Source organism: Variovorax restrictus (assembly GCF_051216715.1).
In the GTDB taxonomy this organism is placed as follows: Bacteria; Pseudomonadota; Gammaproteobacteria; order Burkholderiales; family Burkholderiaceae_C; genus Variovorax.
In genome coordinates, this window is the sequence record NZ_JBPJZH010000005.1 from 1 (window position 1) to 111,235 (window position 111,235).

At 62.7% G+C, this 111,235-nt stretch carries 114 protein-coding genes and 2 pseudogenes; 81 read left to right on the forward strand and 35 right to left on the reverse strand.

What is annotated here, in order from left to right; all coding sequences use genetic code 11:
- The first annotated feature begins 566 nt into the window (after positions 1–566).
- Both ACSFA0_RS22400 and ACSFA0_RS22405 read left to right on the forward strand, forming a co-directional pair.
- A complete protein-coding gene (locus tag ACSFA0_RS22400) occupies positions 567–2,060 on the forward strand; it encodes a hypothetical protein (RefSeq protein ID WP_435452478.1) in 1,494 nt (497 codons plus the stop codon).
- A 164-nt stretch (positions 2,061–2,224) separates the two neighbouring features.
- The gene (locus ACSFA0_RS22405) at positions 2,225–4,672 is read left to right on the forward strand and encodes an adenosylcobalamin-dependent ribonucleoside-diphosphate reductase (protein ID WP_435452479.1); all 2,448 of its coding nucleotides are present in this window, start codon (positions 2,225–2,227) and stop codon (positions 4,670–4,672) included.
- 2 nt (positions 4,673–4,674) lie between these two features.
- Here ACSFA0_RS22405 and ACSFA0_RS22410 read toward each other — a convergent pair whose 3' ends face one another.
- Positions 4,675–6,012, reverse strand: coding sequence for a competence protein CoiA family protein (locus ACSFA0_RS22410; protein WP_435452480.1), 1,338 nt, complete (start codon positions 6,010–6,012; stop codon positions 4,675–4,677).
- A 140-nt stretch (positions 6,013–6,152) separates the two neighbouring features.
- On the reverse strand, positions 6,153–6,854 hold the full coding sequence (locus ACSFA0_RS22415) for a hypothetical protein (RefSeq protein WP_435452481.1): 702 nt from the start codon (positions 6,852–6,854) through the stop codon (positions 6,153–6,155).
- A gap of 203 nt (positions 6,855–7,057) precedes the next feature.
- Between ACSFA0_RS22415 and ACSFA0_RS22420 the strand changes: the two genes are divergently transcribed.
- From ACSFA0_RS22420 to ACSFA0_RS22455, 8 genes are all read left to right on the forward strand, one after another.
- Positions 7,058–9,130 (forward strand): RNB domain-containing ribonuclease, encoded by a 2,073-nt coding sequence (locus ACSFA0_RS22420; RefSeq protein ID WP_435452482.1) that lies wholly within the window; start codon positions 7,058–7,060, stop codon positions 9,128–9,130.
- Positions 9,127–9,453: a hypothetical protein gene (locus tag ACSFA0_RS22425; RefSeq protein WP_435452483.1), complete on the forward strand. Its 327-nt coding sequence runs from the start codon at positions 9,127–9,129 to the stop codon at positions 9,451–9,453. The genes ACSFA0_RS22420 and ACSFA0_RS22425 overlap by 4 nt, the downstream gene beginning before the upstream one ends.
- A 474-nt stretch (positions 9,454–9,927) precedes the next feature.
- A complete protein-coding gene (gene ssb, locus ACSFA0_RS22430; protein ID WP_435452484.1) occupies positions 9,928–10,419 on the forward strand; it encodes a single-stranded DNA-binding protein in 492 nt (163 codons plus the stop codon).
- Positions 10,420–10,476: 57 nt separating this feature from the next.
- Positions 10,477–11,616 (forward strand): hypothetical protein, encoded by a 1,140-nt coding sequence (locus ACSFA0_RS22435; protein WP_435452485.1) that lies wholly within the window; start codon positions 10,477–10,479, stop codon positions 11,614–11,616.
- 598 nt (positions 11,617–12,214) lie between these two features.
- Positions 12,215–12,865, forward strand: coding sequence for a hypothetical protein (locus ACSFA0_RS22440; RefSeq protein WP_435452486.1), 651 nt, complete (start codon positions 12,215–12,217; stop codon positions 12,863–12,865).
- Between the two features lie 59 nt (positions 12,866–12,924).
- Positions 12,925–14,139, forward strand: coding sequence for a DNA methyltransferase (locus ACSFA0_RS22445; RefSeq protein ID WP_435452487.1), 1,215 nt, complete (start codon positions 12,925–12,927; stop codon positions 14,137–14,139).
- Positions 14,136–16,007 carry a hypothetical protein gene (locus ACSFA0_RS22450; protein WP_435452488.1) on the forward strand — a complete coding sequence of 624 codons (1,872 nt, stop codon included), beginning with the start codon at positions 14,136–14,138 and terminating at the stop codon, positions 16,005–16,007. The genes ACSFA0_RS22445 and ACSFA0_RS22450 overlap by 4 nt, the downstream gene beginning before the upstream one ends.
- Positions 16,008–16,015: 8 nt before the next feature.
- Entirely contained in the window at positions 16,016–16,975 is a 960-nt protein-coding gene (locus ACSFA0_RS22455; protein ID WP_435452489.1) for an ADP-ribosyltransferase-containing protein, read from the forward strand.
- Positions 16,976–17,026: 51 nt separating this feature from the next.
- Here ACSFA0_RS22455 and ACSFA0_RS22460 read toward each other — a convergent pair whose 3' ends face one another.
- Complete coding sequence (locus ACSFA0_RS22460) at positions 17,027–18,106, reverse strand: hypothetical protein (RefSeq protein ID WP_435452490.1); 1,080 nt, start codon at positions 18,104–18,106, stop codon at positions 17,027–17,029.
- 352 nt (positions 18,107–18,458) lie between these two features.
- Between ACSFA0_RS22460 and ACSFA0_RS22465 the strand changes: the two genes are divergently transcribed.
- The 7 genes from ACSFA0_RS22465 to ACSFA0_RS22495 are packed head-to-tail and all read left to right on the forward strand — an operon-like array spanning position 18,459 to position 27,053.
- Positions 18,459–20,153 carry a TetR family transcriptional regulator C-terminal domain-containing protein gene (locus tag ACSFA0_RS22465; protein ID WP_435452491.1) on the forward strand — a complete coding sequence of 565 codons (1,695 nt, stop codon included), beginning with the start codon at positions 18,459–18,461 and terminating at the stop codon, positions 20,151–20,153.
- 6 nt (positions 20,154–20,159) lie between these two features.
- Positions 20,160–21,491 (forward strand): hypothetical protein, encoded by a 1,332-nt coding sequence (locus ACSFA0_RS22470; protein WP_435452492.1) that lies wholly within the window; start codon positions 20,160–20,162, stop codon positions 21,489–21,491.
- Complete coding sequence (locus tag ACSFA0_RS22475; RefSeq protein WP_435452493.1) at positions 21,488–22,765, forward strand: hypothetical protein; 1,278 nt, start codon at positions 21,488–21,490, stop codon at positions 22,763–22,765. Before ACSFA0_RS22470 ends, ACSFA0_RS22475 begins: the two co-directional genes overlap by 4 nt.
- Entirely contained in the window at positions 22,762–24,141 is a 1,380-nt protein-coding gene (locus tag ACSFA0_RS22480; RefSeq protein ID WP_435452494.1) for a hypothetical protein, read from the forward strand. The genes ACSFA0_RS22475 and ACSFA0_RS22480 overlap by 4 nt, the downstream gene beginning before the upstream one ends.
- Positions 24,142–24,160: 19 nt before the next feature.
- Positions 24,161–25,261, forward strand: coding sequence for a hypothetical protein (locus tag ACSFA0_RS22485; RefSeq protein ID WP_435452495.1), 1,101 nt, complete (start codon positions 24,161–24,163; stop codon positions 25,259–25,261).
- The gene (locus ACSFA0_RS22490) at positions 25,258–26,481 is read left to right on the forward strand and encodes a hypothetical protein (RefSeq protein ID WP_435452496.1); all 1,224 of its coding nucleotides are present in this window, start codon (positions 25,258–25,260) and stop codon (positions 26,479–26,481) included. Before ACSFA0_RS22485 ends, ACSFA0_RS22490 begins: the two co-directional genes overlap by 4 nt.
- Positions 26,478–27,053 (forward strand): hypothetical protein, encoded by a 576-nt coding sequence (locus ACSFA0_RS22495; RefSeq protein WP_435452497.1) that lies wholly within the window; start codon positions 26,478–26,480, stop codon positions 27,051–27,053. The genes ACSFA0_RS22490 and ACSFA0_RS22495 overlap by 4 nt, the downstream gene beginning before the upstream one ends.
- 370 nt (positions 27,054–27,423) lie before the next feature.
- On the opposite strand, the gene ACSFA0_RS22500 is transcribed toward ACSFA0_RS22495, so the two are convergent.
- The gene (locus ACSFA0_RS22500; RefSeq protein ID WP_435452498.1) at positions 27,424–27,675 is read right to left on the reverse strand and encodes a hypothetical protein; all 252 of its coding nucleotides are present in this window, start codon (positions 27,673–27,675) and stop codon (positions 27,424–27,426) included.
- A 41-nt stretch (positions 27,676–27,716) separates the two neighbouring features.
- On the opposite strand from ACSFA0_RS22500, the gene ACSFA0_RS22505 reads away from it, so the two are divergent.
- Together ACSFA0_RS22505 and ACSFA0_RS22510 are read left to right on the forward strand one after the other, a co-directional pair.
- Positions 27,717–28,769, forward strand: a complete 1,053-nt coding sequence (locus ACSFA0_RS22505; RefSeq protein WP_435452499.1) for a hypothetical protein — start codon at positions 27,717–27,719, stop codon at positions 28,767–28,769.
- Between the two features lie 16 nt (positions 28,770–28,785).
- Positions 28,786–29,091 (forward strand): hypothetical protein, encoded by a 306-nt coding sequence (locus ACSFA0_RS22510; RefSeq protein WP_435452500.1) that lies wholly within the window; start codon positions 28,786–28,788, stop codon positions 29,089–29,091.
- 787 nt (positions 29,092–29,878) lie between these two features.
- Here ACSFA0_RS22510 and ACSFA0_RS22515 read toward each other — a convergent pair.
- The 3 genes from ACSFA0_RS22515 to ACSFA0_RS22525 all read right to left on the reverse strand — a co-directional run bounded on the left by ACSFA0_RS22515 (position 29,879) and on the right by ACSFA0_RS22525 (position 32,469).
- The gene (locus ACSFA0_RS22515; RefSeq protein WP_435452501.1) at positions 29,879–30,574 is read right to left on the reverse strand and encodes a hypothetical protein; all 696 of its coding nucleotides are present in this window, start codon (positions 30,572–30,574) and stop codon (positions 29,879–29,881) included.
- Positions 30,575–30,806: 232 nt separating this feature from the next.
- Positions 30,807–31,781: a segregation and condensation protein A gene (locus tag ACSFA0_RS22520; RefSeq protein ID WP_435452502.1), complete on the reverse strand. Its 975-nt coding sequence runs from the start codon at positions 31,779–31,781 to the stop codon at positions 30,807–30,809.
- Between the two features lie 88 nt (positions 31,782–31,869).
- Positions 31,870–32,469 carry a hypothetical protein gene (locus ACSFA0_RS22525; RefSeq protein ID WP_435452503.1) on the reverse strand — a complete coding sequence of 200 codons (600 nt, stop codon included), beginning with the start codon at positions 32,467–32,469 and terminating at the stop codon, positions 31,870–31,872.
- Positions 32,470–32,747: 278 nt separating this feature from the next.
- Here ACSFA0_RS22525 and ACSFA0_RS22530 point away from each other — a divergent pair, with 278 nt between their 5' ends.
- Positions 32,748–33,074, forward strand: coding sequence for a hypothetical protein (locus ACSFA0_RS22530; RefSeq protein WP_435452504.1), 327 nt, complete (start codon positions 32,748–32,750; stop codon positions 33,072–33,074).
- 274 nt (positions 33,075–33,348) lie between these two features.
- Here ACSFA0_RS22530 and ACSFA0_RS22535 read toward each other — a convergent pair whose 3' ends face one another.
- Positions 33,349–33,720 (reverse strand): hypothetical protein, encoded by a 372-nt coding sequence (locus ACSFA0_RS22535; RefSeq protein WP_435452505.1) that lies wholly within the window; start codon positions 33,718–33,720, stop codon positions 33,349–33,351.
- Positions 33,721–33,907: 187 nt separating this feature from the next.
- Between ACSFA0_RS22535 and ACSFA0_RS22540 the strand changes: the two genes are divergently transcribed.
- Positions 33,908–34,630: a hypothetical protein gene (locus ACSFA0_RS22540; RefSeq protein ID WP_435452506.1), complete on the forward strand. Its 723-nt coding sequence runs from the start codon at positions 33,908–33,910 to the stop codon at positions 34,628–34,630.
- A gap of 12 nt (positions 34,631–34,642) precedes the next feature.
- On the opposite strand, the gene ACSFA0_RS22545 is transcribed toward ACSFA0_RS22540, so the two are convergent.
- Both ACSFA0_RS22545 and ACSFA0_RS22550 read right to left on the reverse strand, forming a co-directional pair.
- The gene (locus tag ACSFA0_RS22545; protein WP_435452507.1) at positions 34,643–35,671 is read right to left on the reverse strand and encodes a hypothetical protein; all 1,029 of its coding nucleotides are present in this window, start codon (positions 35,669–35,671) and stop codon (positions 34,643–34,645) included.
- Between the two features lies 1 nt (position 35,672).
- Entirely contained in the window at positions 35,673–36,614 is a 942-nt protein-coding gene (locus ACSFA0_RS22550) for a hypothetical protein (protein WP_435452508.1), read from the reverse strand.
- Positions 36,615–36,917: 303 nt separating this feature from the next.
- On the opposite strand from ACSFA0_RS22550, the gene ACSFA0_RS22555 reads away from it, so the two are divergent.
- From ACSFA0_RS22555 to ACSFA0_RS22565, 4 genes and pseudogenes are all read left to right on the forward strand, one after another.
- Positions 36,918–37,517, forward strand: a complete 600-nt coding sequence (locus tag ACSFA0_RS22555) for a hypothetical protein (protein WP_435452509.1) — start codon at positions 36,918–36,920, stop codon at positions 37,515–37,517.
- Positions 37,518–37,780: 263 nt separating this feature from the next.
- Complete coding sequence (gene ligD / locus ACSFA0_RS26595; protein WP_475539785.1) at positions 37,781–39,199, forward strand: non-homologous end-joining DNA ligase; 1,419 nt, start codon at positions 37,781–37,783, stop codon at positions 39,197–39,199.
- A gap of 54 nt (positions 39,200–39,253) precedes the next feature.
- A pseudogene (gene ligD, locus ACSFA0_RS26600) lies at positions 39,254–40,339 on the forward strand (DNA ligase D); the annotation flags it as partial.
- Positions 40,340–40,391: 52 nt separating this feature from the next.
- Complete coding sequence (locus tag ACSFA0_RS22565) at positions 40,392–40,649, forward strand: SWIB/MDM2 domain-containing protein (protein ID WP_435452510.1); 258 nt, start codon at positions 40,392–40,394, stop codon at positions 40,647–40,649.
- A gap of 36 nt (positions 40,650–40,685) precedes the next feature.
- Here the strand turns inward: ACSFA0_RS22565 and ACSFA0_RS22570 are convergent, their stop codons facing one another.
- Both ACSFA0_RS22570 and ACSFA0_RS22575 read right to left on the reverse strand, forming a co-directional pair.
- Positions 40,686–41,456, reverse strand: coding sequence for a competence protein CoiA (locus ACSFA0_RS22570; RefSeq protein WP_435452511.1), 771 nt, complete (start codon positions 41,454–41,456; stop codon positions 40,686–40,688).
- 98 nt (positions 41,457–41,554) lie between these two features.
- A complete protein-coding gene (locus ACSFA0_RS22575; RefSeq protein ID WP_435452512.1) occupies positions 41,555–42,034 on the reverse strand; it encodes an SET domain-containing protein in 480 nt (159 codons plus the stop codon).
- Positions 42,035–42,300: 266 nt separating this feature from the next.
- Here ACSFA0_RS22575 and ACSFA0_RS22580 point away from each other — a divergent pair, with 266 nt between their 5' ends.
- From ACSFA0_RS22580 to ACSFA0_RS22675, 20 genes are all read left to right on the forward strand, one after another.
- Positions 42,301–43,527: a hypothetical protein gene (locus ACSFA0_RS22580; RefSeq protein ID WP_435452513.1), complete on the forward strand. Its 1,227-nt coding sequence runs from the start codon at positions 42,301–42,303 to the stop codon at positions 43,525–43,527.
- On the forward strand, positions 43,524–43,991 hold the full coding sequence (locus tag ACSFA0_RS22585; protein ID WP_435452514.1) for a hypothetical protein: 468 nt from the start codon (positions 43,524–43,526) through the stop codon (positions 43,989–43,991). Before ACSFA0_RS22580 ends, ACSFA0_RS22585 begins: the two co-directional genes overlap by 4 nt.
- 52 nt (positions 43,992–44,043) lie before the next feature.
- Positions 44,044–44,274, forward strand: coding sequence for a hypothetical protein (locus tag ACSFA0_RS22590; RefSeq protein WP_435452515.1), 231 nt, complete (start codon positions 44,044–44,046; stop codon positions 44,272–44,274).
- A 103-nt stretch (positions 44,275–44,377) separates the two neighbouring features.
- Positions 44,378–45,097 carry a hypothetical protein gene (locus ACSFA0_RS22595; protein ID WP_435452516.1) on the forward strand — a complete coding sequence of 240 codons (720 nt, stop codon included), beginning with the start codon at positions 44,378–44,380 and terminating at the stop codon, positions 45,095–45,097.
- Between the two features lie 287 nt (positions 45,098–45,384).
- Positions 45,385–46,479 carry a hypothetical protein gene (locus ACSFA0_RS22600; protein ID WP_435452517.1) on the forward strand — a complete coding sequence of 365 codons (1,095 nt, stop codon included), beginning with the start codon at positions 45,385–45,387 and terminating at the stop codon, positions 46,477–46,479.
- On the forward strand, positions 46,476–46,757 hold the full coding sequence (locus tag ACSFA0_RS22605) for a hypothetical protein (protein WP_435452518.1): 282 nt from the start codon (positions 46,476–46,478) through the stop codon (positions 46,755–46,757). Before ACSFA0_RS22600 ends, ACSFA0_RS22605 begins: the two co-directional genes overlap by 4 nt.
- A complete protein-coding gene (locus tag ACSFA0_RS22610; RefSeq protein WP_435452519.1) occupies positions 46,754–47,335 on the forward strand; it encodes a hypothetical protein in 582 nt (193 codons plus the stop codon). Before ACSFA0_RS22605 ends, ACSFA0_RS22610 begins: the two co-directional genes overlap by 4 nt.
- On the forward strand, positions 47,332–47,733 hold the full coding sequence (locus tag ACSFA0_RS22615; RefSeq protein WP_435452520.1) for a hypothetical protein: 402 nt from the start codon (positions 47,332–47,334) through the stop codon (positions 47,731–47,733). The genes ACSFA0_RS22610 and ACSFA0_RS22615 overlap by 4 nt, the downstream gene beginning before the upstream one ends.
- A 370-nt stretch (positions 47,734–48,103) precedes the next feature.
- Positions 48,104–48,385 carry a hypothetical protein gene (locus ACSFA0_RS22620; RefSeq protein WP_435452521.1) on the forward strand — a complete coding sequence of 94 codons (282 nt, stop codon included), beginning with the start codon at positions 48,104–48,106 and terminating at the stop codon, positions 48,383–48,385.
- The gene (locus tag ACSFA0_RS22625; RefSeq protein WP_435452522.1) at positions 48,382–48,903 is read left to right on the forward strand and encodes a nuclear hormone receptor family protein; all 522 of its coding nucleotides are present in this window, start codon (positions 48,382–48,384) and stop codon (positions 48,901–48,903) included. Before ACSFA0_RS22620 ends, ACSFA0_RS22625 begins: the two co-directional genes overlap by 4 nt.
- A gap of 35 nt (positions 48,904–48,938) precedes the next feature.
- Complete coding sequence (locus ACSFA0_RS22630; protein ID WP_435452523.1) at positions 48,939–49,184, forward strand: hypothetical protein; 246 nt, start codon at positions 48,939–48,941, stop codon at positions 49,182–49,184.
- A gap of 136 nt (positions 49,185–49,320) precedes the next feature.
- Entirely contained in the window at positions 49,321–49,839 is a 519-nt protein-coding gene (locus ACSFA0_RS22635) for a hypothetical protein (RefSeq protein ID WP_435452524.1), read from the forward strand.
- Complete coding sequence (locus ACSFA0_RS22640; RefSeq protein WP_435452525.1) at positions 49,832–50,437, forward strand: hypothetical protein; 606 nt, start codon at positions 49,832–49,834, stop codon at positions 50,435–50,437. The genes ACSFA0_RS22635 and ACSFA0_RS22640 overlap by 8 nt, the downstream gene beginning before the upstream one ends.
- Before the next feature lie 86 nt (positions 50,438–50,523).
- A complete protein-coding gene (locus ACSFA0_RS22645; RefSeq protein WP_435452526.1) occupies positions 50,524–51,696 on the forward strand; it encodes an AlbA family DNA-binding domain-containing protein in 1,173 nt (390 codons plus the stop codon).
- Positions 51,697–51,849: 153 nt separating this feature from the next.
- The gene (locus tag ACSFA0_RS22650) at positions 51,850–52,251 is read left to right on the forward strand and encodes a hypothetical protein (RefSeq protein WP_435452527.1); all 402 of its coding nucleotides are present in this window, start codon (positions 51,850–51,852) and stop codon (positions 52,249–52,251) included.
- Positions 52,248–52,904 carry a DUF3850 domain-containing protein gene (locus tag ACSFA0_RS22655; RefSeq protein WP_435452528.1) on the forward strand — a complete coding sequence of 219 codons (657 nt, stop codon included), beginning with the start codon at positions 52,248–52,250 and terminating at the stop codon, positions 52,902–52,904. The genes ACSFA0_RS22650 and ACSFA0_RS22655 overlap by 4 nt, the downstream gene beginning before the upstream one ends.
- A complete protein-coding gene (locus ACSFA0_RS22660; protein WP_435452529.1) occupies positions 52,901–53,917 on the forward strand; it encodes a phage Gp37/Gp68 family protein in 1,017 nt (338 codons plus the stop codon). The genes ACSFA0_RS22655 and ACSFA0_RS22660 overlap by 4 nt, the downstream gene beginning before the upstream one ends.
- 78 nt (positions 53,918–53,995) lie before the next feature.
- Entirely contained in the window at positions 53,996–54,814 is an 819-nt protein-coding gene (locus tag ACSFA0_RS22665; RefSeq protein WP_435452530.1) for a hypothetical protein, read from the forward strand.
- A 142-nt stretch (positions 54,815–54,956) separates the two neighbouring features.
- Positions 54,957–55,829 carry a hypothetical protein gene (locus ACSFA0_RS22670; protein WP_435452531.1) on the forward strand — a complete coding sequence of 291 codons (873 nt, stop codon included), beginning with the start codon at positions 54,957–54,959 and terminating at the stop codon, positions 55,827–55,829.
- Positions 55,830–55,883: 54 nt separating this feature from the next.
- Complete coding sequence (locus ACSFA0_RS22675; protein ID WP_435452532.1) at positions 55,884–56,279, forward strand: hypothetical protein; 396 nt, start codon at positions 55,884–55,886, stop codon at positions 56,277–56,279.
- On the opposite strand, the gene ACSFA0_RS22680 is transcribed toward ACSFA0_RS22675, so the two are convergent.
- Together ACSFA0_RS22680 and ACSFA0_RS22685 are read right to left on the reverse strand one after the other, a co-directional pair.
- A complete protein-coding gene (locus tag ACSFA0_RS22680) occupies positions 56,280–57,308 on the reverse strand; it encodes a hypothetical protein (protein WP_435452533.1) in 1,029 nt (342 codons plus the stop codon).
- Between the two features lie 305 nt (positions 57,309–57,613).
- Positions 57,614–58,249 carry a hypothetical protein gene (locus ACSFA0_RS22685; RefSeq protein WP_435452534.1) on the reverse strand — a complete coding sequence of 212 codons (636 nt, stop codon included), beginning with the start codon at positions 58,247–58,249 and terminating at the stop codon, positions 57,614–57,616.
- A 651-nt stretch (positions 58,250–58,900) separates the two neighbouring features.
- On the opposite strand from ACSFA0_RS22685, the gene ACSFA0_RS22690 reads away from it, so the two are divergent.
- The 3 genes from ACSFA0_RS22690 (at position 58,901) to ACSFA0_RS22700 (ending at position 62,301) form a co-directional block, all read left to right on the forward strand.
- Entirely contained in the window at positions 58,901–59,530 is a 630-nt protein-coding gene (locus ACSFA0_RS22690; RefSeq protein ID WP_435452535.1) for a hypothetical protein, read from the forward strand.
- 779 nt (positions 59,531–60,309) lie between these two features.
- On the forward strand, positions 60,310–61,785 hold the full coding sequence (locus ACSFA0_RS22695; RefSeq protein ID WP_435452536.1) for a hypothetical protein: 1,476 nt from the start codon (positions 60,310–60,312) through the stop codon (positions 61,783–61,785).
- 96 nt (positions 61,786–61,881) lie between these two features.
- The gene (locus ACSFA0_RS22700) at positions 61,882–62,301 is read left to right on the forward strand and encodes a hypothetical protein (RefSeq protein WP_435452537.1); all 420 of its coding nucleotides are present in this window, start codon (positions 61,882–61,884) and stop codon (positions 62,299–62,301) included.
- A 31-nt stretch (positions 62,302–62,332) separates the two neighbouring features.
- Here the strand turns inward: ACSFA0_RS22700 and ACSFA0_RS22705 are convergent, their stop codons facing one another.
- Complete coding sequence (locus ACSFA0_RS22705; protein ID WP_435452538.1) at positions 62,333–62,947, reverse strand: hypothetical protein; 615 nt, start codon at positions 62,945–62,947, stop codon at positions 62,333–62,335.
- A 187-nt stretch (positions 62,948–63,134) separates the two neighbouring features.
- Here ACSFA0_RS22705 and ACSFA0_RS22710 point away from each other — a divergent pair, with 187 nt between their 5' ends.
- A complete protein-coding gene (locus ACSFA0_RS22710) occupies positions 63,135–63,788 on the forward strand; it encodes a hypothetical protein (protein ID WP_435452539.1) in 654 nt (217 codons plus the stop codon).
- Positions 63,789–64,324: 536 nt separating this feature from the next.
- On the opposite strand, the gene ACSFA0_RS22715 is transcribed toward ACSFA0_RS22710, so the two are convergent.
- On the reverse strand, positions 64,325–64,912 hold the full coding sequence (locus ACSFA0_RS22715) for a hypothetical protein (protein WP_435452540.1): 588 nt from the start codon (positions 64,910–64,912) through the stop codon (positions 64,325–64,327).
- A gap of 91 nt (positions 64,913–65,003) precedes the next feature.
- Here ACSFA0_RS22715 and ACSFA0_RS22720 point away from each other — a divergent pair, with 91 nt between their 5' ends.
- From ACSFA0_RS22720 to ACSFA0_RS22735, 4 genes are all read left to right on the forward strand, one after another.
- Entirely contained in the window at positions 65,004–65,954 is a 951-nt protein-coding gene (locus tag ACSFA0_RS22720; RefSeq protein ID WP_435452541.1) for a hypothetical protein, read from the forward strand.
- A 68-nt stretch (positions 65,955–66,022) separates the two neighbouring features.
- Positions 66,023–66,769, forward strand: a complete 747-nt coding sequence (locus tag ACSFA0_RS22725) for a hypothetical protein (RefSeq protein ID WP_435452542.1) — start codon at positions 66,023–66,025, stop codon at positions 66,767–66,769.
- A 155-nt stretch (positions 66,770–66,924) separates the two neighbouring features.
- Positions 66,925–67,401: a hypothetical protein gene (locus ACSFA0_RS22730; protein WP_435452543.1), complete on the forward strand. Its 477-nt coding sequence runs from the start codon at positions 66,925–66,927 to the stop codon at positions 67,399–67,401.
- A 32-nt stretch (positions 67,402–67,433) separates the two neighbouring features.
- Positions 67,434–68,102 (forward strand): hypothetical protein, encoded by a 669-nt coding sequence (locus ACSFA0_RS22735; RefSeq protein WP_435452544.1) that lies wholly within the window; start codon positions 67,434–67,436, stop codon positions 68,100–68,102.
- Here ACSFA0_RS22735 and ACSFA0_RS22740 read toward each other — a convergent pair.
- Entirely contained in the window at positions 68,099–68,698 is a 600-nt protein-coding gene (locus tag ACSFA0_RS22740; RefSeq protein WP_435452545.1) for a hypothetical protein, read from the reverse strand. The genes ACSFA0_RS22735 and ACSFA0_RS22740 overlap by 4 nt on opposite strands.
- Positions 68,699–68,843: 145 nt before the next feature.
- Between ACSFA0_RS22740 and ACSFA0_RS22745 the strand changes: the two genes are divergently transcribed.
- From ACSFA0_RS22745 to ACSFA0_RS22765, 5 genes are all read left to right on the forward strand, one after another.
- Entirely contained in the window at positions 68,844–69,533 is a 690-nt protein-coding gene (locus ACSFA0_RS22745; protein ID WP_435452546.1) for an NUDIX hydrolase, read from the forward strand.
- 38 nt (positions 69,534–69,571) lie between these two features.
- On the forward strand, positions 69,572–70,042 hold the full coding sequence (locus ACSFA0_RS22750) for a hypothetical protein (protein WP_435452547.1): 471 nt from the start codon (positions 69,572–69,574) through the stop codon (positions 70,040–70,042).
- A 175-nt stretch (positions 70,043–70,217) separates the two neighbouring features.
- Positions 70,218–70,838, forward strand: coding sequence for an ankyrin repeat domain-containing protein (locus ACSFA0_RS22755; RefSeq protein ID WP_435452548.1), 621 nt, complete (start codon positions 70,218–70,220; stop codon positions 70,836–70,838).
- A 77-nt stretch (positions 70,839–70,915) separates the two neighbouring features.
- The gene (locus ACSFA0_RS22760) at positions 70,916–71,410 is read left to right on the forward strand and encodes a hypothetical protein (protein ID WP_435452549.1); all 495 of its coding nucleotides are present in this window, start codon (positions 70,916–70,918) and stop codon (positions 71,408–71,410) included.
- Positions 71,411–71,492: 82 nt separating this feature from the next.
- Positions 71,493–71,900, forward strand: a complete 408-nt coding sequence (locus ACSFA0_RS22765) for a hypothetical protein (protein WP_435452550.1) — start codon at positions 71,493–71,495, stop codon at positions 71,898–71,900.
- 453 nt (positions 71,901–72,353) lie between these two features.
- Here the strand turns inward: ACSFA0_RS22765 and ACSFA0_RS22770 are convergent, their stop codons facing one another.
- The 5 genes from ACSFA0_RS22770 to ACSFA0_RS22790 all read right to left on the reverse strand — a co-directional run bounded on the left by ACSFA0_RS22770 (position 72,354) and on the right by ACSFA0_RS22790 (position 76,696).
- Positions 72,354–72,959 (reverse strand): hypothetical protein, encoded by a 606-nt coding sequence (locus ACSFA0_RS22770; RefSeq protein ID WP_435452551.1) that lies wholly within the window; start codon positions 72,957–72,959, stop codon positions 72,354–72,356.
- A gap of 61 nt (positions 72,960–73,020) precedes the next feature.
- Positions 73,021–74,523 (reverse strand): ADP-ribosyltransferase-containing protein, encoded by a 1,503-nt coding sequence (locus ACSFA0_RS22775; protein WP_435452552.1) that lies wholly within the window; start codon positions 74,521–74,523, stop codon positions 73,021–73,023.
- Positions 74,516–74,974 carry a hypothetical protein gene (locus tag ACSFA0_RS22780; RefSeq protein WP_435452553.1) on the reverse strand — a complete coding sequence of 153 codons (459 nt, stop codon included), beginning with the start codon at positions 74,972–74,974 and terminating at the stop codon, positions 74,516–74,518. The genes ACSFA0_RS22775 and ACSFA0_RS22780 overlap by 8 nt, the downstream gene beginning before the upstream one ends.
- Before the next feature lie 82 nt (positions 74,975–75,056).
- Entirely contained in the window at positions 75,057–75,587 is a 531-nt protein-coding gene (locus tag ACSFA0_RS22785) for an ADP-ribosyltransferase-containing protein (RefSeq protein ID WP_435452554.1), read from the reverse strand.
- Entirely contained in the window at positions 75,584–76,696 is a 1,113-nt protein-coding gene (locus ACSFA0_RS22790) for an ADP-ribosyltransferase-containing protein (RefSeq protein WP_435452555.1), read from the reverse strand. Before ACSFA0_RS22790 ends, ACSFA0_RS22785 begins: the two co-directional genes overlap by 4 nt.
- An 891-nt stretch (positions 76,697–77,587) precedes the next feature.
- Between ACSFA0_RS22790 and ACSFA0_RS22795 the strand changes: the two genes are divergently transcribed.
- The 3 genes from ACSFA0_RS22795 (at position 77,588) to ACSFA0_RS22805 (ending at position 83,089) form a co-directional block, all read left to right on the forward strand.
- A complete protein-coding gene (locus tag ACSFA0_RS22795; protein ID WP_435452556.1) occupies positions 77,588–78,574 on the forward strand; it encodes a GIY-YIG nuclease family protein in 987 nt (328 codons plus the stop codon).
- A gap of 328 nt (positions 78,575–78,902) precedes the next feature.
- Positions 78,903–81,104: a sigma factor-like helix-turn-helix DNA-binding protein gene (locus tag ACSFA0_RS22800; protein ID WP_435452557.1), complete on the forward strand. Its 2,202-nt coding sequence runs from the start codon at positions 78,903–78,905 to the stop codon at positions 81,102–81,104.
- Positions 81,105–81,280: 176 nt separating this feature from the next.
- On the forward strand, positions 81,281–83,089 hold the full coding sequence (locus tag ACSFA0_RS22805) for a hypothetical protein (protein ID WP_435452558.1): 1,809 nt from the start codon (positions 81,281–81,283) through the stop codon (positions 83,087–83,089).
- Between the two features lie 79 nt (positions 83,090–83,168).
- Here ACSFA0_RS22805 and ACSFA0_RS22810 read toward each other — a convergent pair whose 3' ends face one another.
- Together ACSFA0_RS22810 and ACSFA0_RS22815 are read right to left on the reverse strand one after the other, a co-directional pair.
- On the reverse strand, positions 83,169–83,690 hold the full coding sequence (locus ACSFA0_RS22810) for a hypothetical protein (protein WP_435452559.1): 522 nt from the start codon (positions 83,688–83,690) through the stop codon (positions 83,169–83,171).
- Positions 83,687–84,634, reverse strand: a complete 948-nt coding sequence (locus ACSFA0_RS22815; protein ID WP_435452560.1) for a hypothetical protein — start codon at positions 84,632–84,634, stop codon at positions 83,687–83,689. Before ACSFA0_RS22815 ends, ACSFA0_RS22810 begins: the two co-directional genes overlap by 4 nt.
- 176 nt (positions 84,635–84,810) lie before the next feature.
- Here ACSFA0_RS22815 and ACSFA0_RS22820 point away from each other — a divergent pair, with 176 nt between their 5' ends.
- The 4 genes from ACSFA0_RS22820 (at position 84,811) to ACSFA0_RS22835 (ending at position 86,711) form a co-directional block, all read left to right on the forward strand.
- The gene (locus tag ACSFA0_RS22820; RefSeq protein ID WP_435452561.1) at positions 84,811–84,990 is read left to right on the forward strand and encodes a hypothetical protein; all 180 of its coding nucleotides are present in this window, start codon (positions 84,811–84,813) and stop codon (positions 84,988–84,990) included.
- 233 nt (positions 84,991–85,223) lie between these two features.
- Positions 85,224–85,778 (forward strand): VRR-NUC domain-containing protein, encoded by a 555-nt coding sequence (locus ACSFA0_RS22825; protein ID WP_435452562.1) that lies wholly within the window; start codon positions 85,224–85,226, stop codon positions 85,776–85,778.
- Between the two features lie 57 nt (positions 85,779–85,835).
- Positions 85,836–86,441 carry a DUF6630 family protein gene (locus tag ACSFA0_RS22830; RefSeq protein ID WP_435452563.1) on the forward strand — a complete coding sequence of 202 codons (606 nt, stop codon included), beginning with the start codon at positions 85,836–85,838 and terminating at the stop codon, positions 86,439–86,441.
- A 39-nt stretch (positions 86,442–86,480) separates the two neighbouring features.
- The gene (locus ACSFA0_RS22835) at positions 86,481–86,711 is read left to right on the forward strand and encodes a hypothetical protein (RefSeq protein WP_435452564.1); all 231 of its coding nucleotides are present in this window, start codon (positions 86,481–86,483) and stop codon (positions 86,709–86,711) included.
- A 6-nt stretch (positions 86,712–86,717) separates the two neighbouring features.
- Here ACSFA0_RS22835 and ACSFA0_RS22840 read toward each other — a convergent pair whose 3' ends face one another.
- Together ACSFA0_RS22840 and ACSFA0_RS22845 are read right to left on the reverse strand one after the other, a co-directional pair.
- Positions 86,718–87,173 (reverse strand): hypothetical protein, encoded by a 456-nt coding sequence (locus tag ACSFA0_RS22840; protein ID WP_435452565.1) that lies wholly within the window; start codon positions 87,171–87,173, stop codon positions 86,718–86,720.
- Complete coding sequence (locus tag ACSFA0_RS22845) at positions 87,170–87,925, reverse strand: hypothetical protein (protein WP_435452566.1); 756 nt, start codon at positions 87,923–87,925, stop codon at positions 87,170–87,172. Before ACSFA0_RS22845 ends, ACSFA0_RS22840 begins: the two co-directional genes overlap by 4 nt.
- A 386-nt stretch (positions 87,926–88,311) precedes the next feature.
- Between ACSFA0_RS22845 and ACSFA0_RS22850 the strand changes: the two genes are divergently transcribed.
- Positions 88,312–88,557, forward strand: a complete 246-nt coding sequence (locus ACSFA0_RS22850) for a hypothetical protein (RefSeq protein WP_435452567.1) — start codon at positions 88,312–88,314, stop codon at positions 88,555–88,557.
- Positions 88,558–88,560: 3 nt separating this feature from the next.
- Here the strand turns inward: ACSFA0_RS22850 and ACSFA0_RS22855 are convergent, their stop codons facing one another.
- Both ACSFA0_RS22855 and ACSFA0_RS22860 read right to left on the reverse strand, forming a co-directional pair.
- Positions 88,561–88,908, reverse strand: a complete 348-nt coding sequence (locus tag ACSFA0_RS22855; RefSeq protein ID WP_435452568.1) for a hypothetical protein — start codon at positions 88,906–88,908, stop codon at positions 88,561–88,563.
- 137 nt (positions 88,909–89,045) lie between these two features.
- Positions 89,046–89,267: a hypothetical protein gene (locus tag ACSFA0_RS22860; protein WP_435452569.1), complete on the reverse strand. Its 222-nt coding sequence runs from the start codon at positions 89,265–89,267 to the stop codon at positions 89,046–89,048.
- Between the two features lies 1 nt (position 89,268).
- Between ACSFA0_RS22860 and ACSFA0_RS22865 the strand changes: the two genes are divergently transcribed.
- The 7 genes from ACSFA0_RS22865 to ACSFA0_RS22895 all read left to right on the forward strand — a co-directional run bounded on the left by ACSFA0_RS22865 (position 89,269) and on the right by ACSFA0_RS22895 (position 94,528).
- Complete coding sequence (locus ACSFA0_RS22865) at positions 89,269–89,535, forward strand: hypothetical protein (protein ID WP_435452570.1); 267 nt, start codon at positions 89,269–89,271, stop codon at positions 89,533–89,535.
- Complete coding sequence (locus ACSFA0_RS22870) at positions 89,532–89,813, forward strand: hypothetical protein (RefSeq protein WP_435452571.1); 282 nt, start codon at positions 89,532–89,534, stop codon at positions 89,811–89,813. The genes ACSFA0_RS22865 and ACSFA0_RS22870 overlap by 4 nt, the downstream gene beginning before the upstream one ends.
- Complete coding sequence (locus ACSFA0_RS22875; RefSeq protein WP_435452572.1) at positions 89,810–90,460, forward strand: hypothetical protein; 651 nt, start codon at positions 89,810–89,812, stop codon at positions 90,458–90,460. Before ACSFA0_RS22870 ends, ACSFA0_RS22875 begins: the two co-directional genes overlap by 4 nt.
- A gap of 185 nt (positions 90,461–90,645) precedes the next feature.
- On the forward strand, positions 90,646–91,653 hold the full coding sequence (locus tag ACSFA0_RS22880; RefSeq protein ID WP_435452573.1) for a GSU2403 family nucleotidyltransferase fold protein: 1,008 nt from the start codon (positions 90,646–90,648) through the stop codon (positions 91,651–91,653).
- 378 nt (positions 91,654–92,031) lie between these two features.
- Positions 92,032–92,598, forward strand: coding sequence for a hypothetical protein (locus ACSFA0_RS22885; RefSeq protein ID WP_435452574.1), 567 nt, complete (start codon positions 92,032–92,034; stop codon positions 92,596–92,598).
- 144 nt (positions 92,599–92,742) lie between these two features.
- Positions 92,743–93,678 carry a non-homologous end joining protein Ku gene (gene ku / locus ACSFA0_RS22890; RefSeq protein WP_435452626.1) on the forward strand — a complete coding sequence of 312 codons (936 nt, stop codon included), beginning with the start codon at positions 92,743–92,745 and terminating at the stop codon, positions 93,676–93,678.
- Between the two features lie 163 nt (positions 93,679–93,841).
- Entirely contained in the window at positions 93,842–94,528 is a 687-nt protein-coding gene (locus ACSFA0_RS22895) for a tetratricopeptide repeat protein (protein ID WP_435452575.1), read from the forward strand.
- 133 nt (positions 94,529–94,661) lie between these two features.
- Here the strand turns inward: ACSFA0_RS22895 and ACSFA0_RS22900 are convergent, their stop codons facing one another.
- Positions 94,662–95,915 carry a hypothetical protein gene (locus tag ACSFA0_RS22900; RefSeq protein WP_435452576.1) on the reverse strand — a complete coding sequence of 418 codons (1,254 nt, stop codon included), beginning with the start codon at positions 95,913–95,915 and terminating at the stop codon, positions 94,662–94,664.
- Between the two features lie 1,025 nt (positions 95,916–96,940).
- Here ACSFA0_RS22900 and ACSFA0_RS22905 point away from each other — a divergent pair.
- The 3 genes and pseudogenes from ACSFA0_RS22905 to ACSFA0_RS22915 form a co-directional block, all read left to right on the forward strand.
- Entirely contained in the window at positions 96,941–97,402 is a 462-nt protein-coding gene (locus ACSFA0_RS22905) for a LexA family protein (protein ID WP_435452577.1), read from the forward strand.
- A gap of 7 nt (positions 97,403–97,409) precedes the next feature.
- Positions 97,410–97,778 carry a Y-family DNA polymerase gene (locus ACSFA0_RS22910; protein WP_435452578.1) on the forward strand — a complete coding sequence of 123 codons (369 nt, stop codon included), beginning with the start codon at positions 97,410–97,412 and terminating at the stop codon, positions 97,776–97,778.
- Between the two features lie 345 nt (positions 97,779–98,123).
- Positions 98,124–98,233, forward strand: a pseudogene (locus tag ACSFA0_RS22915) (transposase domain-containing protein); the annotation flags it as partial.
- A gap of 156 nt (positions 98,234–98,389) precedes the next feature.
- On the opposite strand, the gene ACSFA0_RS22920 reads toward ACSFA0_RS22915, so the two are convergent.
- A complete protein-coding gene (locus ACSFA0_RS22920) occupies positions 98,390–99,277 on the reverse strand; it encodes a LysR substrate-binding domain-containing protein (protein WP_024815579.1) in 888 nt (295 codons plus the stop codon).
- Between the two features lie 189 nt (positions 99,278–99,466).
- Here ACSFA0_RS22920 and phnC point away from each other — a divergent pair, with 189 nt between their 5' ends.
- From phnC to ACSFA0_RS22940, 4 genes are read left to right on the forward strand one after another with little or no spacing between them, the layout of a single operon-like run.
- Positions 99,467–100,288, forward strand: a complete 822-nt coding sequence (gene phnC, locus ACSFA0_RS22925) for a phosphonate ABC transporter ATP-binding protein (RefSeq protein ID WP_035242057.1) — start codon at positions 99,467–99,469, stop codon at positions 100,286–100,288.
- Positions 100,282–101,157: a phosphate/phosphite/phosphonate ABC transporter substrate-binding protein gene (gene phnD / locus ACSFA0_RS22930; RefSeq protein ID WP_114656171.1), complete on the forward strand. Its 876-nt coding sequence runs from the start codon at positions 100,282–100,284 to the stop codon at positions 101,155–101,157. Before phnC ends, phnD begins: the two co-directional genes overlap by 7 nt.
- The gene (gene phnE / locus ACSFA0_RS22935) at positions 101,154–101,954 is read left to right on the forward strand and encodes a phosphonate ABC transporter, permease protein PhnE (protein WP_008903165.1); all 801 of its coding nucleotides are present in this window, start codon (positions 101,154–101,156) and stop codon (positions 101,952–101,954) included. Before phnD ends, phnE begins: the two co-directional genes overlap by 4 nt.
- Before the next feature lie 17 nt (positions 101,955–101,971).
- A complete protein-coding gene (locus ACSFA0_RS22940; RefSeq protein WP_024815576.1) occupies positions 101,972–102,943 on the forward strand; it encodes a phosphonate dehydrogenase in 972 nt (323 codons plus the stop codon).
- 665 nt (positions 102,944–103,608) lie between these two features.
- On the opposite strand, the gene ACSFA0_RS22945 is transcribed toward ACSFA0_RS22940, so the two are convergent.
- From ACSFA0_RS22945 to ACSFA0_RS22960, 4 genes are read right to left on the reverse strand one after another with little or no spacing between them, the layout of a single operon-like run.
- Entirely contained in the window at positions 103,609–104,091 is a 483-nt protein-coding gene (locus tag ACSFA0_RS22945; RefSeq protein WP_094478839.1) for a hypothetical protein, read from the reverse strand.
- Entirely contained in the window at positions 104,088–106,016 is a 1,929-nt protein-coding gene (locus tag ACSFA0_RS22950; protein WP_094478837.1) for a hypothetical protein, read from the reverse strand. The genes ACSFA0_RS22945 and ACSFA0_RS22950 overlap by 4 nt, the downstream gene beginning before the upstream one ends.
- Positions 106,013–107,506, reverse strand: a complete 1,494-nt coding sequence (locus ACSFA0_RS22955) for a site-specific integrase (RefSeq protein ID WP_108402562.1) — start codon at positions 107,504–107,506, stop codon at positions 106,013–106,015. The genes ACSFA0_RS22950 and ACSFA0_RS22955 overlap by 4 nt, the downstream gene beginning before the upstream one ends.
- On the reverse strand, positions 107,503–108,450 hold the full coding sequence (locus tag ACSFA0_RS22960) for a tyrosine-type recombinase/integrase (protein ID WP_298011835.1): 948 nt from the start codon (positions 108,448–108,450) through the stop codon (positions 107,503–107,505). The genes ACSFA0_RS22955 and ACSFA0_RS22960 overlap by 4 nt, the downstream gene beginning before the upstream one ends.
- 284 nt (positions 108,451–108,734) lie before the next feature.
- Between ACSFA0_RS22960 and ACSFA0_RS22965 the strand changes: the two genes are divergently transcribed.
- Positions 108,735–109,826 carry a Y-family DNA polymerase gene (locus ACSFA0_RS22965; protein ID WP_435452579.1) on the forward strand — a complete coding sequence of 364 codons (1,092 nt, stop codon included), beginning with the start codon at positions 108,735–108,737 and terminating at the stop codon, positions 109,824–109,826.
- 270 nt (positions 109,827–110,096) lie between these two features.
- Here ACSFA0_RS22965 and ACSFA0_RS22970 read toward each other — a convergent pair whose 3' ends face one another.
- A complete protein-coding gene (locus ACSFA0_RS22970) occupies positions 110,097–111,044 on the reverse strand; it encodes a 5'-nucleotidase (protein WP_435452580.1) in 948 nt (315 codons plus the stop codon).
- Between the last annotated feature and the right edge of the window lie 191 nt (positions 111,045–111,235).

The following is a 111,235-nucleotide window of genomic DNA, read 5'->3' on the forward strand; positions in this document are numbered from 1 at the left end:
GGACCACCTGTTCGTGCTGACGATGACGGCGTACAACTTGACGCGCATGCGCTCGTTGGGGCAAATCCGTCCGCAGCAGTTCTGAGGCAGTCAGAGACTCGCAAAACACCTCAAATCAGCGCAAAACGACTCCCGAAAGCGCTGCTGACTGCACCATGTGAAAAGTGAGTCTTCGACGAAGAGGAAGACTCGCTTTGGAGGGGAGTATTTCCGCATCCTGCTAGGGCTGGGGCTACAGGGCGCCTGGCTGTGAGCGGCGAGCTGTTCGGCAGCAGCATCACACCGCCAAGCTAGCCTCGAATGGCGGCACCTCGGCGCCACGCTTCGGTCCGTGCGTGGTCTCCTAACTGAGCTGACGCGCGCTGCCGGCTTGCCTACACGTTTGGACGTGTACGCAACCAAACGAAAATCGCGCTGGTAGTCGGTGGTCGCTACGATCGTGGCAACGAACCGATTATCCGATGCCGATTATCACGACACCACCACTGATGTCTGGCCAGGCCGCGGCGTCTACGCCAAGCCAGCGGAGCATGGTGTTGGCGTCAATGCATGACCTCAGGCCGGCGATGATCCAGACGTTCCTCCGCATGGCGGTCGAAACGCAGGATGTCGAATGGTTGGAGAGCGCGCGATCAGCCGGCGTGTTCCAGGTGCCCATGGAGCTGGGCATGGACGATTCAACCGGCGCGAAGAGCACCATCAACGGGGCGCCCATTGATCCCGTGAGCGGTGTGCACCTGCTACCACTTTACGAGTGCTTGTTCGCCGCGCTGCAGCAGGTGACCTATGAGGTCGAGGCGGGCGACGTGAACGTCGCGAACGTGGGCTTTGGCGCCGAGATGCTCGACTTCGTGACGAGCATGATCAGCGATTTCGTCGTTGGGGCCGATCACCTGCATCGTGTAAGGGAAGCCATCGACGCGGAATCGGGCCCTACGACCGCACGAGACACGCGCATGGCCAACGCATTCCTGGATGGCACCGCAGCGGGATTGATGGTTCTCGCATCCGCGCTGCGCCTCCCGAAAGCAGTCGCCGCCCTGGGACGGGCCTGCCCGAACGCGATGGACGCTGAGCTCGATCCGGCACGGTTCATGCGCGACGACGTGGCTGCCGCCTTCCAAAGCGTGCGGGAGGTTCCAGAAGACGAAGAGGACAAATACAAGCGTAGCTGCCGCTTCAAGCCGGCCGTGTTCGCGATGCACTTCGGCGCCGGTGACTGCGTCGATGCACTGGTAGCGAGTGGTTGGAACCCGCGCGGACCACTCGGGAGCTGGTACAACCCCGGCCCAGAGATGCTTGAACAGATTCCTGTCGACGACCCGTGGCGAACCTTCAACAGGGGCACGTCGAAGACCGGGCTGACGCTTGTCGACATTCTGATCATGCAGTCGGAAGAGCAGATCGCCCCGTTCGCACCTGACGTTCTGTTCACCGCACTTGAGCGGACAAAGCAGCACGGGGACTTCCGCCGCGTCGACCAGCTTGCCTACCTTTCCATTGGTCGCGACTGGCTGACCTATGGCGGCACGTCGACCCTCTACGCCTTGATGAAGGCGGGAGCGTTCGATCTTGATGTCGCACAGTCGTTACAGGACGCAGCTGACCAAGCCTTCGGCCCGCTGTTCGATCACTACCGAGATCGGATGCCGTGGAGCGAGTTGTTCGACGCCGACTACGACCGCTCGATCGTGCATGAGATCCTGGCCAGCGAGGTTGCCCGTCAGCAGCCAGAACTGTGCGAGGAGCTTGCACTGAAGGTCATCGGCATGGCTACCGAGGACGGCTACGCAGCCAAGGTGTTTGCCCCTCGCATTACTGACCTGCACATCGACACGGTCGAGCCGGCGATCGCCGTGAATGCGATCCGTGTCGTCGAGGCGTTCCTCGACGGGGGCTACGACATGTGCGCACAGGTGGGCGACCATGCGAGCACGCCGCTTGAGCTGATGGAGGCGGCCGGTGCCACCGAGATGGAAGAGCTGGTGCGGGCGCACAAGGCAAGGGCCCATGTCAAGTCGCTCCTCGACAGAGCTGCGCAGCGCACAGCCGCTGTGTAGCAACGCTGCACCAAGCAGCAAGCGCGTGACGGCGAAGAGGGCGGAAGAGCCGCCCTAATAATCGGCATTCCGTCGCCAATTCGTGCGATTAACCAGGCCGATTTATAATCGTTCCATGCAACGCGCTTCGGCGCGACCCATTATCTTATCCCAGGATTTTTTCCATGCAGACCGCCACGATCACCGCCTCGACCCCGCAGTCCATCAGCGTGGACGTCCTCTTGGAGAAGTACGCGAAGGGCGATGAGCGGGACGCAGATGCCATCTTCCAACGGGTGGCGAAGGCGATGGCGTCGGTGGAGAAACCCGAACTCCAGCTCCACTGGGAATCCGAGTTCTTGGCCAACATGCGTCGCGGCGCCATTGGTGCTGGCCGGATCATGAGCGCGGCAGGTACGACGATCAACGCCACATACATCAATTGCTTTGTCCAACCGGTAGGCGATGCAATTTCGGGAGTGGACGACGATGGTATTCCAGGCATCTACGAGGCCCTTCGGGAGGCGGCCGAGACCATGCGGCGCGGCGGTGGCGTTGGGTACAACTTCTCGCGCATCCGCCCGAAGAATGCCTGGGTTCGCAGTACGCAATCGATGGCATCTGGCCCGTGCAGCTACATGGATGTGTTCAATGCGTCGTGCAGCACCGTGGAGAGCGCTGGCTCCCGCCGCGGCGCGCAGATGGGCGTGCTGAACGTCCAACACCCCGACATCTACGCATTCATCCAGGCGAAACGAACCAAAGGCCGCTGGAACGGCTTCAACGTGAGCGTCGGAGTCACTGACGAATTTCTTCTTGCACTTGAGCGCGGTGAGGACGTGCAGTTGGTGCATAAGGCCGCACCGGCTCCCCATCTCATCGCAGAGGGGGCTTTCCAGCGCGACGACGGTCTGTGGGTCTACGAGACGGTCCCGGCGCAGGCCATTTGGGACACCATGATGCAATCGGCATACGATTTTGCCGAGCCCGGGATTATCTTCATCGACGTGGTCAACCGTGACAACAACCTGCGGTTTGTCGAGGTCATCGAGGCGACCAATCCCTGTGGCGAGCAGCCATTGCCGGCGTACGGCTGCTGCGATTTGGGCCCGATCATCCTGCCGCGCTTCGTGCGCAATCCTTTCGGAATCGGCGGCGAGGCCACCTTCGATTTCGAGGCCTTCGCGGCCGCGACGAGGATTCAGGGACGCTTCCTCGACAACGTTCTCGACCAGACCGAATGGCCGCTCGAGCAGCAGCGTAAGGAAGCTCAAGCGAAGCGGCGCATTGGTATCGGTTATACGGGACTTGGCAACGCGCTGACCATGCTCAAATTGCGCTACAGCAGCGACGAAGGTCGTGCGATGGCTGCGCGCATCACGGAAGTCATGCGTGACACCGCCTATGACGGCTCGGTCGACCTTGCCATCGAGAAGGGCGCATTCCCGCTGCTGGACGTCGAGAAGTACCTCAGCGAAGGCACGTTTGCCAGCCGACTGCCTGAACGCATCAAGGCGCGCATCCGTGAGCACGGCATTCGCAACAGCCATCTGATTTCCATCGCTCCCACGGGCACAGTGAGCCTGGCCTTCGCGGACAACGCCTCGAACGGGATCGAACCTGCCTTTTCCTGGAGCTACACACGCACCAAGCGGGAAGCCGATGGGTCGAAGCGCGACTACGTGGTGGAAGACCATGCCCTGCGCGTTTACCGTGAGCTGGGAGGGGATACCAGCGACTTGTCCAAGCTCCCGGACTACTTCGTGAACGCCATGCAGATGAGTGCGGCCGATCACATCGGCGTGATGCAGGCTGTGCAGCCCTTCGTCGACACTGCCATTTCCAAGACCGTCAACGTGCCGGTCGACATGCCCTACGCCGACTTCAAGGACATGTACCTCCAGGCCTGGCGCGCGGGACTCAAGGGTCTCGCTACCTATCGACCGAACGACACACTGGGTTCGGTGCTCTCGACGACGCCGGCTGCGGCTCCCGTCGCTCCTCCAGCACCAGCGGCTGTGGACCCACTGCGTGCGCCCATCGATCGCCGTCCGGAGGGCGCGTTGCCGTCCGTCAGCGAAAAGGTCGTGTACTGGAATTCGGAAGGAAAACAGGGCGTCTATCTGACCGTCTCGTTCATGCAGGTGACGTTGCCGGACGGCAAGGTGGTCGAGCGGCCGATCGAATTCTTCATGCCCGTGGGGCAGAACTCGCAGTCCCAGCAGTGGATCAGCTCAAGCATGCGCCTGCTGTCGTTGGCGGCCCGCGGCGGCATGGTTGAAAAGGCGCTGCGCGACATGCGCAAGGTAGCTTGGGATCGTGGTCCGGTGCGTTTGGGCGAAGTCGTCCGTGAGAGCGACGGCGCGAAGATGCCCATGTGGCATGACTCTGAAGTCGCCGCGATCGCCTACGCCGTCCAGGAGATCATCAAGAACCGGGCTGCCGTGCAACCTTACGGCGCAGCCCCTCGCGTGCTGCCGACGCCGGCGCCTGCCGCGCCTGTGCCCAAGGACATCAATCGGAACATCATCCTGCCGGGCAAGAAGTGTGGGCAATGCGGCGCGCATGCCGTCATCAAGAAGGATGGTTGCGAATACTGCACCGCCTGCGGCGACCTCGGTTCCTGCGGCTGAAGTCAGACCTCTGTTGGCCGCCCCGCCTTGGCGGCCAGTTCTTTGGCCAACGCTGACAAGCGTGTGAGGGCAGATTGGTGGTCGACCGGCTTTGACTTCGCCGCCGCAAGCTCGAGGAATTCGGCCAAGTCATCGCGACGTTTGAAAGCTGGCGTCCATAGCCTGTCCTCGGGCTCGCTGTCATTGTTGCTGTACATGAGGCCTTGCTCCTCCAGCTGCATGAAGTAGAGGTGTAGGGCGGCAGCCGTGAGGGTGAAGCCGTTCACTGAGCGGTTGCTCCCGTCGTCGTTTTCGCATCGATCGGGCATCGCCTGCAGGCACCAGCTGCCAGCTTCGATGGAGGTGAACGCTCTCCTACCTAACCCGAACTTCATGAAGACTGGCGGCTGCCAGGAGTAGGGGTGATGTTGGAGCGCCCGCATCGGCTTCGGGCGCACGAGATCCTGCTGCAGGAAAGCGGGTAGCTCCTCGGGATTCAGCCGCATCGCCGCGCAGGCAATCGCCACGCGATCAACCTTGTCTTGCATACCAAGCCAAGCGGCCGACTTCTCCGGTGTCAAGGCGCGTTTTCTGAGCTCAGATAGGGCGTTCTGCGCCCACTCCATGCGCGTCGCCGCGGCCTTCAACTTCTGATTCGCCGAACGTACCTTGGCGGGATTGCTGTCGGGGCGCCCAGGCCTCCATACCGTCCTCGTCCACCCGATGCGAAGGGCTTCTGCTGACATCATGCCCCGCAGCGGCCAGTTGACCAGCCAGGACCAGCGCCCGGGTTCCAGCAGGATCCGCGCGACTTCCTCCGCGGATATCCCGCTGGCAGGCAGATCGGAGATGTCGAGTTCAGCCGCCGCGTCGTACTGCGTCATCATCCGCACTCGCTTGGCTTCGTCGACCGCGTGCGTAAACCGTACCTCCAGCGCCAGTCTCGTTCCGCCGGCGACGTCGAAAACGACATCGGGCTGCACGCCGTCGCCTCGGAGTTCGGGGTGCGCAGCCGTGAACTGATACGTCGCGCTAGGCGCAAGGACTGTGGACTGCACTTCGATGCCATTCGCCGGGACGCTGAATCCGACCTCAACGGAGGGGATCACCAGCTCGCTTCGGAGCGCCAGTTGATCGCGGACGAACGCATGTAGAAGGCTCATCGGTTGTGGGTTGCAGTCCACGTCGTCAGCGCGATGATGAAAATGCCAGGCGTTCCTCTGGCCTAAATGCGCCTGCAATGGCCGCCCGCATTCCGGGCAGGTGCAACGGCACAGAGACCCCCGATCGCGAGTCTCGTCGAGGTCTCCAACGAAGATCAGAACGCCGTCGCGGCGACCATAAGCAATCGTGGCGGGCATGCGTCTAGCTTAGCGCCTCGGCGGGCCCACCAGCAGCCTCTCAGCCTGGCCGCGGCCGCCTGGTACGCCACCCCGTGAACTCGGATCGTCTTCCAATCCGAAGTCTGCTGGGATCGGCTCCATGCACAGCAGCGCGTGTATCAGGCGCCGGGGAACGCTTCGCGGATCGGTGTCAATGCGCGTTTGAAACGTTGCACCGTGTTCCAGCAGGACTGCGTGAGGATGTTCGCTTCCTTCGCAGCCTGAGACTTGCCCTGTCCATAGACCAGCACCAGGCGCGCGGCGGACTGAGCCGGCTCGCGCGAGCGGATGAGTGCGGCCACCGCGTTGAACTGCTCCGGTGTCAGCTGCGGTGGGTCCGCAGCGAGCTCTTTCCGCGTCGGCGCGTGCGGAAATGCCTTCTTGACCATTTCGAAGTCTTCCTTGAACCGTGCGACTGCGTTCCAGACCGACTGGGTCTTACGTTCGACTGCCAAGGCGCGCCGGGCGTCGATCTGTGCCCAGCCGAGCACGAGCACGAGCATCGCGGCTGTGCGAGCTGGTTCGATTGAGCGCCTGAGGGTCGCCAGAACCTCGAACTGCGGCATCGTCATAAGAGGGGGCAGGGCGACGAGCTCAGGATTCTTGGCGGTCAGCCAGACCAAATAGTCTCGCTCGATCGTGGCCAGCCGAGCTGCGGCGACCTCGGCGTCGACGCCCAGGATGTCAGACGCGGTTTGCACAGCCGCATCGTGGTCTTGGGTCAAGACCGCAGGATGGAGCCGGTTGAGCACGGAATGGTCTCGCTTGTGCTCGCTCACGAACAGCTCGTAGCGATTCTCCTCGATGCGCGTGACGCTCATCGCAGTGCGCTCTTCACTTTTTGGGGCCGCAGACGTAGGAGAGCTGGATCAGCGGCTGGCTTACGGTTCGAGGCACTTGGAATGTTCATGGAGTCGATTTTATACACCCCTAGACATTTATTTGGGGGCCGGCTCGGCATTCTCGGTATTCCCAGATACGATTTCACGGAGGCGCGTTTCCAGCCTACTTCCCAAGCGTATTCATGCACCAACTCATCACGATCGATGGCGCCACCAGTCGCGACCTTGACGACGCCATCAGCTTCGCCGTTCGGCCGAATGGCGGGCTGCGGCTGGTCGTTGCAATCGCCGACCCGACCGATCTCGTCACACCCGGCACAGCGCTCGATTTGGCGGCGCGCGCACAAGTCGCAACCGTCTACCGGCGTTCGTCGGCGTTTGCCCGCATGCTGCCACCGGAGCTCTCGGAACACGATGGGAGCCTCATTGCCGGCGTCGAGCGCCCGGTCTTCCTGTTTGAGATCGACCTAGACGACGAGTTGGACGTCCTTGCGTTCGAGGTCAGCAGGGGACGCGCCACCGTTGCACACCGGCTGTCGCATGACGATGTTCCGGTCATCCTGGCGGCGAGTGGTCATCCGCTGCACACACAGATGGCTGCGGCGGCCCGCTTTGGAACCGGGATGCTGCAGCGGCGCCGCCGCGGCGGCGCGCTAGCTGTCTACGACCTCCAGCGGCTGGTCGTTGCGAACGAGGAAGGGCGCCTGGTGCAGCTATCACGGGCCGAAGAAGTGCTTGGCCACATCATCGTGCAGGAGGCCATGGTGCTGGTGAACACCTTGGCCGCCAGGTTCATGGTGGAACACGATGTACCAGGCCTGTACCGCAACCATGTTCCACGGCCGGCGTCTCCGCCGGTGCGGGATCTTGCGGAAACGCTGGATGCCTGGATCAAGTCTGGTGAGCTGGATATTGCATCCGCGCGCGCTCAGTTCCATGCGATCGTGGGGAAGGCCTCCTATGGTGCGACGACGCTTGGTCACATCTCCCTGGCCACGCCTCAGTACACGCATGTGACCTCGCCGCTCCGCCGCTATGCTGACCTGACGAATCTGCGGCAGATCCGCGCGCAACTCGAAGGCTCGCCAGCCCCATGCCAGCAAGCGGACCTCGCGCGCCTGGCCACTCACATCAACGACACGCTGACGGAGCGCGATGCAGATCGCGGAGAAGCCTTCAAGGAGGCTACCGCTCGGCGTGCGGATTCAATGTTGGCGAGAGGGGCGGTGGGTCGAATGGGTGCGCCCGAACTTGGCGCGTCTATCAAGGCTGCCGCCGACAACATGCCCGTCGAGCTTCAGGTCGAGTTGGCAGCGCGGCTGGATGCGGGAACCTTGGGCGACAAGAACCTCTGGCGCTTGCTGACGATGTTCCCGCCTGAGGCGCCGGGCCTAAGGGAGTCGGTCGAGCGTCTTTTTCATCGTGATCCGTCACGCGCGATTGCGTTTCTGGAACACGCGAAGTCCGTGGGCTTCATAGACGGGTACACCGCGGTCGCAGATGCGGGGCCGGCCAATGGATTCGTCGGGCGCGCTAGTGCGCGTCGTCCAGGCGAGGTCTTCACCGGTGATTCGGGCGGGAGCAGCAAGCGGCTTGCCCAGCAAGCGGCGGCCGTGAGCTGCATACGCGCGCTGCTAGGTTGGCCGGCGGCTGCTGCGGGTCGCGTTGAGTCTCTCGAACGGGAGGGTGCGCCAGGGTGGCAGGGTAACCGGGATGTCGAATGCGCGCCCGGCCTTGAGCCGATGGTCAATGCCAAGGGCAGGCTCTTCGAGCGCTGCCAGGCCAAGCGCTGGGCCGCCCCGGAGTTCGCGGTGACGCGGTCAGGCCAGGATCACGCGCCTGTCTTCCGGTGCATCGCAACACTGGTTGCCGACGGCATGAGCTACGAGGTGATCGTCGAGGGTGCAGATAGCCGGAAGGAGGCCGAGGCGCGCGCATCGCACCTGCTGCTGCTAAAACTGGAGGAGCTCCCGGCGGTGGCACAGGACGACCAGGTGCGAGCGCCGAGGGCTGAAACATCTGCACTGCTGAACCCTGTCGGCGCTCTGCAGGAGTGGGCGCAAAAAAACAAGGTCCCGCTGCCCACGTACGAGATCATGCCGGCCAAAGGGGGCTTCGTTGCCGAACTGACGATGACCACGGCGGTCGGAGCGCGGACTTTTCGCGGGACGGGCGCCACAAAGGCGGAAGCCAAGAAGGCAAGCGCCGACGCAGCGTTCGCCGAACTGCACGAATGGTGCGAGGTCACTCGATGATCGAACCTGATGATCGCAATGCCGCCGCGTCCCCCCGCTTGGCTCAGGCTCAAGATCAGGCCTTCAGTTATCGGAAGGTGAGCAAGTCCAAGCGGGATGCCCATCACCAGGTGTATCTCGACGCTGTCCTTCTGGGCCAAGTTTGGCAGGAACCCACGAGGGTGATCGGTCCGGACGGTATTCCCACGAAAAAGGTCGAGCCACGCTGGTATGCAATGGCGGCGGAGGGACGGCGGGTCGAGGGACGCGCCATGGGCGGCGCCCGCGCCACGCAGGGCTTCGCGCTCCGGCGGGAAGCTGCTGCCGCACTCTCTGCCGACTGAAGATTCCGGAAGAGGCTCGCGCGACTCCAGACTCCAGTTCCTGCGCGGCTGGACGCGAGGCTCAACATGCATCGCTGCCGAAGAACCCTGATTCGCGGCGGCGGTGTCAGCCGGACAAAACTGCTGTTCCCCAGTGACGAAGCGAGGGCAGTCATCCAAAGCAGGCGCAGTGAGCGGATCGCATCTTGGCCGGCGGCGATGGAATGCCTACTTTGTTACTAGTTAATCGCGCTTTGCGGGGTCTCACTCGCAAACGCCCGTCTCATGGGCGAAACAAAACGACAAAGTGCGGTCTGTTTGCCAGATTGGCGGAGGCTGTTCTCGCCTTACGCTCAGTAGAATGTTTCGGCCTGAGCGACACTATTTCAGAATGTTCTTTGCATAATCGCCGAGACGTGTATAATCGGCATGTCGCAGCGATTTTGCTACGGCGATTTTGGCCCCTGGCCTCTAACTTAATCTCCAAGGGTAGTCATGTCATTGAATCGCGCTCAGATTATCGGCCGGCTAGGCCAAGACCCCGTCAGTCGCACCTTCCCGAACGGTGATCAAGTGTGCAACGTGAGCGTTGCCACCACCGACAAGTGGAAGGACAAACAGAGCGGCGAGATGCGTGAGGCCACTGAGTGGCACCGCCTGGTCTTCACCGGCCGCCTTGCCGAAATCGCAGCGCAGTACCTCCGCAAGGGCGCCCAGGTTTTCGTTGAGGGCCAGATGCGCACTCGCAAGTATCAGGACAAGGACGGCGTTGAACGCTACACCACCGAGATCCGCGTCAACGAGATGCAGATGCTTGGCGGCAAGTCCGATGCAAATGGCGATGACCAAGACGGCGGCGGCACCCGTGACTCGGCCCCTCGCTCCCGCGCACCGGCAGTGCCGCCTGGCGGCGGCGGGGGTGGCTTTGAGGACGACATCCCCTTCCAGTCCCTGCATTCGAGTCGTGCCGCAATGCTCGCCTGCTAACCAGTTAACCACCACCAACAACCCGATCTGAAACGCAACCGTAACTAGGAACTGATCATGAAGAACTTCGCTTTTGCCCGCCTCACTCTCGCTTCCCTGGCCCTGGCCGCCCTTGCTGCATGCGGCGGCGGTGGTGGCGGTGGCGGTGAAGCGCCCGCTGCTGGCGGTGGCACCGGCGGCGCTGGTGGCGACGTGCCCCCGGTCGTCGCACCTGTCACCCCTCCCAAGGAACCCGATGCCCCCAGCGGTGGCACCGATCCGGTCGTCGTTCCGCCGACCATCGCGCCCTACGTTGCGCCAGCCGCGGCGACGGTCGCCGATTGCCCGCGCTTCCTGACGGCGGCCGCTGCCGAGTCGGCCATCGATCTGTCGGATGCGAAGGTGAAGGCACAGTACGACTACCTGAAGGCTCTCGACCCGAATGGCGCGTACCAGACCTTCATCCGCTTCCCGCAGCAGTACATGGCCTGGTACAACACCTATGCCGGCTCGTGGGACGCGATCCAGTCGCATGGCACCAGCAACCACGAGACGCTGCATGCGATCGACCAGCAGCTCACCACGAACTGCCCGGCATCGGTGCCCGAGACGAACAACAACTCGTACCTGTTGCAAGGCACGCTGTATCGCACCGACCTGAAGACCGGCGTGACGGAAACCCCGACGTACAGCAGCACTGTCGATGCGGAACTGCCCGTCGCTCTGAAGTCCGGCCTGCGCTACAACACCTATATCGCTGGCGGCGTGAACGCAGGTAACGGCCTGGGTCAACTGCTCGACGAACTGAACGCCTACACCAACTCGGCAATGCTCGAGAACAAGATCCTGGCAGGCGGTTCGCCGGCATCGTCGACCGCGGTGGGATACGACGCTGACCTCGGCGGCACGGTGGACTTCATGATCTACCTGCAGTCGTACCTCAAGTCGGCACGCTTGAACGCGCCGGCGGCGTATGCAGCAATCCAGGGCAAGACGGCGCTGATCGCCTACATCAACGCTGTGTGGGCCCAAGCCGAGCAAGCGCTGGACGACGGCTATCCGTACACGGTGATCAGCGGCTCGACCGCCAGCCGCCGCCTGATCGTGTCCAAGGCTGCGCTGCAAGAAATCTACTCGGCTGGCATGCTGAGCGAGCTGGACGCCCTGGGCATCGGCCACAAGCCGGCAGCGTACTTCAACACGACGTACCTGCACTAATGAGCGGCGGCCCAGGCCGCCATTCAGCAACCCCAAGGAGCCGCTTTACGCGGCTCTTTTTTTTGCTCAACGAATCCATCCTGGAGGACGCATGCCGCAACCTTACGACTACCTGGACCTCCAGCACCAGCCAACAGTGCCTGATGGCCCGAGGCCGATCGACGTGGTCTGTGCCTTTCGCAGTGCTCCGGTCGGAGCGGGCTGCGGCACTGCCGCGGGGTGGGGGACACGAACACACGCGCCACGCTGGCGCGCCGTCGGTGTGCTCGAGCCCTCTCCCCAGGACTTGCACAGGGACTATGTGGACCAGAAGCGGCGGCGGCTGGATGCCATTCGCGCGCAACCGGCGCCGGGTTGGCTGCTGGGTGTGAGGGCACGCGCCGCCGCAAACGGCGCGGCCCCGAATGCCTCCGGCCAGGAGGACTTTCCGAGCCATACCGCGTCGACGCAAAACGTGCTCCGGTAGCGGAACGCTGGCGCGCGCGCTGCTCTGGCAGGAAGCCGATGGACGTTTTAGACCGCAGATGCGAATGCCTATACGCCCGTACAGCCGTGCGTGGCTCGCGCGGTGCCCTGCTCGTAACCACTGGAGGATTCCATGCCCGCAACTTCGACGTTCTTTCGCGCCCTCGCCACAGTTACCTTGGCCGCGCTCACTGCCGCGTGCTCACCGCAGCCGGCCACCAACCTGGCACCTGTGCTGGCTGCAACCAACGGCGTCGTCGCCGTGGACCCCCTCGCTTCACTGCTTGTCGAGTCGCTGCCTGTCGGGCCCGAGGTCGACGAGCTCGGCGTTGTCAGAACCAATGGCCACCTGTGGCTGCACGGGCTGAGCGTCTCGGATGACGCCGCGGCGCGGTCGCGTGTCGCTGCGCTCATCAAGCCGAAGCTCAAACAGACGCTCGAACTCGCGCGCGAAGCCTGCCCAGGACTTGACGCGGCCCTTGTGACGAAGCTGACCCGACAAAACGCGGCCGCAGTGGTCCAGGCCGTCGCAGTTGTGCCATTCCAGTTCGAGTACCTGCTTTTCGCCGCGCGCTCGGAGAGCTGCAAGCTGACGCGCGTGCAGCTCTCCCTGGCCAAGTCCGCTGGCGAACCCGCCGCTGAAGCTCTGCAGACGTCTTTCGACGAGCAGGGATGTGACGCCCTCTTGGAATCGCGCAGACAGCGCGCAATCCAAGTACTAGGTGAACTGACAGTGCGGTACGTTGCAGAGAACATCCTCAGCTGCAGTTGGCCCTGGGAATAATCGGCAGCCGAAAATCGTGCAGGTTTCGTTAATCGGCCGGAAGTTCAGATAATTGCTTAATGACAAAAAGCCCTGCTCAAGCCGACCTTTTCGAGCCACTTCTCCAAGCGTACCGCGATGGTGCGGCCAACGACGAGGGCGTACTGAACGCAGACCTCTACCGCCGACTCGGCTTGGTGGGCGGTGAGCGCGTCCCGGTTGGCGCTTCGGGTGAGAAGCACAACCTGGATCATCGAAAACTGAGGTGGCAGCAACAGACGCTCCGCGCCCTTGGCCTCATCGAACGCGTGCCTGGCAAGCGCGGCGCCTGGCGCCTGAAGCCCAGGGAGGAGCTGACACCGGCTGAGCCTGGCGTGAAGCTCCTCGCGTTCTCGACCACCCTTGGACTCGGCCTTTGGGCGCGGTGCGAAGACATCTTCTCGAGCATTGACGAGCCGATCCACCTCTGCCTCACGTCTCCGCCATATCCCTTGCAGACCGCACGCGCCTACGGCGGTCCTACCGAATCTCAGTTCGTCGACTTCATCTGCAAGGCACTGGAGCCGATCGTCCGCAACATGGCGCGCGGCGCGAGCCTGTGCCTGAACATCGGCAACGACGTGTTCAAGTCGAAGTCGCCAGCTCGCTCGATGTATGTTGAGCGCACCGTCCTTGCCATGCATGACAAGCTCGGGCTGGAGCTGATGGACCGGCTTATTTTCGAGTCCAATAAGCCGCCTGGGCCCACTTGGTGGGCGTGCCGCCAGCGGAACCAGTTGGTCGGCACCTACGAACACGTCCTCTGGTTTTGCAACGACCCCGTGAACACGTTTGCGGACAATCGTCGTGTCCTGCAGCCCCACACGGATGCGCAAAAGGCGCTGATTGCGCGCGGTGGCGAACGTGGACGCCGTGAGAGCGGGGACGGCGCTTTCCGCATCCGTCCAGGTTCGTTTGGTGGCGAGACCGCTGGGCGCATTCCGCGGAACGTCCTGAACTTTGCCGTGGGCGGTGCTCTCCGTGCGGCTCACCGTAAGGAGCTCAAGGAACTCGGCCTACCGCTGCACGGTGCGCCGATGCCGCTCGGACTTGCGAGCTTTTTGGTCAAGTTCCTGACCACGCCAGGCCAGCTCGTCGTCGATCCATTCGCTGGCGACTTCACCACTCCCCTGGCGGCAGAGCAGGAAGGGTGTCGCTGGATCGCCTCTGAACTGATGGGGGAGCACTGCCTGGGCGGCAGCCATCGGATGCGGCAGGCCGAGGGGTATCAAGCCTTCCTTGAGATCGCGGTATGAAGACGATCCCCCATCGCAAGTTGCAGGCATGGTCAGACGCGCTGGTTGAGTACCGAGGCGATGGCCGTACCGATGTCCTTTTCAACGCATCCGACAGGGGAAACTACGTCGGAACGTACTGGGACCAGGGCCTTGCGGAGCTGCTGAAGGCGGACCCTACCGGGTTGGCCGCCGGCATGATGATCCGCGAGCAGCTCGAAGCCACACTTTGCTCGTCCAAGGTGTCCCTGACCCGGGTGTTGCGTGAGGAGGGTTTTCTCGCGGGGTTGCAGACAATTCTCGCCGTCCAAGGCGAGGTCGATGCAGCGATCGCAGCGCCCAAGGCGGCGCTGATGCGCAAGGTCGACGGCGCGTTGGCTGCGTTGTCGCCAGAGCTTGGCGCAACCTCCGCGCGCGAAGTGGCAATCTGCCTGCGTGACGCCATCCATTCGATGGAGCGCGGACTGACCCTGCGTTGGCTGGAGTGCGACCCAGACGCGTCCGTCGGCGCCGCGCCCATCGCGCTATGCAACGCTGTGACTGCTTACCCGGACATCGGGGCTTTCGTTGCTGCCTTGAGGAGCGCTATGCCTGCAGGTGCGCACCTGTCGCGCATCGGTCTGGGTCAAACTGCCATTGGAATCAAACAGCCCGGCCGCATTGCGTTTCTGTCATCGCTGTCGCTGAGCGCGAGCGGTGAGGTTGTCCAGCGTCGCGACGATGACTACGGCGTCGAGGACCTCGATCTCGACAACCCCGTTGATCGCTACCCCGCCTGGACTACAGGGACCGGGTTTGTGGAACCGCAGTACAGCGTTCGAGTGCCAGGCGGAGGCGGGTTGCGCTACCCGACGATTTCCAGCCTGCCTCGCGATCGCCTCGTATGGCTGGCCATGGTCGTGGAGATTGCCGCGCAGCGCATGTCGGAGGCGGATCCTGCTGCCGTCGAACTTGCCGAACGGCTGGTGCTCGCCCTCCCTCAACGGGGCGTGAATGGCGCGTCCGTTGCTGAAACGCTGCCGGCGCTGGTCAAGCCGAACTGGCGCACGGCCGACCTCACCGTAGCAGAGGTTTTGGATGACCTGGAATTGAGCAGCTGGGAGCTCACATTCCTCGCGCCTGCGCTGCGCGACCGGACAGCAGCGCACTTCCAACCGGTCAGCGCGAGCGAGCTTCTACTGCACTTGGACAACGGAACGCTGCTCGAGGCGCCGGGACCTCGGGACGAGGGAGATTGGGTGACCGACCACGTGGCCGTGATGGCGCTTGACCCGAATTGGGTCGGAACACGCGCCGAGACCGAGGCGGTCGTGCGCAAGCTGTTCGCTCGAAACCTGGCGAGCTACCTCATCGCGTGGGGCAACCGGCAATGGCGACGTGAGTGGGATGCCGCGAAGCCTGCACTTCGGGATCATTTCGCTGCAGCGCTCCCGCGTGCGTTGACGGCCACTTGCGGAACCGTGAGTGTCCCCGCGTTCACGACGCTGTACGGCCTGCATCTACATCGTCAAAGTCCGAAGCACAGGACGTACAAGCCACTTTGCTTCTTCTCAGCTTCAGGCCGAAGGGGCATCAAGACCGAGGTCACCCACGTTCTTCACATGCAGCCCGTCACCGCTACCGAAATTGTGGAGGTGCTGGGGGTTGAGAGCGAGAGAGATCTGCCTGGATTCCTCCAGGGTTGGAGCCGCGACTGCAGCTGGGCGGCCGACACGCGCCATGGATACGTCGGCCCGGCCGGCACCTTCGCGCGATGGGCATTCGCCGGCGTACATTCCAAGAGCCACGTGGTCGAGTTTTCGGTCGCCATCAACGTTCACAACGTCCCCGAGGCGGTCGCTGCCCACATCCTCGCTCAGCCGGTGAGTCAACGCGGGGGCAGGCGGTGAGCGCAATCATGCAAAGGGCTGAACTGCAGGACCTCGGAAACTTCGACAGGTGGTTTGGCGGCAGCCAGGTGACCGACGCCGATGGCAGGCCGCTGATGTTGTTCCATGGGACCTTTCACGACTTCACCGCATTCGCGGACTCAGAGGATGGCGGGTTTCATTTCGGGTCTGAATCCGCGGCTGGACGCCGCCTTGCAGACCTGGGTGGCGACGAAGGTGCCGACGGTGCGCGCGTCATGCCCGTGTTCCTGGCAATTCGCAACCCGAAGACCCTTGCCACAGACCCTCGTGGTCCCGAGAGCTGGCAGGCGGCGATCGCTCTTGCCAAGGCAGAAGGACATGACGGGATCCGGTACACGAACAGCGTGGAATTCGACGAGGACATCGACGGCAACGCCATGCTTACGGAGTCGTGGGTCGCATTTGAACCGGCGCAGATCAAGGGGGCCATTGGGAACAGCGGCGCCTATGACCGGTCGGACCCAGACCTGACCGACCGGCGCGCGTGTGCCGCGCAGGCTTTAAGCTGGCTTCAAGGGTGCGGCGGGGAAGAGTTAGCCGGCGTGATTGGCAGCAACCAGGCTAGGCCGGGGCCATCGCACGCCACCATCCCGCCCTTTCGCCCTCGCTTCATGAGTACGCCCGGCATGGGTGACGCCTATGACGACGGACGGGTCGTCGGCGCCGTCGACTTCAGCGAGCACGAAGGCCTGAAGGCCATCGTGATTTCTGAATGGACGAGTCGCTTCCCGGGGCTGGGGCACACCACCCAGGCGCTTCAATGGATCCGGGAGCAAGGGTGGGTGCAGATCGTTGCGAACGGGGTGGGGCTGGTCGAGAACGGTGTGGGCGACGTCGCAACCGGATACTGGCTCCACTTGCGTGAAAAGGGCCTCGTCGACGTGCTGGTCGACGATGACGGACACAGGCTTGCGCCAACGCCGCGCACTAACCGGCCTCGTTTGTAAAGGTCAGTGCAGAAGGGACGGCCCGGGCATCCTGCATCTTTCCACCCAGGCTCAGAAGCAGCCGCGCTCGGACGCAATCTCGAATGCGCGTGTGACTTGAGAGGAGTCGGCACCGAAATTTCGCACGGTGTTCTCAACCAACTGTGCCGGTCCAGCGCAGCGTGCCCCCTTTGCCTGCATCTCGCGGATCCAGCCCATGGTGCGTTCTGCCCGCGCCATCTGTTCCTTACTCGGTGCTGGTGCTGGCGGTCGATACACAACAGGTGGCAAGGGTAGGGACGACGCACCCGCGACGCAGGAGAACTCTTCCTCGTTTCCGTAGCGGTCGGGTCGGCTGATCTGAACCGTGACGACGGAACCGTTGACGGTTTCGCGAACCAGGTTCAGTGGCGCCCGGCTGTTGAAGATGTAGCCTTGATTCTTCTTCCCGGTGATCGACTTCCACTTCAAGTCCTTGGCGTACCAGGAGTCGGGCGGACCACCCCACTCGATTTGTTCCGCGGCACCACTGTCGTAAAACCGATAGTAGAGGACCCCCTTTTCCCAGGCACCGTAGGGGCCGCAAGACAGGTACTTTGGCATCCCGCCGGCAATGCGCGGCACGCGCGAGTCACCTGCAGCGCTCGCCATCGTTTCAGCTTTGTCGAATTTCGCGTGCAGGTAGACGAGCGCCTTGAACCAGGTCGGGCGGACATCGCGCTCCGCGATGATGTCGTCGTTGACCTTGTTGCCTGTCAGGCCCTCGGTCTTGATCTGCGCGGGGGCAGGGGCATAAGGAACGCCCGATTCCGTCAGGGCGGCCATGATCACCGCATGCGCTTTGGCGGCCTCGTCGACGTTTGTGATTTTCCCGCGGAATCGCTTTGTGGCGGTGCGCAACGTGTCGCTCATCTGCTCGTGCGTCAGGCCAGCGGCTAGGCCGCGACTCCACGCAGCGCCAATCTCGGCTTGGGAGTTCAGGGCCGTGTCCGACCGACAGACATCCCATCGCGCCTGTCGATCCTCAGAGTAAACGAGCTGGCAGACGATTGGCTCATTGGGGCGGGCTTGAGCAACAAGTGGCGCGACCGATGCGAATGCGACGAGGATTGCTCCGAAGATCGCGAGACGGGATTGAAGTGCGGTGGGCATTCACCGATGCTAGGTTGAGCATCCTGCGGACGTAGGTGCCTTTCAGCGCACAGCGGCCTTGGCGATCGAAAGCGTCGAATAGTTGGCAGCGACCGGCGAGTCGCCGTTGTAAAGCTGTGACTGGCGTCGCTGCCCCTGCGCTCATCCAACTACTGCATTCCGCGCAATGAGTACCTTTGGCTGCTGGCGATGCTCCACATGGGTGAACTGCCCACCAGCACCAGCAGACGCGCATTCCCCGTCGAAAGTCACACCGTCCCCTGCAAATCGCGCGCTAGCCTGTGCCGATTTACAATCGGATATGGTCGTATTGGCCTAAAGCGGCGCTCAGCGCCCATTATCCGAGGGCGCCATGAGCTTCATCGAAGACCTGATCGAATCCGATGACACGTTGACCCACGCTGATCCAGCTGTGGACAGCACCCTGCGCGACCTGCTGCGCCAGGCAGCAGCCGAGGGCAGCGTACGACTGCTGCGTCGGGCAATCCAACGCGGCCAGATCAACCGCTCGACGGATTCGTCGATCGTGACGGCAGCCGTCGGCGTGCTTGGCAGCGACCGTCAAGTCAACCGCCTGCTCCCCAAGGAGCGCGAGTTGCGTGCGGCATTCGTCGGCGAGTGGGTTGACGCCGTGGCCGGTCCGAAGCCGACCGATCAACGCATGTTTGGAGCGTGGCAGGCGCGCGTCGGGCCTCTGCTCGACGCCTGCTTCACCTCCTATCTCAACGGGCACGACCACGTGGCAGGCGTGCTGCTGCAACTTGGCGTCGCCGTGGATGGTCATTTTCAGGTCGAGCCGGTGGGCTCGGACGGCTGGTCCGAGCTCGCTGGCGCGCGGCTGGCGACACAGGAGAAGGCTTCCACCGTCACCACTTTTGGCCGCGCGATCGCAGTTCGTTCACGCTGGTTGACCGACATCGCTGCGCGGACGCCTGGGCAGGTTCCAGTCGTCGCTACAGTGCGCGTCGGAATTAAGGAGGCAGAGGTCAGCGCGCTGACCTATGCACTGGTGCTGGGCGACGTCAAGGCGCTCCGGGCCCTGATCGCTGGCTTGGACGTGACTGCGCCTTCAGTGCGAGCGCAAATGGGCGAGGCGATCGAGCAGGCTGGCGTCCTGGGCCTGTTGGATTTCGGCCCTGACGAAGTGCTGCACGGCGTCGCTACGCTTCTGGCGGCCGGCGCCGTCCTGGCGGACCCGGACGCATTCATGACGCGCGCCGTCACGATGATCGATGTTCCTTGCCTGGCCAACGACCCCTTGGCCACGCGCGAGCAGGCGGTGGAGGTGCAGGAGGCTGTTCGGACCGCGACCATCCATTGGCCGGCCGCGCTGCTTCACTCGCCTTACGCCAAGGATCTGCTCCCAGCATTCAAAAGCCTGCACCAGGCGGGCTGGAACCCGAATGTGCCTGTGCGGGTGCTTGCCCAAGGCGCTACTGCCGAAGGTGAGCGCGATTGTCGAACGGTGGCTCATTTGGCTGCATTTCGTGGCGACACCAGCATCGTCGCTGCGCTACGGTTCCTTGGTTGCGACTTCAGCAAGGACGACGGGCGGGGTCAGGCACCCATCAGTTACGCGGTCGCCGGTGCTGCATTCCGGCGCGAAGCAGTTGGCGCGGAGCTCGGCCGCATGTTGGACCCGGCGTTCGTACCGCGCCAGCCCGAGATCATGGTTGCGCCGTCGGACATGCCCGAGCACGAATCCGCGCCGCAAGTCGAGATCGACGGGCCGGACATGCCTCATCTGAGCCCGACCGTCGATGCCGTGGGCTTCGATGACTTCGAGGACGCGAACGCGCTGGCGCTGGTCGCATCGAATGAGCAGCGCAGCGAAGACAACCACACGATCGGCTTCGATTTCGGCGATCCAGAGCCGAAAGCGGTCGCGCGCGGGATCGCAGCTCCTCCTACGGCGGCCGACGCGGCCGGCGCACGCTCTATCCCCGGAGCTCACGTCTTGCCAGCAGATGCCTCGGCGCGCCCCTTGAGCGCCTTCGAGCGCCTGCGCCTGGGCCAGACGCAGCGAGGCAGTGGCTTGCGCCGCTAAGCGAACATGAAACTCTTCGGACTGACGGAAGCTTTGGCGACGTTCCTCGTCGCGCGGTCTCGCACCCAGGTACACGATCTGATCGTCGAGCTAGCGGAAGGAGGTGACTCCGCCAGCTTGAAAGTGCTGCACGGCGTGCTGATGGCGAGCAAAGACAAGTACTTGCCATCGCAGTGGCGCACATGTGTATTCGCGCCCCTTGCGCTCACCGATGCCGGTGCAGCCGCGCAGCAGCAAACCGCCGCTCTAGAGTGGCTGCAGGCCATGGATGCATCAGCCGAATTGGCTCGCGAGAGCGTCCTGGCCATGCTTGACGATGACGAGGCGTTCGATCCGGTGCGCGCTAAGGCACTGGTGCGGCTGGGGATGCCTGAATCCGATTCAGAGGTAGCGCGCGCGTTCTCGCCCATCATGGCGAAGATTATTCAGCGCGCGAACTATGGATCTGCCGATGGCGGAGGGCGAACGGCCATGGAGCTCGAGATCGCCACGTCAATCCTGGCCGGACATTGGTCGCGCGTGGCTGAAGCATTCAAACTCGTCCTGGTCGAGCCCGTTGTCAACTTGGTAGACTTCGACGACGGCGATCCCAACGCGGTGCCCGACGTGAGCTACACGACGACTGTCAGCTCCATCTTCTCCGAAACCATGTCTCTGCGCGGCGCTGAGGGTCGTTGGATTGAGATGCTCGCGGGCGTCTACGGGCGGGGCTCCGAGGCTTTCGTATCCGGCTTTCGAGATGCCGTGATGGCGAAAGACGCGTACGCGTGCAGAACGATGGAGGCGCTCTTCTGTAGCAAGGTAGCAGAAGGTCCTGCAGTCCTCACTCCCGAGGAGGCCACGGCGGTGTTCCGTTCCGCTCGACCTGATCCATACATCCTCTCGCTGGCAAGTCGCGCAGACTCTGCGCCGGGCAACTTCGTCGACCAGGTCCTCAATGGGTGGGTGGCGTGCGGCGCCGCCATCGACGAGGAGGTTGAGATGCCCGAGAAGCCTGGAACACATCCTCGGAAGTTCAAAGGGACGCTCCTCCACAAAGCCAGCGAACTTGGCCGCGCACAGCTTGTCGCAGGGCTTCTGGCGCACGGGTGCGACCCGAAAAAGAAGGCCCAGTACATCGAGGTCGCTCCAGACGGAACCTCGCGCGTCGTACGCGATGCGATCGAGATTGCGGACACCGTGGCGACCTTCCCCACCACGGTGAGCAACCCAAAGCTCATGGATCTCAACAGCCAGACCAGGGACGTGCTACGAAGCTGGGCTGCAAGATCGTCGGCGCTACGACTGATTGGCGCCGAGGCGTCGCTCCCCAACCCGAGCGTTGCCTCGCTCGCATGAAAGTAGCCCGGATGGAAGGCTTTGGTCTCACGGCAAAGATGGCGCTATTCCTTCTGACTGATGCGCCGCGCGTCGTGCCCCAGTTGGTCAGGCAGTGCGTTCTCGACGATGAGCCGCAGGGCCTCGCGGTGATTGCCGAGGCCTTTGCGCATTACGGCGCTGCGATGGCGTACGAAAGCGGCCGCGAAGTTGCGTACGCCCCGGCGGCACTGCTTCTCAAGGGAAGCCTGCGGCAGCGGGAACTCGCCTCGGGGTGGATGCAGCGTTTCGCCGGCGATCCCGCGGAAGTTCGTATGGTGCTGGAGAACATGCTGCGCGGGCGGCAGATCTTCGACCTCGATTCCTTTGCTGGCCTGTTGCCCTTCGGCGCGCCCCACGGCGACGGCGCCTACGATGCCGCGTACACACCAATCATGGGGCTGCTGTTGGAGCGAGCAGACGGTGGGCCGACGTTCTTCAAGGCTGGCGAGGAGTTTGTGAAGGAGCGCGCCGCCGCGAAGTGCATCCTCGATGCGCATTGGGCCGCTTGCGGTGAGGTCTTTGCGCTCGGCGGCTCGGACGCTCAGGCCGACAGCGGAGATGGTCTCTTCGATAAGGCTCTCAAGCTTGACGCGCAGGGTGAGCCAGCGTGGATGGCCATGTTGGCAGAGGTGTATGGCGAAACCGATCCGAAGTTCCGTGCCGCCGTCGACCAGGCTTTCGTCAACCTCGGCGACGACTTCAGCAAGCACCTGAAATGGCGCTTCGGCATCTTTCTCGCGATCAAGAATTCTTGGATCACGCCAGAGCGCGCATCGGCTCTGTTCGGCAGCGCCACGGGCGGCGACTGGCGCGCGCGCGGAGTTCACGAGAGCGCGACCGAGCGTCGTCCCTTCATCACGGAGCTGGCGGCCGCTCTACGACACCGGTCTCACGCATACGTCGACGAGGTCGTCAATGCATGGCGCGCCAACGGTGTCGACCTGGACATGCAAGTTCGCTTCTCGGCGCAGGAGGGCGGCTCGCTCACCACCTGGACTGGAACCCTGCTGCACGAAGCGGTCCAGCACCACGGCTTGCGCCTGGTGGAGCTCCTGCTCGATCTGGGGGCTGACCCCTCCCGAAAGCTCAAGAAGGAGGTCCAAACGCTTACAGGTCACACAGTCGTCGACTGCGACGCGTTCGACCTCGCCGAAGCTGCCGGTGAGGAGATGGCCAGTCTTCTGCGTTCGTGGAAAGCCAGGAACCAGGTGCGGAGTCTTCTGGCCACCGCCAGTTCGGCAGCCCCCGGATGAAGATGTCGACCATTGGCATCACGGCCGTACTGGCCGACCTGCTTGTCACCAACTCGTTCGACGAGCTGCCGTACATCGCCCGTTCTCTAGTGGAGGCCGACGACGCTCAGAGCGTTTCGCTGCTCGCGACCGCATTGGCAGCGCGCGGGCCCGCTGGCGTGCTGCCGTCTCTATGGCGTCATGCTGCGCTGGCGCTGGTTGACTACTCCCACGGCGGGACGTCGCGACAGCAGGAAATGGCTGCGTCGTGGAATCGTGTGGTGCAGCCGACGGCCGCGATGGCCAGGCAGACGCTCCTGCAATTGCTGGAGGACGACGCGCCCTTCAGCCGTGGGTCGGCGATCGCGCTCGTCGGTTTGGGGGCGCCTCCCGCCGGTGAGCGCGTCGACCAAGCCTACTCACCGGTGATCCGTCATCTTCTGTCGCAGTCGGCACGCGCCGCGCTGACGGCCGATGAGCAAGCGGTCGTAGCGGCCGTCTTGCGCCTGCATCGCGAGCGCTCGAACGAACCGTTCATCCTCGAGCGGGAGACCGTCGTCCTGGATCTGGACGCCAACGTTGACACCGCTGGCGCCGGCGACCGCTCCGATGAGGCGCGCGCGACCTTGAACCTCGCCACAGAGGTTCTGCTTGCCGTTGGCGCGGAGAGCACGTGGCTGGACCTGATGGCCCAGGCTGATGGCGAGGATTCCCCCGTTTTTCGTCGTGCGATCGACATGGCGGCCGACGAGCTTGAGGCCTGCTGGTGGCAGCGAACCCGTTCGTTCGACTGCCGTACCACACCAGTTGTCCGAGGCTGGCTCTCGGCGGCGCGTGCGGAGCGGCTCATGAATGCACCGGCGACGATGCACTCCCATCTCCCGCGCCCGGGCGGGAGCGATGCCCCCACCCCAACGACCTTCGCCGCGGCGTTGGCCATGGTGTCGCTGACGGATATGCGCCAGGCTCAGGCGATCCTGCAAGGGCTCGTGAAATGTGGGGCAGACCTGGATGCCGGCCTTTCGTGGACGGTCGATGCCGGCAACACGGCCCAGACGTCGCGCTTCACGCTCCTCCTGAAAGCCGTCGAGGCCGCCGCTCCTCAGCTGGTGGCCGAGCTCCTGGCGGCAGGGTGCGACCCGCGGAGAGCGTTGGTCGTGGACGAGCTTCAGCACGGTGTGACCAGCACCAGGACGCGTGACGCCTTCGAGGTTCTGTCGGCGAGCGAGCTGACGAACGCGCTCAGGGACGAGGCGGCACCTGGTAGCAGCCAAGCGGACAAGCGTGCTCGGGCTGGAGAGGTCGCTGCGCTGCTCAATTCGTGGACGGTGCGTGGCCTCGCAGCCGACCTGATATCCCACATGGAGGGCCAGCCGCGCGCTGCCCTAGTAGCATGACTCCAGTAAAAGTGCACACATGATCTCGACCGATGAAGTTTCAGCTGGTCAATCCCCAGCGGCGGGCCTGGTGCCCACAGCCCAGACTGCTGGCGCCATCCCGGCTCGGATCCGTGCGTGGATCGACTCCGAAACTGGCAGCCTGAGCGATGTGCTCGAGATGATCGAGGACGCTGCCCCGGCCGCAGGCACCTCTCGCGACCACGCCCTGGGGCCGATCGTCGCCGCCTTGTTCGACTCGAACTTGCGGAATCCTCACAGTGCAAAGGCGTGCGTGGAGCGGGAACTGGCGAGTCACCTCCTCCAGCAAGGCTACGAGCGGACCGGCACTGTCCTTCAAATGCCGGGAGCCGCTGGCGATCTTGTGAGGTCAATTCTCGAGAGCCAGCATGTCGACGTGCACGAGTGGCTGGATCTCGCTGCCGAGGTCTACGGTGCGCAATCGCCGACGTTCACGAAGTCGCTGGCCGAAGCCCTGTGCTTGGAGTCGTGCGGCTGCTACATGACCGACGATGGGCTGGCCGGAGGTGCCGCGTACGTGCTTCGAAAGGGCTGGATGGAGCCCGCCCAGGCCAAAAGCTTTTTGGTTGGGATGCTGCAGCCGAACAAGCAGGATTGGTACCACAACCCGAAAACCCCGGTCCCATTCATCGACGCCTTGGTGAAGATGTCGATCAACGACCCATTCCGGTGCGGACTCTTCGTTCGGGCGCTCGCCGAAACTGGCATCAAGTTCAACGATCGGTTGTCGACCTCGGTGCGCACGCCGGATCAGGGGGAAGAGAATGCAGAAACGATCGAGACCTGGGAAGGTACGCTCCTTCACAAGGTAATCGAGGAAGGTTCGGTCCAACTTGCGTCCGAGCTGTTGGAGTTGGGTTGCGACCCCGCAGCAAAGCAGCTAATCCGCAAGGAAGCGGCCTATGGGACGACCACCTTGGAGCAGGACTGCTTCCAGCTTCTGCGCAACGCGCCTGAGAGCGTGAAGCTTCCCGAACGCAAGCGTCTGGACGGCATGTCCGCGCTCTTGCGGTCCTGGCGGGCCCGCCAAGTTGTCCACGCGACGCTCGGGCAGGTGGATGGGCAGGCGCCGAGCCGTTTGCCAGGTGCAGCCCCATGATGGAGTCGCCGTCGATTCGTCCGCCCGAAGTCCAGGCGGCAGGGCCGCACGCCCCGGCCGGCGCGCGGCGCGAACTACTGGCGCTCCTGCAGGAACGCCCGATTCGGCTTGACGATGCCCTCAGGCTGGTTGACGCCGCCACCCCCGCACCCAGCGAGTCCATGAGCACCGCGTTCTCACCTGTTGTGAGCGAAATCATGCAAACGAACGCGATTCGACTCGACAACGACGCCGTCGCGGTGTCGGGGCGCGCGATCGTTGAGCGGATTCTTCAGTGCGCGCTGCAACGCGAGGGGGCGGTGTTTTCCCTCGAGTCCAGGACCCACGAGGAGGAGGAAGTGTCATGGTCTCAAAACGGACGATGGGATGAGTCGTGCAGGGTAGAGACGACCAGCGTGCAGCGCACGAACCTGCTTACCGAGGTCCTTGGCTACGGGGGCAATCGTTATGGGGACAGTGTCGAGGCGTGGCTCGATCTAATCGGTAAGGTCTATGGCTCACACCCGGTCATCCTTCAGGATGCAATCAAGGAGGCTCGTGAGCGTGCCCGCTCGGCCTGGTGGGCAACCTACGATGACACCCCCATCGGCGGCTTCCGGGTGCTCATGCGCGGCTGGTTGGGGTCGTCCGACCATCGACTGACACTTGAAGATCCGGTGCGTGCTGAAGCACAGCATCTGGCGTCATGGGAGGACGCCGAGATGAGGCGCATCACGACAATCCCGTTGATCGAGGTGCTGGCGCGCGCTTTCGACCCAAGTTTCGGGGTGATCGTCGCCAAGCAATTGGCTGCGACCGGAATCGATCTTGATTCGGAGGTCGATGTCGAAGATGGCACCCAGTCGGGCGGGCTCCGTCTCGGCGCCCGTGCCACGGGGTCCTGGCGGGGGACGTTGCTCCACCGCGCGATCTCGCATGGAAATTCCGACCTCGTGGCCGATTTGCTGATGAGAGGGTGTGACCCGCGAAAAGAGGCCAGCGTGCGGCCGCTTAACGCACCCCATAGCGTCATCTCCCTGGGCGACGGTTTCGACGCTCTGGCGGACCGCTTAGCCGCCGTGACCGAGGAGCCCCACGTGCGGCACTGCGCCGAGATCCAAGCACTTCTCCAGAATTGGGAGGCCCACAACAGGGCACGCAGTGTGCTTGCTCAAATCGAGGCGGAACACGGCGATCAAGCCTCCACCGCCGCGTCAGCCCGCGGGATGCGGTTGCCGTGAGCAGAGCCGACGAGTACCGCCGCTTCGGCGCACTGGTTGCCGACCTGCTAGGCGGCGAGATGCCGCGGCGCGACGTTGAGACGCTGCTCGAGGTTCAGACGTACAAGCACGACTTCTACAAGGACGGCGCTGCACGCTGCACACCAAGGAGCTTTGCAGAGGAGCTCATCGCCGATGCTGCGCTGCGCCCAACGGTTTGCGCGCGGGTCATCGATGCACTGCTGGCCGCCGGCGTGTCAGTCGACCGCGAAATTGCGCTGTCACGCAACGGGCTCGTGGAGCGCGTGACGTTGTTGCACATGGCAACGCGGGCCGGCCTGGTTGAAGCCGTGGGTTACCTCCTTCGCCTTGGGGCGGATTGGGCAAAGCTTGCGACCCTGGAGGCGGCCGGGCGGCCGCTGTCACGTGGGCTCACCGCGCTCGATATTGCGTGGCAGTGCTTCTCAGTGGGCGGTGCCAATGGCCAACCGTCCTCGCAAGCAGAGGAGATCCTGGCCATGCTCACGTCGCGACGCGCGCTCGACATCGCCAACCTGGCGATTGAGGGCGCGCAGCCCAGCCCGTCCTGCTAAGCCGGCCCAGCTGCTGCTGGTGCTGGTGCTGGTGCTGGTGCTGGTGCTGGTGCTGGCGGCGAGCTCGCCGTCAGCGCGCGACCGAACTTTCCGAATGCACGCGGACCGCACTCGTACGCCAGGTCGGCACCTAGCGCCGCCCTGGCGGCACAGAAAAGCGCTAGGGAAGGGTTGTCGGTGCGCGCAGCGCGCATAAGGCCACCACCAAGTCTTGAACCTCATGCGGCGGATGGCGTTGGCCAATGGCCCCCAGGCGAGCAGCCAATGAGCCGGGCAGGGCGTCCAGCAGGGCGGTGCGGACGGCTTCCTGCTTGGCCTCCTGGGGGTTGCTAGATAAGCCGTAGGGCTTGCTAGATAAGGCCTGGGGTTGCTAGACAAGCCGCCCGACTGGCCAGGCATGGCCCGGGGGGTTGCCAGACAAGGCGCTGTCCGACCCTTCAGTCGGCTGTGCATCGCCCAGCCCCAGGCGTTCCGCAGGCACGTAGTAGGTGGCCGAGCCTCGGCCCTTTTGCTGCAGCAGGCCGGCGTCGCGCAGGCGGCGCAGGGCGGAGCTGGCGGCCAGGGTGTCCACCTTGTTCAGGGCGCGGTAGGCGGCGTTGTCGATGGCACTTTTGCCACGCACATCACCCGATTTCGTGTTAATCGGCTTCCGGTCGAGTTAACATGAACTATTATCCGGTTGTCAGATACCGTTGCCGATTATTGATCGCAGCAGGTGCGAGATCCCTTTTCCCAACCCCTCTCACGTTCAAAGGCAATGTGATGTTAGAACCACGTCCCCTAACGATCGCCACCGAGACGCCTGCGGCGGCACGGACGACGGAAGGGTTTCTTTGCTACGCCTGGGGCGAGTCCGACAAGCCGATCGCGCGCTTGCTGGTGAGTAGAGACGAGGTGGAGTCCTTCATCGTCGCTGAGTGGACCGGTGGCGACGGCTCCAAGGGCGAGGAGGGTGAGCCTTGCGGGCAAACGTTGCGCACCTTTGCCGCGCACGACTGGAATACTGAGAGCATCCTAGAGTTCAGGTTCGAGCGCGGTGGTCTCCAGATCGAGCAGGTCTACATCTACGCGCAAGGGCACGCTGTCGGGCTCCTGTCCGCGCCCCTTGAGGCGTCGATGGGTCTATGGGATGAACCGCTGGACGTTTTTGCGAGGCGCGGCCCGGCCGTTTCGGGGTTCTTGTGTTATGCGTGGGGAGAGGCCGATCGGCCGATCGCGCACCTGCTGGTCTCGCGTGAGGAGATTGAGTCCTTCATCGTCACCGAGTGGACGGGCGACAACGATGCGCAATGTGCCGAAGCGATGCTCGCCTTCGATCTCCACGACTGGAGAGCCCAGAAGGTGCTGGAGTTCACCTCTGGCGTTGGGAGCGTCCAGATCGAGCCGGTCTACTTCCATCGAGACCTTGGTGCCACGCCCCACGGCGTTGACCTGGGTCAAGCACCAACAGCAGGAAGTCGTATGGATGCGGAGATGTTCTCGCACGGACACGCTGCCTCAGCGGCGATCGATTCACAACGCCTCGATCTGGTGCTGCAGGCAGGGGCGTTTCTGAAGTGGTCGGACCGTCTGGGGCCGGTGCAGCAATGTCAGCTCATGCAGAAGGATCCCAACGACAACGACGTCGTCCTCTCGGGCAACGATCGATTCTTCGATACCCCACGCGACGCCATCGATGCGGCACTGCGACTTCGCACTGTGGATCGGCGCCACTGACACGAGTCGTCCTTTGATGAAGACGAACGAGCGATACGCCGTCGACATGGCATGGGCAGACCAGATGTGTGACTGGGAGCGCGAGTTTCGTGCGTTTCGTTTTCGGCAGGCGTTCGACGCCTGTTTCAGCGGGCCCAACGAGGTCTTGGACGTGCTCCACGCACGTGAGCGACATGATTCTCCCTTTAGAACTGGCATCTTCGAGGCGGACCTAAAAAGGACCACGCAGTTCTGGGCCGCTCAGATGGCTGCCCAAGCCGTGGCGCTTCGAGGGTACGTCGGGTCGCAGAACGTCAGTTTCGACGTGGAACTGGCGCACTGACGCCGAAGGGGCCGCGAAGAGAGCGGCCGCGTGTCTTATCACCTACCGAACCCACCCTGTCTTGCGCGCGCCGAGGTGAAATGCGGCCGCCGCTGGCTTTGGCGAGTTCAAGGAGCATCCAACCTGGTCAGGAGCTCAAGCCCGACCTCCACGCCTCTGGGCTGTGAAGCCACGAGCAGATGCAGTGCCGTCTGGTTGCGTGAGAATCTGTGGAGCATGCCACCGGTTCGGCCTGCTTTTTGTTCCCTAAGGCCATACCCATGATCATGCGCAAAGATTCACGTTCGGCCTTTCTCGCTGCCCTCACGGCTACCCTAATGGCTAGCGTTGCAGCGTTATGCGTCGGCGTTTCCCACGCCGCAGTCCCCGAGGGCGCGTCGTGTGCGAAAGCTCGCCTTGCTCTCACCAGTGCGCAGACCGAGATCGGAGATACCGCAGGGAAGCATGTTCGGATGCGACTTCGGAAGCAGGAGGTGGTTTGTCAGTGCAGTGGGCCCCAGGGACCGCCCACGAACGAACGAGAGGCTCGGGCGATCGGGGCGCATCTCGCGAGCTGCAAGAAGCAGGAGGAGGCACGGGCCGTACTGGAGGACAGGAAGCACCGAGCCTCGAAATACGACGGAGCACGGGTCCTAAGCTGCACAGCCGGGCGATGCGAGACGACAGCAGGCACTTTCCGAGGGAGTTTCGCCAACATGCGCGCATCGGACGGAACCCGGTGTCGCGCAGTCGAGGGCGTGCTTCGCTGCACACCCTAACGGCGGGCGGCGGCACCGCCGTGGCCAGGCTACCCTGCGGTAACCCGGTTCGCGTCCTCGGGATCGAACGTGTACGCGTTAGCAACGCGTGCGGTCTTGAGGTTCACAAATCCACGCCCCACCTCAAACTCGAGCTCGAGTCCAAACGACACCGACTTCTGACCTAGGTGCGTTCCGCCTCCTTCGCGCTCGGGGTAGAAGCCCGACATGAGGGAGGCCGTCAACACGCGGACGCCGTCGGCACGCACAAAATCTCGTGCTCCGTCGATATCCTCGATCGCGAACACCGTGCAGACCTCACTGTCAGCTGGTTGAGCGGCTCGAATGTCTTCGTGCTGCAGCAACTCGTGGACAAGGGGTGCGACCGCCTTTTCGATCACGTCGTTGTCTGGCCAGCGGCCGGGCAACGGGATCGAGTCCTCAGCGGTCTCGGCGTAGTCGGTTGGAAGCGCGCCAGGCGCCTTCAGGGCGGCCTCGCATGCTCGAACCGCCTGAAACGCGTGGCCGCGCTCGCGCGCGTACTGCATGGCGCCCTCGGTGTTGAGGCTCTGCGGGGAGTAGCGAAGGCCGCCGGCTTTGGCCGCTTGGTTCAGTGGCCCCTGGTTCTTGTAGCCAAGGAGTGTCGCGATAATCTCTCGGACATGACTGGCCTTGGTAGGAAAACCATCGAGCGTGAGTTGCTCGACGACGCGGACGACAAGGGTGGACAGATTAGGGTTCGACATCGGAAACATTTCGTTGGCCCATCGGGCATAGGGTGTATCCGCGGAGAGAAGGACTAAGCCTAGCTACCGCGGGACTATTGGACGATGTTTCCGGTGAGATCGTGCGTCATGCCGTGGGCATGAGCTGACCTCATGAGGTACCGTTTGTGGCGAAGGCCGTACCGATGGTGCGATATTACACGCGGCCGTCGCCGAGTAACAGGGCTTCGAGCGTCCCGTCGATCACATCCTTTTAGGGTGTGGAAAATCGCACAGTCCGCTGATTTTCACCGCTAGCCTCCATCGTCACAAGATGCGGCGCGTCCATGCCGGTGGACGGCGATAGCCGCACATAAATCGGCGCGAAGGCTTCAGCCTGGGTAATCTCGACCAAGGTCTCTTTGCCGAGTTCGAGTAGGGCGATGAAGGTGACGATCAGCACCGGAACGCCGCGGTCGACGTCGAAGAGCTTCTCGAACTCGAGGAACTGGCGCCCCTGCAGGCGCCGCAGCACGATGCTCATGTGCTCGCGCACGCTCAGCTCCTCGCGCGAAATGCGATGGTGCTGGATGAGGCGCGCGCGCTTCAGGATCTCGGCCCACGCGTCCCGTAGGTCTGTCGCGTCGACCTCTGGAAAGCGCGTCTTCGCAGTACGCTCGACGTGCACCTGCGCTTTCCAGAAATCACGGCCGTACGTCGGCATCACGCTGATCGTCTCAGCCTGAAGCTTCGTTTGCTCGTACTCGAGAAGGCGACGCACGAGTTCAGCGCGCGGGTCCTCGGCGTCTTCGCCGGCCGGGGTCCGCTTCGGCGGCAGCAGCATGCGCGACTTGATCTCTATCAGCGTCGCCGCCATCAGGAGGTACTCGGCCGCCATTTCGAGGTTGGTCTCGCGCACCTGGTCGACGTAGGCCAGATACTGGCGCGTCAGCCCCGCCATGGGGATATCGAGGATGTTGAAGTTCTGCTTGCGGATCAGGTAGAGCAGAAGATCCATCGGCCCATCGAATGCTTCCATCGACACCTGCAGGGCCGCAGGCGGGATGTAGAGATCGCTTGGCATGGCGAACATCGGCTCGCCATAGAGGTGCGCCATGGCGACCTGGTCAGCGTCTGCGGTGGCCAATACGATCGGGTCATCGCCCTCATCATTCGCCGCCCCTGCATCGGCGGCCTTCACGCCCTGCGCGATTGCCTGTTGGAGTGAAGAGGATGCAGTGACGGACATAGAGGAGGCGAGGGAGCTAGTTTAGCGGGGCGCACCGCGCGCGAGGGCTCTGCGCTGGGTTGCCAGCACCAGCACGGCCCCGTGAGCCTCAGAGCGGCCCGCGCCCGACCGAACGCTCGCAGAAGGCCTCAGCGGCGCGCGTGCGGCCGTCCAGACAGTAAGCCAGCACGTTGTCGCGTCCCACGGGCAACAGGAACTCGACGCGATCCGCCCGGTCCAGCAGCTCCGGAATTCCGAATGCGTCGTCGTAGCTTGCGCTCGAAAGGTCCTCCGCAAGGAACGTGACGGATAGAACACGCGCCTTGGATTGGCTCAAGCTGAAGGCGAGATCTTTCGGCCCTTCCGCGATGAATCGAACGTACCTGTAGTCAGGGATTGGGTCGAACGTCTTGAGCCGCATGGCAATTTCGCGTGCGTCGCCTCCAAGGGCAGCCACGACTTCCTGCGGGTACAACGGCATGCCCACGTCGATGACGATTTCCAAGGTACCGTCCTTCGCACCTGGACGGTGATCGCCCGTGCGCGCTACGGCAACGATGTCGTGATGAAGGTCGCGAATCGTGCTGGGCGACAGCGTTGGCTCGGGCTCGGGCGCAGGCTCGTGCGTCGTCCAAACCATCGTGCAAGCAACAAACACCGCGCACATGATCAGTGCTGTTAGCAGGTCGTTTCGCTTGGAGTGGGACATTCTCGCAGCCTTAGTGACGGATGCGAACAACTCTAGGCTGGTTTCTCGAGGTCAGAGCCTGATGGCCGCCGTCAGGTGCCATTTTTTTTGACACCGTTGCGACTGCCGATCAGCGCGTGCAGGCGCCCATGCGCTTTCTTGAAGCGGATTCGGTGCGACCGCTTGGACTCGCGCCGATTGGTGTGTTTTGGCATTGATCAGTACCATCGCCAGATGAAATCGAAATGCCGCGAAACCTCTTCGCCTCGCAGCGCCACTCGCGAACGCCGGGGCCATCCATGAGCTCTTCTGCAAAGCAAACGTCGATTGAGAGTTCCGGCGTGGAACAGATCGAGATCACCATTTTTCCATCGCCCTCAGGTGACGTTGCCGGAGTCGGCCATATGAGCTTGCCGGGTCACCGGCGCCCGCTGGCCAAGGTGATGTTCTCGACGGACAAGCCTGCCAAGGTGGAGCTTGCGGTACCGAGAGCCGCGACGGCGGATGACGTGGAGACCTACGGCCGCGCGTTGCTCGCGCTGGCGGTTGCCGTACGCGCGAGCGATGCCGCGGTTCATGCGGCAGCAGCCACCAGCCCACGAAGCGCGGCTGCCCGCCGATCCTGAGGAACTTATGACCCCTCTCCGCCCCGACGGTACAGACCGCTACAGAGCCGACGACGGCCGCACGATGGCTCGCGAAGTAGGCAACGATCCAAACGGAAATCCGATCGCCGGGCGATGGGTGCTTCGCGGAAGCGAAGGTGAGTGGATCGACTGCAGCTCCTACCGGCAGGACCTTGTTGAGTCGCACGACCTTCGATTCGTCCGTTCGGAGCCAGGCGCCCCTCCGGAGCACAGTGGGCAGACATCACCGTCGTCAACCAGCCAGCCCGCCAACTCACCAGCACCAGGCTGACTGCGCATTGGCGCTCGCATGACTCCAACTTATGAGATCGCGAGTGTCGGTAGCGCCCTCGCGCCGCTTCTCGACGGGCGGATCGCTTCCCCACATGACGCGCTTGCGCTGCTGGGGCAGACGGTGAGCGTGAAGGGTCCCGGAGGACCCCGCCGTGTTGGGACTAGTACCGGTGAACGCCACCAGGTGGTCAGGAAGATGGCCCTGGCTCGCGCACTGGCCGAAATCACGACTGGGCAGCAGGTCGACGTCGCCGAAACGATCCGGCGCCTGCTCGGCCTTGGCCTCGACGTTGACAGCATGATCTCGGAAGAGCGCCAGCAGTACATTGAGCGTGCCACCTTGCTCCATCAAGCGGTCAGATCCGCCAACGCGCCGTTGGTCGAGGTGCTTCTAGCCGCCGGCGCGAACCCATACCTCCTGCTCACTTGCACGATTTCAGGATCGGATCAGAGCGTGAATGCGCCCAGATCAGCCATTGAGCTCGCCATTGAAGGTGTCGAGGGTGTGCTGGTGGAGCGAACTGACGCCGAACACGTTCTTGCAATTCTTCGTTCGGGCGCTGCCCGACGCCACGTCAAAACTCTTCTCGATGGGCTCCCTGGCGAGCGGCAGTTCACGAGCACCACCGGGCCTGCTCGTGGAGCGCGATCGTATGGGGGCTGAGGCCTACGCACCGGCGCCATACGAGGCGGCCGTGGAGTGGTTGGAGAAGGAAGCCCAGAATCCGGACTTGGCTGCAGCGATGCTCAGCAAGTCCGTCATGCTTGTCACCAAGGCAGCAGGAACATCGCACTTTCGCACAATGTCGCTCGGCAACGCGCTTGCTGCCTCTGCGCTGGTTTCGCCGCAACCGATCGAGCGCATTGAGCGCATGGCCTTGCAAGGTTTCAACGTCGACACGCCGATCCGGATGGCGAGGGTCTTCGGTGGTGATGCTGTCTGGACGCTGCTGCATTACGGCGTCGCGGCCGGCGCGCCTGGCTTCGTGGCTTGCATGCTCGGCCTCGGCGCCGATCCGACCCTACGGCTTCCCCACGCCGTCGATTTCCACGGACGCACCAGGCTGATAAGTGCATTCGGTCTGGTGGCGAACGAGTTACACCGGCGCCAGGATCGCGATGAGCGTACCTTGGCTCCCGCGGTCGAAATCAGAGACATGTTGGCCTCATGGCGTGCCCGTCGACACGTGCAGCAGCTGCTGTCCAATGCCCGCGCCGTCGAGATACACCCCGCGCCGCGCGCCGCAGCCACACTGTTTTAGGCGGCCGGGTCCTCAAAAAATCGCGCGTAGCCGGACGGATAGCGGCTCAATGGCCTGTGCAGGGTCCCGCCGAACGCTCGCGTAAATGGCTGGCGCCGTAGAGGCCGCCCTTTCAAATTGGGCGAGACGCCCCTTCGCGTCTCGAGCCTCCTGCTCCACGCGTCTTAAGGCTCGCTGTGAGGTGAGTAGTTCGGCCCTGAGGGAGTCAGCTACAGCTACCAATCTCCTGCCTTCGCGCTTCCCCTCTGCAACAAGCTCCGAGAACACCATAGCGTCGATGGCAAAACCTCTCCGCGCGTGATTAACCACTTCTGTAGGGCGCATCTCGTGCCGATCTTCCGGTGTCATGCCGTTGGCCACAAGCTTTACCACCGCTGAAGCTGTGGCGTCGGAATCACCGCCTTCCAACAACGCCCCGAGGGACTGAGCAAGCACGGGGGTCAGCCGAGAGAGATCGTGAATTCGCAACCACTCTTTGTTGTCAGCTGCAAAACAGCAACGTGCGCCGTCGCGCGTCCCGCAGAGCACCAAGTAAACGAGTGGCGAGCATTCGAGGTAGAGCCCGACCAACCAGGCGGCGCATGTGGCGTCTACGTTTTCCGCGAAGAAAGTGTCAACGGCGGAGTAATCGAGGCCGAGCTCATCCAAACCGTCAACATAGTCAAGAAGGGAACACGGCTCGCATGTCGAGTACGCAACGCCCTCTTGGTACAGGTTAAAGAACATGAGCCCCCCCGGGGGGATTGGAAAGCGAGCATCGGCATCGTTGGCGAGCTCGGTCGCAGCTATGTAGTTTGCCGCAGCAGTCCTTATAGAGGCGGTGGCGAGCATCATCTCGCTGTGTTGTGCGTCAGGGGGGAGCGTCCGGGCCGTTCTATTCGCAATGTCGGCTAACGACCGGGCTGTTGGACTGCCGTACAGCAGATCCCAGACGGCCGCTTCTGCGCCTCGCTGCCGCTTTTTGTAGTCTTCGGCCCGGAGGCGCTCTCGCTTGAGCCTTTGCGCCCGTGCTTGTTCCTTCCTAGGGTTTTTCTTGCTCATGTCAGCTCATGCTCGCGGTCAGGTGGGATGGCAGCCAGCCGACGATGACGACTTCATCCTCCTCGTCCCATGCAAAGTAGATCCTTAAGGAGAAACGGGGCTCGCGCGACGTACCTCGACGCAAATGGTGACCGAGGAAGACGCGCCTGCCTTTCCACCGCACGAAATACTCATCACCTGCGGAGCCGGCAATCGAGCGGTCGACGGAGCGCGAAAGGTCCAGGCCAAATTCGTCACACCGCTTCTTGAACTCGTCGTTCGTGATCGCATTGCTCCGTAGTGCGGGATACGCGTCCGCCAGGATTTCGAGGCCACCGAACACGTGGGCCGGCTGGTGATAGTCGGCTTTTTTCCCACCAGCCAATGCGCGTGGCAGGACAACGATCCGATCGCTGTTCACAGCCGCCCACTCCTCCAGATCGGAGTACTGCCAGTTCCGCTCGGGCTGAGACTCCTTCCCGGGTGGCTCGCCCCCAGACGGAGTCCGCACCGCCTGCAGCCGCGCCTTGATGGCCGCGCGCTCAGCGCGATGCGCACGGGCCTGCGAACGTGCGAGATCGCGCCAATAACGGGTTTCTTCCTCCTGAAGCGCACGCCCGTTGCTAGCGCCACCTAACACCGCAAGCGCTTTAGGGCTCCCAAGCACCTGGAGCAGGCTCAGAAACGTTGGCTCGACTCGGGGCACATGCTCTTCGATCGGATGCGCACTTGAGACGGCCGTGTGCCAGCTCAGCGGCGGGGCATCAGCAGCACCAGCAACGCGGCGCCAGAACGTCAGCGGAGCGCCATAGCCAGCATCGGCGATGCCGACCTCCCATACGCAACCCGTGACCAGTTCGATGACTTCGCAGGCGAGAAACGGCTCCTCGACGCTGCGACCCCACCGCACGACCAGGCTGTCGCCGGCTATCTCCCCGGAGCCGTCTCCGGGCAGAGGCGGCATCGCCGGATCCTGCCTTCGGATCTGATCCCAGAAAGACGTAATGAGCGCGGCAGTGTCGGCACCAGGCACGCGAAAGCAGTGAGTCAGGCGTCCCTCCGGTGGGTGCGATGTGGATGTTGGCTGTACTGTACTAAACGGATTCTTCGTCGCGCAAGGAGCGGTCGCGCTATGCCCCCTTCAGCTGGCTGACGTATCCTGCGGCACCGATAGGTATCGATGACAACCCCAGACTTGCCCACCTGCAGCACCAGCGCCGCTACCGCAGGCAAGGTACGCCTCCCACCACCTCGGCCACCGTCGGGCGTGCAAGTTCGGATCGCCGTCCGGCACTTTCACGAGGTCATATCCTGGCTGCTCGCTGGTGAAGTGACACCCGCGGACGCTGCCACCTTGTTGGGAGCGCCCGTGCTGATGGAAGTGTTCCCAGGGAAGAAGCCGCCCGTCCCGACGACGAACACTTTCGCCGACGCACTGGCACAGGGTTCCGTGTTGTCCTCGTCGGTCGCATGTTCCGTCGTCGATGCGCTGCGGGGCCTAGGGGTCGACCTCGGGCAGAACGTTCAAGTCGTCGAAAACGGTACCTCGCACGACCTGACTTTGCTCCACCTCGCAGTCCGTGAAGGGAGTTCCGACCTCGTCTCTCATCTTCTGGCCGCTGGCGCTGGCGCTGGCGTGGCGCCGCACCTCGGTGGCCAGCCACCCGACTCGGACGAGCTGAACGAGCTTGTCGAGTTCGCACGTGCACGCGCGGTCGATGCGGATACTGCATTGCGAGCGCGGATCGACGGCGTAGTCGACGTGATGGTCGCGTGGCGAGCTCGCGTACGTGCGCATTCGTTGCTCTCGGACATCGACGCCGCAGATCACGATGGCGGTGTGGGGCTTCTTCCGAGCGGCCGCTGAACGCCTGAATCGCGAACCGAACCGGGAAAGGCAAAGAACTGGGCCAAAAAAAGGCCCGCCAAAGCGAGCCGAGTCCCTGCAGTAGGGAGGAGGAAAACAAAAGCCTGCAGGGTGAACTCAGTTTGCTGCCATCTGCAGGGGGCTGCTGTCGGCCAAAGCCCCGTCCGAGTGCGCGGAGCTGGTTTGATCCCCGCGCGGGCGGCTGACGACGGCCGGCGAATTTCACCGGCCGTCGTTCTGTTTGGCGCCCGTACGCTTCAACAATGCCCCACACCTCGACCGATCCACTCGCACGCTACTGGGCAAAACGTGACTTCGAGATTACGTCTGAACCTCGGGGCGAGCGTGCCGCGCCTGGGGAAACGCTGTCGTTCGTTATTCAGAAGCACGCGGCGAGCCGCCTGCACTATGACTTCAGGCTCGAGCTAGACGGCGTGTTGGTCTCTTGGGCACTGCCGAAAGGGCCAAGCTTCGACCCGGCCGACAAGAGGATGGCCATTCACGTCGAGGACCACCCACTCTCATACGCGACATTCGAGGGAACGATTCCACCAAAGCAGTACGGTGCCGGAACGGTGATCGTCTGGGATCAGGGCACTTGGGAACCGGTGGGCGATCCGCGCGAGGGCCTGGCCAAGGGGAAGCTCCTGTTCAACTTGCACGGGCAGAAACTCGCCGGCCTATGGGAGCTCGTGAAGATCGCGAAGCCCGGCGAGAAGCAGGAGCCGTGGATCCTCTTCAAGAAGCGCGACGCGTTCGTCCGGACGCGGGCTGAATTCGACGTCGTAACGGCTCTTCCAGACAGTGTGATCTCCAAGCCGCTCCGCACGTCTTCACGCCCCACAAGTGCCCCGACGCCCCAGCCGCGCCAGGCCACCACTCGTTCGAAAGGGAAGGGACAGGTCACTCCCGGGGCGAAGAAGGCGCCATTGCCCGCCCGGCTAGGTCCGCAGCTCGCAACGCTCGCCGCCGGCGCGCCCACGAGCGGCGACTGGACCTACGAGATCAAGTTTGACGGGTACCGGATGATGGCGCGCCTAGATCGCGGCCAGGTGACGATGTTTACGCGCAATGGCCATGACTGGTCGGCCAAGATGCCAGGCCTGGTCAAAGCACTGGGCGCACTCGAGGTCGGCAGCGCCTGGTTGGATGGTGAGGTCGTGGTGCTGGATGCTGACGGTCGACCGGACTTCAATGCGCTGCAAAACGCGTTCGATCGAAGAACATCAGGGCAGGGCGTCGTCTTCTTCGTGTTCGATGTGCCGTACTTCGATGGCTACGACCTGCGCGAGGTCGAGCTACGTGCCCGCCGGCAGCTACTCAAGGCGTTCTTCGACGAGCATCAAACTGACATCCTGCGATACAGCGCTGACTTTGATGCCGACCCCGCATCCATCCTCGCGTCGGCCTGCCGCATGCAGCTGGAAGGGTTGATTGCCAAGCGCGCTGACGCTCCCTACGTCTCGCGGCGGTCCGAGACTTGGTTGAAGCTCAAGTGCAAGCTGCGCCAGGAGTTCGTGGTCTGCGGCTTCACGGTGCGCAGCGACAACCGAAACGCAGTGGGCGGGTTGCTTTTGGGGGTTCACGAGGCCGGTGGAGGGCTGGTCTCCGCGGGCAGCGTCGGTACAGGGTGGAGCGGCGCCGCGGCCTCAGCTTTGATGGCCAAGCTGACACCGCTTTAAACGTCGGCTTCGCCTTTCGGCGCTGGAACGGCGAAGAAAGCCCGCTGGTCCAAGAGAGCAGCTGGCGCTGAACGCTGGGTGCAGCCGCTTCTGGTCGCTGAGGTTGAGTTTCAAGAGTGGACTCCCGACGGACAGATTCGACACGCGTCCTTCGTCAGTCTGCGTGACGACAAGCCGGCGGCCGCGATCCAGCGCGAGAGTGCAAAGTCGGTCGTGGACGGAGCCTCGGTGCGACCTGCCGGACCTCGTTCCGCTGTCAAGGTGACCAACGCCGACCGTGTCATCGACCCGTCAACCGGGCTCAGCAAGCTCGACTTGGTGCGCTACTACGAGTCGGTGACTGATTGGATCCTTCCGCACCTCAAGGGTCGTCCATGTTCCCTGGTGCGCGGGCCCACCGGCGTGGCTGGGCAACTGTTCTTCCAGAAGCACGCCGAGAAAACGTCCATGCCCGGTGTGCGCGAGCTAGCTGCGAACCTTTGGCCGGGTCATGACGCCTTGCTGGAGGTGGGTTCGGTCGCGGCGCTCGCTGGTGCTGCTCAGATGAACGTCATCGAGTTCCACACCTGGAATTCGACGGTGAAGGCGATCGACAAGCCCGACCGTGTGATTTTCGACCTGGACCCGGGCGAAGGAACGCCCTGGGAGCACGTTCAGGAGGCGGCGACGCTGGTAAGGGTCATGCTGGAGCAGCTCGGACTCAAGGCCTGGCTGAAAACCAGCGGAGGTAAGGGGCTCCATGTGGTTGTGCCGCTGGCGCCCCGGTATGACTACGGCACAGTGAAGGCCTTCTCCGAGGCGGTCGTGCGACACATGGCCAAAACCATTCCGAGCCGATTCGTTGCGAAGAGCGGGCCTGCGAACCGGCTGGGAAAGCTTTTCATCGACTACCTCCGGAACGGGCAAAGCGCTACAACCGCCGCGGCGTTCACGGCACGGGCGCGGCCTGGTTTGGGCGTCTCGATGCCGGTGAGTTGGGAAGAACTTTCTGGGCTGAAGAGTGGGGCTCAATGGAACATCGCAACCGCGCGCGAGCACCTGTCGTTCCAAACGGTCGACCCCTGGGCCGAGTATTGGACGACCCGCCAGCCGCTGGCCGCTTCGCTGAAGGCACTGGGCGTCAAGAGCACTGGGCGGTGACCCCCAAGGCTTTCATTGTGCGAACGGTAAAATCCTCGGTTTGAAAGAGACCATGACTGTTGCCAAGAAGCCAAGCGCCTTCAACCGAGCCCTTACGCCAAGTGCCGAGCTCGCCGCCGTAATCGGGTCGACCCCGCAACCGCGCACAGAGGTGACGAAGCTCCTCTGGGCATACATCAAGTCCAACAACCTCCAAAATCCGCAGAACAAACGGAACATCCTGTGCGACGACAAGCTGAAGGCTGTCATGGGCAAGGATGAGGTCACGATGTTTGAGATGACCAGCCTGGTGGGCAAGCACCTCAGCTGACGAACGCTTCCGCGCAGCCTGCAGCCGCACGAACCGCTACAGCCACCACACCGGCTGTTTATCGACGAACAGTGTGCACCGGGGGATCTGCAGCTTCCCGCCGTTCCAACGCTCCCTGAGCTGGCCGCGGAAGTGATGCGACAGCAGCATAGGAATGCCTGGCTGCGGCTTTACCCAGCGTTTTGAGCGTTTGTCATAGCCGCCGGCCGAGTGTTCCTGCCCGTACTGGCGCCAGGACTGCTCTGGGACGTGCAGCGCTACCGGCCCGAAGTGCACGGGCCTGATGGTCTGACCGCCGTGCCAGTAGTAGACGCGCCCGAAGTAAGCCGCATGGCACCACCGCTCCCAGGCTGAGGGTGAGTAGCGATCGAAGGTCAAGTCTGCGCTGGGCAGTGCAACCCACATTACTGCGATTCCCATGCGGTGGTAGTTCGACGTGCGATGGACGATCTGATCGATGCCCAGCACGCTGCGCTGCACTTCAATCGCCACGCGGACGCCGGAAATGACCGCATAGACGTCAGCGATCGAATCACCTAGCCACTTCTCCAGCTCCAGCCCTTGCACTGTCGGCTGGTCGCGAAGCCCATCGAAGATCGCCTGCTTGACCTCGAGGTGCTCTTGCGTCTCGCCAGCACCAAGTCGGCAGACGGTTGCGGCAGCGTGGGCGAAATGATGGATCCGGATCTGCCCCTTGCGAAGAACCATCTCGCGTGCACAGGCAGGGCACGTGAACGGCGCCTCCATGCGTTCCGAGTCGCGGGCGAGGACCTTTCGTTGGTCATGCTGACGGGTGGCGGTGAGCACGGCACGGATGATAGTGCTGGACATGCGGCGCGGCCCGCTAACGTCTTGCAAATGTCGCGGCACCAGTCGCGATGACACCGCGCCCTGCGACGCCCGGACTATGTTGGGCCGCCGGCGCCCTCTGCAGCAGGCGGTGCCGTGGCCACCATCGTTCCGCGGCAGCCAGGAGCACCGCAATTGCAGGGATAGTCGGCAGGGGAGTCGGCCTCGTCGATGATCAGCCCGTAATCAAGGAACGCCTCTTCGCCGGCGCGGAGCGGGACGAGCGTGTAAATCCGCACCACCAGACGACCGCGAGCGCCGAACTCCTCCGCAGCCTCACAGTTCGGCAGGCACGAATGATTGATGTGGCGCGTCGCATTCCCGCCCCTTCCACCATCGATCGTGTTGCCATTCGACATCGAGAACAGGTAGGTCACCTGGTGATCCCATTCCTTTTCCGAGAGCTGCGCGGGCGTGTACCGACGGCCGTCGTAGGTGCCCACGAGGGCGCCAGCGGCGAGATCGCCCGTGACGAAGGCGCCAAGGCCGTGGATGCCGCTTGGCGCGACGCGGAGGAGGGGAGTGGGAGAGGCCATGAAGCAGTGATTGTCAGGCCCATCGCTGTGATCCGACGCCGCGATGCTGCCCGCATGCCCGCTAGAGTCGTCACCTCAGCGGTGAATCAGCGTCGACACTCCACGGCCGGGTGGGGCTGGCGTCGCAGACCGAGGGTGCTGCTCGCCGGCTGGTCGCGGAACCGGCAGAAAAGCACGCGGCTGTAGCCTGCCGATTTAGATAATCGGCGAGCCGTAAGCGAAAATAGGCAATCATTTTCCGCAGCTTGCCGAATAGGACTATCAAAGTGCCCACCGCATTGACCGCATCGTCGAAAACCCAGAAAGAGGCTGTAGCCGGCGGCTCCCCCTACTCGCGGCTCTCTGATCACTTCTTCTGCAAGCTTGCACTTCTAGCGCTACAGCCGGGGCATTCGAGGGAGCAAGGCGAGCTCGCTCAGACACTCGCGGATCAGGCTGCCAACATGGTCGCCGCATTGCTTCTGGAGTCGGTCAGCTACATCGAGCGCCGGGCAGGCACGCCGGAAGCGGAGTTTTGCGCCTGCGTCGAGTACTTCTTGGGTCACCCACCTGAGGCCAGCAGCATCGTCGACCAGCACCACGTTCTGGACCTCCGATACGTCCTCCAAGTGCTTCGAAACTGCAAATCCGTGGGCATGCAGGATTTGAACGAGCGGTACACGGTCGATGCAGCCATCAGCGGCCTCGAATACGTCATCGCCCGATCCGCCGCTGACGGCCAGATCGCGGGCGCATCGCCGCAGCCCTCCGTCGGTGCTGTGATGGCCCCAATGAGCTGCGACGTCGACGCGCTGCGAGCCCTGGTCGGTACCGATTCTCCCGCAAGCATGGCACTCGACCGCATCCTTGCGTGCCTGCCCCCGGTCGTAAAGGCTCCGGCGCGGATGTCGCTCGATGAGTGGTTCGCGGAAGCGGAGCGCATCGGACTCACAGCGGACGTCTTGGCCGCGCAACTGCGCGAGCGGCCCGAGTTCGCAGACTGCCTGCCTGCTGCCGAGCGGCCGGCTGCAGCGACTCCGACAGCCATCCGCGACGCTGAGCCTGCCCGCCTTCCGCAGGATGTTCGCGCGGCGCTGACCTTCGCGCTTTGGCACCACCAGGGTGGGTCCTCGTCAGTCGGACAGCCCCTCCGGACAATGTTGGCGATGGACGCCCACGAACGCCTCTCGGAAGCTCAGGTCGCGCTCGCCAAGCGCGTCAGTGCGTCACTCGACTCGATCGATGAGTCAAGGGACGCCCACGCGTGGCCCGTACCCTACGGCCGCCTGCTCGGCTTGGTCCGCGCCGCACGCGACTACGTCAACGACGAGCGGCTTCGTTTCAATGAAGCTGAGGGTCGCAAGCGCGAGGAAACGAAGCAAGAGCACTCGGCACGAATCGCCAGGTACGTTCGCCGAAACCGGGTTACCCAGCGTCTGCTGGAAGACATCGACGAGGCCATTCGAGCGATCGACGCGCCTCGCACCGCCCTTAGCGAAACGGTACATCCATGACCGCGACGCCCTTGTTGCGGGTCTGGAGTGAGGACCGGAGCGAGAAGACGATGCGCGCGTTGCCCGCGGGCCTTCGGTGCGTCGAGGGCTTCCCGGCGGAGATGGTGGCGTTCACTCGTTCGTGGAATACGCCGGCGCTGCTGTGCAACCTCCCAGTCCAGCGCGTGCCGACGAGGTTGCAACAGGCCTGCGAGCACAGCGCTGAGCTTGCAGTACTCGCGGCGATGCATGACTTCGGATACCTGCTTGAGCACATGGAAGCGGCCTGGAATCAACATTGGCTGAGCCAGGTTCGTCTCGCGGGCGCGCTTTTTGCCAACGAATACCTCCGACCGCTGCTTAACGCGAACCAGAGGGTCATCTTTCATCGGGCTGAAGTCCGTGCGTTCTTCGACGCACGTTCTGGCGGACCTGGGGCCGTGCTCGCGAGAGCGGCGAGCGTGCCAGCTGGCCAGGAATTCTGATGATCCGTTCATGTTCGCACCTTGCGATTCAACCCCTCCCCGCTAACACACCATGAAAACCGAGCTCGACACCCTCACCGAACTGGTTGCTTTGCAGACCGCTGAGATCACTGCGTGGCGTGCCCTGTGCGCGTTTCTGCTGACGGCAGGGGAACCGATGGAGTTCCTGCGTGCCTGGAACGAGGGCAATTTCGAGGCGTGCCGCCGCGAGTGGCCCGAAGCGCCGGCCGAGGTCTATCCTGCGGCGGAGCGTCCCCTCGCTCTCGGATTGCCGGCTGAATAACAGCTAACTCGCTGGTGCTGGCGAACGGTGGAGGCCGCGTCGCAGGAGCTTCTGAGCGGCCGGTCCACGCTGAGTCGGGTCCTCATTGCGTAAGCTCGGGGACATGCCATTCGACTACTCCATTGCGGCCCGGGCCATGCAGGCTGCTGCACGTATTCCTCGGGAGCGCTTTGTGGCGAAGGCGGACCGGCTCCCGCCCCCCAGCCGCTCGACACTCGTCCCGTTCGTCGGCTGGATTGGTCCGTCGTACAACGGCGGTACGGTCGTGATCGGGAAGGATCCAGGTGGCGTGATCAAGCCGCATGAGCCAGGACAAGCACGTCCACAACGCCGCGCGCCAAAGCGCGATCAGGCGCTGGACTCGCACCTCGAAGACCAACTGCTGGCGCTGCCAGCGGCTGAGGATGCCGAAGCTGCAATGCGGTCGATCAGTCGCAGCTTCCTGATGCAGATGCCCTACAACGGCATGCAGCACATTCTTGGCCAGATCTCGTCGAGGCTCGATGAGTCCATCGAGTCGATGGCATTTTTCAACCTCTGTCCCTACCGCACCGCTGGCCCGAGCTTCATCCGTGGGCTGCGGGAAGTTGCAGTCCACCTGGTGCCGGCGCTCAGCGCACACACGGTGCTCATCCTGAACAGTCCGGTGGCCAACGACCTGCCAAAGGTGGGCGACGGCACGCTGGGTGCCGGCTGGCCGCCGGTGATCGTCTATCGCCGGCGGAAAGATGAGGAGGGATTGCACGACGTCGGCCTGCAGGCGCTGGAGGCGCTGTCACGGGATCCAGAGTGGCTCCAACAGCGTGGCCGGGCGCCGCTTTGATAGGTCGGACCTTTATCGGGCGCTCAAGGCGAGCCCAAAGCCGCGGCGGGCACAAAATCGCACCAAGCATTGCGTGCCGAGTGTGTAGCCTGACGCGACATACGCGTGGAGGTTCCCTCAGGTCTTAATGCACGACGGAAGCATCGGCTGACTCGGAGCGCAGATTCGGTGTTCGATAATCGGCATCCTCGCTGCCGATTTACACGCCGATTTTGTCGTTTGACCTTAACAGCCTGAAAATCGGTTGGTGCGCATAAGCGCCCAATCACTTGCAGGACACCGACTCCATGGCCAACTCGCTCCAGCTCGTCGCGACGCATTCGCCGCTGACCACCCTTCGGCACCGGTTCCCGCAGCCAGGGGAGTTCGTCGAGTGGGTCGAGCCCTACGGCAAGGGGAGCGAGGCCGTCGTCATGCGGATGTCCTACGAGGACGTCGCCGCGATCAGTCGCGGCCTGGAGCCGCGTTGCAAGACCGATCATGAGGCGGTCGAGGAATTCTGCGTCGTGCATTGGGGCACGGCTGTTGTGGAAAGTGCCACTGACGCGGCGCAGGCACGGGTCGTCGCGTTCCTCGACCAGTACGCCCACCAGCGCGGGGCGAACCCTGAGGCAATTCAGACGCTCGCTGCGCATGGAGGCGAGGTGGCGCTCACCGTGACCGATCTTCGGACGATCGCGTCGCCTGCCTTACAGGCTGCGGTCGTGTCGGAGGGCGGTGCGGGCGGCTCGGGCGGCGCTGGCCAGCACCAGCCCATGGATGCGGCGCACTGGGCGGAGCTTCACCGGCTTCGCGAAGAGGCGAAGGGGCCTGCCGGTCACACTTCCTGGAGGGAAGCGGCCGCCGCGGAGCGGTGGCTGCGCGTCAAGGCCGAGGCGGCGGGTAGTCCTGGCCTGGACAAGCTCGTGACAACGCTGACCTGGGACGACGACACCCAAGACTCCATCGAGGTCTTCGGCACGGAGCCGATGCTCAAGCGTCTGATCGCCTACCTTGATCGCAAACGGGAGCCCGTGCCGGCCCCGGCGCCGTTGGCTGGCATGCAGTTCCGCACCCAGCGTGTCGCGACCGAAGATGGCCTTTGCGTGACGACGCTGACGCACAGCTCGCCGTTCGACCAACAGCTGCCGCGGGATCCGATCATGTGCCTGGCCGAATCGGCGGGTGCAGAGCAGGGGGCACCTCTGTCCCGCGCATTGCCGGACTCGGACCCGCACTACCGCGCCTGGCTGCAGCGCAACGGCTACGCCGACGTGCGCATGCGCTCGATGGGATTCGCATATGGCTTCCGCGCTGCATGGGCGCTCGCCCATGCCGGCACGGCGCCACGGGTCCCTGTGGCAACCAGCACCAGTACTCCGGTCGAAGGAGAGCTCTCGTGAGGGCGGGCCTTACCGCCGGCGTGAATGTCGACAGGCTCGATGTGGAGGCGGGCCTGCGCGAGCTCGTCACCTGCGGATATCCTGAGACGGAGACGCAGCGACACCTGGTGATCGGGTACGCGTTGAATCGTTGGGCCCGGGGGGAGGAAGAGCAGGCCCGCCGCGGGGCAATCGACCATTCGTTCGACGGAATCGGTTTAACTGCTTGGCTCCGGGTTCTCGCCGCTGCGCGCGCCGGCGCCCATGACGCGGCGTCGACACCAGTGGCCGTCGCATGAGTGCCACCCCCTTGCAACAGGCAGTCGCCAGGTTCCTGGCGGCCCACGACAGTGCGTGCGCCGCGTTCAACCGCAAATTAACCGACTCGGAGACCGAGGTTCTCGGCGGAGTGCGCTCGGCATTGCTGGCAGAGCTATCTGGCGAACACGGGGCCGCCCAGGACCGAGCGGACTTCGATCTCGCAGGCCTTGGCGCCGTTTTGGCGCCTACCGCCGCGGAAGTCACGATCCGAGCCGCGCTGGCGGCAGGTCCCACTCCAGGACGATGGTGGGCGCAAAGCCGTGGCACGTACTGGCATGAGGAGGAGGCCGATGTCCGCGCCGCGGACGGTGCGGAGGTCGATCAAGCGGAGTTCGTACACCCAATAGGTGACGTTCCGACCACGCGTGGCCAGATGTACATGCGTGATGCAGCCTTCATCGTTGCATGCGATCCGGTAGCGATGGCCGAGCTTCTCTCGCATTTGGATGCGCTGCGCGCTCTCTATGCGGCGAAGCGTGGCGCGCGCAAGAGGGCCTCGGAGAGCGGCCCGCTGTGCGCCAACCCTGCAACCAACCCCAATTCTCATCAGTCATGAGCAACTACTACATCGCGAGCCTTAAGAACACCCACTCGCACCACGAACACGTGCAGTTTTGGGGCCGGATGGAGCGCGGTTACACCCCGGTGGTCGGGCCAAATGCCGGACGTTATTGCTTCGGCGAAGCAGTCGATCTGAACGACGGGCTGGACTGCATAGCGGTCCCCCTGCAAATCGTCGAGAGCCTCCTTGCCGCTGAGCCGTACTACAAGGCGGGCCATAGGCTGTACGACCAGACCGGTCCCGTGGTGGACAACACGCGTGCCAACTGGAAGATCCTGGTGGCCGGATCCTTGGACCGGGGTCGTGATGTCAGCCGCGTTACCCCCGCGGTATTTCGCGGCAAGCGGAGAACTTTGACCGCCCAGGCCCTAGCGCTCGCCACGACGGAATAACTAATTTCCCCTGAGGCTGAGACGGAAAAACTAAATTCCCTTTCGAGCTGAGGCGGAAAAACAATTTCCCCCGAGGCAAAACTAATTTCCCCCTGAGCCAGCTCGATGCAGCCTATGAACCAGAAGAAGCAGAAGTTGTCGCCGTCGACCTGTCGTGTCAGAAAGCCGACAAACAAGCCCGGCGTGCCAGGAAGCGGGGTGCCGACGTTTCTGTGCGGCGGATGCAAAGCAAGGCACGCGATCGGCCTCTACGCAATCGGTCAATGTGGCATGGGCCACACCCTCACCCATACCTGCGACCGTGGCCAGCGGCACAGTGTCGAAGGGTCGAGCCGAGGCTACCGCGTCACCTACACGAAGGAACCAGCAAATGTCTGAGAAGCAGCAGAAGAGCCTTGGATTCATGTATGTCGGCACTCGGCCTTGTGGCTGCGTGTCGGCGATGGCCTGGGATGACGCTGGTCAGGAGAAGTCGACAGGGGCTCTCGTTGCGCGAGTCATCAAGCGGGGCGACTCCGTCAACCGTATCGAGAGATTCGAAGGCGACGCGCTGCCCACGCAGGCATGCGCCGATCACGTCACTGCGAGCGAGCACATTGCGGCGCCAACAGCCCCCATCGGCTCGAGCCAGATCAGTGCAGGTGCGGCATGAACATCGCCAAGCCCAAGCCTAGCGATATTGACGCCGCGGGGACCGTCCTAGGGATCCTCCAGAGTGTGGCGAGCGGCTGGTATCCAGCGCGCGAAGACGAAGAGAAAGCCCCATCATCCTTCGATCCTGACGATACGAAGCATCTGCGACAGTTCTACGACCTAGTCCACGGAACGCTCGACGCATCACCAGGTTGGCCAGGCCGCGTCATCGGCGGCATGTGCTACGGCGTGATGTACCCAGCGAACAAGATCGTTGACCCTGAATCCGATTTCCTCCAACTGCATCCCGAACTCCAGGCCGCCAAGGCTGCGTATGAAGCGCAGGCGACCAAGGCGCAGGGCGGTGCGGTTGAGCCAACGGCAGTAGGGGCGGCCCGCACCTGGATTACGGCGGCGCTTGCCCAGCTGGAAGGCCTCGCCTTCTCTAGCGAAGACCACCGCGTTCCCGCTGCGCGCGCAGCATTGGAAAATGCATTTCGTGCGCTGTCCGAACCCGTGAAGCCTGCCGCAATATGACCTTCAATCGGACCAACTGCACAGAGGGCACAGCAATGGATTTCAAGATCGGAACGGAAGTTCAATGGACGAGCCAGGCAGGCGGCAGCAGCAAGACCAAGGTGGGTGTGATTGCGCAAGTGGTGCCTGCCAACGAGTACCCCGATCGGGACCGCTTCTTCCGTCTGTACAAGGACTCGGGCGTGGGCAGGCATCGCGACCACGTGAGCTTTGTCGTGCTGGTCAAGAGCAAGCCTTACTGGCCAGTCGCCAAGCGCCTCACGCCGGTCCTCCCGAGCTAGGGAGATCGGCGCTGTGCAACGACGCGAGTGGTCCAGAAGCGAAACGCCGGCGATTTGGATGCGCTGCGAAGTCGCTGGAGAATTGCTCTCACACGTAGCCGTGTTGCCCCATCGCCTAACCGCCTCAAGCCGAAACATGAAGTCGACCGCCACAATTGACCGCCCTCGTGGCAAATCCAAAGCTCCGCGCTTCGCATACGGTGAGCTTCGCGGGCGCATCCCCGTGGATTCCGGAGTGGCCGCGGCTGCAGCGCGGTGCGCAAAAGCCCATTGGGAAGCGGAGTGGAAAAACGACTTCAACGGGGACGATGTCGCTGTCGAGCTTGTCCCCTCATGGGCGCCGGCGCTCATGGCCTGGTGGCCGACGGAGTCGCTGATGGCGTTGGGATTCAAGCGATCCACCCGCAAGGCGTCACAGGATCTGATCATCACCCTCGGCGTTGACGAGCACGTAGACCGCGTGAGCGGGCCGACGCTCTGCTATGTGCTCCACAACGACGGCCTGCTCTTCAAGCAGGGGAGGGCCAAGCATGTACCGGTAGCAGGCGATTGGTTCGTGTTCGACGACTACGCCGTTCATGAGGTGCGCTCAGCAGACGGGCCGTCCGTATTCGTGGCTTTGACGGTACCGCTCGAGGTCGTCGATCATGGATGACCACCAGGACCTGCCCCCGCCGCAGCTGCTGCGCACGCTGCATGCCGACCGGCCGCCCGAAGCACCGTACCTGGTCTACGGATACACCGCCGAGCAACTGTGCCAGGTCCGGGCGGAGGCGGCTGAGGACGCACTGCCGTTGCAGACGCGTGTAGAGCCCTGGTTGCTTGCGTGCTTTGGACCGGTCAAAGTAGGTGACGAGGAAGTGCGCAACCAGCGCTTTCTCGAGGAATCCTTGGAGCTCGTGCAGTCCTGCGGGTGCACAGCAAGCGTCGCTCATCAGCTCGTCGACTGGGTCTATTCCCGACCCAGTGGTCACAAAGCTCAGGAAGTGGGCGGCGTGATGACCACCCTGGCGGCGCTCGCCTTGGTGCAGCGCATCGACATGCACGCGGCCGCGGATGCCGAGCTGGCCCGGATTTGGACCATGGTCGACGCCATTCGCGCGAAGGACGTGGTTAAGCCAAGATTCGCGCCCCGAGAGCATTCAGCCGTTGCGCTGAGCGAGGCCTCGGTCCAGCAAGGTGGCGGCGACCGCCAGCGCGTTACCGAGCCGCGGGCTGAGGTGGACAATACGGCGTTGGCTCCTCGGAGCTGACCGGTTCTTCGCCATTCCTGGCCGCTCGCGGTATCGAATGCAACTGTGAGGGGGCGTCGTGCGCCAGAAGTGAGAATGGCGGCACCATGCTGCCAACCAACCTGCTCACCGTCGCCCAGGCCGATCTGGAGCGCCTCATCACCGACCGCACGTCAGAGGGTCAGCATCTTGACTTCAAGCGTGATGTGCCAAAGGCGTGGGGCGACGGTCCGAAGCAAGAGCTCGCCGCCGACGTTTGCGCATTTGCGAACTCCGGCGGTGGCGACATCATCTTTGGCATCGACGAGCAGGACGGTGTCGCGGCCGCGTTGTGCCCGCAGCCTGGCTCGAACGTCGACGCCGACATCCGTCGGATGCAGGACATCATTTCGAGTGGACTCGAACCCCGCGTGCCCGGCGTGCAGGTGCTCGCGGTAGCGATCGAGCAAGGGGATGAGACGGGCATTGCGATCATCGTGCGCGTCCCTCAGAGCGTGGCTAGGCCTCATCGAACCCGGCTCAAGCTGGACTTCTACATCCGGGAAGGGCTGAAGAAGCGCCCGATTGACGTCCCAGAGATCCGCGGCTTCTTCTTGCGCACCGAAGCGCAGGCCCAGCGGCTTCGTGACTTTCGGTCGGACCGGCTGGGCTTGCTCCTGACAGGGCAGGCACCTGTCCCGATCGCGGCCGGCCCGCTGCTGGTGCTGCATGTCTTCCCGGTGCAAGCGTTAGGAACCAACGACCCCATCGACGTGGTCCCCTATGGCCACGGCGGGCGCGAGCTACCGACATTGGCAGGCGGGAAAAGTGCCTCCAATGTGATATTTAACTTCGAAGGCGTTTGCGGCACCCACGGCAGCGGCGAGCACATGTACACCCAGCTCTTCCGTGACGGGTCGTGGGAGGCCGTCTGGGTGCAACGGCGCCTTGGTGAGGGCACGGTGCCGGCATTGCCGAGCCCGCTCTTCGAGCAATGGTTCGTTCAGTTCCTGCAGCGCGCGCGTGCAGAGTTGCGTCATTGGCAGATGGCCCAGGATCTGATCGTGCTGCTCTCGCTGGTGCGTGCCGACGACCTGTCGCTGTCGTTGAGCGATGGCCACGGATTTCACAATCACTATCCGTTTCGCCGCGCGACCATGCTCGCTCCCGATCTTCTGATCGAGGGCGAGGCGGATCTCCCTTCGGCGCTCAGACCGCTTTTCGACCTCGTGCACCAAGGAGCGGGCCAGAAGGGGTGTCCCTACTACGACGAGGCGGGGAAGTGGACCGGGGCACGGTGATCTTGCTCGGCCCGGCCAGGCCGGGCTGGCGTCTGCGTCGTAATCGGATGTACCGCCAGACATAACTGCGGCCGATTTTGTAAATGGGCGCATGGGACGGAAAATGGGGCATCGCTGCGCAATTATGTGCAGCGCGTCAACCCATTACCCGTCATGCCCATGCCAGAGCTTCAAGTTGAGCACAGCGCCGCGAATGTTGCGCCACCAGCGCGCCAGGTTCCATCCGCGCAACATTTCGAGGACGCGCTGCGGGCAATCATCGCGATGGACTGGCGTGCCGGCGACGATGGAAAGCGCTACGGCGCCGCCGCGAAGGTAGCGTGGAAGGCGATCGACCCATCAATCATCTTCGACGACATCGACTACGCATCGCACGCCCTCACGGCGCGGCGGCCGCACGCCACGGCGCCGGCGCTCGCGGGCTATGTGGCTCCGGCGCACCTGGCGTCCATGCAGAGCGGGAAGTACGCGTCGATCCAGCTGCACGACAAGCCCAGCGGCGACAGGACGCTTGCGCTGTACCCCGCCCTCGATACTGATTGGGCCGCCCAATGACGGAGCACATCCTCAAAACGGATCCGGAGGTTTTCGAGGCGGCACGCTCGGGCGCGAAGACCTTCGAGATCCGCTTCAACGACCGGGACTTCCGTGTTGGTGACGTCCTTCAGTTGCGCGAGCCGCGCTGGACCAGTACCGAGATGCGGGCCGGCTCGCCGCTGGATTTCACTGGCCGTACGCTGACGAAGACTGTCTCGCACGTGCTGTCCGGTTACGGCCTAGTCGACGGGTGGGTGTGCCTCTCGTACGCCCAGGACCCCAGTCCCAAGCCCGCGGACGCCAGCTGTGAGCCGCCAGCCGGTTGGCAGGTTCGGGAAAGGCTGCGCGGCGCACACGCGGCTTGGCAGGGCATTCGTGTGAACGAGGTGCCATTTTCCCGCTGCCGCTCGGACCGTTTCGAGCTGCGCGCGTTGGGTGTAATGGGTAGCGGTGAGATGGCCGACACCGCCCAACTCTTGGGCTTCACATCGTCCGCCGGCGTACGTCGAATGCTGAGCGGCGAGGTCGATGGTCTTGCGATCTCACGCGTCTGCACCGCGGTGCATGACGAGCCGGTGTATGCGCAGCAGCCGCTGGTGCTGGCCGACGGTGGCCCCGGCCGACCCGACCGGCCTGCCGGTTCGCCTCTTAAGACGGTACCTGCTCCATGAGCGCCGCCAGCAACATCGAGTGGACGGACTCGACGCACAACGCATGGGAGGGCTGCCAGAAGGTCGGCCCTGGATGCGACCACTGTTATGCCGAGCGCAGAAACGCTCGCTTCGGTAGCGGCACCGCCATCAACTGGGGACCGGGGGCACCGCGTCGGCTGACCAGCCAGCACAACCGAAACCAGCTTCGCAAATGGGACCGTCAGCACGAGGCATTCTTAGCCGAACATGGCCGCCGGCAGCGAGTGTTCTGCTCCTCCCTGTCTGACGTCTTCGACAACGCGGTCGATCCGTCCTGGCGCAACGACCTCTTCGCGGAGATGGCGGCGTGCACGCACCTGGATCTGCTGGTGCTCACCAAGCGGGTCGGAAACGTCGTCGGCATGGTTCCCGACGCCTGGACCAGGCCGGGCGGCTGGCCTGCACATGTGCGGATCGGAGCCACGATCGTGAACCAGGGGGAGGCGGACCGAGATCTGCCGAAGCTTCTGGCGCTCCCCTGCGCCAATTTCGTCAGCATGGAGCCACTGTTGGGCCCGGTCGACCTTTGCCGCGCGCTCGCGCATCCTGGCCGTTGCAGCTCTGAGGCGTCCATGTCGCAGGCGCCGGTGAAGGGACTGGACTGGGTGATCGTCGGTGGTGAGAGCGGCCCTGGGGCCCGGCCTATGCATCCCGCTTGGGCGCGCGATCTTCGGGACCAGTGCGCCACGGCCGGCGTGCCGTTCATGTTCAAGCAATGGGGGGAATGGCTGCCTGGGTCCGAATTCACCCAGGAGCTCAGTTTGATCGACCGCGATCCTGCGCAAAGCAAGTTCCTCTGCGCAACATGGCACGACGGTGGCTGGACTGAGTCACGCCTGCCAAGCGAGGCAATTCACTTCAGGCAGGAGCCGATGTACAGGGTAGGCGTCAACGCAGCGGGTCGCGAGCTTGATGGTGTGCGCCACGATGGCGTGCCAACCACTCCGCACCACGAGGCGATAGCGCACCCCGCAACCACAACGAGAGCCTGAATCACGCCGATTTTGCGTTTCGCATGTCTCTCGAGAAAATCGACCCACGCCTTCGACTTCACAACGAATGATCTTCCCATGACTGCTGATGACCTTTCTGCACTCCGTGACCGCGCCAAGGCTTACGTCAGGGAGCACCTCGTCGAGTTGACTGTCGACGTGCTCAACTGGGATGAGACGGGGGTGATCGGGAACGGCCGATTCCGAGACTTCGCTGCTTTGGTCAAACCGATCGGCGGTGAGCAGCATCTGAAAATGGCCGAATCCATGGTCGAACGTGCGGCTCTGGAGTGGGTTCGAAGCGCGCATACGCTCGCTGCCACGTCGGCGCCGGTGGATGCAGTCACAGCGGGGGTAGCCACCACGGCGCGACCAGCTCTGACGGGCTTGATCCAACGGGCTGGGGCGGTCGCTGAGCAATTGCAGCGCGTGAGCGACGTGGGAGAGGGGATCAAAGCTGCCAGCGAGACCGCCGGTGCGGCGCGAAGCGGCAACGCGCGACGTGAGAGCGAGCAGCGCGCGGTGGAAGTGATTCGGGACCTGACCGCTGCATTGGCAGCCGTCCCCGTGGGTCATCCTGCTGGCTGGCAGCTCAAGAAGGGCGACGACTGGGTTCCTTTGCTGCGAGGCTGGGTGGATGCGAAGGCTCAGGAATCCAATGGCGGGGTGGTTCGCCCCGTCTTCGCCGCGGCGCATCTGTCGGGCGAGCTGGTGGGTTACGCGGCTCACGACGGCGAGCAGATGGTCGACGCGGATGCCGGTCGAAACCAGGTCTACATCGCCGCGAGCGAGTACGACGCGGCCGCAAAGGCGGCGGCGAACCGACCTGGCCATACCGTTCGCGCGCTGTTCGTCAGCGGACCCATAACCGGACCGATTTCAGGCTCTGCCGCCTGATCCCCTTCGCCCAGTGGCCGGCAATCGGGTGAGCGGTCTTGCCGCGATCCCTGGCCCTGCACTTCGCGTCGCCTTCGCAACCGAAGCTGCATCTCACCAGTAGGGCTCCTCGGCCCACTTACCTAGATCCCAGGAACATGCAATGACCTCCGTCTCTACGCCCACCGCCCGCAACCTTGCCACCTTGGCCGTCAACTCGGCCAGCGCCCTCCCGCATGATGCTGCTCTCGAGCGTGCGCCGGAGGGTTACAGCGCCGACGAAGCTCAGGCGTGGATGGTTGGATACAACCAGCGGCTGCATGACCTCCGCGCCCACAGCCCCGATTTCGTGGACGCTGCTCGCGCGCTTGTGACGGAACTGCTCGCATTGCATGAGGGTTTCCCCAACCGAAGCGGCAGAACGATCGCCAGCAACGAAGACCGTGAGATCGCCATTGCACGCCGGGACGCGGTGGTGCTGGCCGCACGTTCGTTCGTCGGCATCGATTCTTCCAAGGGCCCGGTGCCTGCGCCGCGCGCCCCTGCGGCCGCCATCTCATTCGCCACAAGCTGCGGCGGTGAGGGCCTTGCGTTCTTGCGAAGCTGGCAACGAAGCGACTGGGATGGCATCCGCAAACACTGGCCGGATGCCCCTGCCGAGGTTTTCCCTGCGACGGCGTTCGCGGCGGCCCCGGAAAATCATGCTGCTCCGGCGGCAACTGAGTTCTACGTCTTCTGGTCGGCGAACGGCCAGAACATCAGGCTGTGGACACAAAACCCAGTGCGGGCGCAGTCGTTCGCCGATGAAACCGGCCTCGAGGGCACGACGTTCAGGCTCCAGCCAGGGATTCAGCATCCCGGGCAGCACGTGAGCGTGCAAGTGGCCCTGCAACAGATCATCGCGGCGGACGATGCGCACGCGCTGACCCAGCAGCTGATTGACATCGGACGTCGTGCATTGGCGGCCGCAGGTGTAGCTGCGATGGCCGACCCAGGCGCACCAGCCAAGCGAGCGGCTGTCCGCCCGGGGCGCTGACTACCGAACCCTCTCGACCAGACAGCCACCGTTGCTCTTCCAAGGAAACCCCCCATGATTTTGGCTCCCGACTTTGCCGTGACTGCGGCTCCCACTTCCGTCATGTCCCGCGCAGCAACTGCGGATTGCCTCGAACAATTGCTCGGCGCGATCCTGACTGGTGATAAACGGCTGGACGATTTGGACGTTGCCTTGCTGACGCGTGCCGTGCAAGGCTTGCGCGATGCGGGCGTGCTGGTGGCAGAACTTCAAGCGTTGGCGCTTGAGGCGATGCCCCAGGTTCGCCGCGAGTACCTCGACCTGGCAAGCAAATACGCCGGAACCCCGTACGAGAGCGATGCCGCATATCAGCAGGTGCAAACGCGTTACCGCAGATTCGAAGCAGCGATCAATCGCTCGAAGGACCCCGCGTCGACGGGGTCCGCAGCGGTTGAAGGTGTGCAGGCTTAGCTAAGCCCCGCGGCGCCAGCTTCCGGCCGCGATGCGACGCAGTGCGGGTGAGGCGCCCGAGTAGGTCACAAGGCGAACGTCGAGACTGCAGCCATACGCTTCGGCCACCTGTAGCGCGCGCTCCATGGCTGCCATGATCCAATCGCTGTCGTTGCCGAAGGCGCCACCACCGAGCTGAGTCAGAAGGACCATGTTCGAGCCACCTTGGCGTGCCGCGAGGGCGGCGACTAGCAGCGTGGCTTCGTAGGAGGCCTCCAGCACCAGCCTGGCAAAGTTCGCCCATCGTTCCGCCGAAAGCTCGCTGTACGCCACAGGAAGCGCGCTGCAAAACGCTTGCGAAACGCGTTGGCCTGGCCAAGAAGGCGAATCGGTCACCTCGACGTCCCGATGCACTCCAATCCGAAGTCGACCGCGCAGTGCGTCGGCTGCCTCCGCGTCCAGTGCCCTGAGATGCTGGTCAATCTGGTCAAGGCCAGAGGGTGTGCAAAGCGCGTAGCCGTTGCGCATATGCCAGAGCACATCGAGGGAGACATTCAGATCGTCGGCGAGAGCTGCGCCGAGATCTGCCAAGCCGTCCAACTGACGGGTCGCCGTCTGGCCAATCCCGCCGGACATCGGTACAAAATAGTTGCGGAAGACCGTTGCCGCGCCGGCGGCGATCGCGCATGCAGGGCCCTGTGTCGGGTCACGCTCATAGCACCCAACCCCGGCTTCCGGCGTGATGCCCGGCCCGATCATCTCGAGCATGTTGAACTGCGAGGCTACCTGAAAGAGCGCGCCGGCAAAGTCCGGCATTTGGTGCAAGCGGCGGACGTCGCCCTCAAGCACCGCCACGCGGATGCCGCCCCGCTTTGTGGGCAGCCCAGCCACCTCGCCGCGCAGTTCGGCCAACGAGGGCATGGCGAAGGATCCGACGCCGAACTCTCTTCCGCCGGGGCAAAGCAGCCGGCCGTCCACCACGGCTAGGCGTGCCTGGGTATCGCTGTAAGTAGCCTCTGGGAATCCAGTGAGTCGCTCGAACCAGTCCATCTGCGTCCTGTCGGTTGGGTGGGTGTCCTGCCCGACGCAAGCTAGAGCATCAGTCGTCGTCGCCGCAGGAGACGTAGGCCGCGGCGACAGTGATGAGCGCGCCGCAGACCGCTCCAAAGACGCCGACGAACAGAAAACCAGCACCAGCACCAGCGCAGGCCAGTGCCGCCACTGCGAACGTTACCACTTGGGTAGATGCGCGGGAGGTTGACGCCGGGGTGCCAGAGCCACGGCGAACGTTGTGCTTTTTTCGGTTCAAGCGCCACCTCAATTGGATGTGTCCTGGGACTGGGCGAGCAACACGCTCACACGGCCCGCGATGCAGAGGCGCCGGCGAGGACTGCCTCGCCGGAATAGGCCTCGTTGAACCCAGGTGAGGCGACGTACATCCGATCGGACCCATGCCAGCAACGCAGGACGGCAGGGTTGCGCCGCAAGGCCTCGTGAAGGTCGTGCGTGTGCATCTCGGTGCGACTGCTTTGCTTACTCGCCCGCGGCGCGTAAGTGATCGCGGCCAGCGTCGTCACATCCAGGTTCCGACGCCACTTGGTGCGTAGGATGCTGTTCACGTCGCGGGGCTCGGCGGCCTCGTGATAGAGGCGCCCCGAGCGGTCGATCGACCAGCCTCGAGCGCTCGGGCCGTCCGGGAACGCCTCGGCGATGGGGCGCACCTGCGCCTCTAGCACCTCCTGCCACCTGCGAAGCGGCCGGGATCTTGGCAATAGACTCGCGAAGTGCTCCAAGTCCTCGGACGACGGTGCTCGAGCGAATTCGATGACGATGATCGGCGTGCTCGGTGTGTCATCAGACCACTCCCAGGCGACCCAGTGCACCACAAACACGGCCAAGCCGCCGACGGACAATCCAGCGGGCCCGAAGAAAAGAGCGCCAATCCCCATGCCGGCGGCCATGGCGAAAGGAAATAGGACAAATGGCGACATGCAACTATTTTCAGTGCGCACGTTCATGAGAAATGGGTTGCAGCGGCAGGACTCGGCCCTTTTGGGCGCCGAATCAGCGTCTACAAGAAACACCTGTTTGCGCTTTCGCGAGCTACGCTGTTGGTCCGAACTTCGAAAGGACGGCTCATGACGCGCTTCCCTCTAAAGGTGCTCACCGCAGCCTGGCTTGGCGGTGTCGTAGTCGCATCGGTCGGCGCCCAGACGTCGAACCTCTGTGAGGTCTGCCTCGCACCCGGTGGCAACAAGCCGGCGGAGTGTCAGACTGCGAAGTGCGCCGCTCCGAGCCCGGCTATGTCGGCTACATTGCCAAAGCAAGACATCACCGAGAAATGCAAAGGGTCGCGAGCTTCAAGTTTGCCGGAGTGCGGAGGAGTCAATCGGACCGTCGACCGAAAGATCCTGGTCCCGCCGACCCCTCGGCCCGACGAAATGCGCATGGACAAAGGGCTCAGTGGCGGCACGCGCCAGTAAACCCTGGGAAAAGGCCCTCGGTTCTTAGCGGCGTTGATAGGCAAGCGCCCCAGACGAGGAGGCTGCACCTCATAGCCGCCGCGATGGAAAACAAATACCATCTTCGCCCCCGCGTATTGAACGTTTCCTTCATCCACAATCCGGCGCTGGAGGAATGTGATGAGTACGTTTCGCTTGGTTGCAGGGTTGTGGGTCACGCTGGAGATCGATGCGACCGTCTCCAACGGCGCGGCGCCGCCTTTCGTCGACCACAACCAGATTGATTACGGTGCGCTGACCGAGTTAGTGCACGAGGAACTGCTCGGAGGTGGTGCGGCAGCGGTGCGCTTCGCGAACGATACAGTTGACCAGGTGACGGTTCAACTTCGGATGCAAGGGCCGGCACCTCAGACGGCGGAATGCCTTGATTTCGGCACTTGCCTCCTCGGTCTGTCTGACCTGCTAGGCAATCCCATCGACGTGCGCTCAGCTTGGCGCCCGCTGCACTTTCACGTCGATCGTACTCAGGCGCCACCGCCCTCGCTGCTGATCTTCGTAATCGAAGGCGATTTCGAGGAGGTGATGATTCGGTTCAACAAGGCCTGCCAGCGCTTGAACATGCGATCAGCTGATCTCGGCGTCATGCTTGCAGGCACCGTCACAGCTCCAGACCAGATGGGTGTGCTGCCCCTGGGTGTTCAGGCAGCCCTTGCGAGCCAGTTCGGAATCAACTTCAGGCGCCACTGTCATCTCGCCAGGCTCGCACACTCGCCACTTCCTGGGTGGGCCAGCGGCCAAACACTGATGTAGGTGCCTCGATGCCGCTTTCCCCATCCAGGGCGGCCTTTTCTGATCGCTCTCGCACGCCGCGGCCGCCGCGGACGAACGGGAATACTGCCATTGCCTTTACCGGCTTTCGGACTCGACGTTTTGGCATCCGACCACCGAACAGCCTGTCAATCTTTTACAGACTCTGCTATTGGGCGTTTTACCGTTCCGCCATCTACCGACCCTGTTGCTTTTGCGACAGAATTTGACCTCTAACCTGACCACTGGCTGACCGAACAGCGTGAATTTCTATTGATGATGCACCGATTCCGCACTTGGGCTTGGCAGGTTTGCAGTCGGCAATGCTGTCGGAGGCCGCGCCAAGCCTTAGGTTTCGCGAAGTAGACCCGGAAACGACTCCATTTTTGCGTGGGTGTGATCCGACGACCATCACTCCACGTAATGTTCGGTCAACCCAAGCCGGTGCCGGCCCGTTATTCGGCTGCGTAACTCTCAGAAGTTAGTCGACGAGAACTAAAAAAATTGGTCCGAACGGCGACAAAAGCGCTCCCCACTTCGCAGACACTACGCTCGGCAGCGGCCGCTGATTGCAGCAGACCTACTAAGAACTCTCCCGAATTCGCGCTCATGACTCAACGTTCGCCCTCCTGCAGGTTCAGCACTACTGACAGCTTCTCGTCACCAGTGCACCAGTGCAGCTTCGTTCGGACCTCTGGCGGTGGCGCGCACAGCGTCATGGCGCTGGCGCTGGTCCGCGCAGCTAATAGCGAACTCAGGCGGTTGCGCGTCAAGAGGCCTTCGTGAACACCTCCATCAATGAGCGTGCCGCCGCGGCAATAGCCAAAGACACGCCGAACCTGTTTGCCGAGGTCGAGAAGCTCGTAGCAGCTTCAGACACGGCCAGCCTCAAGGCAGTTTGCAGTGCCATCCTCAACCTCCGATCTCCGTTGGAGGGGGACATTCAGCGGCAGGTGGCTCATGCACCGGTCGCATGGCTGGTCAGAGGCAGCGCGGCTGAAAAGAAGTTCGCCGGTCAGTGGCTGCTCCTCATGCGTGCAACACGCGAGATGGCTGAAGAGAGCCTGGCGCTGCTTTCAGCTGAAGAGGTTATCGATCCAGCGCGCGCGCATGCGCTCCTGGACCTGTCAGTGCCGTGCCTCGAGCGCACTGATGAGTTGATCTCTCCCCTTGTCCTGCGGGTCCTTGACGTTGGAACGCGCGCCCAGCACACGCCAGGTACGGCCGAGCTTGAGGCTCGCAACCTTATGCGAGCCATCCTCAGCTGCAACTTTCAGGTGACCGGCCACGTACTACGCCCGTTCCAGAGCGTTCGAGGCACAGGGCGCGACTCGAGCCCGTTCGGCCGTCTGGCGCCGCCTGCCTACAGTGCGGGTGCTGAGGAGGACGAGATCCATCCGGAGCAGCCCGACCCAGCGCAACGCCATCCGCGGCCCGAGCGTCCGGAGCTCGCCCCAGCCGTCCGACGACTCAATCTCATTGAGGAAGTGCTTCAGCGCAGCATGTCCCGACGCGGTGGATGGCTGGAGATGCTTGCCGAGGTCTACGGCAAGGATCTGCCAGAGTTCCGCGCGTCCGCAGAAGGTGCGATGCGAGGCCTGGTAGCGAAGGGGCTGGAGGCACATGGCGACTTCGACCAGCGTCTGCAGCCTCTGCTGATGGGCTGGCTGGACAAACCTGTGGCAACCGAGCTCCTGTCGGCGCCAGTCAAGTACCACTGGTTCGAGGGTGGCCACGTAATGAGCCAGACGCGCGCGTTCATCAGTGTGGTTGCATGCCTCTCCAGGGTTGCAGAAGGGCAGGCGCTTGCAATCGTTGATGCGCTGTACGCGGCGGGCGTCGATTTGGACACGATCGTCCTCGAGCGACGCACGAGCCGTAGCGCCATGACGGACTTGGGCGATGTCTCGGAAGGACCCGAGTACGTGACGTGGAAGGGCACGTTTTTGCACCAAGCGATCGCCGCGGGGAGCAAAGCGCTTGTGGCCAAGCTGCTGGTCCACGGTTGCGACCCGACCAAGGTCGCCGTCTGGGGATGGCAGACGGACGCCGGCGACTCACGCCGGATGATGGATGGATTCGAGCTCGCGCTGGCAAACGGCGTGATGGACGATGGACCGATCGTGCAGCCTGATTGCCCAGAGCGGGCAGGATTGGATCAGCTCCTGAAAGACTGGACTCAGCTTGCGAGGAGCGCGCCGCCATCTGAATTCATGGGGTCGGAAGAGTCGCGTCACGCCCCGCCGCACACGGAATAGCTTTACGACAGGGTAGAGTGGTCGCCTCTGAACGAACCCCCTGCAAACGTGCTCACTTCTCTGCGCCCATATAGCCTTGCTCGTGCTGGCCGTCTCATGGCCATCACGTGTGCTGCCGGAATGCTCGCTGCATGCGCCACGCACACCCACCCGATCGCCGCGAAGGATGCACGTCCGGTGCCGGCGGATCGCATTCTTGGACCGAAAGGGCAGTCGCAGCCGGGCCTGGGCCGGCTGGTCGTAACGCGCGACTCCGGCAGCGTCGGCGGGCTGTGCTTCATCCAGCTGACGCTCAACGGCAAGCCCGCAGCGAGATTTGACGCCGCCGAGACGGCGGAATTCTTCGTCCCTGCAGGCGAAGTCCTGCTCAAGGTGGGCTCTGACGCAGCGGGATCTGCGCTTTGCAGTGGTGGCTTCTCGGTGCAGCGCGAATCGACGATCAAGTCGGGCGAGACGAAAAGCTTCAGGATCTTCCGGACGCTCGATACCGTGGATATTCAGCGCGCCAACGACTAGAACGTTCTTGTCGGGGCTGACTTCTGCGAGGTCAGTATTTGGCGGCCTGAGCGGAGATGTCTTGCCCAATAAACCCGTCCTCCCGCATCGTGACCTCCATGATGGACTGGCCGGTGAAAGCTCGACTTTGCACCAGGGGATAAAACAGGTAATACACCCAGGCGGCCACGACGACCATGGGCATCAACTTGGCCAGGGTGCTTGAAGGCAGAAAGCTTGCAGCGGCTACCGTCGCTACGAAGAGTGCTAGCGTCGAGAATCCGGCCCCGACGCCGAAGGCCATAGGGCTTCTTAGCAGTCGCATGCGGGTGCTGGAGATCCTGCCCATGACCTTCGCACATTGCGTGGCCAGCTGAGGAAAGTACGATTTTTCCCCCTGAGTCTCCACCGCATAGATTGCCCCTGTCAGGCGATCACCCACGCGGTAGCGCAGCACGTAGAGCGTCGCCTCCTGGCCGACCTGGACTTTGTCGGCCAATCGGGCTGGCGTGTAGAGGAGTGCGAAATGAACTTCGACACCATCACTGTCCCGCACCGTCACGCCTTGCCGTGCGACCAGTTCCCGATCGCGCCCAATGACCTCGCCCTGGGTCGTGAGAACGCCGCGAATCTTGATGTACTTCAAGCCCTTGTTGAACCCAAACATGCGTTCTCTCCGTTTATCGTACCTAAATCCGTCAACGGCCACATTTGCCGTCCGATCGATAATGCTTGACCGCCCTTCGAATTCTAAGGGAGCATCAGACAGAATTCGGTGTCGGCATTTGATGCGCGGTGCATTTTTTAAGCGATTCCCTAATTTCCTCCCATTCCCAATCCGCTGCGAACGCAACATGAACAATGAACAGAAATTTCTAGCTGCCCTCGCCGGTGTCATCAACCCCGGATGGGACATTCATATCCTGAGCGACCGCGCGGATGCCGGCGCTCTACGTGCGTTCGACACATATTTCTACGTGGTCGACGTCGCTACGGGATGGTTCGCAGCAGGTGGACTGGGCGCCATGAGTGCAAGCCAAGCCCGTTCGATGGGTCGCGAGAGGACAAAGGCGGTTTTCGAGTTGGAGGAGGGGTTCCGGGGAGTCTCCGAAGCAGCTGGCCTCGTCATTACTCATTGTGGAGAGAGTGGACCTGCCTCATCGGCCGCGGACACACAGGCCGCCATTTCGCTTTCATTTGCCGCGATGACGGAGACGAAAACCTTCGCCGCAGCGGTGGAGCGCAACCTCAAGGCGGGTGCGCCTGAGATTGCTGGGCACTGGGTGTATCTCGCGTACAAAGCATCGCAGCGCGTAACGCTCCGCCCGGTGTGGGTTACTGAAGGCATGTTTCCCGGTGTACCGACCGGGAAGTTCATGGAGCCACACGTGCTTGAAGCTTTTGTGAGGACAGTCATCCAGGGAGACACGACAAGCCCAACTTCATCCGTCGGGGCCATGCTTCGGAATGATGGCGGGGCGATCGTCGCGAAGCGCTGGCGTCCCTGATACCACGCCAGGCCTTCGGAACAGGTCGAGTGGACGCTGTGACTTGATCGTCGCGTCAGAAAAGACAGGCCTGCGCAGGTGCGCCCGGGGTCTCAGCTGCGGAAGAGGCCCACGCGAGCGCGTAATGCTCCGCCTCACGCGCGACGGCCAAATACTCTCTGCTCGGCGTCTTTGTGATCTCTTGCCCAGGCACGTAGGCCGCCCAGATGCGCGCGCGCAACTCCGCCGGCAACGCATACCAGTGCCCCTGACAGCCCCACCGCTTAGGCGGGACATCGCTGGTGCAGCCTGGCCAGTGGCAGGTGTGTTTCGACATGGGAGCGGCTTGGCGGAGTAGAGACTCACCAGGATATCGGAGGTGAACGTGCGGGAAGGCTTTCACGGGTCCCGCAAATCCTTTTTTCGCCCAGCAAGCCGCGTCGAATCGCGAATCGTCAACATTGGTCGACGAGATGTTCGGTGCTCACACCTCATACAGTCCCGCCGTCGCTGTTTGCCCGAACGGCGCCACTCGGCCGGCCCTGTGGCCATCGTAGTTACGGTGAGAGCCGACCCTTGGGCCGCCCGGGCTCCAATACGAGGCTAGGCAACCTAATCGCGCCGGAACGCAGCTGCGCTATCAGCTGCGCGCATTCACTGAGGCGGCCAGGCTCGCGTTGTGGCGCGAGCATCTGCAGCTGTTCGAGCCCAGGTGACCAGCGCTCATCCGGCACGATCAGCTCCGGATACCGAATGGCAAACCATTGGAAGTAAATGAAAGTCTCCGGCGATGCGCCGTGCTTGAAGGGGTGATACAGCGCGATCGCATCCAGCAACGAGAAGTGGATCAGCTCCTCGCGCAGATCCAGTTCGCCGTAGGGGTCCTTGTCCGCATGCTTCAAGAAATTCCGGGCCTTGTTAATGGTGTCAAGCCAGCGCGTCTTGTACGTAACCCGCACCAGCGCGTTGTCGACCATGACGCTCTTGAGGCCCGACCTCTGGCTCAGGGCGAACAACACCTCGGTAGCAGCCTCGGACAAGGTGAGCACAGAGACGAGGTCGCCACCACCGAAGAAGATCTGGATTGCTTGGTGGAGCTGTCGCTCAGCGACATCGAACTTGGTGAGGCGATTGGGTGAGTGCATCGGCTTCGAATCCCCTGGGCTAGATTTGCCCACATTAGCGCTAAAGTACCCTGTTGCTCCGGATCACCCGAGCTCTACGCGGAAGGGGATTATGGCTACCCAGGCAGAACTACTAGCGCAGATTCGATCCTTGGAAGAGGCTTCCGCTCGCCTTAAGGCGGAGCTGGAGGAGCAGAAGCACCTGGACGCCGCGGCGGTATTCGCTGCTTCGCTTCTGTACGACGAGAGCAATCCTCTAGATCGCCGGGTAGCGACGGTTGATGTTGCGCACGCCGTTGCATCCTTGGCACGCGTGGAGGACGCCGTGCGGTCGATCGCAGTGGATCTGGGGCGACATCCCCTCACTTCCAGCGACCCCCAATCCACTGCTGGCGTCGAACGTACTCTTGATGAGCTGTATGAGCTCGTTTCTGGGTTGCTCGAGGCCACCACGTTCGTTGCGCAGCTCGAAGCAGCGGCGGAAGAGACTTCGGCTGGGGCCAAGGGAGATGCCGTTGATAACCGTGGCTTGGCTGAGACTGTGGCACAGCGCCGTAAGACTCTCGAGGTGCATGCCAAAAATGTCTGGAAGATTGGCCTCACTCTGTCCTACGTTGAAAGAGAGCTCGGAGATCTGGAGCGTCAGAACGCTGAGAAACGTGAGCTGAGGATCAACCAGACACTCGACTATCGCCGCGACGGCTATGAGATCAGCCATGACAGGCAACTCGCTGTCCTGACACATTCGACACGAGGGGCCTTGGCTTGTGTGACCATGATCCTGCGGCTTGCGAACAAAGCCCTGTATGAGGTCGACGGGCTACTGGAATCTGAGGCGCTGCCTGCTGCCAGCACGACCGCCGATGGCGAAGCACTGCTACACGTGATGTCTGCCTCGTTCGAGCAGTCACTTATGCAGTTGCGTGTGCTGGCGGTGGAAATGCTGAACCAGAGAATCGCGATGGCGCAGCTTGCAGCTTCTGTTGAAACTGTTGAGGCGCTACCCGTTGGCAGTGTCGAACGCATGGCGCCGGAAAGCGTCTCAGGTGCCGCCCAATTTTGAAGTTTGACCTTCGCCTCGTACGCTCGGGGGATGAACACATTTGATCATCGAGCTTCGGGGGCACGGCCATGACCAGCTGGTGCGGCATCTTGATGCGCAACCTGGACGGCCGGACCGGCCGGATCGATCACGAGAGCACCGGCTTCGCTCACATCGCGCTGCGGATCAAGCTCGACGACCCGGACGACGTTGCATCGGTTTGGGTGCAGCGCAATGCCGACACGACCGATGGCGGCGAGATCTGCTGGTACTGGAACTCTGACCCCGCCGGCGACGCACCAGCGCGTTGGTTGCTTCTCGGCGACCACAACCCCGAGGGAGCCGCCGCCATCGCGGGGCGGCTCCCTCCCTACACCCCAGCACTCTTCGACGCGTTGAGCAAACAGGCCAAAGCCAGCTACGAGCAGTTGCTGATCGCGAACCCACCCGGCACGATCCACGGTGGACGCAACCTTGCACGAGCTCGGATGGAGCGAACCGCTGCGTGCGCAGCCTGGATGCGGGCAAATGGCCATGAGTCGCTCAGTCACGTCGGCCCTTACGGGGATATCCCGAAGGCCGGTTCCAAGGTCACGGTGAGCCGTGGATCCGTCGTGCGAGCGACCGGCGGGCAAAAGAAGGAGCCGGTCGCGCTAACCCGACGCCAAACCGTGACGCTAAGGTCGGTCGACGCGGGCTGGGTAGACGTGTCAGGACCGGAGGCGACGTGTGTGCGTCAGCCGACCGTTCGGTGGTCGGGCACGGGCGGGTACTGGCATTCGACGGACGTCACGAACGTCGAGGGCTTCGGCCTGCCGGTTGAGGCTTCCGCGTGAGTGCGCCAGTGCGCGCTTCGCGCCGCGGCGCTGACATCACCGCTGCGCACGAGGCGCAACCGCACGGCCGCACGCCCTCAGCAGTTGCGATGCCGCGGCGTCGGCGCAACTATGCAGACCCGAGTCCCAAGTGGCACCAGGCGTGGACGATCGACGTGTCCGAGCGCCTGGCCGCGCATGCCTCAGGCGTCGCGTTCGATTTTCGCCCTGGCATCAGCGGTGGGGAGCGCCAGCCAGAGGTGGTCGACTCGCCCTGCCTGAAGTGGCACGGCCTGCTGCGCGATGGGACGCCTGGCTCGAGCCAGACGCCAGGGCGCTTGACGCGGCTGTGTCTCGAGGCTGCGGTGCTCTTCGGCGAGAGGGCTTGGGACGCATGCCAGGACTGCACCCAATCAACTGCAGAGCACGACTACTACATGGTCGAAGACGAGCTCTGGGAGCGCGCACATCCTGCACGTTGGGGCATGTTGTGCCTGGCTTGTCTCGAACACCGGATCAAGCGTCCCCTTGTCGCCGCAGACTTCATCGACGCCCCAGTCAACGCCTGGAATGCTAAGGTTTGTGCGATTCGTGAGGAGGCGCGGTCGGTGCCGACTGCAGAGCGCGCCACGCCGGAGGTAGCGTCGCTGTGACGACAGTAGATCTCGACCCTGCACGAGTCCTGGTGAGCCTTCCGTCGGGGGGCAAGAGGACGATCTCGCCTGTCGTTCTCACGGAGCTACTCGCGATCCCGCCGTTGAAAGGTACGGACAGTGCGCGCTGGGATGCGCATTGGCATGAATTCAACCGCACGCCAGGGAACATCCTGCCGATCACGCCAGGGTTCGGCACAGACCTGTTGCAGCAAGACGCGGCGCTCGAAGCTTGGACGGCCGGCCAGGGATTTGCTGGCGTCATGGACAACTGCTCGCTGCACGCATGTGCTGGGTCAGGCTTCCACACTGACGCTGACTTCTTTCCGGACTCGGTGTTTTGCATTTGTTGGTTGTCGGAGCCTGCAGGGTGGGATCTCTACTTCCCATTTCTCGATCGCCGCGTGCCGCTGGAGCGGGGCACTGTGGTGCTGTTCGACTCCGCACAGCCGCATGGCGTGGTGCAGGATGGGCAGACGGCTTTCGACGGCGGGGCGTTCGCGGGCAGGGCGCCTGGGTACTTCCTGTCGCTCGATTTCGAGGCCTCGAACAAGGTTCGACGGCGCCTGGCGATCAAAAAGATGTCGTCAAGAGGACGTGCGGGCTTTCATACCTTGGGCTCTGACGGTGAGCGACATGCGTGCAAGGACACGGTGGACGCGACCACGGGTCGCTGGTCGGGTCAACTGAGTGCCACCTAGGCCAGGCTCAGGGTGCCGCGCGACCTGCGGGTCTTGGTGAGAAAGCGCGACATGTGGGTGCGCGCTGTGCGGATCTCCTCAACCGCGTCGATGGCCATCTGCGCCGACTCAGCCTGATCAACAGACTCGCTCCACGTCTTTTCATGGTGCCGGCGCGTCGCAAACGGGGAGGCGATCGGACGCGCGAGCCCTGTGCTAGACAACCGGTGGCCGCTCAGCAGTACGAAGCCGACGCACGCGGCCACCTTGCTCCCGGGTGACGGCAGGTCCATGTGCACTTCGGCAGCGCATCCCGCCCAGTCTGCAGTACGCTGCGCAAAATCATGGAGCGCGACGATCGCCTGACCCTTGCTCAGGTGCGACGGGATGGGCGCTTTCAGCTCCCACATCGTGGGGTTCCAGCAGTGCCCATGATCCAGCGCGTTCCGCCAGAGTTGCCGGCGCTGCCAATGCACACCCGCGGGCGGGTAGTAGAGGGCATGCGCATGGTGTACCCGCATAGGCGCGCCCGAGCGCCGGTAATCCGAGACGCTCAGCGCGTTTCGCTCGCCATGCTGCCAGCCACGTTCAATCGGAGAGATATCGAGATCAAGCATGTCCAGGTTATAGGCCTGGTGCTGGTCCGCTGCAATTAATGGCCGTTTCCACGCGTGGCGACAGCGGCCGGGGTGCGGTTTTTTGCGCGATTTTGGCGCATCAACATAATCGACCGCCTCCTATACAGATTCGCTGGTCGTCCACATGCACTATGTCACCGGGCTAGTTTTCACCGAACAGATGAAGCACGTTCTGGTCGTTAGCGTCGACACGGGGCTGCGCGAGGCCCCGCACTTCCACGCTCCTGTCGAACCAGTGAGGCGCTGGGCGGCAGTCACGACCGAGATCTTTCCAGGCGAGGCGCCGGCGGACGCGATGGCACGCGGGACGAAGGAGCAGACGGGATTCGACATGCCGGCGACGAGTTGGCGCCCGGTATTCACTCGGCGCCGCGCGGACGGCAACGCCGAAGTCGGCTTCGCCGCGTTCAGCGACAGGCTGCTTGGCGATGAGATGCACCACAGCAACCGTTCGCTCCCTGCGCACGTCACCGTTTTTCCACTCTCGGAACTGCTTCGCCGCTTTCACAACACTCCGAAGTCGCTGGACCCCGACTTCCTGACCCACATGGGCCTGGCCAAGGCTGCCCAGCACCAGCGGCGCCCTCTGGTGCACATGGATCACCAAGTCGAACTTGCCGCTGACCCGGCGATCGACCCTGCCTTCCTCCCTGCCGACGAGGCCGACCTGAGTGAGGCTGAGCGCGTTCGGGCGTTGGTACGACGCAGCAAGTCCGACACCCGAGCGTCGCTGACTGTCGACCAGGCGCGTGCCTTACTCGACAGCGCGCTGTCCACGGTGCTCACGAACCGAACGGCGCGCCAGCGTCCCTGAGCTGCTTTCCGACCGACGACCACCACGGAAGAAACCCAGTGCAATTGCAAGCCGCATCCTCCGACCGCAAGGCCCTGACCCCGACGCTTGGCAGCGTCATGGGCGGCAGTGCTTCCGATTACGACCTGGGATTTGTCGAATCACTGGTCGACGCGATCGCCAGCGTTGCCGGGGGCTACATTGCCGGCTCGGTGCGCCTGCATGGCATGACGCTCCTCTATGCGGACCCTGCCGAGGCTCACGATGGCTACATGGAGTTTCTGATCGCGAAGGACGGACTCCCTCCCATCGCGTTCGGCGTCGAGTTCGGCGGGAAGGAGCATTCCAGTTTCCCCTTCGATTCCTTGACACTGGAGGCGCTACAGGAGGCTGCCGGTCTCGGCGACCCGGTGAACGGGATGGCCACAGTCCTCAACTTCGATGAGCTATGGCTCTTTGCGAACCTGCTCACGAAGCGCCTCGCCTTCGTAGAGGTCTCCCTCGCTTTCGGCGGAATGGGCGGCCTGTGATGCAGGGCGTGATGCACATGCAAGACCGTTCGCGCATGTCGGCGCAGAGAGCAGGGCGCTGACGGCAATGGGACTCTCCGTTGACGAAGCCCTCGCCGGCGAACTGCTTCACGCGATCGTCATGATGGACGTTCCGAGAGCGCGCTCAGTGCTGGCGCGCGGTGCGGACCCCACGATGCTCGACGTGGAGTTTCCGCTCGCGTGGCAGTGGATCCGCCGATCGCCGGAGCGCTCGTCTCTGATGCACGACGCCGTGCTGCTGTCCAGCGCCAGGCGCGGGCGCGAAGATCGCCTCGACATGATCGACCTTTTGCTCGAGTACGGGGCGCCATGGGACGGCGCGAATTACGACGGCTACACGCCTTTGCACAACGCCGCGCTCGTGAATCACGCGCCAGCCGCACAGCGCCTGCTGGCGCTGGGTGCAGACGTCGATGCCGTGAGCAAGAAGAACTACACCCCCCTGCAGGCCGCGATCTTCTACGAGAGCGGTGATGTGGCCGAGGCTCTGCTGACGCACGGCGCATCGACACGGATCCGCAACCACCACGGCGAAGACGCGATCGACTACGCCGAACGCGTAAACGTGGAGGTGGTCAGCATGCTGCGAAGTGCCGCCTCGCGTCGTGCGGCCGACGCGGCGATGCGGGCGCTGGATACCATCGTGGAATGCGAGACGGCAGAGCAGGCCGATCGCCTTGCTTTCGCACTGCGTGCGAAAGCGGCCGTTCGCGATATGACGCCCCGGCCTCATGTCGGCGCGTCCAACATGGCCCGTTTCCGGCGCATCGGCTGATCCCTGATCCCCGGGGTTGCACTGGCGGCCAGCAGGTCGAACTTGGCGCTTGCGTCGCCTGGACAGAGAATCTGTCCATGCAACACCAATTCGCCGCGTCGCCCAAAGAACACGGTGAGCTTGCTGCGGCGCCCGACACCCTTCAGATCCTCTGGAAGCTCGCGCAGAGTGCGCGGGCCGTCCATGAGCGGTCGCTAGAGGCGGCGCTTGGCGGACGCGACACAGCCGGCAGTTGCCTGTTCGCGAGCGTTCTGCTGGCCAGCACCATCAACCGCTTCTCCTCTTGGCACGCACGCATTCGTGGCGGATCGTTTCTGGCAGGCGCTGAGAGGCACGGGCACTACTGGGTGCAGGCCGGGCTGCACGGCGCCGAATTTGTCCTAGACATCTCCGCTGACCAGTTCGGTGCACCCGCCGTTCTCGTCTTGCCACTTGCGGTCGCCGACGGATACCTGCCGGAATCGGACGATGTCATTGCAGAGCACATCCGCCAGGCAGGGCTTCCGGACGTGCTGGTAGAAAAGACGCCGGCTCTTTCGGCCGTGGCCTCGGTCTGCATTAAATCGCAGTGATCGGGTCAACCGATGGCCTAATCCTCGTCAGGCTATCACCGCTAGCGAGAGCTGTCGACAGGCGCTTTTCACAACTTTAAACATGAAGAAGAAACTTTTATTCGGGCTTGTTGGCATTTTGTTTGTCGCAGCTGTGTCGTTGGCGTTTTCCGTGTGGAGGGCAATGCCCTCCGGCTTGCAGATAGAACTGACTGCAAAACTTGACCCTACCCTCTCGCCTTCAGAAAGACGACATCCCCGAGATTTCGCTGAGTGCGAAGAGCAAGTTGGGGTGATCTTGGATGAAGTGAATGCACTTCAAGGCGCGTTGGTGACGCGTGAACAAGCGGCCCTAAAGTCAAGCGACCCTCTTTTTCAGAAGACGGTTGAGCTCTGGTACGTCGACAAGTACGCGGCAGGCCCCTACGACCCCGTGTTCAAGCAATGCATGATTGCTCGAGGTCATGGCTTTTACAAAGAGATGACCAGAGTAACGTACAAGCGCCCTTAGATCTCGCGTGAGTGATTGGACAGCTATGAGGCTGCAGCCAAGTAAAGCACCACCTTCCGGATGTAGCCCTGAAGCGCGGCCGTGAGAATCGCCGGCTGAGACGTATTCGCCGGCGGTGTGCAGCTGCGTGGCCGCCGTCGTCACACCAACCTCTGAAAGCGAACGCATAGCCAGGTGCTCAAAGGGCAGCAACTGCGCCATGCGGCTCCCTACCTTGGCGAACTTGACGATGACATGGCCGAAATCCAGGGCGAGTACGCCGGCATCGCGCCCGCATACGACGTGCTCCCGATGCGGTACAACTCGATCGGAGGTGGAGTCGACTCTGCGCTGACGCCCGTCGAGCCCAAGGTCGGCACGATCGGCGCTCAGCCTCACGTCTGGGCCAGAGCGATGGAAGCAGCCGAACTGTTCTGGCTGGCGGTTGCAGAGGAGGGTCTCGCGGTACCGACGTCAGAAGAGATGAAGCAACTCGCCGGTGAGAACCTTGCCGTCGCGAAGGCGTTTGTTGCGCCCCTCCTGCCGTCCCAGGCGGCGGCTCGTAAGTCGGCGCGGCCGCGTTAGCCGAACACCTTGGCGCGAAAGCAGGCGCGGCCCGCGTCCGCTACGTCGTCGCTGTGCCCTGGGTCGCCCCCCCGCGTGCGACACCTCGTAGCCGTGAACGTACACGGTGGTCGTCCCCAGTTCTTTCCAGGCGACGTACGCTGCCAACAGGCGAGGCCCGAACGGCTGGCCATCCGCATCCGCCGCCAGCTGCCCGAAAGCGGCCGCACTGAGCCAGGTGGTTAGCAGAGGACGGCCATCTCCATCCTCTGCCATGCCCTGGAGGTTGACCGCAAGCGTCGTACCCCACGGCGTGGCCAGCAGCCAATCGATCAAGTCCCCCGTCTCGGCGATGAGTAGGGGTTGCGCACGCGGTGTGGGCACATCGATGTTCAGCAGCTGCGGCAGCGAGAGCGCCAACGCCTGCTGGCGGAGATCAGGATCTGCGAGCACCGTAAGCGTGCTCGCCTCGAAGCTCAGCGGCTTGTTGCGGTCGATCATGGCGAGCTTGGCCATAGTTAGCTCCTCAGGTTGGCCAAGGTCGAAAAGGACCGGCCGATGGGGTCCGCGCGCGACGTCATAGCTTCATGCGGGTCTTTGGCGCGTTCACGCGCGTCACGAAATCCAAGGCCTTGGCTGCGAGTTCGCGCGCCGAGGCGGGTCGGGATACCGGTGCGGCGGCGGGTTCCACGGCGCCGTAGATGCTGGTGCTGGTTGGGTCGTAGGGGCCCGGGTGATTTACACTTTTGATCTGCTCGGGCGAGAACACGGCGTAGGAGGTCCCACCACCTTCGTATCCATTGGGATAGGTGTAGCCGTCGAAGCCCTTCGCCATGAGAATGCCTTGCAGGTCGCCCGACTCGACCTCTGCCTCAGTGACCAGCCCGCGCGCCAACAGGTAGGGCCCGACGACCTCCTCGGACCAACTGCTGAAGTCCGTGTCGAAGCGGATGGGGTTGACCATGCGCAGATGGACGCTCATCACGATCGGGCCGCGCTTCTCTGCGGTGGTGCGGCTCCCGAAGTGAAAGCCGAACTCGCCGAACTGGAAGTCCGAGAACACTGCATCAGTGCCGTGGTGGACCACCAGAGGCTTGCCTGAAGGGTCGACCACCGTGCTGGGTCCGAACCATTGCTTGAACTCGGGAGAGGTTGTGCGGTCGGGGCTGGCAGTGGGGACGGCAGAAGGCCTGCCGACCAGTGCCTCCACTGTCACATCCCTCCGTTCCTTGGCAACCTGCAGGCGATGCCATCCGTCGATGATTTTTGCCCGACCGTCGGGGAGCAGTTCATAGATCGGACGCTCCAGGCGAGGCGCGGTGCGAACCAGGCTCAGACGTTCGCCCAGGCGCTCCGGCTCCGGAGCCTTGCCGTTGTCGATGACCGCGTCTACGGGAACGAGCGCAATCCGCCATTCCATCGCGAGGTCTTCATCCTCGAGCATGTAGGGTGCATCGCCGCTCGCGAGCTCGAGTGCGTCGTGCGTGCTGTCTACCCTGCGGCCGGCGGCGAACCAGCTTGGCGCGTCGTCTGCGCCACCGGTGATCACCTCGGACCGCGGACCTGGGGGCCCGGCCGTGCCGACGGCGCTCCGGATCTGCGCTGGCTCAAAGGCGACGTATTCATTTCCGTCGTAACGATCGAGCACGATCAGACCGTCGTGACCCCTGGCCTCCAGCTCGTGCCGAATGGCATCCCCTAGGTGGTGATATTCGTCCGCAGCCTTGGCAACCTGCTTCGCGCTGAAACCGAGCTCGCGCAGCAGCGCGATGTTCGTCGCGCGCTTGGTGCTCTTGACGGTGAAGGTATAGGGCGTCTGCAGCGCCAGGTAGACCGGCATGACGATGTCGCCACTGCCCCACTCGGTGTCCAGCGCCCGCTCGCGCGCGAAATCGGCAGCCGCGTCCGGGTTGGGCGTGAAGTACATGCCAGAGCCGTACCAGCCAGGGCCCTCCTTGAACTCGGTGAACACGGCGGCGGTCCCGTGATAGACCACCAGCGGCACCCCCCGCTCGTCGACCACCTTGCTACTGCCGAACCAGCGTTCGAACTCGATCGGGCCTGCCTGGGCTTCACCCATGGGGGATGACCTTTCGCGTCTGGGGCTGCGCTTGCAGCCAGCTGATCGCCGCCCGCGCACCGGCGCCGACCGTGTCTACGAGCGAAAACGCTGCCTCCGCGTGCGGCTGGCGCACCAACGCCTGGAACAGCTCGCTGGAGATTCCGACGGTGGCCTCGATCGTCGACTCGCCCGTGGTCAGCCGAGCTCCGATTCGGTGATTGCCATCCCAGGTCCATCCTCCCTGGCCATCGTCAAAGATGACCACAGGGCTCCTGATCGGCTCGGTCAGCATGTCGGCGAATCTGTCAGGGTCACCCTCGTCCGCCCACATCTGCACCTCGGCAGCGAACCACTTCTTGTCGACGGCGTCCCGCAAGCGCGAGATCGGATAGTCGGGGACGTGTATCCACGTGAGCATCTCCGGGCTGGCGTGCCCGGGCTCGCCGTCTCGGTACTGATCCGCGTACATGCAGGCGCTCGTGACTGCCGCACTGTCGGCTCGGAAGGCCAGAATGGATGGCAGACCTGCCTGCGATCGCGTCGGTTGCCGCTCAGCCACTGGGCGACACCTTCTTGCTCACGCTCCGGAGCATCTCGAGCGCCTCTACGGCTCTCGCCGCGCGCCGGTCGGTGATGTCCGGATCTGTAGGGTCGAACGCGCCGCTGTTGCCGTGCGCCGCCTTGATCTTCGTGGGGTCCCACACAGCGATCTCTCGAAGTTCGCCGTTCCAGTAGCCCATCATGCCGTCGTGCCCCTGCGATTCCCACTCCGCTCTTTGCGCTAGGGTGATCTCTTGCATGTCGATGCTGTCGCAGATGATCTTGGGGCTCTGGATCGCCAGAAACACCGGAATCAGGAACTGCGGGTCACCTTCAACCTCGCTGTCCATCTCGGCATACATGGCAGCATCAGCGGCCCGAGGGGTGAAGTAGGCGCCTTCCCCCATACCGTTGAACGTGCTGAAACTGGTCCGCCCTGCCTCCCAGGCCGGCAGTGCCGTCCCGTGATAGACCACCAAGGGGTTTCCTGCCTCATCGACGACCCGGCTGTTGCCGAACCACTTTGCGAAGTTGTGGTTCATACGGGCAACGCCTTGCGCACCGGCGCAGCGTGTGACGCGACGAAGGCGGCCGCACGAATAGCGCGCTGGTGCTGCGCTAGGTCGATGGAGCCGCGATCGCACATGTCGGGGTCATCCCTGCAAAACGCCCCTGCGTTGCCGGTTGCGCTCTTCGCCTGCCACGCATGGAAAGCGATCCAGTCCGTCCGCAGGTCATTCGTGTCGGACATGCACGCCTGGATCGAAACCCCGTCGTAACCCTGGTTCTCCAGCGCACGACGGAAGGCGATGACCCCGCCGGCGTCGACGAGCTGTTCCGTGAAATCGTCGTGCCCCTCAAATTCCGCAGGTGCGGCGATCGACAGGTAGACGGGGTAGATGACAGCGCCTTCGCCTGTCCTGCGGCTCGCCTGCTCTGCGAAGCTGTCCGCAGTCGACTCTGCACCTCCGATTTCGTAGTCGGCCCAGGTGCTCGGGGCGGCGAACCATGCGCCCATCTGGCCGGCCCAGTTCGGGTTCTTGGACGGGGCCGAGGTATCGAAGTGAGTTCGAAACGAATCGATCTCGGCTGCGCCGCCGTGAAATGCGATGAGCGGACGCCCCTGGAGGTCGACCACCTTGCTGTCGCCGAACCAGGCCTTGAAGGACGCCGACTCGACTTGCGGGCGCGTGAATGTGTCCAGCTGGCGCATGCCTGCAAACTCAGGTGCGCCAACACGCGATGCAAGCATGTCCCGGGACTGCTCTTTCAACGGGCCTACGAGATCCGCCAAGCGCCGGTATTCGGCGAAGTGAGGATGGACCGCCTCATCGAAGTCACCGCCCGGCGCCATCTTGTGTTGCGCCAGGTCACGCGCGATCTGCTTGACGACTTCGGGCTTGAGGTCGCCGAGGGGCCCCAGCTGATCAGCGAGAGAGCTCGCAACCTGGTTTCGCCCTCGACCCCAGGCCAAGCTAGCCGCCTGCTCGATTTCACGTATCCGGGCGTCAAGCGCGAGTTCGTCAGCGCCTGCAGGCAGGTAGGCTCCTCGCGGCAGGTCGCCGTTGTATCGATAGTGATCGCCCTGGACTATCCGTTCCGATTTATCGATATATTGGGCGGGGGAGTAGGGCGCATTTTCCGGGGGCATGTCCCATTTTCTTGGAACGCCAGAATTCTGCATTTTTGGCAGTCCTGCGGCGGCGCTGCGCAACGACGGCCATAGAGGCTGGTGCTGGTAGGCTAAAGCGAACCCAGGAGCACCCTCCATAAACCTGAACAGGCTCGTCTGCCCGGCGTGGATAGCTGTGTCATTTTCAGTTTTTGCATCCGCTCAAAGTGTGACTATTGGACGGCTGCCTCCCGAGCATACGGGGAAGATCGCGCTGCCGGAGGAGTGCCTGAGCTTCGAAGGGCGGTGGATGTCGCGCGCAGGAAAGCCCGGCGACCTTCAGTATCTCCGGCGTCAACCGCCATCTGGTGCGACAGTGCGCGCTGCCGCAACTACGCGAGACCTGATGGCGCGCGAGTGAGGTTTAGGCGTTCACCTACAGGGGTTCGACCATCCTTATGAGATCTTCCACGCCTCTTTTTTGGGGTTGATCATGGGCCTTGAGTTTCTTGTCATCTGGGGAATAGTTGCACTGGTTTGGATTGCACTCTGCATCAGCGGAGAGGCATCGACGCACTTGACCCGTGAACTCGAGGCTCGTGTGCGCAAATCCGTCGAGGCGCTAGACGCGACTTTGTCGCCGTCCCGCGGAAACAAGCAGGCCCTTTAGCCGTTGTGACACGCCCTGATCCCTGGGCAGGCCTTTCGCGCTAGTAGGACGAAAACTGACCTGACTCAGCGGCTGGCTGGCACTTCAAATTGCGGTCGTTTTCGAGCATCACTGCGGGCGCTCAACTTCCGACAGCACCCTAGGAAAGACTGAAGCGTCTCGACGCGCCGCGCACTCCTTCACGCATGCCGGCCCTGGGCTGCTGCCGAGTTGGCGTTCGCGACTGCTACGCTCGTGGTCTCACTACTGTGTGACCTACGATGACTTCCACGATCCAGAATCCCGGCGGCGTGCTTGCCCGCATACTCCGAGCTATCGACGGCTTTCACCGTCAGCATGGCTTCTTTCCGGACGTGATCGAAGCACCCCAAGGCGTGATCGACGATGCTTTGGGCTACTGTCTGACTCCGCATGGGTCTGAGCTACTTCGCAAACGCGTGCAGCTACGTCCGGGCGCGGATGGCCAGGTGATCGCGTACGGCGGCGAGTCTTCTTACGAATACGGAGACACTTCCGTTGGCGAGAATCCGCCAGCCGTCGCTCGAGCGTGGATCGGACTGGACAGTGAGCCTGATTGGCCATCACAAGCAAAGGCAGTTCTCCCGCTCAAGCCGCTGGAGGCCTCGTCCCAGATCGTTTACGTGCTCACGAATCCGGCGATGCCTGGCCTCGTGAAGGTCGGAAAGACAACGCAAATTGAAGTCGAGATGCGTATGAAGCAGCTTTTCGGGACCGGCGTACCGGTGCCGTTCGACTGTGCTTTCGCGTGCCAGGTCAAGGACGCCAACGAAGTCGAAAAAGCGTTGCACTTCGCCTTCGGAAATGCGCGCATCAATCCGAACCGGGAATTTTTCAAGATCGAGCCGGAGCGCGTCATCGCGGTGCTAAGGCTGCTCGAGGTGAACGACGTCACCCTGCAGGTCGAGCAGCAAATCGAATCCGAGGTGACGACGGCCGACAAACAGTCGGCGCAGAAAATGAAGGACCGCCGTCCGAATCTTCGCTTCTTCGAGCTTGGCATACCTGAGGGGTCGACGCTGCTGTACAGAGAAGGCGGCGCACAAGCGATCGTGGTTGAAGACAGGAAGGTGAGCTACTTGGGCGAGGTGCAATCCCTCACCTCGGCAACGCGGAAGGTTCAGGGGCTGGCAGACGACTACGCGTTGCAGCCATCTCCGTACTGGACGTTCAACGGGTCCACCCTCAAACAGCTGTACGAAGCGTTTCACGCAGCCGACCCCGAATAATGCACCTGGTGCTGGTTGCCGGCCGGCCGTCGGCCATGCGCAACCGTCGCGATCGCGCCTTCGCTGCGACATAGACGGCGATTGGCTGATTGCCTGACACCACGGCGCTGCGCGGCAGTGCGGCGCATTTGCGCCTGCCTCAAAGTTCTTTGGCCAAGCGAGCCGAGATCGCGTGAGGAGCGCAATTGGGGATTGCTGTGGCATCCTCCGGCCGGCCGGCCCGCCATCAGCCTAAAGCATCTCGTCCGCATTCGCGAGGGCGCACCGGTTGCCGACACCACGATCACGCCAGCACGACGATGACGAGAACTTCAAAGAAGGGCATGCATTGAAACCGCTCGACGCCGCATCGGTAAACGTCCCAGCCCCTGTCCCGCATGCGCTTTCCGGCGGCGCCGTCGCCCGCCATGCCAGGGTGGTGCCGAGTTTTATGAGGCCCTTCGTCAAGAGAGCTTTGCCTTCGGTGCACGGCGACGTGGAGGCGCACGAGCTGTTCGATTGGGAGCGCCAGGGCCTGCCCAGTGCGCGGTTTGCTGCCGAGCTGCGCGAGATGATCGTCTCGCGCCGGCGCGCCAGCTTCGATGTCATCTGGAATTCGCCCATAGGTGTGCGTCTGACCGATGACTGGCACCTAGCGGCCAGCGGCACCGAACGGGCCAGGTTGCTGGAGCTCACTCGAAGCGACGGATTCACCGCGGGGTTCCCCTCGATGACTCTCCGCCAGGTGAAGGACGCCCTCAGGATGCCAGTAGCCGAGGTGCTGGGCCTCCTGGCTCGCATCGAGGCGACGTACTGGGTTGGCCAGCCTGTCGGCTCCAGGACAGTTTCGCTGGCGCCCCAGATCTTGCCCGACGTCGAAATCGACGACGCCTTCCGCGCTGCCGCCGCGGAGTGCCTGAATGCAGGCTGGGTGAAAGGCCTGGACATCGACGACCTGAGGTTTCCTGGCGTCGCGGGTTCCGCTCTCGGTCCGTGGCTTGCACAGCAGCTCGCGAAGCCGTCCCTTTCAGGGTTCGCACACGAACGTTGCGTGCAGCTGATCGCCGCCGACAAGGCGACTTGGGCCCAGGAACTCGAGGACCTTCTACGTCACGCGCTGGCCGAGGCGGGCCTGCGTCGAGACCACGCAGGCCTTCAGCGCCGCCGAGAACTCTTCCTGGGCCGTTTTGGCGGCCTGGAGGGAGCGACCTTGCAGGCTGTGGCCGACGTGCACGACCTCACCCGCGAACGCGTGCGGCAGATCTGTGAAGGCCTCCTGGCCTCCCTGCGTGCGCGGCCGCTCGCGCTGCCTGCGTTGGACCGCCTCTTCGCGGCGGCCTCGCGCATCATGCCGCTCTCCTCCGCGGCGGCCAACGAACAACTGCAGCGCTTTCTCGGAAAGGGCATCGGGATCATTGCAGCGCTCGACTTTGCGAAGGAGCTTGGCGTCGCGCCGACCATCCAGGTTGTCGCCGCGCGCACGAGCACGAGCGATGGCACTAGAAATATCGCGATGCTGGACCTCACGATCGAGCCGTCGACCTGGATGAAGGTGGCGCTCTCGGAAGCACGACGCGACTGCATGTTCGTCGGCTGCACCAACTTCATCCGCGTCGCGGGGATCCTGGCGATCAAGGAGGGCGTGGCGCAGGACGAAGACACGCTTCGGTCGCTGTTCGAGCGCGCACCTGGGTTTCGCATGCTCGATGCCGCGTCTGGATGGTTCACCCTCATGGACAGCGAGGTAAGTGCGGCCGCGACGCGCATGCGCAAGCTCATGAGCGTCGCTGTCGGCAGCGTCGAGATCGACGCCGTGATCTCAGCGCTGGTGACCGACGATGCCTGGTTCTACCGAGACGGCGCCGGACGTGGGCTGGCGATGCCGCCGCTGCACGTGATGACTGCTCTCATCGCCGGCTGGGATTGGCTCACAGCAAATGCGCACAACAGGTACACATCGAAAGCGGCCGTAACCCGTGATGTACTTTCGTCGACGGAATCCACGATCGTAAGCATCATCGAGGAACACGCCGGCGCGGCCACGCGCACCGAAGTTGCCTCGCGCTTGGTGGTTCCCGGTGGCGTCTCGAACATGGCGGTTTCGGTGGCGCTCAGCAGTTCGCCCGCGATCCAGAAGCTCGAGCACTCGATCTATGCGATCCGTGCTCGACCTATCCCTGTGCAAGCCCTCATCGATGCCCGCCGGCGAAGGGAAGTCGAGATCGGCCGCAGTTCTCCCTTTGAGGCGGCCGTCGACCTGACTTGTCCCTACCGCTTCAGCGTCACGCAGTCAGCGTCGACCGCACCGATGGCGCGTCAGGTGGTCTACCTGCCGAAATTCCTGCTCGGTAAGGTCTATGGCACCTTCGCGCACAGTGGCGACAACCTCCCTCCGATCAACATCAAGGCGAACAGCCAGCAATTCTTCAGCCTGGCGCTCGCCGCGAAAACGGCCGGCGTCGGTGCTGGCGAACGGTTCGACCTGGTGATCGATATGCCGAATCAGAAGTACGCGATTCTTCCGGCCGAAGTGCCCGTACCCCCCGGCTGAAGAGCCTTACGACAATGGCGGGCCACGGCAACGCGGGGCGGAACCGCCGTTTTCCCGCGCGGCCGTCAATATCTGCCCACCACCTGCTGGTGTAGCGGTGCGGCATAGGGCAGAAACGGCAGCATTTTGGCGTTTGGACAAAATCGGCGGTCACCCTACGACCGATTTACACCCCGATGCCGATCGACGCCATTCCAGCACCAGCCGACAAGCCCGTCTTCTACAGCAAGCTGGCCATTGCGATCGCCTCCGCCCCTGAGCGGCTGGCGATCATGCCGGCCGGCCAGTGGGCCGCCTGGCTAGGTTCCAATGCCGCCAGGCTGGGTGTGAAGCGAGACGAAATCGAAAGCTGTGGGCTCGAGCAGTACCTGGAGGCAGCGGGCACCGCGCGTCTGCACAAGTCCGAGCTTTGCAGCCATGTCGCCCGCCATGGCGTCCGGCTTGGGGAGCAGATCTCGGTGGGCACGACCGAGCGTGAATACGACGCGGCCGCGCGCGCGGTCAACGCTGCTCTGCGAGAACGCCTGGATGAGTCAGTGATCGACAAGTTGCGCGACGTGCGTGATGACCTGCGAGCGCGGCTGGACGACGAAGGCGAGACCCGGTTCGCCGAATTCAATGTCCCAGGGGGCACGAACTACCGCGAGATCTTGATCACGCACCAGCTGCCGGCGAGCACCACCGATGTTGCTTCTGCGCGCCGCCACCTGGTGCTGCTCGGCAGCAAGGACCAGGCAGCATTGAGCGACGAAGATGCCGTGGCGCGCGCGATCGAGAATGACTGGTGCCCTGCGGGAGGCCACCGAAACGGTCACTGGCAGCGCGCTGATGTGCTGGTCCACGTTCGCGTCGACGACCGTGTCGACCCCGAAGGGCGGCGCGTCCTGTTCGTCCAGGAAGTGCAGTCCGATCCTGGCCAGGCGGGCCGCCGACTCGGCTTCCAGGGCGACGGACCGGTCATGACCGACTCGGAGGAGGGGGCCTTGCGGCACCACTACAGCGAACTGATCGCCAACCACGCCCTGTTCCGCGACGCGCAGCGCTCGACCACCGGCGGCGTACCGCGCGCCGACGTCAGCGAACCGTCCCTGACTGCGATGCTCGCGGTGATGGGCGTTGTGCACATGCGCGACGCCCTGCGCGCCGCAGGGCTCGACGCAGCGCGCGCGGAGCTACTGCATCCGGGCCGATTCACTGTTGCGAAGGCCCCTTTCATCACCGATACCAAGTCCTGGGTCGCCCTGGCGTTGAAGCGTGTCATGGTGCTGGCTGCGCGCGAGGGGTACGACCGCGTCGCCGTCATCACCGGACAGCAGGCGAGCGACGTCTATGACCTCGGAAAGGCTGCCGACCGCGTGGTGCTGGAGGTGGGCCCTGGCCAGAACAGCTTCGTGCTTACGACGCACCGCGGCGAAGAGGAGGTCCATCGCCGAACCGTAAAGGACGAGACGGACGCTGCATGTGTCATCGGCGCCGCGGCCGCCGCCCAACTCTTCGAATCCGTCAGCAAGCCGCGCAGCCGCGGACGTGCGGAGCTCCGTGGCGTCAGTCTGTCCGTCGCCGACCATGGGCTTGTGAGCTTCTATGACGAGATCGTGCCTCAGGTGCTGCGCGACTTGCTGAAGAAGCTGGACGGTGAGATCACTCAGGTACCCATCAACGGGATGGGCCTGGAGGTCATAGACGCCGGTGGCTACTTCTACGTGCGCAACCAGGCGCGCGAGCGAGTTGGCCTCAACCTGAAGACGTTCGCGGCCGCCGAGGCGAGTCGCCGGGCTATCGAGATGCAGGTCGATGCGCAACCTGGGTTCGACATCACGGGTTCTATGAGAGCCAGGCTGTCACAGGGGGTCCCGCTTTTCGGCCTGGAGGTAGCACCCACCGTTCGGCACATTGATCAAGACCGTGCTGAACGCGCGATCGCTGTTGTGAATCGTCTCAGCGCACACGCGACGCACAAGACTGGTTTGGGCCTCACCCCTTAACGGCGTGCCACGCCGCTCGGAAACGGTGTGGCGGCGCGTCGGTCTTCATGTGAATGGAGGCCTATGCAGCAGAACCGACTCATCCCTTTGCTCCTGGCGTCGCGGCAGCTGCACCGGCGCCGGCTGCTGGAACTAGCGACGAAAGCGCGATGAGGGATTTCCAGGCCTCTTCTGAGACGCCGCCGGTGAAGGATAAGACCACCTTCAGCAAAGCCGTACAGACCTCGAAGACCTTCTCAACATCCTTTATCTCCGTGATGGCCGTCTGTACGTCACCGGTGACTGCTTCCAACTGCCCGACTGCTTGCGCCGCTTCCGCGCCCAGCAGGCCAATCGCTTGTGCTTTGAGGTTTGCCGAGCCTGTCTTGAGCAGCGCGTACGCAAGGTCCCACGCGGCTCGATCCTTGTGTGCAGGATCAGCTTTGATCTGCAGATCAAGGGCTACGGCCGCGTCGTGCATCGCCTTGGACAAGCTTGCGGCCGCCGACGCCTCGGGAAACATTTCATCCAGCGTCTTTGGACTCGTTTTAGTTGCAGCTCTCGTGGCCGCCTTACTAGCGCCAACAACGGGGCCAGGGCGAGTGTCCTTGAGTGTGGTCATGGTGTGCTCTCTTGTTCAAATGTCTTCGACAGCTTGCGAAGGATTTGTACCTTCGCGATGAGCTGCTTCACAGTGTCGGCACGGCCGGCAGCTGTCAGCTTGTCGTAGTTCGCTGCGAGGTCATCGCTGGTTCGAAGCAGCTCGAGAGCTGCCGCGTCGAACGCGTCTGCGAAGCCCTTGCGCTGGGCTGCAGCCTCAAGTTTCGGAAAGTACCTCTGCTGCTCTAATCGGAAGGGAATCGCGCGCTGCACCCCCGCAATGGTCGCCGGGCTGTTGCCCGCAATGAGGGGCGCGTCGGAAGCCTTCACCAACTTGTCGAAGGCCCTTTGATCTGCATCGCGTACTTTTTCAGCCTCTACTTGTGCGATACGGCCTACGAAAAAACGCATGGCGTTGACCAACGTTTTTAAGGGCTCATTTCCCTCCTGAATCGCTCGGCGGGCTGTTGAATCAACCTTCCTTGCCACAAAGGCTTCAGCTGCCAGCTTTGTCAGAGTCGTGATCGCGTCTGCATATACGCCGTTGACTAGTGGAGGTCCTGTGGGATCACCGATCTTCAGAGCCTTGACTACTCCGTTCATCGCATCGATGTCCGCGGCAAAATAGTCATTCGGCAGGCCTGCGAGCGATACAAGCGAGTTGCTGTACCCTTCAACGACTGTCGGAAACCGCAGTGCAACGGCCTTCTGCTGCTCTGAGCCGGCGCAGGTCGCCCTCGCCGTGCTCACCTCCTCGCGGAGGTCGTAGGGACCATCACGATCAAGCCGCGGCACGATCTCGTTTTCTCTGCAGTCCTCGAGGTATTGGTCGACGAGCGGGCGGTACGCCTTGCTGACTTCCGCGCCCGATGCCCCAAACTTGCCGACTGCTTCCAGGTTGGCGCAGCCGGTAAGCCCGAGCAAGGCGCCGAGCGTCAGTGCCAGCAGGACAGAGCGATTTCTCATTAGTTCTTCCCTCCAGGTTCGCGAGTCTCGCGGGGAACTGAGCGTGCGCGCTGGGTGCAACTACTTAGGCCAAGTGGCCTAATCAAATCGGGTGACGTCTTGTGGGCGCAGGTGCATTTGGAGGTGAGCTTCTCACCGTCTACAGTCCCACAACTCCAACCAGAACGCTCGAACACATGTTCTCCACCGCCAAGCTCGAACTCCGTGAACTGCTCGACCTGACACGACAGATCACATCTTTCGACGTCACCCTGGCTGCGAAGCCGGAGATCGTTCCGGAGGAGTCCGCAAACCGTCGGCGCCGGCAATGGGAGCACAGACAGATCGAGCTGATGGCGAAGTACGAGCTGCTCTGATCTGTGGCGGTACCCATGGAGCCGATTCGAAGCGGGTGCTCCGCGCAGTGAGAGCCAGCTCGCTCCAGCGAAGCGCGGAGACGCTCGGGATCCGTGGCGTCCAGCTGCCGCTCCGGCCAGCAGCCGCGAAGCTCTGGGTGAGCCCACTAAACGGCCAAGCCAAGCGGGTCGAGGACGCCGTGCTCGACCATTTCGGGTTGGACGGATGGGTTGGCTCTGCAGCAGAAGGGGGCTTGCTTCTGAATCTGATCAAGGCGATGTCCTTCGCCACTGTCCCGAACCACGGCCGCGGCACGTTCATTGAGGCAATCTACGCTCAGAACGTGCAGCCCCACCACAAGGTCCCTGTGGCGACGCTGCTTGCCCAGCTCGCGGCAGCCGACGTGGCGACGATCCGGCGAAACGTAGCATTCCTCTCTTCGCGCAAGCCGGTCGTGGATGACTGGGGGAATGGGATCAAGTTCACCAAGACGGACTGCATGCTCGATTTCTTCCCGACGCTCGAGCCGTGGATGTTCCTAGGTCTCTTCCGCGCCGCCGGCGTCGACCTGCTCCACCGGATCGCGACCAAGTTCAGCCAGGATCCGTACGAGTACCGGCGCGGCTGGCCCGACCTCACCCTCTGGCGCGGCAACGAGCTCCGGTTCATCGAGGTGAAGGCGCCTGGCGACCGGATACAGCCGAGCCAGCGAAAAGTGATCGAAGAGTTCGCGGGCCCGCTGGAGCTGGATTTCACGCTGGTCGAGGTCGTCGCAGCTGGAGATGGTCGGCCGCTCACGCCCGCGTAGTCCGATTTGTGGGTCCAGTTTGGCGAACCGATGGCGCCGACCTACCATCGATTCACCATGATCAAACTCCTCACCGGCCTCTTCTCCGGGCCTTCTAAACGCGTGCCAGGTCCAAGGGCGTCCACCCTGAGAAACCGAGCTGGGGCGATCGCCTCGACATCGAAATCAGGGCCCAACGCCGCACGCGAGCTCCAGCGCTTCATGCAGATCATCACGTCGCACCTCGACATGGATGAGGGCCTCCGCCTGGAGACCGCGGTCACTGCGGCGTTCCATGAGCGTCCCGACGCTTCAGTTGCATTCGCGGAAGGGATCCTTGGGGACGATGGTCAGCACAGTGGCCATCGACTGCTGATCCAAGTCGGCCGGCAGGCCCATGACGATCTGGAGGGTCAGGTGAGCGAAATCGCCCAATCGCTTGGCCTATCCGAGCGCTGGAGTTGGGCGACTCCGCACGGAAGCAGATCTGTGGCCACTGGATTGCGTGAGGTGGGCGCTTGGGCGGCAGACCACGGCTACGCTGTACTGCACCTGAACTTGGGTGACGATGCGTCGTACGCGGTCATGGTGACTGCGCCCCTGGGTGACCGCGCCCAGGAGGCTGGTGCTGGCGCCGGGCTGCGCATCCGCAGCACGAAGCAATACGCGCAGGATGTAGGCTAGGCCATCCTCCCTGGACACCCGCACGAAATGGAACCGACGATGACGCAGAACGCGCTTTTCCCGCAACAACTCACGGTGCTGAGGGTGGGCTCATGGCTCGGCCGCGATTCGCGCGAGGAGAGGTTGCTCCCACTAGAGCCATCTGACTACCAAATCACGCCAAGGGAGGGGGATGCGCGATGGACGGTCACCGTCACTGCAACGGGCGCGGTTGCGTATAACGGCATCGGGCCTGTAGAGATCTTCAAGGCCGAGAAGCTGACCGAATAGCCACTGCTAGATGGCGACGCAAACCGCCTTGATGGGTGGGAACAGGGAGTGCAGGTGGCGCTGGCCGTCGACCACCTGGTAGACGGCGAAGCCAACCATCGTCTCATCGCCCACTGGAAAAACCATAACTTCCACAACGTCTATGCTGAAGTAACGTTCGGCAAGCTGCGCCACGAGGTTCACCTTCATTCCGGCAGGAGGCTTGTGGAGTCGCCGTGACGTCACCGACGCGGGCAGGTTCTTGCCGTCAACGCCCACAAAGCGTGCGGAGCCGTCCTCGTCCTCCCAGGCGATGCCCTGCAGCAGGATGCCATCGAACTTACAGGCGTTCGACTTCGCAAACGTGGTGGCGGACGCGCTGGCGATGAGCAGCGCAATCGCGAACCGAAGTGCACGGGCGCCAGCCCGGGATCGACGGCCAGCACCAGGCTTGCCAGCGGTGTGATTCAGCTTCATCTTCATGCCGGAGCCTGGCTAGGTGGCAGACGTCGCACATGGACGATCGTTGCGATGATGCCGGCAATTAGCAGCAGCACGACGACGAGCGACTTTGCCAGGCTGAACCAGAAATGGTCCGCGTACGACAAGGGCTGCGAGAGGACGCAACCGAAGCCCTTGGTGCCGTTCGTGAAGTTGAGCTCTGTGACCTTCCACAAGATTCCTGCGCTTGGCGGAGCCTTGCGCTTGTTGTCGGACTGAGTCTCAGGAGCAGTTCGAACACGGTCCCAGGCCTGGCAGTAGGCGAGGTCGACAGGGAAGCCCGCTGCAGTTGCTGCCTTCTTCCAGGCTGGCCAGGCGGGCACCGTGCACGCCGTAGACGTGCAATTGGCCATGAGTTGCTGGAGGGGCGCGCCCTTGATGCCGGCAAACTCCATAGACCGCCTGAAATGGTTATCCCAGTTGGGGCCAAGCGTCTTCGAGCTCACGACGAACCCAGTAGGCGCAGGAGCCACGATCCAAACATGGAACAGACCCCATGCAGCTAGGACGGAGAGCGCCACACCGGCCATGAAGTGTCGGCCACCTCTCAGCAGGAAGAGGGCGAAGATCCACTCGAACCCGGCCCCACCGGTGTTGTTGGCAGCGATCGCACGCCTACTCTCGTCCAACGCGTTCATCTTTCGATTAGCTTCTGCTTCCGTATCGTAGTCCTGGCGGCCGGCCTGGATCTCGTCGTGCAGTTGCCGGTTGTGATGGGCAAACGGGTCGTTCACTGGGGGGCCTTTCAGGGTGCGGGGATGTGTAGACGCAATACTCGCATGCCAAGAGCGCGGTCCACCGGTCCCGTCATGGCTGCTAGTGCGCAAAAGGTCGACGAATTGTGCGGTGCTGCTCGACTTTCGGGCGGTGCGCAGCGACTGACGACAGTCTACTGATTGCCACTCCTGCGGCGCTTTGAAGACCCCCAGCACCAAATCCCGCTTCGCACCTGTTGACACGCGCCCACCTGGAGGGAGTAAACGCGCGGTCCAACCAGTCGGCCTGTCAGCGGTGTCCGAATGGCAGCCGTCGGTCCGGGCTACACGCACGGCCGCGCATGCTGGCTAGAAATGACCACAACACGTATCCCCGCAGCCCCCTTGGAAAGACGAGCACCCGAATGGACCACCTCCGCCAGCTTTCGCTGCACATCGAAGAGCCTGAAACCAGCGAGTTCTACTGGGTCATTCTGGAGAGCAAGGAGGACGCCACGGTATGGGCTCAAGTCTCAGCCGCCATGGATGCGCGGCACACTTGGGGAGACGCCTGGGCGGAAGGCGTCATGGAGTACATGAAGTTTGTCCGCGACCGGCGCGTAGGCCCGCGCGCGGAGGGCGAAGACGAGGACGCGGACCCGGTGGGGTGACCGTTAGGACGGTGTCCCGGCGGCCGCGGTCACAGGGTGACCTGTTTGCGGGTCGAAGAGCGCCGGAGGCACGTAGTTGCGATCCTCCTCGTACACGACCAGGACATCGGCAATGCTCGCGATCCGCGTGTAGTAGCTAAATCGGCCCTGGCCGTCGACGAATCTGTGCTGCCAATCGTGAAGCGCGTCTTCGAGGAAGACGGATCGGTTATGTCGCAGCACCTGGTCCTCTAGGAAATCAGCTTCATTCAATAAGGTGGCGACCCGGACGGGCTTTTCAGCCATTGGTACCCACTTGCGGCCGTTGGCCTCGAGCCCTCGCAGAATTTCGTAGCGTAACGCCTTGATCATTTTCTTCGCCCAGTAAATGGTGCACGTGTGCACCACCGATTATCACGTCAACGTGGCTCCGAGCGAAACATTATGTACGGGGCGGCAGCGCCACTCAGTGAACGTGCGACGACGTTCCAGGGTGTCGACAGGACGCTTCATGGGTTCCGCGCAGCAAAGTTGGCGAACTCTAGCTTCCAACGCGGCGTGTGAACCAGAGCCACCAGCTGTTGGCAGGCCGTGTTCATCGTGCTCATTTGCGCCTGCGTTCTCTCCTTGAGAAAATCGGCACGCCCGGCGGCGTTGTGGCGGATTTTCTTCTGCCAGCTCGCTGCGGCTTGAATTTTGGAAGGGCGAATCGTAGTGAATACAAGCGACACCGTGGAACTCGCCGGCCTGCGCCGCGCCGTGCGCATGATGGGCGTCGACCCAGCGCGGCTGGCCTCGTTCGGAAGCGCCGACGGCGACGCAGTGTCGAAGGCCATCCTGTTGCAGAACGTAGGGCTGGACGAGATGCGCCTTCGCGCAGCGGTAGGCGACGATTCGAACATCGACGGCAGGAAGACTGCGTGGGAGCGCCTCCTAGTGGGCACGGAGCTGTCGGCCGATACAGGCCGTATCCATCACCATGGATTGAGCGGAACATGAACACGGACGCTGGCCACCGCACCCAAGCCGTCCTGCTTCCTTCAATCGCACGGCTGCCAGCGCATGTCCGCGGGCAGATGGACTCGATGTACGTGGCCCAACACGCCTCGACACACCCGCAGTCGGTCGTCATCTATGTGCGCGGCGCCAGCTCCGGCCGGCTGGTCACCACTTTCGTGATCGACGCCGTTCGCCCACCGCGGCCACAGCTGGCGCGCGAGCGCGCCCGCCTGGATCGTCTGTACCCAGACAACCATTTCTTGTACTGCCACGAATGATCTCCAACCAGCCGAACATCGCCCTGCGCTTCTACCCGATCCCTGCCGCAGGTCGGTGGTCCCTCGTCAAGGAGTCGCTCGCCCTGGCGCCGTATGCGATCGCTTTCTTCACAGCTGCTTGGCTGCTCGCATCGTCACTGTCCGGGCTGCCGTTCTGGATCGGCACGGCGGTGCTCCTGGCGCTTCACGTCTACATGACCACGGATCTGCTGCTGCCGCGGGCGCGGAAAGCGGAGATCATGGGTTTCGGGCTCGAGCGGCGTCACGGAAGGCTGTGGTTTGTGGGCTATTCCGAAAACGCGCGCCTGTACCGCAACGTGGCCGCGCCGATCGAGCAGATCGACGTCGGGGTGCAAGCTGTGCGGGTCTTGACCAAGGGCGGCATTCCGGTGTGTCTCTATCGTTTGAGTGGGCGCGCCCAGGACTTGTTCGTTAGGGGGTACGAGGCGCTCCGCTCCGGCGCGACACTCGATGAGGTGCTGGTGCTGGACGCCGACATCGAGCGCAGGGGTGCGTCGCGGCTGCGATTCAACGACGGTGCCCCTCGCCAGAACAAGCGGCAGCAGGAGGTGCTGGGCTACGCTCTCTTGATCCCCGAGTTCTGGCTGGCCAGCCAGTTGGCTGTCGTCATCAAGAGCATTGCTTAAAGGGTGGCCGGAAGTGCGGGTCTGACCGCAGGCAGCGCCTTCGTTGCCATACCTCTAAGCTGTTGATTTCTAACGCGTTTCACTATCACGGTGCGTTTCTCTAATTCGTGGTGAAATACGTCTAACCCGTTGATCTGCCGCGGGTTTCAGGGAAAACGTCCAAAACCGCAAAGATTAGTGAAACCATGCGCCACGCCATCGAGAACAGCGAGAGCCAAAAGCGCCAATACATCGACGCTGAGGCCGTTTTTAATGAGCTTCGCCGCGTACGTAAAGAGGCCGAGCAGACGCGCGGCGGGATGATGTGGCGGGAGGTGAAGGGGCACAAGTACCTGATCCGCACCTCTACCAAGGGAGCTCACAAATCTTTGGGGCCTGAGTCCGAGGAGACCCGCAGGATCTTCGGGACCTTCACGGCGCGCAAGGCGGAGATCGCTGAACGGCTGGATTCCATCACAAGGGCGGCGGACGAGCAGAGACGCCTCAACCGTGCGCTGCGCGTGGGCCGCGTCCCTGCCGTGGTGGTCGGTGTGTTGAACGCACTCGAGAAGGCGGGCCTTGCTGAGCATTTCATGGTGGTCGGCACGCACGCTCTGTACGCGTACGAGAGTGCCAGCGGTGTGCGGATCTCCCCAGAGGCTATGGCCACCCGGGATATCGACCTCTTGTTCGATGCGCGAAAGCACCTGGCATTCTTCTCGCAGATGAAAGTGGCCGACGCAACGTTCTTGGGCCTCCTGCAGAAGGCCGACAAATCGTTCGTGCGGCTGGATCACAAAAAGGAAACGGCGCGAAATGATCAAGGCTTCGAGGTGGATGTGATCCGTCGCGTCGCCAAGGACGGTGACCCCCATCCGTTGCGCCTGAGCGAGGATATCGACGACATCTGGGCGGTCCAAGCACCGACGGGAGACCGCATTCACGGCGCGCCGCGCTTCAGTCAGATGGTGGTGGCCACGAACGGCGAGATGGCGATGATGAACACCATCCACCCCTTGGAGTTCGCTGCGATCAAGCGTGCTCTTGCGGAGTTTCCAGACCGAGAGCCACTCAAGCGGTCGAAGGACCGCCTGCAGGCCGACCTCGTTACTGAGCTCGTGCACGAGTACCTGCCGCAGTGCCAGCGCCCTGATCCGACTGATATGGCGGTGGAGCAGGCCCACACCAAGACGACGCGCGGCTTCAGGCCATAGCGGGCTGCGTTTCGTGAAGCCAACCCCTGACATGCCTCCTGTGGCGCGCCGGCACCGATGCGTATGCAGAAAATGAGCTGAAAGGCTCTTTCTAAGAGAACGTCGCGATCCGTATGTGAAAAATGGGTCGCGAATGACGCAGGCCCCCAAGCTCGCTCGAAGGGGCCCGGGCTACCGCAACCGTTGAGAAGTAGATCGCGCTCCTCTGCCTACTGGACGATCGCCTCGCAGTCCGTCCAAGAGCCTCCCGGAGCTGGTGTGATGGCAAGTCGTGGCGGCTGTCAAGCCCTCGCTGTAGCTGCAACTGCTAGAGCTGGGGCGGGCGCGGACCTGGGGCGCTGGCATCATGCCGGCTGGTCAACCTCGGAAGGACCAGCCATGGGCTTTTTCAAGACGTTACTCGGACGCTCCGCCGGCAACCGCGCCTCTGCAACATCACCCACGATCGCGGCCGAGCCGCCCAGCTTCGATGCTTATTTGGAGGCGGAAGTGCGCGCAAGCGCCGACTTCACCACCGAAGGCAAGCAGCTGATTGCCGAGCACCTGAGGCGGCGCAAGGAGCGCGAAGAGGTAGACCTCGCACCGAAGGCAAGTCGCGCGGCACACCGTGCCGAGGACGACGCGCTGGACGCCGATGCGGCGCGCATCCTTTCACCAGGCGTGAAGGCTGGGTCGCGCGTTTCCACGATCATGGGCATGCTGTTCGTACAGGCAGCTACCACGCGGTCCCGGGACAAGACGATCCAAAGTTGCCGCGACCTCGGCCTCACGCACGTGACACTGATGATCCCGCAAACGGGTGACGAGTGCGCCTGGTGCGTCGCGAACGACGGCATGAAATTCCCTGTCAAGGACGACTTCGATGCCCTCCTGAGGACGAATTGCACATGCATCCCGTCTCCGAAATGCTTCTTCAATGCCGTGGTCGAGGGCTTCGACCACTAACCGGCAGTCGTATCCTGCGTCTGGCCTGGTGCTGGCAGACGCGGTCGCCAAGCAACAGCCACGGCCGATCACGTTCCGCGCCTATTGGCAGCCAGGGCAAAAACTGGCAGTTTGTGCACACCGCACCCGCGCAGGAGTTCTCCAATGGCTGCTCGTTCTATCGCCTCCCTCACGCTCGGCTTTGGCCTGGTCTCGATCCCCGTCCGGCTTTTCTCCGCGACTGAGAGCAGCGCATCGGTCAGCTTCAACCTTCTCACCAAAGACGGGGCCCGCGTGAAGCAGCAATACGTCTCGGCGAAGAATCCAAAGCAGATCGTGCCGCGCGCTGAAATGGTGAAGGGCTACGAGTTCGAGAAGGACCGCTTCGTTATCTTCGAGCCGGCGGAGCTCAAGGCGCTAGAAGAGGGCGCCAGCCACCTGATCGACATCGTCGCGTTCATCCCGGAGAAGGCGGTTGATCCGATCTACTTCGACAAGGCCTACTTCTTGGCGCCGGACAAACGGGGCGGCAAGCCCTACAACCTCCTGAAGGCGGCGATGCTGGAGAGCGGACGGTGCGCCCTCGCACGCTGGGCGTGGAAGTCCAAACAGTACGTCGTGCAAGTGCGGGCGCACGAGGACGGAATCGTGCTCCAGCAGCTGCTCTATGCCGACGAGGTGCGTTCGCTCAAAGACCTGGAGATCGAGCAAAGCCAGCCGTCGCCGGCCGAGCTGAAGCTTGCACGCCAACTCATTGACCAGATCGCTCAAGACACGTACGACCCGACGATGTTCGAGGACGAGGAGAAGCAGCGGATTCTGGCGGCGATCGATGCCAAGATTGCCGGCGAGAAGATCGTGTCGGTGGAGCGGCAGGAGGACGCCGGAGGCGCAGAAATCCTCGACCTGACGCAGATGCTCATGGCGAGCCTCAACTCCACTGGAACGTCGCCGGCGCGCGGCACGTCGAAGGCCAAGGCGGCCGCACCTGCAGTCGTGACCTCGTTGGGCGATGCGGCGGTGCGCCGCGGCGCCAAGCGCGCCCCCAAAACGGCTGAGCCCGCCGCCGCACCGGCGCCTCGTGCCCGCATGAAGAAGTGACGTGACAGGCGGATCAGACGCTCCTCTTCGCAGCCAAACCCTGAGTGGCGTCAGATCGTCCCTCGGCCTGAGCAGGCACGCGGTCAGGAAGCTCATCGAACTTGGATTCGTACATCCGCACCGTGGGGAGGGTGGCGCCTTCCGGTTCTCTTTCCAGGACCTGGTGCTGCTGCGCTCGGCCCACGACCTTCGCGCGGCCGGCTTGCCTACTCGACGTCTGTTGGCATCGCTGCGGAAGCTCAAGGCCGTGTTACCGTCGGAGGCCCCCGTCGACGGCATCCGAATCGTGGCATCGGGCGATGAGCTCGCCGTGCGGCTGGACGGCCAGCAATGGGAGCCGGCCTCCGGACAGCTGGTGATGGACTTCGAGGTGTCAGCGTCTACGGGCGAGGTGAGCTATCTAACGCACGTGGTCGCACCTGCAGACGCGGCCGCTGCGGTCGACGTCGATGTCCTCTTCGCGATCGCCGAGTCTCAGGAAGAAACTGACCCAGCGGGTGCGGAGGCGTCGTACCGGCGTGTGATCGATATCGCGCCTGGCCACGCCCATGCATACCTGAACCTCGGATACATGCTTTGCGAGTCGGGCCGATGCCAAGAGGCAGTTGATCTCTACGCGCGTGCGCTGATCAGTTGTGATGACGATCCGCTGCTCCTTTACAACCAGGCCGTAGCACTTGAGGGGATCGGGCAGAAGAGAACGGCGCTGGTGAGCTATGAGGCAGCGCTCAGGCTGCAGCCCGACCTGGCTGATGCTCATCAGAACGCGGCGATCCTCTACGCCGAACTGGATGACAAGCAGCTGGCGATTCGTCATTTCAGCGCATTCCGGCGACTCGCGCGAGGCTGATCGGTCAAGGCCAGTCCACCCGCTGCCGCACTTTCGACGACCTCCACGGCCGCGCCCCCATTCGCAATTCAGGTAGTGGCTTGCAAATCGCGGCGCGGGCTCACCGAAACGGAGGTTTCTGAACCGCTCGTCATCACGCAGTGCCCGAAGGGGACCAACGCAGCCCGTACGGACCAAACCTGTCCTCAACGTTGTGTCCAGCCTGTTCCCAGTACAGGAACGGAGAGATGCCGGCGGATCCGTGCGCCGCAATCCCAAAGTCGCGAAGCTTGCCAAGTGCACTCGCGTACGCAGCCGGCGTCGTCACCTCTTGGTAGTAGAGCGAGCTGAGCGGGTGTTGGCCTGCCGTCATGTACATCTCTGTGCCACGCTCGTGCGCAAACGCACTCATTGCAGCCGCCTGCTCTGCGACTTTCGTTGGATTCATGTCCCGGATCATCATGTCGGAGGGAACGTCGACGGGTTCGAAAGCGCTTTGGAAGACTGTTCCCCGGGAGCGGCGCGTGTAGTAACGGAAATCCGAGGGCAGCGTGCTCACCGCCATTTCGAAACCATTCGCCCACGCCACGTCTTTCGTCAGGGCTGGTCGTAGTGAACCCCGCCCGCGGCCTAGAAGGAACCAATGCGTGTCGCGGGTCGATATCGTCACGCCTTCGTCCAAGGCTTCCGGCAGCGGAATGGCAGTGGGTTTGCCGGCCGCGTTGAAGTAAACAAGCGAGAAGGCCGGCGACTCGGTCCTTACGATGGTCCGCGGCTCCAGGTACGGAACGGCCTTCCCTGCTAGCGCTTGAGCGAGGTGATCGGCGTGAACTAGTAGCGGCTTCTTGCCGTGATCGCTCGTCAGGTACGCGGCGCGCAAAAGATTGAAAACACGCGCTCGCTCAGGCTGCTGAGGATCCTGAAGCGGGCTAGCCAATCCGTTGGGGTAGAAGGACCGCGTGTTCCCGAATCCTTGATGGATCACGTTGCTGACGAGGCACTCAGAGTCCCCGTTCCATGCCAACCACTGTGCGCGTTCGCCGCCGTCCATCCACAGCGGAACGCCAGTCGAGCGAAGCGCATTCATCATCGTGCTGACCTCAACCCCGAACCCATGCGCATGTAGGCTCATTGCTGTCGTCCTGGCAGACTGGGTGTTGAGTGCGCTCAGATGGCCTAAGTCACGATCGATATCTTCGCGGTCGCCGGTTCTATGCACACGGAGATCAAAGGGACCGAGACGATCGGCAACCCACGACCGCACAATCAGCGCGACGCAGTCCTGATCGGTGGCACGCCCGACCGGCGGTGGCTGCCTGCCGCCCATGCCGAGTAACTTGGGCACTCCTGCCGCCCGCTCAAGGTCCGTGAATGCGCCGGCGGCGAATTCAGCATCATCGTCGTTCATCAGCGTCCTTTATTTTCTTCTGGTGGAGTCCGCCTGCTAGTGTGGCCCGTGCTCGATCGACTTTCCTTCGACGGCACCAAGCAGCAGTGGATCTCGTTTGGTGAACGATACCCAGTGCTCAGGGGGGGCCCAGTTTTGTCGCAGTTTCCCACGGAGTTCGCTCCGTTCCCGGCAGCGTTGCGCCTCAGTGCTGCGCAGGCGGAGGCTTGGCCTCGGCTTGAAGGATGAACGCGGCGTTCGCCTTGATGCTGTAGTGAGCGGTGGTCAGCTCACTGCCGAGCAGCGGTCGGCTCAGGTCCAGCCCTGCGCTCCGCGCTGTCGGAACAATCGATACGACAGAACGCTCTGTAAAGGTCGCGTCGGAGCGCCGAGAGCGCACTTGCCCCCTCATCGACGTGACCTCTCGCTGCAATCGCTCCAGCGGCCGCCTGGAACGTCATGTCGTCCATCACCCGAAGACGCGCAAAGAGGCGAGCATCCGTCGCGACGGGTTGGGTCGCAGGAATGGATTCCGGGTCGGGATGCCGTTGCTTAGGCGATTCGCTCATCACAGGTGGCTTATTGTCTTTACGACACTATGATACTCCGCACTCAGAATGGTGCGGCGCGCGCCCATTACTGCGATGGCCGACCGGCGAGGCGATAGACTGCGCTCAGCGCCCTCACGTCAGGGTCTGAACTCAGCAATCACCAATCTCGGGCTTGATATGACGGCAGCAGCAAGACGACCTGTGTGCATTCGTTGCAAGGGCAGAGGCTGGCTGGCGGGCGTCGGGGCGTTGCCACACCCCGTCCCCTGCGCGAGTTGTGATGCCTGGAGGACGCTGCCTAAGCCCGCTTGGTAGAGGAGATCGACGCGCCTGCACTATCGCGCTGCTGGGGCTGAGCCCGCTGCAGGCTGCAGCTGACGGCTTTCCGGCATCAAAGCCTCGGCGCCGAGCGCGCTGCACTGATGCCTGTTGTTGGCCTGGGCACGGCCCATGATGCCGGTCAGGCCCGCGTCGCTCCCGTACACTGGACCCAACATGCCCGGCACCCCTGATTTTGAAGACGGCGCACGCGTCGGGCGCGATTCGAACGAGCCCGCGCCCGCCCCGCGCAGGACGTCCAATGCGTTCGGGTCCCCAGGCACCGATTCGACGGTGAAGAGGATCGACCTCAACGATGCTTTGATCAAGCATCCGGAAGCCACCTTTGTGATGCGGATCGCCGGCGACGCGATGCGCGCAGATGGGATTGCCGATGGCGACGTGGTGCTGGTCGACCGGGCGATCACAGCAGGCAATCGCGCCGTGGTCGTTGCTGACGTCGCCGGCGAGAGGATCTGCCGTAGGCTTGAGTTGGTCAAGGCTCGTCCAGGCGGCCGCGCGACGGGCGCGCGCCTGGTCGCAGCCGATCCGTCGCTTCCGGCCATCGAGTTCTCGGAGGACGCCCCGCTCGAGGTTTGGGGCGTGGTGACCACGGTCATCAAGACACTTTCGTTCTGAGGTCGCCGTGTTCGCACTCGCAGACGGCAACAACTTTTTCGTGTCGGCCGAGAGGACGATGTCACCGCGCCTGGTCGGCCGCCCGGTCGTGGTACTGAGCTCGAACGACGGCGCCTGTATTGCCCGAAGCAATGAGGCCAAGGACCTGGGCGTCGCCATGGCCGCGCCATGGTTCACGGTCAAGCACCTTGAGAAGACCGCCGGGCTCATCGCTGTCTCGGCGAATTTCGAGCTCTACGCGGACATGAGCGCCAGAATGATGGCCATCGAGGCACGCTATGCCCCCAGGCAATCCATTTACAGTATCGATTTAAGTGCACCAGGCTACTGTTGCGTTTCCTTTGAGAAGGAAGTCGTTGACTGGTGTTGCGATTAACAGAGTAGGGCTGTTGCGTTTCATTGGCAGTGGCGACCATTGCCCGGAAGCCAAGTGGGCACCCGGGTGAGTATTTTGGAGCAAACCCACTAGGCGTTCGCACAACAAGTCCTCCACCGATTTCCATCCCAAACTCATCAACGATTTGCATTCAATTCGGCCACCTATTGCTGCCGTTCAACCTCCAGGACTCTATGACTGCTACGCAGCGGTTGCTGTCGGTCGCGGCCGTGACCTGAGTTCACGGTGCCTGGCACAAAGCTGTCATTGGCTCACCCAGCAGCGCGGCAGCATCGATGACCGGTATCGAGGGAGCTGCAGTCATGGTCTAGCACACGTCTCCCCATGAACGGGCACGACCCTACGCCTACCTGCGCGATGTCATGGCACGCCTGCCCATGCAGCCCGCCACCCAGATCGGCGAGCTGCTGCCATACCGCTGGCAGTCAGCCTGACAGCGCATATTCAGATACACGACCGCGCCCCGCAGTCAAGATGGGATCGCCGCGCGATTACGGGCGTCCTACAACCCTTAACTTAAGTCGGCCTACAGGCGAACAGTTGCCCCTCGGTCCCATGCCCCACGGCTGCATGGAATCCAAGTTCCATACCTAGGCAATTTTCTGACTTACGCTATGCGCCAAACCCAGGAAGGTCGAGATCAGAGGAGCTTGATGCCGCTCCTTTCTACAGATGAAGTGCACCTGTGTCGCCATGCTGGTGTCTGAAATAGTTAACTTAACAAGGCGAGGATCTGGCCTGTAGGCTGTTTCCGCCACGACGCCTAGGCCCAGCCCCTCCGCCACCGCCTCTCGAACGGACTCGCGGCTGCCCATCTCCAGAGCCACCTGCACCTCGACGCCTCGCTCCTTTAGTTCTTGTTCAAACACGCGTCTGGTCGTCGATCCTTCCTCTCGGATGACGAACCTCTGACCCTGCAGATCACGCAGTTTGAGAGTGGCCCGTTGCGCGAGTGAGTGTTGGGTGTTGCCGAATATCACCAATCGCTGGGTACGGTAAGCCGCGCCAAATAGATCTGGGTGAGCGACGTGATTGAGCACCATGCCCACGTCTCCCTGGTAGTCAAGAATCTTTTCGGTGATGGTTCGCGAGTCGCCTACGCCAACAGCCACGTTGACCTGGGGGAACTGTTTCATGAACAGCTTCAACACGGGCAGCACGTTGTGCGGCCCGATGGCATGGATGACCAGTCGCCCTACGTATTGATTTTTCGCAGCAGCGAGCAGTGCGTGCGCATCTTCCTCGCCGCTGAAGGTGCGCCGGGTGTAGTCCAGCAGGGTGCGGCCGAATGAGGTGAGTTCAAGTCGCCGGCCGCGCCGATGAAACAACTCTACGCCGAAGTCGACCTCCAGGCGCTGTATGTGTGAAGAAACAGTCGGTTGTTGAATAGCGAGCACTCTCGCGGCAGCGGTCATGCTGCCGGCTCGGGCCGTTGCGTCAAAGGCCTTCAAGGCTGCGAGGAGGCTGAGTCCAGACATTGATGTGATCTATGGGTGCCCTCATTTTTAGGGATGAAAGTTTCATATTCATGACACCTTGGTCACCCAGACTTGAGCTGTGCTTCCACTGAAGCTGTTTCTTCCAGAACCTCCTCTTTCCCGAGAGATACCTCTGACCACTTGAGTCCTGGTGTGCGTCTAGCGCACCACAACAAATGAAACCGAGCTATGAAAACTGCAATTCGCGAGAGCCATCTGAGCTTGCGGGGTATCACGGTGACCTATGCCGATGGTCACACAGCGCTTGCGCCCACCTCGCTGGAGGTACAGCATGGCGGGTTCCTTGTGCTGCTGGGCGCGTCGGGCGCGGGAAAGTCAACGCTGCTGCGCAGCATCAATGGCTTGGTTAGCCCCACAGACGGAGAGGTGTCGGTGGCCGATCTGCCGGGCGGCACCGTCTCAAAACGCAACCTTCTTGAGCATCGGCGCCACTGCGGCATGGTGTTCCAGCAGCACCACCTGATCGGGCGGCAAAGCGTGCTGGCCAATGTGTTGATGGGCAAGCTCGCCACCCGCGGATCTCTGGCGTCGTTGTGGCCTTGGAGCAAGGCTGACAAGCTGGAGGCGCTGGCGGCCATTGACCGCGTAGGCCTGCTTGAGAAAGCCCTAGCACGGGCAGACACCTTGTCTGGTGGGCAACAACAACGCATTGGCATTGCGCGTGCCTTGGTGCAAAAGCCCCGCCTGCTGCTGGCCGATGAGCCGGTGGCCAGCCTCGACCCGGCGACCGCGCAGAGTGTGTTGACCCTGCTTCACGACATCTGCAAGAAAGACCGACTCACGGCCATCGTGAGTCTGCATCAAGTCAACCTCGCGCGCATGTTCGCCGACCGCATTGTGGGCCTTCGCCAGGGCCAGGTGGTGTTCGACGGGACAGCAGCGCAGTTGACGGAAGAAGCCCAGTCTGCCCTGTACGCGAAGTCGTCACCTGCCAACATGGGCAGTCAATTTGATTCCCCCTCTCAATCCAAGGAGTTTTTACCGTGCTGAATCGTCGCCGTTTCCAATTTATCGCTGCCGTCACTTTGGCCGCCCTGTTGCCACTTGGCGCCCATGCCGAGGGCAAAAATCCTTCCAAGCTTCGCGTTGCACTGTTGCCGGACGAAAACGCCGCCACCATCATTCAGAACGCACAGCCTCTGAAGCGGTACCTGGAACAGACCCTGAAGAAGGAAATAGAGATTACGGTGACTACGGACTACTCGTCGATGATTGAAGCCATGCGCTTTGGCCGCATCGAGGTCGCCTACTTTGGACCGTTCTCTTACGTGCTTGCCAAGTCCAAGGCGCCCAACATTGAGCCATTTGCCGTTGGCGTGGAGCGCGGCTCGCCGACCTACCAGTCGGTTCTCATCGCCACGGCAGGCGGCCCGGTCAAGACCCTGGCTGACGTTCGTGGAAAGCCTTTTGGCTTTGGCGATCAGGCTTCGACGTCCGGTCACCTTGCACCGCGCGCGCACTTGCTTAAAAACCACCAACTGAACGGCGAGACTGACTACCGCCCCGTTCACCTGGGCACGCACGATGCCGTGGCCCGAGCTGTTCAGGCAGGGCAGGTTCCCGCCGGCGCTCTGTCAAAAACCATTCTGGACAACCTCATCGCAAAGGGCATGGTGGATGCCAACAAGATTGTGCAACTTGAACTGTCGGCACCCATTCCGAACTATCCCATTGCGATGCAAGGTAATCTCACGCCGGAGCTCAAGGAAGCCATCCGAGCCGCCTTTCTTCAGATGAAGGACGCCGAGATTCTCAAATCATTCCGTATCGAGGCCTTTGCCGCTACCGATGACAAGGCCTACGACATTCTTCGCGACACAGCACAGATTCTCAAGCTTGATCTGGGACGCATGAAATGACATCGGTAGCCTTGGAATCCATAGTTGCCATCGACGGACAGCAGCGACTCAAACGGCTGGGCGCCGCCTGTGTCGTTCTGTTCGTCTGTGTGGTGGCTTTGTATGTCACCGGCTTCTTTGACGCGCAGCGTTTCATCGAAGGCGGCCCAGCGATTCAGCAGTTGGCCTCAGAGATGGTGCCGCCGAATTTCGAGCGCTGGGAGCACTGGGTCATTCCATTGCGTGACACCTTAGCCATGTCGATCGCAGGCACGGCGCTGACCGTTCTGGCGTCGTTGCCGCTGGCCCTGGTGGCGGCGCCCAACACCGCGCCGAATGCGGTGGTTGGGCGAATCGTCAGAACCATCTTGGCTGCATTTCGGTCTGTGCCTGAAATCATCCTGGGCATTCTGTTCGTCGCGGCCGTGGGCTTTGGGGCATTGCCTGGTGTGCTGGCGTTGGCCCTGCATTCCACGGGCATGGTGGCCAAGTTCTACGCCGAAGCCATAGAGCACGTGGACCCGAAACCTCTGGAGGCCGCTAAGGCCGCGGGCGCAAGCCGGTTTCAGGTCATCACCCATGCTGTGTTACCGCAGGTTTTGCCCCAGTTGGCGGACATCACCATCTACCGATGGGAATATCACTTTCGCGCATCGGCAGTGATGGGCATCGTGGGTGCGGGCGGCATTGGCTTCGAACTCATGGCAGCTCTGCGCCTGATCAAGTACGACGAGGTCTCCGCCATTTTGCTGTCCATCCTCATATGCGTGCTCGTGGTCGACGGCATTGGGTCGGCGCTTCGCAAACATCTGAAATAGAAAGAGAGAGGAAGGTAATGATGCCGAAAATTGTGGTGACGCAGCCCATCCATGAAGCAGTTCTGGCGCGTCTTCGATCCGCCGGTGATGTAGTAATGAATCAAGGGCCTGAGCCCTGGAGCGAGGAAGAGCTTTACCTCCACCTGAAGGACGCCGACGCCATGATGGCGTTCATGCCTGACCGGGTAGATCAGCGAACCCTGTTGCACGCTCCCAGGCTCAAGACCATCGCTTGCGCCCTGAAGGGGTATGACAACTTTGACCTCAAGGCATGTGCGCAAGCCGGTGTCAGCGTGAGCTTCGTTCCTGACCTGCTCACAGAACCCACGGCAGAACTCGCCATTGGGCTGGCCATCGCCGCCGCGCGCCATGTGCTGGCAGGTGACGTCAGTGTTCGCAAGAGCTACGCAGGATGGCGTCCCCAGCTGTACGGAATGGGGTTGCACGGCTCGATAGTGGCGGTCGTCGGACTTGGCGCCGTTGGGCGGGCCATTGTGGACCGTCTCTGTGGCTTCGGGTGCGCTCAACTGCTGGGCGTGGACCCGCATGGTGATGACGAACGCCTGACCATGGTGAGCCTGGGTGAGGCCCTGTCGCAATCCGACTATGTCATTCTGGCCGTTCCGCTGCTGGACGTAACGCGTCACCTCGTCAATGACACCATGCTTGAAGGTGTTCGGCGGGGGCAGATCCTGGTCAACATTGGGCGAGGCTCGGTTGTGGACGAGGCTGCCGTGGCACGGGCGCTCAAGGACGAGCGCCTGGGTGCCTACGCCGCCGATGTGTACGAGATGGAAGACTGGCTGCTGGCAGACCGTCCTCGCCAGATTCATCCGGAACTCTTGCAACACCCCTCCACGGTTTTCACACCCCACATTGGTTCGGCGGTGAAGAAGGTTCGCCGAGCCATCGAGTTGCAGGCTGCTGAAAATTTGCTCGTTGCGTTAAATGGTAATGAGCCGCTTGCACACTACGAGGCATCGCACTGAGCGGCTCATGTGGCAGCTTCGCACTGCTCGGTGCAGCCATGAGGTCACCACACCAGAGAATGCTTTTGGACGTTCTATGGTTCTGGCCGATCTAATTCTTTGAGAAGACCTTGGCTACGTGTTTCGGACCCGCGGGCCAACTGCGGATGCTCTTCGCAATGGTTCCGATAAGCCGTGCCGCCAAGTATCCGGGGTGGGATTCCCCCGGTTTCTCGGACGGTTTTCTGGGATCGTTGCCTACATCAACACCGACCGCAGCGGGTCGGGAGAACCAATTCATCCTTGGTGTGATCAGTTGCTCCTGCTACCTTGCCCGGCTCGCATCAATAGAGTGACCGGTCTGAGCAACAAAGCGGTCGCTTGAGACCCTGCTCGGCCAATGACCAGTTGCGCAACACGCGAACTTTCAGGCGTTAGGTTCGAGTGTCGGAGATCAGCCTGATGCACTTCTTGGGGAAAAATAGGTCAAGGACTGCACTTGGCCGATAGGAACACCAACACAGTTGCGCTGGCGCTAGCTTTCTTCGGCTACATCAGCGCTCATTGCTGTTGCCACTGCGCGATTAGGTGGTGGATTGGCGACGCGAATCAGTGGAGGTTTTGTTGTGCGAACGCATTGTGGATTTGCTGCAAAAACTCAACCCAGGCAGGTCGGCTCCGACCTGTCAATCTGCCGTTCCGTCTGACATCTTGACGACGCGCAAGGGCAGATGCGTTACTGGACGCTCGGCGTTGGCTGCTGAAAGGCTGTGTACCGCGTCGCCCACCGCCTTGTAGTCTCGCCAGAACCGCTCAAGTGCAGGCCCGCCTCCGGCCATTTGAACCGCGCGGATGAGGCCGGCGTGGGCTGCCACCATATGCGTTAGCTGGGCTTCCAGCCGCTTGATGTCCTGCCGGTAGCCTGCGGCCTGGTCTTGCAGACTGCCGGCGCCCCCACCTCCTGCGACGATTTTGCGTACTCCTTGCTGCTGTGCCTGGGCCGCAGCGATGAGCGCGCTTCTAGCCTCATTGCGCGTGAACGCTGAAGGGTTCTTCAACGTGCTGTGGCGCCGTGCCACCTCCCGCGCCGTGATGTCGATGTTGTCGGTGAGTAGCGTGTTGAGGATGTCGGCCAGCTCCTCGTTCTTGGGGTCTAAGAGCAGCCTCATTTGAAGATGTCCTCTTTCAGGGTGGAATGGTCGATGCCGTCTGCGAAGACGGATTGGTTCGGTTGGGCGTGAAGCGCAGCCGACACACCAGCAATCAGCCGCTCGGCATGGGCAATCTGGTTCTTGCGCCCCACGGTGGTGGCCGGCTTGCAACGAGCCGCGTCCCGCATCGCCACGAGCTTCGAGCGAAGGTCTTCAAGAGTCACCCGGTGCTCAGCGACCCCGCTGGCCGTAAAGTGCTTGCACTGGTCGAAGCACTTGAGGTGTCGAGTGCAGGGATTGACAGAGAAGCTGTTGGTGCAGAAACCGTACGGCGTGACGTGGAAGCCATCTGCGTTGGCCGCCAAGTAGATGAAGGCTGCTTCATCACCGCTCTCGTGCTGGATGCGCTTAAACGATTGCCCCAAATGGCTTTGCAGCGCCATACCACTGACGACCATCTTGCCCACCAATTCCTTGGCGCTTCCTGCGGGAAGGACCTTGGACGCTGCAGGCGGCAGTTTGACGAAGCTCAACTTCTCTGCGAGGTTGCGATGGTCATACTCGTAGCTCTGAGCGACGGTCCGTCGACCGAACTGGTGCGTAATGATGGTGTCAGGCACATTCTTACGGAACATCTCTGTGTTCATGAGATGCCGAAGACTGTGCGGCTTGATTGACATCAACTTCGACTCAGGCGACCGTCCGTACACACTGAACATCGACCGGCCTGCATGACGTCCTAGCGCGATGAGCATTCCCGGGTACAGCATCGGCTTGATTTCTGTGTCCTCTTGAAGGGGAAGCTGGAGCGGGTAAGTTCGTCCTGCCGTACTCCGCCCCAGGCTCAGAAATAGGCGGTCGCTGGTCCAAACTGGCCGCCCGGAGGAGGTACGAAAAATCCGGCAATCCGAGTCAGGAAATCGGCTGGGGTTCTGCTGTTGCAGGCGCAGCAGCTCTCGGACGGGGCCGACAATCTCTACCATCTCAGTGACCGTTGAGACCACAACATCTTCGAACATCGCGGGCACATGCTGGTGTGCCTCAACAAGCAGATTTGGGGCGCCGTCGATGTGCTTCTCGGCGTAATAGTGCAGTCGCAAGGAGCGTGAGACGCCGCCCACCGTTCCGGCCGGGCGGCCGGTGACTATGTCGAGGTGTTCATCCCAAACCAAGCAGTCGGCGGGTATCGTCAGCACCTCCTCGATTCGCAGTCCCGTGAACAGAGCCAGTTTCACGACACCGAAGCGAACTGCGTCCATGTAGGTCTGGGGCGTCTCCTGGAAGACGATTCGCGTCAGTTCAAGTAGCGCGGAAAGGTCCGGTAGCTTCTCGGCGTGCTGGCGTTCCTGCAGCGAGCCGAGCAACGCTGACGACTCCTTCCTTTTTAGCTCCGGGCGGACTGGGCAATGAACGGAGATGAGGTTCTCGTCGATGTACCTCGCGACCGTTGAGAAGTCGCGCGCCGGCTTGTCGGACCAGGCCTTAAGGCCCAAGACGGCGTCAAAGTTTTCACGTGAAAGCTCCCACGGCGGGCATCGAACCAGAGAGAAGAGGCGACGAGCAGCTCTGGCTATTTGTTGTGTGTCGCCGGTCGAGCGGCCGCTGCTGCAGTGCTCGACGATTAGGGCTTTGATGAAGTCCTGCACGTCTTCACCGAGCACCGCGCCTTCCGGCAATTGGCTGGGGTGCCATCCAGTTGAGGCCGCCATCGCTGTCAGGTCGCGCGACACCGCAAAGCCACAACTTCCAGGGACGTGGAGGTCATGGCTTTTGTTCAACTTGCGTAAGTCCCAGTCCGTGTTAGACGTGGCGGCGCCGTTGCTGTCGAGTTCGATGTGCCAGTCAAGTCCGTGCGATGAAGCGACACGACGCATCCGGTCGATGAAGCTCAGATAGGCCTGCGGCGGTGGCGTCAGTTGAGGCGAGAGGATGTGGATGGTCATCCGTGGTTCTTGGGTCGGTCATCAATCAGGGTTAACGCCTGCTGCGCCCCCGCCAGCGCGCGCGTGAGTTGCCGGTAGGCCGGCGTCTCATCGGAGATTCCCTGCTTTAGGTACAGGCGGACTTGGTCGCGCATCCCTTCGATAGCTTCGACGTGGGACTCCCGGTCTAGGGATGGCATGAACTTCGGACAGCCATAGCAAGACGTCACCGGGTTGTAGGCGCAGCTGCTCTGACCCGCTTTGCACAGTCCCACGCCAGCAACCAGCCGATACCCCACCACAGCGCCAATCTGCTGGTCCTCAGGAGCCAGCTGTATCTCGTCGGCTGAGACGAAACTGCCGGTCGATATGTCCAAGAGGCTGTTGTAGAGTTTCGACGCACCGAGCGCCGTGTTGATGAGCTCGGCTTGCTTGAAGCTTGCCCGGATGTAGTGCGACGCGGCCTCTGCGCTCTTGTGGCCGAGGAACGCTTGGATGCTAGCCCTATCATGCCCCGCATCGGCGAGCGTTTGCGCCCCGGTGTGACGGAGCGAGCGCGCCGTGCTGTCCAGTTGCACGGAGAACCGCTTACAGAGAACCACTGCCCTGTCCCAGAAGGTAATTGGTCCGGTTGCGTTGAATAGCCGCTGCCGCCCGTGAGCGAGCGCCGTCGCGTGCAGCCTCGCGACGAGCGGAACCCACTCCGGTTTGACTTGGCGTAGCAACTCGAATTCGTTGCCTGGTGTTTGCTTTGCAGCATGGAACGAGAGCACGCAAGCAAGGTCGTCGCTTGCATCACGGAAGAAGCGGACATGCGTCACGTCGAGGCACAGCGCCTGAACTGGTCGCATACCGTGTTGGTAGGTGATAAGCAGTGCGACAGCGCCCTCCACCTGTCTGTCGGTCAAGTCGTCCTCGCTCGCCGCCGCATCCAGAACTCGAACAATAGCTGCCTGGGCGTCAACGGAAGCCACACGCTCTCTCTTGCCGATGCTTCGCTTGTTCTGCCGTAAGCCTTCCTTCACGAAGGTGTCCAAGCTCTTCACGAGAGGCATGTGAACTGCTCGCCAGTGGCCGGCGCCAGCCTTGCAAGCTAGCTTCAACACGGCCTTCGCGACGTTCGTCTCCAGCGGGTGGCTCAGCACAGTGGTCCAGGTCTCTCGCAGCTTTTCCGCAGGGGTAGCGAGCAGTTCCAAGATGGCTGGCCATTTGGCTATGAGGACGTTGGCGAAGGTCCGGAATGGTGCTGGGGAGGACGCCCGTCGTGTCAGCAGAACAAGCGCTCGCTGTAATTCGCCAACTTGACCCTCGGCGAACTCCAGCCGTACCGTGCTGCCAGCTGCAAAGACCTCCCAGTGACGGTCCGCCAACCTCACCACCGACTCCCGTCCGGAATACTTGTCGAAAAGGGTCATCAACGCGGGGGCAGCGGGCCACTTCCAGTCCAAGGGAGATTTCCCACCATGCTCGGACTGAGGTTGCGGGAGGGCGATTTCAATGGCGTGGTTCACGCAGAAATCCCCCGCATAAGACTAGTCTTTTCAGCAAACAGTGTGTTCCATGCTTGCATCAAGTCGTCCTGAATCGCCGCACGTGCGTAGTGCTCAGGCATGGCTGACCTCGCTGACCATCCGAAGAACGCCCGCATCCGTTGGATTGCCAACTCGCGGTCGGGGTTCAGCTCCATAAACATCGTGTATCTGGCCGTGGCGCAGGTGTGTCGCAGGTCGTGAGGCGAAATGTTCGTCTTGCCGCCAGATCTATCGAAGAGGCTTTGGATTGCCTCGGGTGCCAGGGCATCCGTCAGTTTCCTGAAGACCTTACTTAGTGCCTCGGCAGAGAGCGGGGCCCCCGCCTTGGTGGTCAGTAGGAAACCATGTCCGGCATCGGTAGGTCGATGCTCGGCGGCGAAGTGCTGGTAGAGCAGAGCTAAGTCCTCTGACACCGGAATTTGCCTGTGGGATTCCAGAGTTTTGATGCGTGGCGTGGTCGACCTCGGATCGTTCTCGAACACCGTGGTGATGTCAAGCCAACGAACCACCTCTCCTGACTCCGGGTCCACGTCTTCCTTCAAGGAGTCACAGGCCAACAGCAGTGCTTCGCCACGACGGAGCCCAGCCAGCAGCATTAGGTTGACGATGAGCCAGTTCCGCACGCGCGTTTGATACCCCTTGAAAGGATTTCGAGGCGAGCTGGGATGCGCTACCTCAAGGAGGTCCAGCAGCGTTGTTTTCGGCAGCGCACGAATGAAGCGGAAGCCACCGAGACGGGGGGCGCGCATCCTGCCCATGGCTGCCAGCATAGAAGCAGCTGCGGCCCACTCTGGGTTACTAGGCGCTAAGCGTTTGGCCAGCGATTGCACGAATGCTCTGACTACGCCCCACCGCTGAACATCAGTCGTGTTGTAGGCCGGGTCTGAGGTTGTCGTTAGATAGAACGACTCCACCATGAGCATCACGCCCTCAGCGTCCCGAGTGCTCATACCCTCGTCGAAGGCGTCGGCACCGAAGCGTTCGTCACAGTACCGATAAAAGCTGTCCAGATGCTGGAGGTACAGCTTTCGCGTGCTGGTCGCCTGAGAACTACTCGTGAGGCCTAGGGACCACGCCGTGGACCATAGTCTTGGCATGTGTCTCACGGGGTCAACGATGACATGTTCAGGAACTGCTTGAGTACGGACGAGCACTGGAGATAACGGTTGGGGATACCTCTACGTACAGAGCTTTCCCTCTAATTGAAATGCAACACTGGCCATGGTACCTCTTAATTGACGAGAGCTTTGTGGACCTCAGTGGCATCAGGGGTGACATGACCGAAAGAGCCCATGCCATCCGTGCGCGGGTGCTGCAGTGGGTAGGTATTCCCTGCGGCATCGGCATTGCGCCGACCAAGACCCTCGCCAAGCTGGCCAACCATGTGGCCAAGACGGCTGAGCGCAAACCTGGCGCCTACCCTGCAAAACTGGCTCAAGTTTGCAACCTAGCGCAGTTGTCCCGTAACGAATTGGATGCGGTGCTGGAATCGACCGATGTGGGAGAAGTCTGGGGCGTCGGGCGCAAGATCGCGGCCCAACTGAAGGACGCGGGCACCGAGACCGTCCTGGACCTGGCACGCCTTGATCCGGCCATGGTGCGCAGGCGCTGGTCGGTGGTGCTGGAGCGCACGGTGCGAGAGTTGCAAGGCATGCCCTGTATCGGATTGGAGGAACAGCCGCCACCCAAGAAGGAAATCGCCTGCACCCGGTCGTTTGGGCAACCCATCAGAGACCTCCAGGCGTTGGAACAGGCCGTCAGCACGTTTGCCAGCATGGCAGCACAGAAGCTGCGCAGGCAGGCCAGCCACACGGCCCATGTGCTGGTGTTCATTCACACCAGCCCCTATCGCAAAGGGCCGCAGTACGCCCGGTCCATCACCGTACCGCTGCTGCGGGCCACCAGCGATACGGTGCCCGTAGTCAATGCCGCATTGGCTGGGCTTCGCCGCATTTACCGATCGGGCTACGCTTTCATCAAAGCTGGCGTCATGCTGCTGGACTTGCACAGTGCAAAGCTGCGGCAGGGAGAGCTCGATCTGGAACCGCTGGAAGCGCAAGACTGCGCACGTGAACGGCTGATGGGGGTGCTCGATGAGCTCAATCAGCGCTATGGGCGAGGGACGGTGAAGCTGGCCAGCGCGGGAGTGGAGGCGACGGGAGAGCGTGCAAGCTGGGCTATGCGGCAGGAGCGCAGGTCACCAGCCTACACGACTCGTTGGGACGACATGCTCGAGGTAGGGGATGTGAATGTCACTTCGCCCCCGATGCCGTCTACTGCTGAACGGGGCAGACAATGATGGTGATTGCAGTGAGGGCGGAGTTTCGGGTGTTAGAGGCGCTTTCGCAGCGGTTGGAGCCTGTCGTTGCTGCCGGCCGACCTCATGCTAATTGCCACGATGCGGTCGCTGGACTTGCCGACCGGGGGAGGCACGAAACCTTTCGCTCAACGCCTAGGTAAGTCGCTCGAAATGTAGGCGTCCCGCAGGCGGAACTCGTGAGCGTCAGCTTGTCCGTCCTGTTAGGCATCGCAGATAACGGAGCGTTGCACTTCATGCACCAACTTAGGCTCACCTTGCAGTCCGTGGATTCGTAACTCCGAATGGGATGTGAACCGACGGCACGACAGAGGAAGCCGTCGCGAGATGACCAGATTGATCATCGAAGAAGATGTGCGGCTTCAGTACGCCGAGGACGTTGTGCTTCTCAATGCCGCCAAGAAAGAAGGCATCGGTTGGCATAACACCCCAACTCTTAAGTGTGTTCAATGCACGCTCGTGCGAGGGCGCATTCCTAGCCGTCACTACAGAGATGCGTAAACGATTCTTGTACGTGGCGTCGGCACGGCGCCGTTCCTCTTCAACAGACTGAATCTTTGCGACTCGGATCAAAAATTGTTGCAGTGGTCCTGGGTTGTGGGGCTGCATCATGTTTTTGACCTCATGCTCGTGAAACTTGCTGACGTCCTTCGTTTTCTGCATGACCGTCTCAGATTCATCGTCTGCGAGAACTCCGTCAAAGTCGAATGCGATGCGCAGCCCGGTGTCCCTCTCGTCATCCACGATTGCTGAATCAAGAACTTGGCCGGCGGGAAAGTTTGCTGCGATCGCAGCAGTCACATCATCCGCATTGCCCGAAAGGAACAGCGCGATATTGAGCGCGGGTATGTACTCGTACGGTGCCTGACCCTGCATGAAAATCGCACGCGTGATGCCAAGTCCATGATGCTCGATGGATTTCATCACCCGCAGGCCGGTGTCGGGGTCGTTCTTGGACAGGAGAACGACTTCGACGAGTGGGTCTTTGGCTGCGTCCATGCTCAAGTCGTTGAGCGAAAGCAGCCGGCGGATGAAGGAGAAAGCGATTCCCTTCGCCAGCGGCTTATTCAAATTTTCCTGCTGAAACTTACGGTACGGTTCCTCACCTTGCGCGCGAAAGACCGCATCAGATTCACGCAGATCGAACATCGCACTAGATGCGACTCCAATGACTAGTCGGTTTTGAAGATCATAGGCCATATCACGATGCTACTTTTTGAGTCCTATGGAATGAAAAATGGACTTCCCCGTCCAGGGCGATCCGCGCAATTGCGGCATACGGCATTACGGTGTCTCGATTGGAAGTAAGAACTCTCATCAACTCACTCGTCTGTTGGAAGGGGAGTCTATGTATGTCATTGTCACTATCAGCATCAATCAGGCAAAGAATT

Coding starts and splice junctions, on each gene's coding strand:
- ACSFA0_RS22405 (WP_435452479.1), top strand. CDS start 2,225: ATGCAGACCGCCACGATCACCGCCTCGACCCCGCAGTCCATCAGCGTG.
- ACSFA0_RS22445 (WP_435452487.1), top strand. CDS start 12,925: ATGACAAAAAGCCCTGCTCAAGCCGACCTTTTCGAGCCACTTCTCCAA.
- ACSFA0_RS22640 (WP_435452525.1), top strand. CDS start 49,832: ATGGATGACCACCAGGACCTGCCCCCGCCGCAGCTGCTGCGCACGCTG.
- ACSFA0_RS22920 (WP_024815579.1), bottom strand. CDS start 99,277: ATGTCTGGACTCAGCCTCCTCGCAGCCTTGAAGGCCTTTGACGCAACG.
- ACSFA0_RS22545 (WP_435452507.1), bottom strand. CDS start 35,671: ATGAGCAAGAAAAACCCTAGGAAGGAACAAGCACGGGCGCAAAGGCTC.
- ACSFA0_RS22475 (WP_435452493.1), top strand. CDS start 21,488: ATGAAAGTAGCCCGGATGGAAGGCTTTGGTCTCACGGCAAAGATGGCG.
- ACSFA0_RS22715 (WP_435452540.1), bottom strand. CDS start 64,912: ATGCACTCACCCAATCGCCTCACCAAGTTCGATGTCGCTGAGCGACAG.
- ACSFA0_RS22775 (WP_435452552.1), bottom strand. CDS start 74,523: ATGGGTGAAGCCCAGGCAGGCCCGATCGAGTTCGAACGCTGGTTCGGC.
- ACSFA0_RS22905 (WP_435452577.1), top strand. CDS start 96,941: ATGCCCGGCACCCCTGATTTTGAAGACGGCGCACGCGTCGGGCGCGAT.
- ACSFA0_RS22795 (WP_435452556.1), top strand. CDS start 77,588: ATGACTTCCACGATCCAGAATCCCGGCGGCGTGCTTGCCCGCATACTC.
- ACSFA0_RS22440 (WP_435452486.1), top strand. CDS start 12,215: ATGCCCGCAACTTCGACGTTCTTTCGCGCCCTCGCCACAGTTACCTTG.
- ACSFA0_RS22850 (WP_435452567.1), top strand. CDS start 88,312: ATGGACCACCTCCGCCAGCTTTCGCTGCACATCGAAGAGCCTGAAACC.
- ACSFA0_RS22620 (WP_435452521.1), top strand. CDS start 48,104: ATGTCTGAGAAGCAGCAGAAGAGCCTTGGATTCATGTATGTCGGCACT.
- ACSFA0_RS22705 (WP_435452538.1), bottom strand. CDS start 62,947: ATGTTTGGGTTCAACAAGGGCTTGAAGTACATCAAGATTCGCGGCGTT.
- ACSFA0_RS22410 (WP_435452480.1), bottom strand. CDS start 6,012: ATGCCCGCCACGATTGCTTATGGTCGCCGCGACGGCGTTCTGATCTTC.
- ACSFA0_RS22810 (WP_435452559.1), bottom strand. CDS start 83,690: ATGACCACACTCAAGGACACTCGCCCTGGCCCCGTTGTTGGCGCTAGT.
- ligD (WP_475539785.1), top strand. CDS start 37,781: ATGCCCCACACCTCGACCGATCCACTCGCACGCTACTGGGCAAAACGT.
- ACSFA0_RS22655 (WP_435452528.1), top strand. CDS start 52,248: ATGACGGAGCACATCCTCAAAACGGATCCGGAGGTTTTCGAGGCGGCA.
- phnE (WP_008903165.1), top strand. CDS start 101,154: ATGACATCGGTAGCCTTGGAATCCATAGTTGCCATCGACGGACAGCAG.
- ACSFA0_RS22875 (WP_435452572.1), top strand. CDS start 89,810: ATGATCTCCAACCAGCCGAACATCGCCCTGCGCTTCTACCCGATCCCT.
- ACSFA0_RS22855 (WP_435452568.1), bottom strand. CDS start 88,908: ATGATCAAGGCGTTACGCTACGAAATTCTGCGAGGGCTCGAGGCCAAC.
- ACSFA0_RS22835 (WP_435452564.1), top strand. CDS start 86,481: ATGACGCAGAACGCGCTTTTCCCGCAACAACTCACGGTGCTGAGGGTG.
- ACSFA0_RS22665 (WP_435452530.1), top strand. CDS start 53,996: ATGACTGCTGATGACCTTTCTGCACTCCGTGACCGCGCCAAGGCTTAC.
- ACSFA0_RS22660 (WP_435452529.1), top strand. CDS start 52,901: ATGAGCGCCGCCAGCAACATCGAGTGGACGGACTCGACGCACAACGCA.
- ACSFA0_RS22745 (WP_435452546.1), top strand. CDS start 68,844: ATGCACTATGTCACCGGGCTAGTTTTCACCGAACAGATGAAGCACGTT.
- ACSFA0_RS22480 (WP_435452494.1), top strand. CDS start 22,762: ATGAAGATGTCGACCATTGGCATCACGGCCGTACTGGCCGACCTGCTT.
- ACSFA0_RS22630 (WP_435452523.1), top strand. CDS start 48,939: ATGGATTTCAAGATCGGAACGGAAGTTCAATGGACGAGCCAGGCAGGC.
- ACSFA0_RS22415 (WP_435452481.1), bottom strand. CDS start 6,854: ATGAGCGTCACGCGCATCGAGGAGAATCGCTACGAGCTGTTCGTGAGC.
- ACSFA0_RS22805 (WP_435452558.1), top strand. CDS start 81,281: ATGCCGATCGACGCCATTCCAGCACCAGCCGACAAGCCCGTCTTCTAC.
- ACSFA0_RS22590 (WP_435452515.1), top strand. CDS start 44,044: ATGAAAACCGAGCTCGACACCCTCACCGAACTGGTTGCTTTGCAGACC.
- ACSFA0_RS22645 (WP_435452526.1), top strand. CDS start 50,524: ATGCTGCCAACCAACCTGCTCACCGTCGCCCAGGCCGATCTGGAGCGC.
- ACSFA0_RS22965 (WP_435452579.1), top strand. CDS start 108,735: ATGCAACACTGGCCATGGTACCTCTTAATTGACGAGAGCTTTGTGGAC.
- ACSFA0_RS22770 (WP_435452551.1), bottom strand. CDS start 72,959: ATGGCCAAGCTCGCCATGATCGACCGCAACAAGCCGCTGAGCTTCGAG.
- ACSFA0_RS22520 (WP_435452502.1), bottom strand. CDS start 31,781: ATGTCCGTCACTGCATCCTCTTCACTCCAACAGGCAATCGCGCAGGGC.
- ACSFA0_RS22710 (WP_435452539.1), top strand. CDS start 63,135: ATGAACAATGAACAGAAATTTCTAGCTGCCCTCGCCGGTGTCATCAAC.
- ACSFA0_RS22575 (WP_435452512.1), bottom strand. CDS start 42,034: ATGGCCTCTCCCACTCCCCTCCTCCGCGTCGCGCCAAGCGGCATCCAC.
- ACSFA0_RS22880 (WP_435452573.1), top strand. CDS start 90,646: ATGCGCCACGCCATCGAGAACAGCGAGAGCCAAAAGCGCCAATACATC.
- ACSFA0_RS22625 (WP_435452522.1), top strand. CDS start 48,382: ATGAACATCGCCAAGCCCAAGCCTAGCGATATTGACGCCGCGGGGACC.
- ACSFA0_RS22595 (WP_435452516.1), top strand. CDS start 44,378: ATGCCATTCGACTACTCCATTGCGGCCCGGGCCATGCAGGCTGCTGCA.
- ku (WP_435452626.1), top strand. CDS start 92,743: ATGGCTGCTCGTTCTATCGCCTCCCTCACGCTCGGCTTTGGCCTGGTC.
- ACSFA0_RS22690 (WP_435452535.1), top strand. CDS start 58,901: ATGAGTACGTTTCGCTTGGTTGCAGGGTTGTGGGTCACGCTGGAGATC.
- ACSFA0_RS22600 (WP_435452517.1), top strand. CDS start 45,385: ATGGCCAACTCGCTCCAGCTCGTCGCGACGCATTCGCCGCTGACCACC.
- ACSFA0_RS22950 (WP_094478837.1), bottom strand. CDS start 106,016: ATGACCATCCACATCCTCTCGCCTCAACTGACGCCACCGCCGCAGGCC.
- ACSFA0_RS22490 (WP_435452496.1), top strand. CDS start 25,258: ATGATGGAGTCGCCGTCGATTCGTCCGCCCGAAGTCCAGGCGGCAGGG.
- ACSFA0_RS22785 (WP_435452554.1), bottom strand. CDS start 75,587: ATGAACCACAACTTCGCAAAGTGGTTCGGCAACAGCCGGGTCGTCGAT.
- ACSFA0_RS22585 (WP_435452514.1), top strand. CDS start 43,524: ATGACCGCGACGCCCTTGTTGCGGGTCTGGAGTGAGGACCGGAGCGAG.
- ACSFA0_RS22870 (WP_435452571.1), top strand. CDS start 89,532: ATGAACACGGACGCTGGCCACCGCACCCAAGCCGTCCTGCTTCCTTCA.
- ACSFA0_RS22550 (WP_435452508.1), bottom strand. CDS start 36,614: ATGCCGCCTCTGCCCGGAGACGGCTCCGGGGAGATAGCCGGCGACAGC.
- ACSFA0_RS22485 (WP_435452495.1), top strand. CDS start 24,161: ATGATCTCGACCGATGAAGTTTCAGCTGGTCAATCCCCAGCGGCGGGC.
- ACSFA0_RS22515 (WP_435452501.1), bottom strand. CDS start 30,574: ATGTCGAACCCTAATCTGTCCACCCTTGTCGTCCGCGTCGTCGAGCAA.
- ACSFA0_RS22465 (WP_435452491.1), top strand. CDS start 18,459: ATGAGCTTCATCGAAGACCTGATCGAATCCGATGACACGTTGACCCAC.
- ACSFA0_RS22455 (WP_435452489.1), top strand. CDS start 16,016: ATGCAAAGGGCTGAACTGCAGGACCTCGGAAACTTCGACAGGTGGTTT.
- ACSFA0_RS22820 (WP_435452561.1), top strand. CDS start 84,811: ATGTTCTCCACCGCCAAGCTCGAACTCCGTGAACTGCTCGACCTGACA.
- ACSFA0_RS22525 (WP_435452503.1), bottom strand. CDS start 32,469: ATGTCCCACTCCAAGCGAAACGACCTGCTAACAGCACTGATCATGTGC.
- ACSFA0_RS22780 (WP_435452553.1), bottom strand. CDS start 74,974: ATGTACGCGGATCAGTACCGAGACGGCGAGCCCGGGCACGCCAGCCCG.
- ACSFA0_RS22420 (WP_435452482.1), top strand. CDS start 7,058: ATGCACCAACTCATCACGATCGATGGCGCCACCAGTCGCGACCTTGAC.
- ACSFA0_RS22940 (WP_024815576.1), top strand. CDS start 101,972: ATGATGCCGAAAATTGTGGTGACGCAGCCCATCCATGAAGCAGTTCTG.
- ACSFA0_RS22675 (WP_435452532.1), top strand. CDS start 55,884: ATGATTTTGGCTCCCGACTTTGCCGTGACTGCGGCTCCCACTTCCGTC.
- ACSFA0_RS22510 (WP_435452500.1), top strand. CDS start 28,786: ATGAAGACGAACGAGCGATACGCCGTCGACATGGCATGGGCAGACCAG.
- ssb (WP_435452484.1), top strand. CDS start 9,928: ATGTCATTGAATCGCGCTCAGATTATCGGCCGGCTAGGCCAAGACCCC.
- ACSFA0_RS22530 (WP_435452504.1), top strand. CDS start 32,748: ATGAGCTCTTCTGCAAAGCAAACGTCGATTGAGAGTTCCGGCGTGGAA.
- ACSFA0_RS22425 (WP_435452483.1), top strand. CDS start 9,127: ATGATCGAACCTGATGATCGCAATGCCGCCGCGTCCCCCCGCTTGGCT.
- ACSFA0_RS22635 (WP_435452524.1), top strand. CDS start 49,321: ATGAAGTCGACCGCCACAATTGACCGCCCTCGTGGCAAATCCAAAGCT.
- ACSFA0_RS22755 (WP_435452548.1), top strand. CDS start 70,218: ATGCTCGACGTGGAGTTTCCGCTCGCGTGGCAGTGGATCCGCCGATCG.
- phnC (WP_035242057.1), top strand. CDS start 99,467: ATGAAAACTGCAATTCGCGAGAGCCATCTGAGCTTGCGGGGTATCACG.
- ACSFA0_RS22830 (WP_435452563.1), top strand. CDS start 85,836: ATGATCAAACTCCTCACCGGCCTCTTCTCCGGGCCTTCTAAACGCGTG.
- ACSFA0_RS22400 (WP_435452478.1), top strand. CDS start 567: ATGATCCAGACGTTCCTCCGCATGGCGGTCGAAACGCAGGATGTCGAA.
- ACSFA0_RS22815 (WP_435452560.1), bottom strand. CDS start 84,634: ATGAGAAATCGCTCTGTCCTGCTGGCACTGACGCTCGGCGCCTTGCTC.
- ACSFA0_RS22650 (WP_435452527.1), top strand. CDS start 51,850: ATGCCCATGCCAGAGCTTCAAGTTGAGCACAGCGCCGCGAATGTTGCG.
- ACSFA0_RS22765 (WP_435452550.1), top strand. CDS start 71,493: ATGAAGAAGAAACTTTTATTCGGGCTTGTTGGCATTTTGTTTGTCGCA.
- ACSFA0_RS22840 (WP_435452565.1), bottom strand. CDS start 87,173: ATGAAGATGAAGCTGAATCACACCGCTGGCAAGCCTGGTGCTGGCCGT.
- ACSFA0_RS22700 (WP_435452537.1), top strand. CDS start 61,882: ATGGCCATCACGTGTGCTGCCGGAATGCTCGCTGCATGCGCCACGCAC.
- ACSFA0_RS22435 (WP_435452485.1), top strand. CDS start 10,477: ATGAAGAACTTCGCTTTTGCCCGCCTCACTCTCGCTTCCCTGGCCCTG.
- ACSFA0_RS22460 (WP_435452490.1), bottom strand. CDS start 18,106: ATGCCCACCGCACTTCAATCCCGTCTCGCGATCTTCGGAGCAATCCTC.
- ACSFA0_RS22450 (WP_435452488.1), top strand. CDS start 14,136: ATGAAGACGATCCCCCATCGCAAGTTGCAGGCATGGTCAGACGCGCTG.
- ACSFA0_RS22790 (WP_435452555.1), bottom strand. CDS start 76,696: ATGCCCCCGGAAAATGCGCCCTACTCCCCCGCCCAATATATCGATAAA.
- ACSFA0_RS22685 (WP_435452534.1), bottom strand. CDS start 58,249: ATGTCGCCATTTGTCCTATTTCCTTTCGCCATGGCCGCCGGCATGGGG.
- ACSFA0_RS22725 (WP_435452542.1), top strand. CDS start 66,023: ATGACCAGCTGGTGCGGCATCTTGATGCGCAACCTGGACGGCCGGACC.
- ACSFA0_RS22970 (WP_435452580.1), bottom strand. CDS start 111,044: ATGGCCTATGATCTTCAAAACCGACTAGTCATTGGAGTCGCATCTAGT.
- ACSFA0_RS22945 (WP_094478839.1), bottom strand. CDS start 104,091: ATGAGGCTGCTCTTAGACCCCAAGAACGAGGAGCTGGCCGACATCCTC.
- ACSFA0_RS22760 (WP_435452549.1), top strand. CDS start 70,916: ATGCAACACCAATTCGCCGCGTCGCCCAAAGAACACGGTGAGCTTGCT.
- ACSFA0_RS22720 (WP_435452541.1), top strand. CDS start 65,004: ATGGCTACCCAGGCAGAACTACTAGCGCAGATTCGATCCTTGGAAGAG.
- ACSFA0_RS22615 (WP_435452520.1), top strand. CDS start 47,332: ATGAGCAACTACTACATCGCGAGCCTTAAGAACACCCACTCGCACCAC.
- ACSFA0_RS22900 (WP_435452576.1), bottom strand. CDS start 95,915: ATGAACGACGATGATGCTGAATTCGCCGCCGGCGCATTCACGGACCTT.
- ACSFA0_RS22960 (WP_298011835.1), bottom strand. CDS start 108,450: ATGCTCATGGTGGAGTCGTTCTATCTAACGACAACCTCAGACCCGGCC.
- ACSFA0_RS22740 (WP_435452545.1), bottom strand. CDS start 68,698: ATGCTTGATCTCGATATCTCTCCGATTGAACGTGGCTGGCAGCATGGC.
- ACSFA0_RS22505 (WP_435452499.1), top strand. CDS start 27,717: ATGAACTATTATCCGGTTGTCAGATACCGTTGCCGATTATTGATCGCA.
- ACSFA0_RS22680 (WP_435452533.1), bottom strand. CDS start 57,308: ATGGACTGGTTCGAGCGACTCACTGGATTCCCAGAGGCTACTTACAGC.
- ACSFA0_RS22610 (WP_435452519.1), top strand. CDS start 46,754: ATGAGTGCCACCCCCTTGCAACAGGCAGTCGCCAGGTTCCTGGCGGCC.
- ACSFA0_RS22885 (WP_435452574.1), top strand. CDS start 92,032: ATGGGCTTTTTCAAGACGTTACTCGGACGCTCCGCCGGCAACCGCGCC.
- ACSFA0_RS22565 (WP_435452510.1), top strand. CDS start 40,392: ATGACTGTTGCCAAGAAGCCAAGCGCCTTCAACCGAGCCCTTACGCCA.
- ACSFA0_RS22670 (WP_435452531.1), top strand. CDS start 54,957: ATGACCTCCGTCTCTACGCCCACCGCCCGCAACCTTGCCACCTTGGCC.
- ACSFA0_RS22470 (WP_435452492.1), top strand. CDS start 20,160: ATGAAACTCTTCGGACTGACGGAAGCTTTGGCGACGTTCCTCGTCGCG.